Source organism: Alphaproteobacteria bacterium (genome assembly GCA_033344895.1).
Taxonomy (GTDB): domain Bacteria; phylum Pseudomonadota; class Alphaproteobacteria; order UBA8366; family Aestuariispiraceae; genus Pacificispira.
The window spans coordinates 3,497,160-3,608,851 of sequence record JAWPMN010000001.1 but is presented as its reverse complement, the minus strand read 5'-3'; the positions used below and the strand labels follow the sequence as shown (position 1 = coordinate 3,608,851).

109 protein-coding genes, 1 tRNA gene and 2 pseudogenes (2 of these 112 cut by a window edge) are annotated in these 111,692 nt (G+C 61.7%); 42 read left to right on the top strand and 70 right to left on the bottom strand.

The annotated features are described in order from the left end of the window. Positions 1-160 carry the final stretch of a DUF4168 domain-containing protein gene (locus R8L07_17390; GenBank protein MDW3207316.1) on the top strand. 197 nt of this gene lie to the left of the window's left edge, so the window shows 160 of its 357 coding nt (coding positions 198-357); its start codon lies off the left edge, out of view; its stop codon occupies positions 158-160. A gap of 113 nt (positions 161-273) precedes the next feature. Beyond that, entirely contained in the window at positions 274-1,848 is a 1,575-nt protein-coding gene (locus R8L07_17385; GenBank protein ID MDW3207315.1) for a glucan biosynthesis protein D, read from the top strand. 35 nt (positions 1,849-1,883) lie between these two features. Here R8L07_17385 and R8L07_17380 read toward each other — a convergent pair whose 3' ends face one another. Next, on the bottom strand, positions 1,884-2,702 hold the full coding sequence (locus R8L07_17380) for an NAD(P)-dependent oxidoreductase (protein ID MDW3207314.1): 819 nt from the start codon (positions 2,700-2,702) through the stop codon (positions 1,884-1,886). Positions 2,703-2,727: 25 nt separating this feature from the next. Then, positions 2,728-2,967, bottom strand: a complete 240-nt coding sequence (locus tag R8L07_17375; GenBank protein ID MDW3207313.1) for a hypothetical protein — start codon at positions 2,965-2,967, stop codon at positions 2,728-2,730. A 217-nt stretch (positions 2,968-3,184) separates the two neighbouring features. Between R8L07_17375 and R8L07_17370 the strand changes: the two genes are divergently transcribed. Next, a complete protein-coding gene (locus R8L07_17370) occupies positions 3,185-4,090 on the top strand; it encodes a LysR family transcriptional regulator (protein ID MDW3207312.1) in 906 nt (301 codons plus the stop codon). A 74-nt stretch (positions 4,091-4,164) separates the two neighbouring features. On the opposite strand, the gene R8L07_17365 is transcribed toward R8L07_17370, so the two are convergent. Further along, positions 4,165-4,827, bottom strand: coding sequence for a helix-turn-helix domain-containing protein (locus R8L07_17365; GenBank protein ID MDW3207311.1), 663 nt, complete (start codon positions 4,825-4,827; stop codon positions 4,165-4,167). Positions 4,828-5,174: 347 nt separating this feature from the next. Here R8L07_17365 and R8L07_17360 point away from each other — a divergent pair, with 347 nt between their 5' ends. After that, the gene (locus tag R8L07_17360; GenBank protein MDW3207310.1) at positions 5,175-5,783 is read left to right on the top strand and encodes a glutathione S-transferase family protein; all 609 of its coding nucleotides are present in this window, start codon (positions 5,175-5,177) and stop codon (positions 5,781-5,783) included. Positions 5,784-6,054: 271 nt separating this feature from the next. Here the strand turns inward: R8L07_17360 and R8L07_17355 are convergent. The 8 genes and pseudogenes from R8L07_17355 to R8L07_17320 form a co-directional block, all read right to left on the bottom strand. Next, positions 6,055-6,131, bottom strand: a tRNA-Pro gene (locus R8L07_17355). 218 nt (positions 6,132-6,349) lie between these two features. Further along, positions 6,350-6,628 (bottom strand): annotated as a pseudogene (locus R8L07_17350) (MerR family transcriptional regulator). Positions 6,629-6,674: 46 nt separating this feature from the next. Further along, positions 6,675-6,965, bottom strand: coding sequence for an integration host factor subunit alpha (locus R8L07_17345; GenBank protein MDW3207309.1), 291 nt, complete (start codon positions 6,963-6,965; stop codon positions 6,675-6,677). A gap of 116 nt (positions 6,966-7,081) precedes the next feature. Then, entirely contained in the window at positions 7,082-8,056 is a 975-nt protein-coding gene (locus R8L07_17340) for a beta-ketoacyl-ACP synthase III (GenBank protein ID MDW3207308.1), read from the bottom strand. Beyond that, positions 8,053-9,111, bottom strand: a complete 1,059-nt coding sequence (plsX, locus tag R8L07_17335) for a phosphate acyltransferase PlsX (GenBank protein ID MDW3207307.1) — start codon at positions 9,109-9,111, stop codon at positions 8,053-8,055. Before plsX ends, R8L07_17340 begins: the two co-directional genes overlap by 4 nt. A gap of 216 nt (positions 9,112-9,327) precedes the next feature. Continuing rightward, the gene (gene rpmF / locus R8L07_17330) at positions 9,328-9,513 is read right to left on the bottom strand and encodes a 50S ribosomal protein L32 (protein MDW3207306.1); all 186 of its coding nucleotides are present in this window, start codon (positions 9,511-9,513) and stop codon (positions 9,328-9,330) included. 81 nt (positions 9,514-9,594) lie between these two features. Next, a complete protein-coding gene (locus R8L07_17325) occupies positions 9,595-10,179 on the bottom strand; it encodes a DUF177 domain-containing protein (GenBank protein ID MDW3207305.1) in 585 nt (194 codons plus the stop codon). A gap of 4 nt (positions 10,180-10,183) precedes the next feature. Then, positions 10,184-10,774, bottom strand: coding sequence for a ubiquinol-cytochrome C chaperone family protein (locus R8L07_17320; GenBank protein MDW3207304.1), 591 nt, complete (start codon positions 10,772-10,774; stop codon positions 10,184-10,186). Between the two features lie 138 nt (positions 10,775-10,912). On the opposite strand from R8L07_17320, the gene bamE reads away from it, so the two are divergent. After that, positions 10,913-11,353, top strand: a complete 441-nt coding sequence (gene bamE / locus R8L07_17315; protein ID MDW3207303.1) for an outer membrane protein assembly factor BamE — start codon at positions 10,913-10,915, stop codon at positions 11,351-11,353. Positions 11,354-11,441: 88 nt separating this feature from the next. Here the strand turns inward: bamE and R8L07_17310 are convergent, their stop codons facing one another. Next, entirely contained in the window at positions 11,442-13,529 is a 2,088-nt protein-coding gene (locus R8L07_17310; GenBank protein MDW3207302.1) for a sodium-translocating pyrophosphatase, read from the bottom strand. A gap of 411 nt (positions 13,530-13,940) precedes the next feature. Between R8L07_17310 and R8L07_17305 the strand changes: the two genes are divergently transcribed. Further along, a complete protein-coding gene (locus R8L07_17305; protein MDW3207301.1) occupies positions 13,941-14,108 on the top strand; it encodes a hypothetical protein in 168 nt (55 codons plus the stop codon). 62 nt (positions 14,109-14,170) lie between these two features. Here R8L07_17305 and R8L07_17300 read toward each other — a convergent pair whose 3' ends face one another. From R8L07_17300 to R8L07_17280, 5 genes are all read right to left on the bottom strand, one after another. Further along, positions 14,171-15,223, bottom strand: a complete 1,053-nt coding sequence (locus R8L07_17300; protein MDW3207300.1) for a high frequency lysogenization protein HflD — start codon at positions 15,221-15,223, stop codon at positions 14,171-14,173. Next, entirely contained in the window at positions 15,223-15,864 is a 642-nt protein-coding gene (locus R8L07_17295; protein MDW3207299.1) for a DUF1007 family protein, read from the bottom strand. The genes R8L07_17300 and R8L07_17295 overlap by 1 nt, the downstream gene beginning before the upstream one ends. After that, on the bottom strand, positions 15,861-16,592 hold the full coding sequence (gene recO / locus R8L07_17290) for a DNA repair protein RecO (GenBank protein ID MDW3207298.1): 732 nt from the start codon (positions 16,590-16,592) through the stop codon (positions 15,861-15,863). Before recO ends, R8L07_17295 begins: the two co-directional genes overlap by 4 nt. Positions 16,593-16,600: 8 nt before the next feature. Next, positions 16,601-17,860 (bottom strand): hypothetical protein, encoded by a 1,260-nt coding sequence (locus tag R8L07_17285; GenBank protein MDW3207297.1) that lies wholly within the window; start codon positions 17,858-17,860, stop codon positions 16,601-16,603. Between the two features lie 81 nt (positions 17,861-17,941). Further along, positions 17,942-20,254, bottom strand: coding sequence for a molybdopterin-dependent oxidoreductase (locus tag R8L07_17280; GenBank protein ID MDW3207296.1), 2,313 nt, complete (start codon positions 20,252-20,254; stop codon positions 17,942-17,944). Positions 20,255-20,334: 80 nt separating this feature from the next. Here R8L07_17280 and R8L07_17275 point away from each other — a divergent pair, with 80 nt between their 5' ends. Then, positions 20,335-21,348, top strand: a complete 1,014-nt coding sequence (locus R8L07_17275; protein MDW3207295.1) for a lipid A deacylase LpxR family protein — start codon at positions 20,335-20,337, stop codon at positions 21,346-21,348. Between the two features lie 29 nt (positions 21,349-21,377). Here R8L07_17275 and R8L07_17270 read toward each other — a convergent pair whose 3' ends face one another. Next, positions 21,378-21,902, bottom strand: a complete 525-nt coding sequence (locus R8L07_17270; protein MDW3207294.1) for a hypothetical protein — start codon at positions 21,900-21,902, stop codon at positions 21,378-21,380. An 80-nt stretch (positions 21,903-21,982) separates the two neighbouring features. Then, a complete protein-coding gene (gene alaS, locus R8L07_17265) occupies positions 21,983-24,637 on the bottom strand; it encodes an alanine--tRNA ligase (protein ID MDW3207293.1) in 2,655 nt (884 codons plus the stop codon). A 237-nt stretch (positions 24,638-24,874) separates the two neighbouring features. Between alaS and R8L07_17260 the strand changes: the two genes are divergently transcribed. Continuing rightward, positions 24,875-26,875, top strand: coding sequence for an FAD-dependent oxidoreductase (locus R8L07_17260; protein MDW3207292.1), 2,001 nt, complete (start codon positions 24,875-24,877; stop codon positions 26,873-26,875). A 14-nt stretch (positions 26,876-26,889) separates the two neighbouring features. On the opposite strand, the gene R8L07_17255 is transcribed toward R8L07_17260, so the two are convergent. From R8L07_17255 to R8L07_17245, 3 genes are all read right to left on the bottom strand, one after another. Next, positions 26,890-28,071: an NAD(P)/FAD-dependent oxidoreductase gene (locus R8L07_17255; GenBank protein MDW3207291.1), complete on the bottom strand. Its 1,182-nt coding sequence runs from the start codon at positions 28,069-28,071 to the stop codon at positions 26,890-26,892. 382 nt (positions 28,072-28,453) lie between these two features. After that, complete coding sequence (locus R8L07_17250; protein ID MDW3207290.1) at positions 28,454-28,663, bottom strand: cold-shock protein; 210 nt, start codon at positions 28,661-28,663, stop codon at positions 28,454-28,456. A gap of 197 nt (positions 28,664-28,860) precedes the next feature. After that, a complete protein-coding gene (locus tag R8L07_17245; protein ID MDW3207289.1) occupies positions 28,861-29,757 on the bottom strand; it encodes a LysR substrate-binding domain-containing protein in 897 nt (298 codons plus the stop codon). Positions 29,758-29,858: 101 nt separating this feature from the next. Between R8L07_17245 and R8L07_17240 the strand changes: the two genes are divergently transcribed. Beyond that, positions 29,859-30,662: a phytanoyl-CoA dioxygenase family protein gene (locus R8L07_17240; GenBank protein MDW3207288.1), complete on the top strand. Its 804-nt coding sequence runs from the start codon at positions 29,859-29,861 to the stop codon at positions 30,660-30,662. 65 nt (positions 30,663-30,727) lie between these two features. Here the strand turns inward: R8L07_17240 and R8L07_17235 are convergent, their stop codons facing one another. Next, complete coding sequence (locus R8L07_17235; GenBank protein MDW3207287.1) at positions 30,728-31,672, bottom strand: LysR substrate-binding domain-containing protein; 945 nt, start codon at positions 31,670-31,672, stop codon at positions 30,728-30,730. Positions 31,673-31,787: 115 nt separating this feature from the next. On the opposite strand from R8L07_17235, the gene R8L07_17230 reads away from it, so the two are divergent. The 4 genes from R8L07_17230 (at position 31,788) to R8L07_17215 (ending at position 35,113) form a co-directional block, all read left to right on the top strand. Next, positions 31,788-32,705, top strand: a complete 918-nt coding sequence (locus tag R8L07_17230; GenBank protein ID MDW3207286.1) for an arginase family protein — start codon at positions 31,788-31,790, stop codon at positions 32,703-32,705. Positions 32,706-32,804: 99 nt separating this feature from the next. Then, the gene (locus R8L07_17225; GenBank protein MDW3207285.1) at positions 32,805-33,584 is read left to right on the top strand and encodes a transporter substrate-binding domain-containing protein; all 780 of its coding nucleotides are present in this window, start codon (positions 32,805-32,807) and stop codon (positions 33,582-33,584) included. A 30-nt stretch (positions 33,585-33,614) separates the two neighbouring features. Then, positions 33,615-34,319: an ABC transporter permease subunit gene (locus R8L07_17220; protein ID MDW3207284.1), complete on the top strand. Its 705-nt coding sequence runs from the start codon at positions 33,615-33,617 to the stop codon at positions 34,317-34,319. After that, the gene (locus tag R8L07_17215) at positions 34,319-35,113 is read left to right on the top strand and encodes an ABC transporter permease subunit (protein MDW3207283.1); all 795 of its coding nucleotides are present in this window, start codon (positions 34,319-34,321) and stop codon (positions 35,111-35,113) included. Before R8L07_17220 ends, R8L07_17215 begins: the two co-directional genes overlap by 1 nt. 116 nt (positions 35,114-35,229) lie before the next feature. Here the strand turns inward: R8L07_17215 and R8L07_17210 are convergent, their stop codons facing one another. Then, a complete protein-coding gene (locus R8L07_17210) occupies positions 35,230-35,733 on the bottom strand; it encodes an SRPBCC domain-containing protein (protein ID MDW3207282.1) in 504 nt (167 codons plus the stop codon). Beyond that, on the bottom strand, positions 35,723-36,067 hold the full coding sequence (locus R8L07_17205) for a metalloregulator ArsR/SmtB family transcription factor (GenBank protein MDW3207281.1): 345 nt from the start codon (positions 36,065-36,067) through the stop codon (positions 35,723-35,725). Before R8L07_17205 ends, R8L07_17210 begins: the two co-directional genes overlap by 11 nt. Before the next feature lie 236 nt (positions 36,068-36,303). Here R8L07_17205 and R8L07_17200 point away from each other — a divergent pair, with 236 nt between their 5' ends. Beyond that, on the top strand, positions 36,304-37,521 hold the full coding sequence (locus R8L07_17200; protein MDW3207280.1) for a GTP-binding protein: 1,218 nt from the start codon (positions 36,304-36,306) through the stop codon (positions 37,519-37,521). After that, on the top strand, positions 37,518-38,156 hold the full coding sequence (locus tag R8L07_17195; GenBank protein MDW3207279.1) for a DUF1826 domain-containing protein: 639 nt from the start codon (positions 37,518-37,520) through the stop codon (positions 38,154-38,156). Before R8L07_17200 ends, R8L07_17195 begins: the two co-directional genes overlap by 4 nt. A 29-nt stretch (positions 38,157-38,185) precedes the next feature. Here R8L07_17195 and R8L07_17190 read toward each other — a convergent pair whose 3' ends face one another. The 4 genes from R8L07_17190 to R8L07_17175 all read right to left on the bottom strand — a co-directional run bounded on the left by R8L07_17190 (position 38,186) and on the right by R8L07_17175 (position 40,299). Then, positions 38,186-38,581, bottom strand: a complete 396-nt coding sequence (locus tag R8L07_17190) for a YchJ family metal-binding protein (protein MDW3207278.1) — start codon at positions 38,579-38,581, stop codon at positions 38,186-38,188. Positions 38,582-38,650: 69 nt separating this feature from the next. Next, positions 38,651-39,157, bottom strand: coding sequence for a 30S ribosomal protein S9 (gene rpsI / locus R8L07_17185; protein MDW3207277.1), 507 nt, complete (start codon positions 39,155-39,157; stop codon positions 38,651-38,653). Between the two features lie 2 nt (positions 39,158-39,159). Then, positions 39,160-39,624 carry a 50S ribosomal protein L13 gene (gene rplM, locus R8L07_17180; protein ID MDW3207276.1) on the bottom strand — a complete coding sequence of 155 codons (465 nt, stop codon included), beginning with the start codon at positions 39,622-39,624 and terminating at the stop codon, positions 39,160-39,162. A 252-nt stretch (positions 39,625-39,876) separates the two neighbouring features. Beyond that, on the bottom strand, positions 39,877-40,299 hold the full coding sequence (locus R8L07_17175) for a PaaI family thioesterase (protein ID MDW3207275.1): 423 nt from the start codon (positions 40,297-40,299) through the stop codon (positions 39,877-39,879). Between the two features lie 123 nt (positions 40,300-40,422). On the opposite strand from R8L07_17175, the gene R8L07_17170 reads away from it, so the two are divergent. Next, entirely contained in the window at positions 40,423-41,232 is an 810-nt protein-coding gene (locus R8L07_17170; GenBank protein ID MDW3207274.1) for an enoyl-CoA hydratase, read from the top strand. Positions 41,233-41,245: 13 nt separating this feature from the next. Further along, complete coding sequence (locus R8L07_17165) at positions 41,246-41,758, top strand: CoA-binding protein (protein MDW3207273.1); 513 nt, start codon at positions 41,246-41,248, stop codon at positions 41,756-41,758. Here R8L07_17165 and R8L07_17160 read toward each other — a convergent pair. After that, on the bottom strand, positions 41,755-41,952 hold the full coding sequence (locus R8L07_17160) for a hypothetical protein (GenBank protein MDW3207272.1): 198 nt from the start codon (positions 41,950-41,952) through the stop codon (positions 41,755-41,757). The two genes, R8L07_17165 and R8L07_17160, sit on opposite strands and share 4 nt — an antisense overlap. 37 nt (positions 41,953-41,989) lie before the next feature. On the opposite strand from R8L07_17160, the gene R8L07_17155 reads away from it, so the two are divergent. Both R8L07_17155 and hisI read left to right on the top strand, forming a co-directional pair. Next, positions 41,990-42,913, top strand: coding sequence for a GNAT family N-acetyltransferase (locus R8L07_17155; protein MDW3207271.1), 924 nt, complete (start codon positions 41,990-41,992; stop codon positions 42,911-42,913). 32 nt (positions 42,914-42,945) lie between these two features. Next, positions 42,946-43,353, top strand: coding sequence for a phosphoribosyl-AMP cyclohydrolase (gene hisI / locus R8L07_17150; GenBank protein ID MDW3207270.1), 408 nt, complete (start codon positions 42,946-42,948; stop codon positions 43,351-43,353). Here hisI and R8L07_17145 read toward each other — a convergent pair. From R8L07_17145 to R8L07_17120, 6 genes are all read right to left on the bottom strand, one after another. After that, the gene (locus R8L07_17145; GenBank protein MDW3207269.1) at positions 43,338-43,739 is read right to left on the bottom strand and encodes a VOC family protein; all 402 of its coding nucleotides are present in this window, start codon (positions 43,737-43,739) and stop codon (positions 43,338-43,340) included. The two genes, hisI and R8L07_17145, sit on opposite strands and share 16 nt — an antisense overlap. A 4-nt stretch (positions 43,740-43,743) precedes the next feature. After that, positions 43,744-44,955, bottom strand: a complete 1,212-nt coding sequence (locus tag R8L07_17140) for an MFS transporter (GenBank protein MDW3207268.1) — start codon at positions 44,953-44,955, stop codon at positions 43,744-43,746. 117 nt (positions 44,956-45,072) lie between these two features. Then, a complete protein-coding gene (locus R8L07_17135; GenBank protein ID MDW3207267.1) occupies positions 45,073-46,728 on the bottom strand; it encodes an FAD-dependent oxidoreductase in 1,656 nt (551 codons plus the stop codon). Positions 46,729-46,738: 10 nt separating this feature from the next. Further along, positions 46,739-47,506 (bottom strand): carbon-nitrogen hydrolase family protein, encoded by a 768-nt coding sequence (locus R8L07_17130; GenBank protein ID MDW3207266.1) that lies wholly within the window; start codon positions 47,504-47,506, stop codon positions 46,739-46,741. Positions 47,507-47,510: 4 nt separating this feature from the next. Beyond that, positions 47,511-48,248, bottom strand: a complete 738-nt coding sequence (locus R8L07_17125) for an HAD family hydrolase (GenBank protein ID MDW3207265.1) — start codon at positions 48,246-48,248, stop codon at positions 47,511-47,513. Then, positions 48,245-49,174, bottom strand: coding sequence for an aminotransferase class IV (locus R8L07_17120; protein MDW3207264.1), 930 nt, complete (start codon positions 49,172-49,174; stop codon positions 48,245-48,247). Before R8L07_17120 ends, R8L07_17125 begins: the two co-directional genes overlap by 4 nt. A 76-nt stretch (positions 49,175-49,250) precedes the next feature. Here R8L07_17120 and R8L07_17115 point away from each other — a divergent pair, with 76 nt between their 5' ends. Both R8L07_17115 and R8L07_17110 read left to right on the top strand, forming a co-directional pair. Continuing rightward, a complete protein-coding gene (locus tag R8L07_17115; GenBank protein ID MDW3207263.1) occupies positions 49,251-50,513 on the top strand; it encodes an FAD-dependent oxidoreductase in 1,263 nt (420 codons plus the stop codon). Between the two features lie 133 nt (positions 50,514-50,646). Then, complete coding sequence (locus R8L07_17110; GenBank protein MDW3207262.1) at positions 50,647-52,461, top strand: GGDEF domain-containing protein; 1,815 nt, start codon at positions 50,647-50,649, stop codon at positions 52,459-52,461. A gap of 37 nt (positions 52,462-52,498) precedes the next feature. Here the strand turns inward: R8L07_17110 and R8L07_17105 are convergent, their stop codons facing one another. Genes R8L07_17105 through dapA form a run of 3 tightly spaced genes read right to left on the bottom strand, consistent with a single transcriptional unit; the run spans position 52,499 to position 54,796 of the window. Then, entirely contained in the window at positions 52,499-53,365 is an 867-nt protein-coding gene (locus R8L07_17105; GenBank protein MDW3207261.1) for a DMT family transporter, read from the bottom strand. A 33-nt stretch (positions 53,366-53,398) separates the two neighbouring features. After that, the gene (smpB, locus tag R8L07_17100) at positions 53,399-53,884 is read right to left on the bottom strand and encodes an SsrA-binding protein SmpB (protein ID MDW3207260.1); all 486 of its coding nucleotides are present in this window, start codon (positions 53,882-53,884) and stop codon (positions 53,399-53,401) included. Between the two features lie 33 nt (positions 53,885-53,917). Continuing rightward, positions 53,918-54,796 carry a 4-hydroxy-tetrahydrodipicolinate synthase gene (gene dapA, locus R8L07_17095; protein ID MDW3207259.1) on the bottom strand — a complete coding sequence of 293 codons (879 nt, stop codon included), beginning with the start codon at positions 54,794-54,796 and terminating at the stop codon, positions 53,918-53,920. 279 nt (positions 54,797-55,075) lie between these two features. Between dapA and R8L07_17090 the strand changes: the two genes are divergently transcribed. From R8L07_17090 to R8L07_17075, 4 genes are read left to right on the top strand one after another with little or no spacing between them, the layout of a single operon-like run. Next, entirely contained in the window at positions 55,076-57,058 is a 1,983-nt protein-coding gene (locus R8L07_17090) for a lytic transglycosylase domain-containing protein (GenBank protein MDW3207258.1), read from the top strand. Between the two features lie 18 nt (positions 57,059-57,076). Beyond that, positions 57,077-57,763, top strand: coding sequence for a haloacid dehalogenase type II (locus tag R8L07_17085; protein MDW3207257.1), 687 nt, complete (start codon positions 57,077-57,079; stop codon positions 57,761-57,763). After that, positions 57,760-58,599, top strand: coding sequence for an alpha/beta hydrolase (locus R8L07_17080; protein ID MDW3207256.1), 840 nt, complete (start codon positions 57,760-57,762; stop codon positions 58,597-58,599). Before R8L07_17085 ends, R8L07_17080 begins: the two co-directional genes overlap by 4 nt. Then, complete coding sequence (locus tag R8L07_17075) at positions 58,574-59,572, top strand: threonine/serine dehydratase (protein MDW3207255.1); 999 nt, start codon at positions 58,574-58,576, stop codon at positions 59,570-59,572. The genes R8L07_17080 and R8L07_17075 overlap by 26 nt, the downstream gene beginning before the upstream one ends. Here R8L07_17075 and ruvX read toward each other — a convergent pair. Continuing rightward, on the bottom strand, positions 59,561-60,025 hold the full coding sequence (gene ruvX / locus R8L07_17070) for a Holliday junction resolvase RuvX (GenBank protein MDW3207254.1): 465 nt from the start codon (positions 60,023-60,025) through the stop codon (positions 59,561-59,563). The two genes, R8L07_17075 and ruvX, sit on opposite strands and share 12 nt — an antisense overlap. 127 nt (positions 60,026-60,152) lie before the next feature. Between ruvX and gatC the strand changes: the two genes are divergently transcribed. Both gatC and gatA read left to right on the top strand, forming a co-directional pair. Then, positions 60,153-60,440, top strand: a complete 288-nt coding sequence (gatC, locus tag R8L07_17065) for an Asp-tRNA(Asn)/Glu-tRNA(Gln) amidotransferase subunit GatC (protein MDW3207253.1) — start codon at positions 60,153-60,155, stop codon at positions 60,438-60,440. Between the two features lie 13 nt (positions 60,441-60,453). Beyond that, the gene (gene gatA / locus R8L07_17060) at positions 60,454-61,929 is read left to right on the top strand and encodes an Asp-tRNA(Asn)/Glu-tRNA(Gln) amidotransferase subunit GatA (protein MDW3207252.1); all 1,476 of its coding nucleotides are present in this window, start codon (positions 60,454-60,456) and stop codon (positions 61,927-61,929) included. Positions 61,930-61,934: 5 nt separating this feature from the next. Here the strand turns inward: gatA and R8L07_17055 are convergent, their stop codons facing one another. Further along, positions 61,935-63,245 carry an MFS transporter gene (locus tag R8L07_17055; protein MDW3207251.1) on the bottom strand — a complete coding sequence of 437 codons (1,311 nt, stop codon included), beginning with the start codon at positions 63,243-63,245 and terminating at the stop codon, positions 61,935-61,937. 243 nt (positions 63,246-63,488) lie between these two features. Here R8L07_17055 and R8L07_17050 point away from each other — a divergent pair, with 243 nt between their 5' ends. Further along, positions 63,489-64,340, top strand: coding sequence for a MoxR family ATPase (locus R8L07_17050; GenBank protein MDW3207250.1), 852 nt, complete (start codon positions 63,489-63,491; stop codon positions 64,338-64,340). Positions 64,341-64,401: 61 nt separating this feature from the next. Here the strand turns inward: R8L07_17050 and R8L07_17045 are convergent, their stop codons facing one another. The 3 genes and pseudogenes from R8L07_17045 to R8L07_17035 form a co-directional block, all read right to left on the bottom strand. Further along, the gene (locus R8L07_17045) at positions 64,402-64,860 is read right to left on the bottom strand and encodes a MarR family winged helix-turn-helix transcriptional regulator (GenBank protein MDW3207249.1); all 459 of its coding nucleotides are present in this window, start codon (positions 64,858-64,860) and stop codon (positions 64,402-64,404) included. A 152-nt stretch (positions 64,861-65,012) separates the two neighbouring features. Next, positions 65,013-65,894: pseudogene (gene mmsB, locus R8L07_17040) on the bottom strand (3-hydroxyisobutyrate dehydrogenase). 56 nt (positions 65,895-65,950) lie between these two features. Next, complete coding sequence (locus R8L07_17035; GenBank protein MDW3207248.1) at positions 65,951-67,024, bottom strand: enoyl-CoA hydratase/isomerase family protein; 1,074 nt, start codon at positions 67,022-67,024, stop codon at positions 65,951-65,953. Between the two features lie 188 nt (positions 67,025-67,212). On the opposite strand from R8L07_17035, the gene R8L07_17030 reads away from it, so the two are divergent. Both R8L07_17030 and R8L07_17025 read left to right on the top strand, forming a co-directional pair. Continuing rightward, on the top strand, positions 67,213-67,875 hold the full coding sequence (locus tag R8L07_17030) for a glutathione S-transferase family protein (protein ID MDW3207247.1): 663 nt from the start codon (positions 67,213-67,215) through the stop codon (positions 67,873-67,875). 19 nt (positions 67,876-67,894) lie between these two features. Continuing rightward, positions 67,895-68,866 carry a DMT family transporter gene (locus R8L07_17025; GenBank protein ID MDW3207246.1) on the top strand — a complete coding sequence of 324 codons (972 nt, stop codon included), beginning with the start codon at positions 67,895-67,897 and terminating at the stop codon, positions 68,864-68,866. 2 nt (positions 68,867-68,868) lie between these two features. Here R8L07_17025 and R8L07_17020 read toward each other — a convergent pair whose 3' ends face one another. The 4 genes from R8L07_17020 to R8L07_17005 form a co-directional block, all read right to left on the bottom strand. Next, the gene (locus R8L07_17020; GenBank protein MDW3207245.1) at positions 68,869-69,345 is read right to left on the bottom strand and encodes a GNAT family N-acetyltransferase; all 477 of its coding nucleotides are present in this window, start codon (positions 69,343-69,345) and stop codon (positions 68,869-68,871) included. 13 nt (positions 69,346-69,358) lie between these two features. After that, complete coding sequence (locus tag R8L07_17015; GenBank protein ID MDW3207244.1) at positions 69,359-70,582, bottom strand: NADP-dependent isocitrate dehydrogenase; 1,224 nt, start codon at positions 70,580-70,582, stop codon at positions 69,359-69,361. Positions 70,583-70,760: 178 nt separating this feature from the next. Further along, positions 70,761-71,291: a hypothetical protein gene (locus tag R8L07_17010; GenBank protein MDW3207243.1), complete on the bottom strand. Its 531-nt coding sequence runs from the start codon at positions 71,289-71,291 to the stop codon at positions 70,761-70,763. A gap of 99 nt (positions 71,292-71,390) precedes the next feature. Continuing rightward, positions 71,391-71,984 carry a TIGR00730 family Rossman fold protein gene (locus R8L07_17005; GenBank protein MDW3207242.1) on the bottom strand — a complete coding sequence of 198 codons (594 nt, stop codon included), beginning with the start codon at positions 71,982-71,984 and terminating at the stop codon, positions 71,391-71,393. Between the two features lie 226 nt (positions 71,985-72,210). Here R8L07_17005 and R8L07_17000 point away from each other — a divergent pair, with 226 nt between their 5' ends. The 3 genes from R8L07_17000 to R8L07_16990 all read left to right on the top strand — a co-directional run bounded on the left by R8L07_17000 (position 72,211) and on the right by R8L07_16990 (position 75,158). Then, positions 72,211-73,467: a LysM peptidoglycan-binding domain-containing protein gene (locus R8L07_17000; GenBank protein MDW3207241.1), complete on the top strand. Its 1,257-nt coding sequence runs from the start codon at positions 72,211-72,213 to the stop codon at positions 73,465-73,467. 115 nt (positions 73,468-73,582) lie between these two features. Next, positions 73,583-74,287, top strand: coding sequence for a phosphatidylserine decarboxylase (locus R8L07_16995; protein ID MDW3207240.1), 705 nt, complete (start codon positions 73,583-73,585; stop codon positions 74,285-74,287). A gap of 28 nt (positions 74,288-74,315) precedes the next feature. After that, positions 74,316-75,158, top strand: coding sequence for a phosphatidylcholine/phosphatidylserine synthase (locus R8L07_16990; GenBank protein ID MDW3207239.1), 843 nt, complete (start codon positions 74,316-74,318; stop codon positions 75,156-75,158). A 6-nt stretch (positions 75,159-75,164) separates the two neighbouring features. On the opposite strand, the gene R8L07_16985 is transcribed toward R8L07_16990, so the two are convergent. Both R8L07_16985 and R8L07_16980 read right to left on the bottom strand, forming a co-directional pair. Beyond that, entirely contained in the window at positions 75,165-75,380 is a 216-nt protein-coding gene (locus tag R8L07_16985) for a hypothetical protein (protein MDW3207238.1), read from the bottom strand. Between the two features lie 121 nt (positions 75,381-75,501). Next, positions 75,502-76,677: a VWA domain-containing protein gene (locus tag R8L07_16980; protein ID MDW3207237.1), complete on the bottom strand. Its 1,176-nt coding sequence runs from the start codon at positions 76,675-76,677 to the stop codon at positions 75,502-75,504. Between the two features lie 278 nt (positions 76,678-76,955). On the opposite strand from R8L07_16980, the gene R8L07_16975 reads away from it, so the two are divergent. Further along, positions 76,956-78,062 (top strand): DUF2336 domain-containing protein, encoded by a 1,107-nt coding sequence (locus R8L07_16975; protein ID MDW3207236.1) that lies wholly within the window; start codon positions 76,956-76,958, stop codon positions 78,060-78,062. Positions 78,063-78,111: 49 nt separating this feature from the next. Here the strand turns inward: R8L07_16975 and R8L07_16970 are convergent, their stop codons facing one another. The 3 genes from R8L07_16970 to gcvA all read right to left on the bottom strand — a co-directional run bounded on the left by R8L07_16970 (position 78,112) and on the right by gcvA (position 81,639). Continuing rightward, complete coding sequence (locus R8L07_16970) at positions 78,112-78,567, bottom strand: polymer-forming cytoskeletal protein (GenBank protein ID MDW3207235.1); 456 nt, start codon at positions 78,565-78,567, stop codon at positions 78,112-78,114. Next, positions 78,551-80,536 (bottom strand): peptidoglycan DD-metalloendopeptidase family protein, encoded by a 1,986-nt coding sequence (locus R8L07_16965; GenBank protein ID MDW3207234.1) that lies wholly within the window; start codon positions 80,534-80,536, stop codon positions 78,551-78,553. Before R8L07_16965 ends, R8L07_16970 begins: the two co-directional genes overlap by 17 nt. A gap of 161 nt (positions 80,537-80,697) precedes the next feature. After that, positions 80,698-81,639, bottom strand: coding sequence for a transcriptional regulator GcvA (gcvA, locus tag R8L07_16960; GenBank protein ID MDW3207233.1), 942 nt, complete (start codon positions 81,637-81,639; stop codon positions 80,698-80,700). A gap of 201 nt (positions 81,640-81,840) precedes the next feature. Here gcvA and R8L07_16955 point away from each other — a divergent pair, with 201 nt between their 5' ends. Further along, the gene (locus R8L07_16955) at positions 81,841-83,454 is read left to right on the top strand and encodes a trimethylamine methyltransferase family protein (GenBank protein ID MDW3207232.1); all 1,614 of its coding nucleotides are present in this window, start codon (positions 81,841-81,843) and stop codon (positions 83,452-83,454) included. A 9-nt stretch (positions 83,455-83,463) separates the two neighbouring features. On the opposite strand, the gene R8L07_16950 is transcribed toward R8L07_16955, so the two are convergent. Then, the gene (locus R8L07_16950; protein MDW3207231.1) at positions 83,464-85,767 is read right to left on the bottom strand and encodes a CHAT domain-containing protein; all 2,304 of its coding nucleotides are present in this window, start codon (positions 85,765-85,767) and stop codon (positions 83,464-83,466) included. Positions 85,768-86,142: 375 nt separating this feature from the next. Here R8L07_16950 and R8L07_16945 point away from each other — a divergent pair, with 375 nt between their 5' ends. Genes R8L07_16945 through R8L07_16935 form a run of 3 tightly spaced genes read left to right on the top strand, consistent with a single transcriptional unit; the run spans position 86,143 to position 91,136 of the window. After that, the gene (locus R8L07_16945) at positions 86,143-88,560 is read left to right on the top strand and encodes a cyclic nucleotide-binding domain-containing protein (GenBank protein MDW3207230.1); all 2,418 of its coding nucleotides are present in this window, start codon (positions 86,143-86,145) and stop codon (positions 88,558-88,560) included. Continuing rightward, entirely contained in the window at positions 88,557-89,399 is an 843-nt protein-coding gene (locus tag R8L07_16940; GenBank protein ID MDW3207229.1) for a hypothetical protein, read from the top strand. The genes R8L07_16945 and R8L07_16940 overlap by 4 nt, the downstream gene beginning before the upstream one ends. A 15-nt stretch (positions 89,400-89,414) precedes the next feature. Further along, positions 89,415-91,136 carry a cytochrome c3 family protein gene (locus R8L07_16935; GenBank protein ID MDW3207228.1) on the top strand — a complete coding sequence of 574 codons (1,722 nt, stop codon included), beginning with the start codon at positions 89,415-89,417 and terminating at the stop codon, positions 91,134-91,136. A gap of 255 nt (positions 91,137-91,391) precedes the next feature. Here the strand turns inward: R8L07_16935 and R8L07_16930 are convergent, their stop codons facing one another. From R8L07_16930 to R8L07_16920, 3 genes are all read right to left on the bottom strand, one after another. Next, positions 91,392-92,966 carry a hypothetical protein gene (locus R8L07_16930; GenBank protein ID MDW3207227.1) on the bottom strand — a complete coding sequence of 525 codons (1,575 nt, stop codon included), beginning with the start codon at positions 92,964-92,966 and terminating at the stop codon, positions 91,392-91,394. Between the two features lies 1 nt (position 92,967). Next, positions 92,968-94,887, bottom strand: a complete 1,920-nt coding sequence (locus R8L07_16925) for a multiheme c-type cytochrome (protein MDW3207226.1) — start codon at positions 94,885-94,887, stop codon at positions 92,968-92,970. Positions 94,888-95,048: 161 nt separating this feature from the next. Then, positions 95,049-96,380: a multiheme c-type cytochrome gene (locus tag R8L07_16920; protein ID MDW3207225.1), complete on the bottom strand. Its 1,332-nt coding sequence runs from the start codon at positions 96,378-96,380 to the stop codon at positions 95,049-95,051. A 201-nt stretch (positions 96,381-96,581) separates the two neighbouring features. Between R8L07_16920 and R8L07_16915 the strand changes: the two genes are divergently transcribed. Further along, positions 96,582-97,283 carry a DUF1045 domain-containing protein gene (locus tag R8L07_16915; protein ID MDW3207224.1) on the top strand — a complete coding sequence of 234 codons (702 nt, stop codon included), beginning with the start codon at positions 96,582-96,584 and terminating at the stop codon, positions 97,281-97,283. Here the strand turns inward: R8L07_16915 and phnN are convergent. From phnN to phnG, 8 genes are read right to left on the bottom strand one after another with little or no spacing between them, the layout of a single operon-like run. Further along, entirely contained in the window at positions 97,268-97,816 is a 549-nt protein-coding gene (phnN, locus tag R8L07_16910) for a phosphonate metabolism protein/1,5-bisphosphokinase (PRPP-forming) PhnN (GenBank protein MDW3207223.1), read from the bottom strand. The two genes, R8L07_16915 and phnN, sit on opposite strands and share 16 nt — an antisense overlap. Positions 97,817-97,820: 4 nt before the next feature. Beyond that, the gene (locus R8L07_16905) at positions 97,821-99,044 is read right to left on the bottom strand and encodes an alpha-D-ribose 1-methylphosphonate 5-triphosphate diphosphatase (GenBank protein MDW3207222.1); all 1,224 of its coding nucleotides are present in this window, start codon (positions 99,042-99,044) and stop codon (positions 97,821-97,823) included. Between the two features lie 17 nt (positions 99,045-99,061). Beyond that, positions 99,062-99,763: a phosphonate C-P lyase system protein PhnL gene (gene phnL / locus R8L07_16900; protein ID MDW3207221.1), complete on the bottom strand. Its 702-nt coding sequence runs from the start codon at positions 99,761-99,763 to the stop codon at positions 99,062-99,064. A gap of 12 nt (positions 99,764-99,775) precedes the next feature. Further along, positions 99,776-100,555, bottom strand: a complete 780-nt coding sequence (gene phnK, locus R8L07_16895; GenBank protein MDW3207220.1) for a phosphonate C-P lyase system protein PhnK — start codon at positions 100,553-100,555, stop codon at positions 99,776-99,778. Continuing rightward, positions 100,552-101,448: an alpha-D-ribose 1-methylphosphonate 5-phosphate C-P-lyase PhnJ gene (locus R8L07_16890; GenBank protein MDW3207219.1), complete on the bottom strand. Its 897-nt coding sequence runs from the start codon at positions 101,446-101,448 to the stop codon at positions 100,552-100,554. The genes phnK and R8L07_16890 overlap by 4 nt, the downstream gene beginning before the upstream one ends. Next, a complete protein-coding gene (locus R8L07_16885; protein MDW3207218.1) occupies positions 101,448-102,518 on the bottom strand; it encodes a carbon-phosphorus lyase complex subunit PhnI in 1,071 nt (356 codons plus the stop codon). The genes R8L07_16890 and R8L07_16885 overlap by 1 nt, the downstream gene beginning before the upstream one ends. A 3-nt stretch (positions 102,519-102,521) precedes the next feature. Continuing rightward, a complete protein-coding gene (gene phnH / locus R8L07_16880; protein ID MDW3207217.1) occupies positions 102,522-103,124 on the bottom strand; it encodes a phosphonate C-P lyase system protein PhnH in 603 nt (200 codons plus the stop codon). A gap of 4 nt (positions 103,125-103,128) precedes the next feature. Further along, on the bottom strand, positions 103,129-103,593 hold the full coding sequence (phnG, locus tag R8L07_16875) for a phosphonate C-P lyase system protein PhnG (GenBank protein ID MDW3207216.1): 465 nt from the start codon (positions 103,591-103,593) through the stop codon (positions 103,129-103,131). Between the two features lie 178 nt (positions 103,594-103,771). On the opposite strand from phnG, the gene phnF reads away from it, so the two are divergent. Together phnF and R8L07_16865 are read left to right on the top strand one after the other, a co-directional pair. After that, the gene (gene phnF / locus R8L07_16870; protein MDW3207215.1) at positions 103,772-104,569 is read left to right on the top strand and encodes a phosphonate metabolism transcriptional regulator PhnF; all 798 of its coding nucleotides are present in this window, start codon (positions 103,772-103,774) and stop codon (positions 104,567-104,569) included. A gap of 154 nt (positions 104,570-104,723) precedes the next feature. Next, entirely contained in the window at positions 104,724-105,920 is a 1,197-nt protein-coding gene (locus tag R8L07_16865; GenBank protein ID MDW3207214.1) for an aromatic ring-hydroxylating dioxygenase subunit alpha, read from the top strand. Between the two features lie 2 nt (positions 105,921-105,922). Here R8L07_16865 and gmk read toward each other — a convergent pair whose 3' ends face one another. Together gmk and R8L07_16855 are read right to left on the bottom strand one after the other, a co-directional pair. Continuing rightward, on the bottom strand, positions 105,923-106,579 hold the full coding sequence (gene gmk / locus R8L07_16860; protein MDW3207213.1) for a guanylate kinase: 657 nt from the start codon (positions 106,577-106,579) through the stop codon (positions 105,923-105,925). Positions 106,580-106,583: 4 nt separating this feature from the next. Beyond that, positions 106,584-107,459, bottom strand: a complete 876-nt coding sequence (locus R8L07_16855; protein MDW3207212.1) for a YicC/YloC family endoribonuclease — start codon at positions 107,457-107,459, stop codon at positions 106,584-106,586. A gap of 94 nt (positions 107,460-107,553) precedes the next feature. On the opposite strand from R8L07_16855, the gene R8L07_16850 reads away from it, so the two are divergent. Beyond that, positions 107,554-108,303, top strand: coding sequence for an SDR family NAD(P)-dependent oxidoreductase (locus R8L07_16850; GenBank protein MDW3207211.1), 750 nt, complete (start codon positions 107,554-107,556; stop codon positions 108,301-108,303). A 190-nt stretch (positions 108,304-108,493) separates the two neighbouring features. Here R8L07_16850 and R8L07_16845 read toward each other — a convergent pair whose 3' ends face one another. The 3 genes from R8L07_16845 to R8L07_16835 form a co-directional block, all read right to left on the bottom strand. Continuing rightward, on the bottom strand, positions 108,494-109,675 hold the full coding sequence (locus R8L07_16845) for a C45 family peptidase (GenBank protein MDW3207210.1): 1,182 nt from the start codon (positions 109,673-109,675) through the stop codon (positions 108,494-108,496). Continuing rightward, a complete protein-coding gene (locus tag R8L07_16840) occupies positions 109,594-111,009 on the bottom strand; it encodes a biotin carboxylase (protein MDW3207209.1) in 1,416 nt (471 codons plus the stop codon). The genes R8L07_16845 and R8L07_16840 overlap by 82 nt, the downstream gene beginning before the upstream one ends. A gap of 233 nt (positions 111,010-111,242) precedes the next feature. Then, positions 111,243-111,692 carry the 3' portion of an aminotransferase class I/II-fold pyridoxal phosphate-dependent enzyme gene (locus tag R8L07_16835; protein MDW3207208.1) on the bottom strand. 2,352 nt of this gene lie beyond the right edge of the window, so 450 of the gene's 2,802 nt are visible here — the last part of the coding sequence; the start codon falls outside the window, past its right edge; the stop codon is at positions 111,243-111,245.

Sequence of the window (111,692 nt, the reverse complement as noted above, 5' to 3'; positions counted from 1 at the left end):
GTTGCGGAGTTTCTACGGCAACCACATCACCGAAGCTGTCGAATCCGAAGATCTGACCGTCGACGAATACAACACGATCACGCGCCAACTTGAGACCGATACCGAACTGCGGGAGCGCGTGACCGAAAAGATCGTCGAGATGCGCCAGGACGACCAGTAACCGTCCGAATGCCCTGAACCGCCCCGCCCGGGCACCCGCCGGCTCATAGTCCCGGCGGGTGCCGCATGGGCGCCTGATCCGTCAGACCGTTCAAAAGGGGAGACGATGAAAACATGAGTGAAGGTTTCTCGCGCAGACGCTTGATTGAAACGCTGGCTGCTTGTGGCCTGGCTGCGGGGATGTTGCCGACCGGTGCCGCAGCGTCGTTCGGTGATGATGATGAACTGGCCTTTTCCACGCCAAGGCCCTTTTCCTTTGACCAGCTGATCGGGCGGGCTTCGCGGCTCGCACAGCAGCCATATGCGCCCGTCCCCAAGCCCGCACCGGAAATCACGCCCAAACTGTCCTATGAACACCATGGCAATATCCGGTATCCGGCCGAAAAAGCGATGTTCGCAGAAGGGCCGGGACAGTTTCCGGCGACTTTCTTTCACCTGGGCATGTTTTTCGAACGCCCCGTGCGCATTTTCGCGGTCACCGGCGGCGAGGCGTCGGAGTTGCAGTACAAGAAACGGTATTTCGACATGCCGGACGACAGCCCGGCGCAGGAGATGCCCGAAGGATCCGGCTTCGCCGGTTTCCGGCTTCATGAAAACCGGCAGCGGGATGACTGGAAGACACAGGATTGGATCGCCTTTCTGGGCGCGTCCTATTTCCGGGCCATTGGCGAGCTCGGCCAATACGGTCTTTCGGCGCGCGGTATTGCCGTCGACACCGCCGTCGATGGTCCGGAAGAGTTCCCGGCGTTCACGGAATTCTATCTCGAGCCCGACGAAGACGGGACGGTTACCATCTACGCCCTGTTGGACGGTCCCAGCCTTGCCGGCGCGTATCGCTTTCACCTGACCCGGAATGATGAGGTGATTGTCGATGTCGACCAAAGGCTCTTTTTCCGAAAAACGGTGAGGCGCCTGGGCATTGCGCCGCTGACATCGATGTTCTGGTATTCCGAGTATGGCGATGGGGTTCTGGACGATTGGCGGCCGGAGGTGCACGATTCAGACGGGCTGGCGATCCATACCGGAAGTGGCGAGCGCATCTGGCGCCCGCTGAACAATCCGCCGCACACAATCGTCTCCAGCTTCGTTGACGAAGACATCAAGGGATTCGGCCTGCTGCAGCGCGACAGGAACTTCGAACACTATCTGGATGGCGTCCATTACGAGCGCCGACCAAGCCTCTGGATCGAGCCGCACAGCGACTGGGGCAAGGGGTCGGTTCAATTGGTTGAGATTCCGACCAATGACGAAATCCACGACAACATCGTGGCATTCTGGGTGCCGCAGGAAAGGGTCGGACAGGGCAGCGCGCTGCGCTTCGGCTACCGGATGTCCTGGGCGGCGGATCAACCGGGCTGGCCGGACGCCCTCGCCCGGTGCGTTGCAACCCGAATGGGGCGCGGTGGCGAACCCGGTACCGATCGGCCCGAGGGCGTGAAGAAGTTTGTCGTCGAATTCGCCGACGGTCCGCTGGACGACTTGAAGACGGACGACCCGGTCGAGGTCGCGGTCTCCGCCTCCCGCGGGACGTTATCCTACATATTCACGGAGCAGATCCCGGGCACCCCCCGCTGGCGCGCCCAGTTCGACCTCGATCCCGACGGGCAGGAGCCGGTCGAACTTCGCGCGTACCTCCATGTCGGCGACCAGCCGGTTTCCGAAACATGGATGTATCAGTTCAACGGCTGACCACCGTGGCTGCCGACGATAGCGAGCCGAGATGCTTAAGAGGGGTGCCTCAGGAAGCTTTGCGCGGTGTCGGTGCATTCAGAATCACTGGCCTGACCGCCGTGGGTGACGGAGGCGTTCGGCCCCATCGCCGAGCCGGCATCGGCAATGCAATCCGCATATACTTCCGCATCGTCCACGGGTTGAAATCCCAACGCATCGGCATGGGAGTTATCCACCGCGCTGCGCGTGTTCGCTGAAACACCATAGGCCACCAAGTAGTGGACGTCCGTTGCATCGATAGCCCGGTCGAAGAGATGCACCGCGTCCTTCGGGGACAACCACGTCTTCAACATGCGTTCATCGCTTGGTTCCTGCTCAAACGAAGCGATGCGCAGGGCAATGAAGGACATTCCATGTCGGTCTGCATAAAGGCTTCCGAGCGCTTCACCAAAGGCCTTCGAAAGACCATAGTTTCCGCTGGGACGGATGCGTGCATTTCCGTCGAGCCTCACTGAAATGGGGTGGAATCCCACTGCCTGAATCGAGCTTGCAAAAATGATCCTGCCCACTCCGGCCTTCCACGCGGCTTCGAAAACGGCCCGCGTGAGCTCGTAGTTCAGCGGGAAGATCTCGCTCCATGGTCGTTCCTCCGGCACGGCGGCCAGATGGATGAGCGTGTTAACGTCGCTGAAAACTGTCCCCAAGTCTTGGTTCAGGAGATCCAGTTGCATGACTTCCTCCCTCTCATCGGGAGGGTCCGGCATCACTTGATCAGCCAGTCGCAGAATCCGGTCTTGCCGTTTCAAACCCTTCCTAAGCGCGCGACCGATCCGTCCGGCCGCACCGGTGATCAGGATGCGATTGACGTCCATGTTTGCTTCGTCTGGGGCAGCCATTTCATTCACCGGCAAGAAGGGTTGAGATGATCGACGGCACGAGATCAGTGCGGTGCGCAATGCTGACATGCGGCGTTCCCGACACGGTGGGCCAGTCTGCGGCAAACCCGTCATAGGTCTTCCGCCCGAAGATCAAGGCCCTGGCGCCGCTCAATTCATCGTCCTTGAATTTGTCGCCCACGGGATCCTCAATGACTCCGTCCAACGACATGTATTGGGTCGCGATGATCTTTCCTGACATGGTCTCGGTCTCCGTTGGTTGCGCCAACCGCACTTTCCTGAGTTCGTTCATCCACCACCGCCGGTGACGTGCGGCATCATTACTTACCGGGCAATCGGCGGGCTGACTCAGCACGGGTCATGGCATGCAGCTTTGTCTTTGCAGGCCCGTTATTATAGTTTCAGAACTGACGGCATAGATGCCAAACGTTGAAAAAATAATTTCAGATTGAGCAACAATGGATCGACTCGACGAACTGGAAATCCTGGTTGCGATCGTGACTGCGGGCAGTATGCGGCAAGCGGCGAGGCGTCTGCGCAAATCGCCTGCGTCAACTACGCGTGCTCTTGAACGTCTCGAAAGCAGGTTGGGTGTTCGACTGGTTGAGAGAACCACGCGGCGCATCGCTCCCACCGCTACCGGTCTAAAATTGGCCGACGGCGCGCGGGATGTTCTGGACAGCTATCGCATGTTGACCATGGACACGGGTGTCGAAACGATCCGCGGTATGGTCCGGATTGCAGCGCCTCCGGTTTTTGGACGGCTGTTTGTCGCGCCCGCCGTGGACCGTTTCCTGCAGGAATGGCCTGACGCCTCTGCGGAAATGATTCTGGCTGACCGATACATGGATTTTATCGAACATCGACTCGACGTCGCCGTACGGATTGGCATGTTGCCAGATTCTTCGCTCCGCGCTCGGAAGGTCGGTAGCGTTCACTGGATGACGGTATGCAGCCCGGCATACATCAAGGCATCGGGCGTGCCTGCGCGTCCGTCTGATCTTTCCGATCACGCCACGATACTGGAAAGCTGGAGCAGTGGCGGTCCTCAGTGGACCTACAAGATGGGTGCGAAAGTCGAGACCGTCGCACTCAATCCGCGTCTGGTCGCGAACGACATCGATATTCAGCTGGATGCGGCTCGAAGCGGCAAGGGAATAGCACGAGTGCTTTCATATCAGGCAGCGTCGGATTTGGCGGCGGGCAAACTGGTGCGCATTCTCGAGGCATATGAAACGGCGGAAATTCCTGTTCATGTGGTCACTGCCGGAGGTAGCATTGTGGAAAACAAGACCCGAGCAATTGCAGATCACCTTTCAGCGTTCTTGAAGACCAGCCTGATTCAGGCAGGGACCCTTGTTTGAAGTCATAAGCCGAATCGCCAGCCTCCCCGTGCCTGTTTGGTTCGAACGGTCACTGCCAGGTTATGGAACAGCAATCAGCTTACAGATGCCGGCTGCGGCAGTGGGAATGCGTTGAGGAACCTTTCGATGGCATCCTGACTTCCTGCACATCGGAGCTGCCCTTCAGAGATCGCCTGGCGCAGGTCCGTCCCGCCGAACAGAATGCCGTCAATGGCGTCCGGAGTGCCCGTTAGAACCGCGTTGGACGTATCGCCACTGCTTGTTGCCTCGTCATACTTGAGCCCTGTCGTTGTTCCGGTTACCCGCACTGCGCCATACGGCATGTCGAGGTCTAAACAGAATCCGCCGTCTTCGCTCGGGTGATAAAGGGCGCGCATCGCCAGCAACAGGCCGGCACGACTCATCGGCAGCCCCTGTCGTAGAATCGGGGATCTGGCCGCCCATCGGCCGAGGCTCAGGATTGGTTCCTCTAGCTCGCGACCCCACTCCGTCAGTTCGTATACCCATGACGCCGCAGGTGGTGGTAACTGGCGCCGTCGCAGAATCGTCGAGGCTTCCAGTTCCTCCAGCCGTTGGGTCAGCACGTTGGGGCTGACATTTCGCAGTTCACTGCGAAGGTCGGTGAAGCGCTTTGGCCCAAACATCAGCTCACGCACAATCAACAGCGCCCAGCGATTGCCGATCAGGTCCATCGCATGGGCCGTGGCGCATCCGTCATCGTAACTCTTGCCACCCATAATTCACTCTCTATACTTTTCAGTTGCTTTTTAGGACTGCTTAGTTTCTATTTTGAATGTGCCATGCGAACGCGAATGGTTCAAGCGTTCGCAACACTCGGAGCCCCCTTCATGTCCTGCAATTCCCACAGGCAACGCGCCGACAGCCCTCACCTTCCGGACCTGCCGACAGGCGTAGCCACCGGCCCGGCTGTGGCGGATGTCGACGTGACCGCTGTCCGTGATGCTTTGGGTCTGGCGTTGCAGTCTTCCGCCAATCTGTGCGGTCTCGTGGCCGCGCCTGGCGTAGCGCTCGCTGCATTGATCCGGGCCCGTACCCCGCTTCCTCAACCCACTGGAGATCCTTCATGAAACTCTTCTATGCCGAAACCATGAATTCCTACAAAACCTGCGCTGTCGCGCGGCATGTGGATCTGGATGTTAAATTCCATCGGCTCGATCTGAAAAAGGGCGAACAACGCGCACCGGAGTTCCTCGCCATCAACCCCAATGGCAAGGCTCCCGCACTGGCCGATGGGGACCGCACAATCTGGGAATCGAACGCCATCATGTGCCATTTGGCGATCCGTTCGGAGTCCGACCTCTGGCCCCGGGGTGACGGGCAAGTCGAGGTGGTTAGATGGTTCAGTTGGGCATCCGACCACTTTTGTCGCTACGCGGGCCAACTTTATTTCGAGTATGTCATTCGCGCGGAGTTCGGCATGGGCGCTCCTGACCAAGAAACAGTCGAGGAAGCCCTGGGGTACGTGCGGCGCTACGGAGCGATCCTCGACGATCATCTGGAAAACCGCGCCTACTTGCTGGGCGACACCCTGACGGTCGCGGACTTCGCCGTCGCGACCGTTCTGCCATATGCCAAGGGTGCCAATATACCGCTTTCAGAGTTCCCAGCGGTAGAACGGTGGCATGACAGATTGATGGAATTGCCCGCCTGGCAGTCACCATTTGGAGTTTAGCAGACAGCGGGTTGGCAGCGACAGGCATCTTGCCTGTAGTTGATCGACGCACTTTCGCCGTCCTGTTTATGGGCACCGAGGCCATTCATTGACGGAGCCGATACACCCAAGCTTCGTGTTCACAATTCCATAGTTTCGCTGGGCGGCCATGGCCCCGGTACCGAACAGGGTCTGGCCAACGCTACCCGAAACGGGCAGCTAAACCTGCAAAACACTAGCAAGAGACAAACAAGGGGCTATCGGCGCGTCGCCGATAACCCCTTGATCTTGTTGGTCGGAGCGGCAGGATTTGAACCTACGACCCCCACACCCCCAGTATGGTGCGCTACCAGGCTGCGCTACGCTCCGCCGATGTGGGTGGGCACTAAATAGAGCCTAACACCGGTTGATGCAATTCCCTATTCGGAGGAAGGCGGCCGGATCGGCTGGTCGAGGATTTCCCGCGCGGCCTGGAGTTCCTGACGCAGGGCGCGCAGGGCGTTGGGATCGATCGTCGGGGCGGATTTCCGCGCCGGAATGTCCGGCTCCGGCGCCGGGACAGGCACGCCGTCCTCACCCCATTCCAGAACGGTCTTTACGCCATTCTCCCGCAGCAGCTTCTGGACGCCACGAATGGTGAAGCCTTCCTGATGCAGTAGCCGCCGGATGACCTCCAGCAGTTTCACATCCTCAGGCCGGTAGTAGCGCCGCCCCCCGGCCCGCTTCATCGGCTTGATCTGGGTGAACTTCGTTTCCCAGAAACGCAGAACGTGCTGCTGAACGTCCAGCAGGTCCGCGACTTCGGTGATCGTGCGGAACGCGTCCGCAGATTTCTCGGAACGGGAATGCTCGGAAGGGTCGCTCATCTCTACTGCCTGACCGCTGCCCCGGCGACGCCCGCGGGGCGTGCCGTCATTGGTTGATTCGATCCTTCAACACATGGCTGGGCCGGAAGACCAGAACCCGGCGCGGCAGGATCGGGACCTCCTCACCTGTCTTCGGGTTACGACCGATGCGCTCCCCCTTCTGGCGGACGGAAAAACTGCCGAAAGACGAAATCTTCACCGGCTCTCCCGAAACCAGTGCATCGGCCATTTCCGCCAGGATCGCCTCGACGAGAGCAGCCGATTCGATCCGGGACAGTCCGACCTCCTGGTACACCGCCTCAGCCAGCTCCGCGCGGGTAACGGTTTTGCCCGCCATGGCCTAACTCCCCCAAGCATTTCAAAGTTTTATACGAGGGCACACTAGCCCCGTCTCAGAAGCCCGTCAACAAAGCTGGAGTAATTGGATATGCGAATCGTGCCGCGCGCGCCGGATTACCAGCGGATCAACGCAGCCCCCCAGGTAAAGCCGCCGCCCATGGCGGTCAGCCCCAGCAGGTCTCCCGGCTTGAACAACTGACGCTCGACGGCGTGATTCATAGCCAGCGGAATAGTTGCGGCGGAGGTATTGGCATGCTCTTCGACAGAAATGATCACTTTTTCAGGGGATACATTAAGCTTCTCCCCTACTTTATTGATAATTCTGACATTTGCCTGATGCGGAATCAGCCAGCTCAGATCGTCAGTCGTCAGGCCCTGATCCGCCAGCAGACCCGAAACCAGGGACGACATGCGCTCGACCGCGTGCTTGAAGACTTCCTTGCCCTGCATGCGCACGAATCCGGCGGTACCCGTCGTCGCCGGACCACCGTCGACATAGAGACTGTCGTAGTAGCGCCCGTCGGCGCCGAGTGTCGTCGAGATCACCCCGCGCCCGACCTCGGCCCCGTTGCCGGTTTCGGCCTTCAGGACAACCGCGCCGGCCCCGTCGCCGAACAGAACGCAGGTGCCGCGGTCTTCCCAGTCGAGAATACGGCTATAGATCTCAGCACCGATGACCAGGGCGCATTTGGCCTGACCGAGGCGGATCATGTTGTCGGCCTGGGTCAGGGCATAGATGAACCCCGTGCAGACGGCCTGGATATCGAAAGCGGGACCGGCGGTGATCCCCAGTCTGGCCTGCACACGGGTCGCGGTGGCGGGAAAGGTATTGTCCGGCGTGGTCGTCGCCAGAATGACGAGGTCGATCTCGTCGGTCGACATGCCCGCATGTTCCAGGGCCCGCAGCGCGGCGGTGCAGGCAAGGTCGGTCGTCGTTTCGTTGGCGGCGGCGATATGGCGGCGCGCAATGCCCGTGCGCTGCCGGATCCATTCGTCTGACGTGTCCACCGTCTTGGACAGTTCGTCGTTGCTCAACACCCGTTCGGGAAGATAGGCACCAACACCTCGGATAACGCTGCGAATATTCAAGATACTTTTACCGCCGCGCCTTCCGGCACCGGAGGCCCTTCTCTGTCCAAGGTTTCAAAATCCGCTTTCATCTTTTCGATAAAGCCGTGTGAATACATGTCCGCCGCCACGCCGATCGCGTTTGCGAAGCCAAGCTCGTCCGTCCCACCATGGCTCTTTACCGCGATTCCGTTCAACCCAAGCAAAACGGCGCCGTTATAGCGACGCGGGTCGACACGATAGCGCAGTTTCGCCATGGCCCGGCGCGCGATCAGATAACCGATCTTGGCCACCGTGCTGGATTGAAACGCCTCACGCAAGAACGCGCTGATCAACCGCGACGTGCCCTCTGCGGTCTTCAGGGCCACATTGCCAGTGAATCCGTCCGTGACCACGACATCGACCGTTCCCGCCGCAATATCATCGCCTTCGACAAAGCCGGAAAAGTGGATCGGCAGCGGCGATTCGCGGAGCATCGCGGCCGCCTGCTTGATCTCGTCCCGCCCCTTCAGCTCCTCGGTGCCTATATTCAGCAAACCGACGCTGGGCCGCTCGATTCCCATGACCGTGCGGGCGAAGACTTCGCCCATGACCGCAAACTGGACGAGGTGCTGGGCGCTGCATTCGACATTGGCGCCGAGATCCAGCATGCAGGTCTCGCCCTTCTGGGTCGGGAAGAAGGAGCAGATGGCCGGTCGGCTGACACCGGTCAGGGTGCGCAGGCCAAACATGGCAAGCGCCATGAGAGCACCGGTATTACCGGCCGAGACACAGCAATTGGCTTCCCCCGCATGCACGGCGTCGATCGCCTTGCGCATGCTGGATTCCTTCAGGTTGCGCAGGGCATAGGAGGGCTTGTCGTTGTTGCTGACGACCTGATCCGTGTGCCGAATCTCGACACAGCCCTCTAGCAGCGGCTCTTTCGCCACCAAAGGCTCGAGTACGTCCGATTTGCCGAAAATCAGAAACTCGACCTGTTGCAGACGTTCCTTCGCCAGGGCAGCGCCGCGCACGACGATTTCGGGCGCTCCGTCGCCACCCATACCGTCCAACGCGATCACCAAGGGCTTCACCACCGCAACGTCCCCTCAAGCGGGCGGTTCGGCATGTTGTATCCGCCGTTATCCGCAGGCCCGGACACGGCCCTGAACGGGCCGCGCCGTAATGCCGGGGCGCCGACATTGTCTGCCCCGACAACACCAATCGGGCCCGAAGGGGCCCGATCCGTTTCGTCCAATACTAGATCGGAAACCGGCGTCGGTCCAACACTGGACCGACTTTTCCGGAAACGATCAGAAACCGCTCTTCGGCTCGATCACCTGACGACCGCGATACATGCCGGTCTTCAGGTCGACATGGTGCGGGCGCACCATTTCACCAGTGGTCTGATCTTCCCGATAGGTCGGGTTGGACAGCGCGTCATGGGAGCGGCGATTGCCGCGACGCGATTTCGTAACTTTTCTCTTCGGAACCGCCATCTTCTCGACTTTCGTATTCGTGGGGTGTCGTTCAAAGCGGCGCGTTACATAACCGTTTTGCCGCGCCGCCGCAACCCGGATTTACCGGGTTTCGTCTTTGTCGGGACCATCGCGCCCCTTCAGTTCGGCCAGTTTCGCGAATGGATTGTCGGAACGCCCCGTTGCGCCACCGGTTTCGACGCCGGTTTTCCGGCCCTCAGGCAAAGAGTCGACTGCATCATTCAACGATGCCCCTTCCTTGCGGGGATAGGGATCCAACGCCAGCACAAGTTGCTGTGCGGTCAGCTCGCCCAGATCAATCACGCCGGCGTCGAAGGGCTCCGGCGGGTCTGCGTCGGCCAGCGTAAACTCCTGATTCTCTTCGATCATGCTCGGCGGAGCAAAAATGATCGAGATATCCTGATCCAGGGTCGATCGAATCGGTTCGCCGCTGACAACACAGGATTGGGTCACATCCGCGGTGAAACGGCCATCCACCCGGATCATCGGTCCGCCGGCCAACGGCTTCATCTCGAAGAACGCCTCCAGGGAGGCCAGTTCGCTCAGGCCGAACCGTGCAACGAGGGCCGTACGAGCCTCCTCATCCGCGGAAATCTTTCGGCGAAGGCCCTTCGTGGGGATCTCGTCGACTTCGATCGGAACCGAAAACTCCAGCGTCTCCGTCATGATATCACGCAACCGGATCGGCAATTCGCGGCAGGCCGGCAAAATCCGGCTCCGGGTCGCAGAATTCGATCCGGCCCTTCAGAATGTTGGTCTCGCTCTGCTTGAACAGATGGGTCGATTGCCGGTCGAAATAGGCCGTCATGGCGCGGACCTGCTCATCGGTGACGTCATTGCCCTGAAACAGGCCGCGCCGCAACAGATCGGACAGGTCCTCCGCCCCTTCCGCACCATTCACGGCACCCCAATAGCCGTCGAAACGGCTGAAGAAGGCCTGCGCCAGCTTCTTCACCTTCTTGCCAATGGACATGTCTCCGACCCCCATTTCACGCAGGGAACGGTCGAAATCGGCAACGATCTCGTCTGACAGGGCGCCCCCGACCTCATCCCAGCCCGGCTGGCCGGCCATGCGGCGGAACACCAGAAAGGCGTGTAGAGCGATGCACTCGACACGGCCGTCGAGGCTGTCCGGCACGCCCCCGCGATCATAGAAAACCGGCTTGCGCGCGGTCGCCACGATGCGTTCGTAAAGCACCAGCGCGACCTGCTGCTCCCGCGACAGTTTCGTACTGAAAAATCCTCGTATCATGTCCAACATGGCGGCCTTCGGTTCCCTTGTCCGGAAAGCTGCGACTTAGCGTCCGCGCGCCGTTTCGGCAAGGCGACTTGAAAAAAAGCCCGGCGCGGCTCAGATTGGGGCGGAATCAAACCGTACACAAACAGGATACTGTCGCCCATGTCGGCACGGCAATATTTCAAACTGGCGGCCCTGGTGGGCGGCGCGATGATCGTCCTGACGGCCTGCGAGCCGAAGGTGGCGCTGCGCGGCAACGATCCGCTGGAAAGCCGACTGGAACAGATTGCCGTCGGCCAGTCGACCAAGCGGGACGTGGCAGGCGCGATCGGCACCCCGTCCATGGTCGGCACCTTCGACGACAGCGTCTGGTACTATCTGAGCCAGCGCAAGGAAACCTGGGCCTTCTACAGCCCCGAGGTCGTGGAGCATAAGGTCCTCGCCTTCCATTTCAACGCGGACGGCGTGCTTCAGGAAGTGAAGACCTATGACGAGGAATCCCTGAACGAGATCAGCTATCGCGACAAGGAAACGCCGACCTCCGGCCGAACCATGTCGGTGTTCGAGCAGCTGTTCGGCAATTTCGGCAAGGTCGGCGGCTAGGCAATCGCTGCGATTTCACCGATTGAGGTCACAGAAAACCCCGGCGCCGCAACGCCGGGGTTTCTGCTTTTCGGTCAGGTGACCGGTATTAGTGGGCCAGGGCTGCGAGCAGCAGCAGCGCCACGATATTGGTGATCTTGATCATCGGATTGACAGCGGGCCCGGCCGTATCCTTGTAAGGATCGCCGACCGTATCGCCGGTCACCGCGGCCTTGTGAGCCTCGGATCCCTTGCCACCGTGATTGCCGTCTTCGATGTACTTCTTGGCATTGTCCCAGGCGCCGCCGCCCGCGGTCATGGAGATCGCGACGAACAGGCCCGTGACGATCACGCCCAGCAGCATCGCCCCGACGGCCGCGAAGGCATTCGCCTGCGTGGTCACAGCATTGACGATGAAGTAGAGCACGATCGGGCTCAGCACCGGCAGCATGGACGGGATGATCATTTCCTTGATCGCCCGTTTCGTCAGCATGTCGACACAACGGCCGTATTCCGGCTTGGTCGTGCCTTCCATGATGCCCGGCAGTTCCTTGAACTGACGCCGAACCTCAACCACGACCGCCGCACCGGCGCGTCCGACCGCGGTCATGCCCATGGCGCCGAACAGATAGGGCAGCAGGCCGCCGAGCAGCAGACCGACCACGACGAACGGGTTCGACAGCGAGAAGTTCACCGTCAGATCGGAGAAGTACCGATCCAGGTCCGCCGTATAGGCCGAGAACAGCACCAGCGCGCCGAGACCGGCCGAACCGATCGCATAGCCCTTGGTGACGGCCTTTGTCGTGTTGCCGACCGCGTCGAGAGCGTCGGTGGTGTTGCGAACGCTGTCGTCCAGTTCCGCCATTTCCGCGATGCCGCCAGCATTATCCGTGACAGGACCGTAGGCATCCAGCGCGACGACCATGCCGGCCAGCGCCAGCATCGTGGTCACCGCGATGGCGATGCCGAACAGGCCGGCCAGGGCATAGGTCACGACGATCGCGATGCAGATCAGGATCGCCGGGACGGCGGTCGCTTCCATCGAGATCGCCAACCCCTGGATGACGTTGGTGGCATGGCCGGTTTCGGACGCATGTGCGACCGACTTGACCGGGCGGAAGCTGGTGGAGGTGTAGTATTCGGTCACCCAAACGATCAGCGCCGTCAGCACCAGTCCGACGATACCGCAAAGGAACAGGTCCAAGCCGGTGAACACCCGGCCGTTGACCGTCATTTCCGTCCCCATGCCGAGGACATATTCCGTGATCGGATAGATCAGGATCGCGGAGATGACGGCGGATCCGAAGAAGCCCTTGTAGAGCGCCCCCATGATGTTGTTGCCGCTGCCGACACGCACGAAATACGTCGCGATGATGGAGGCGACGAGGCAGACACCGCAGATTGCCATCGGATACAGCAGGAAATCGGCCATCGCGACACCGGTGACGCCATAGATCAGCGCCAGCACCATCGTCGCCCCGACCGTCACGACATAAGTTTCGAACAAGTCGGCCGCCATGCCAGCACAGTCGCCGACATTGTCACCCACATTGTCCGCGATCACGCCCGGATTGCGGGGGTCGTCTTCCGGAATTCCGGCCTCGACCTTACCGACGAGATCCGCGCCGACATCCGCACCCTTGGTGAAGATTCCGCCGCCGAGACGTGCGAAGATGGAAATCAGCGAGGAACCGAAGGCCAGACCGACCAGGCCGTTGATGATGTCCTTGGATTGCGCCGGATCCCCGACGTCGAACTGTGCCGACAGGGCGACGTAGTAGCCTGCAATGGCCAGCAGGGCGAGCCCAGCAACCAGCATGCCCGTAACCGCACCCGCCTTGAAAGACACGGACAGGCCCGAGGCGAGGCTTTGACGGGCGGCTTCCGTCGTCCGGACATTGGAGCGCACCGAAATATTCATCCCGATATAGCCCGCCACGCCGGACAGGATGGCACCGATCAGGAAGCCGATCGCGCTGACCATGTCCAGGGCGAGCCCCAGGATAACCGCGACACCGATACCGACAATGCCGATCGTGGTGTACTGGCGGTTCAGGTAGGCGGTCGCCCCTTCCTGAATGGCGCCCGCGATCTGCTGCATCCTCTCATTTCCGGCACTCATGCCCAGGATGCTTTTCGACGTGACGGCGCCATATAGGACCGCCAACACGCCGCATCCGATAACTGCGTATTCCATTGGACGTTTCGTTCCCTTTTCGCTGCGTCCCCCCCTGTCCTCTTCTTTGTTTTTGTGATCGCGACCGGCCGAAACCGACTGCGACCCGGTGCATGGTCTTATTTAAAATCGGGAAGACGTGTGTTGTGTATTTTACTTCTACGTTGCACCCGAATTCGAAATCGGGGCCAGCCGCTTTGGAGTCCGCAACCGTCGCGCCAGTGTGGCGAAAAGGGCTGCGTCACCGTCGGGCCCCCATCCCGAAAATCGCAGAAACGGTAGGCGAGTCACTTCGCCGTGTAAACTGAATACGGAGTCGCAACGACCCATCCGCCTGCAACGTGCGACATTTCATTTCAAGCAACGCCTTGATTAGGACACAATCGGCATTACAATTTCGCTCAGGCGAAACTGATGAAAGGAGGTGATCCCGTGTCTAAGAGCATGAAAATCCTGGCGGCGGCCTCGGTTCTGGCGTTCGGAACCGTTCTGTCGGGTGCGGCCCTTGCCGGTTGCACGGGGTCCCACGCGGCCAAGAGCGACGACCAGATGACGTCGGTTACGAAGACCGGCGATCAGAGCCAGAAAAGCGAAAGCTGATACCTTCAGGATTTCCGCTTTGGAAAGGCCGCTTCCCGACCGGGAGGCGGCCTTTTCTTCGATCAGAAACCGCGCTGCAACGCCCCGGCAAGTAGCAGCAACCCGATCAGCAGTACCGCGACCGATCCCAGGACCGACAGAATGCGCGGCACGAGGGCAAGTACGCCGATGCGGCGACCTCCCCCGATGCCCGACAGACCGATGATCCCGCGGCGCGCCAGGATCGCGGCGATGCCGACGCCAGAAACGGTCAGGGCCACCCCGACTCCCATCGCCAGGGTCGCCAGGGCCCCGATCAGGAAGATGCCGTTTGCCAAGGCGAACAGCAGTACGATCAACGCGCCCGTGCAGGGACGCATCCCGGACACAAGGGCCGCGCCCACGAATTCCAGCCTGTTGCCCTGGGGAACCTCAGAAACGAGGTCATGCGCATCATGATGGTGGTGAGGGTGCTGGCATCCGCCTCCATGACCGTGGCCACCCCCTTCATGGTCATTGTGATGATGGTCATGATGGTGCTTATGGCCATGTCCTCCGCTGGTGCCGCCGTGATCGTGACCGCATTCACGGCCGGTCAGGGCGGCCCAGACCATGCCCGCCCCAAGGACTGCGACAAGCCCGTATGAAGCCGTTTCCACCAGAGGCATGCTGTCCAGGAGGGCCAGCCGGCTGAAATCGAGCAGCCATCCCAGAACGCCGACCAGCAGGATTGCGACCAGCGCCTGAATTCCGGCGATCAGCCATCCCATCGCCAGACCGCGCCGGATCGCGCTTTCCCGTGCCATGAAATAGCTGGTGACGACCGCCTTGCCGTGACCGGGTCCGACAGCATGGAAAACGCCATAGGCGAAGGACATGCCGACCAGCGTCAACGCCGGCGCAATCGTATCCCCATCGCGATAGGCCGCGACCGCGTCCCGCAGCGCCGCCGCAAACCAGGCCTGCTGCGTGACAATCCAGCGAAGTACTTCCTGCAGTGGTTCGGGAAGCCAGGCCGACCAGTCCTCCGACGGGGGATTGCCACGATCTCCCAAAAGACCGGCCGCATGCGCCGAACCGGCCTGCACCACCACCATCAGGGCCGCACACAGCCCCGAAACCGACATTCTCCGCATCAGGCGCCTTCCCTCACACAGGACAGAACGGCGCGGATCGGATAGACGGCGCCGAAATAGATGGGATTGTCGTCCGCCTCTTCGAAGGCATAGGCGCAATCGGTTCCGCCATTCCCGCGAAACCTCAAGGGCCGGTCCTGGATGAAGTCCATGGCGACATAGTATTCGGGGTCGTAGATCGACAGGGTCACAGGTTCCTGAACCGGATCAACGGGCTCAGGCAGGGTCAGTGTGAAACTGTAGGACACGATGCGGCCATCGGTGGATACCGCGATGCCGAAATCCTCCGCCCCGTTCCAATCGACCTGTCTGCCGTCGACACGCAGATCCGTGAAGAAACCGACTTCACCCAGACCATTGAATGCACCCTGACGCATTGCATCGATTTCCGATTCTTCGAAGCTGCCATTGCGATTCCTGTCGAAGTCCTCGTACAGGACGGCGCTGAAGAACTCGTCGAACGCCCACTGCATCCGGATCTTCACCAGACGGCCTTCCTCAAACCCCATGAAGGCAAGGGCCGTAACCCAGACATGAGGATGCGCGGAGATCATGCCGGGCCAGGCGACCAGTCCGGCGGCAAGTGCCAGGGCCGCCGCGACCCTGCGCCAGTTCTTACCAAAATCGCCGGAACGGATCATGCCGACCCCCGCCCTGACCGAAACCGGTCGTGCAGGCGTGTCCGCGCGTCGGGTACGGGTCGCCCCATCACGTCGAAGACATGCCTGTCCAGGAAGTATCCGGTTGTCGTCATGGCCTCGGCCAATGCCTCCGGTCCCGTATTTCCGCGTCCGATCAGAAAACTTGGCAGATTCAGCAGCTTGTCGCGATAGGGTGCCCCAGCCTCCGCCGACACGGCGCGGCCGGTTTTGGGGCTGACATAGCGCAAATCCTCCGTCACGCCGGTCGCGGCGCAGGAAGTCAGGTCCAGGCCAAATCCCAGTTCCGCAAGCAAACCGATCTCCCAACGTGCATAGGTTTCTGCCCATGTGGGGCCATCAAGCGCGACCATCAATGCGTCCAGACTGTCAAAAAGGTCCGGATGAGGTTCCCGTTCGGGCAAGGCCGCTTCGACCAGGCCCACGGCAGCGCCCATCGCCAGCAGCTTGCCCGGGTGATCCATCAGCAATGCGGCATAGCCATGGACGGGTTCCACGGTCATGCTGCCGAGCTGGTCCTCCAGTCGAGCACGCCAATTGACGGCGATTCGGTTCCCGGTCTGCAAGGCGCCTTTGAGCTTGCGTGACTGGCCGCCGCGGACCAATCCCGCATGGCGCCCCCGCTCCCGGGTCAGCACGGTGAGGATAAGCGCATTCTCGCCATGCCGCCGGGTCGAGAGCAGGATCGCCTCGTCACGCCATTCGATCATGGGCCGCCTCAGCTCGTCGCGGAAATCGCGCGTTTGATCGCCCGCTGCAGATCCGGCGTTGCCGGTCGCATGCGATCGGCCAGCGGATCGACGCCGGTGCGGACATGCATGACGCGGCGATAGATCTCCTGGTCGAGGGAATCATCCATCCAGGAATGCATTTCCTTCACGATCCGCCCGCGCATGCTCATCGGATTCTGCCCCCCGAACTTGCGTTCGACGAAATCGTCCAATTCCTGCGGCGGCGCCGGCATCTGACGCAGGATGAAGGTCAGGACCGCGTTGCGTGCCGACACGTCGTCCTCCGCGACACTCAGCCAGCGGGTTGCATGACCTGCCCAACCGTCCAGGGCGAAGGATATCTTGACCCGTTCGTCCCGGATCAGCTTCAGCAAACCCTCGTATTTCTTGTTGTTCAGGTAATAGCGATCGTCGAGCACCGCCGCCTTGATGGTGTGGGCGCGTTCCGTCGTGTATTCGATGAAGGTATCCAGATTGAAGACCACGACGCGTCCGGCCTCCATCACCTCCTCGATACGCTGGACGCTGCAATATTCGGCGACACCGTCCCGCAATTGCTCCAGCAAGCTCATCTGGCGGCTCAGAAACCCGACGGACCGCGTCTCGTCCTCGGTCACCAGCGAACAGATCGGCGCGGCATAATCCGCCAGGGTGTCCAGCCGCCCCTGCAGCTCGTCGCGGCTGATCGATGCCCCGGAAACAACGGCCCCGACGATGATTCGGACCAGGTGCAGCATATCCTTCGGACTGTTTTCGGACAGCGACATCAGGATCTGCCGGTTGACCGACTTCAGGTCGGCCTCTCCCTTGATCTCGGCATATTTGCGTCCGAACATGGCAAGAATTTCCAGAAAGGCATTCTGGATATCCAGGCGGCTGATGCTGATTTCATTCTCCGCCAGCCGCTTGTCCCGCTCATCCCCAGCTTCCAGGTCCGCCTGCAGGCGCATATCCCGGATCGTGATCGGGTCCAGGTGCCCCTGCCGGTCGGAATAGGAATAGGACACCCGTTCATGCAGCAGCTTGTCGCGGCCGATCAGATCGGACCAGTTGGGCACATCCCGAAACGGCATGACCAGATCATTGGACACGCGGCCCATGTCGGTCCCACCGAAATTGGGAACGATGGCTTCGAAATCGCCGAACTCCGGGTCTCGTGGAGATCGGCAACGCAGCATTTCCACGGCGCGCCCCTGAAAGCCGACATAGACTCCGCGATCGCGGAAACTCTTGTACTGGACGGCCATTGGCGGACGTCCCTCCTTCGGAATCGATCACAAACAGAGACGTTAACTATACCATAGAAGCAATCCTGTCCGTGACGACCGTTACACCTCTGTCCCGGAAAATTCCGGCGGCTCGAAGGCGCGGACCGCGGGCAGCTCCCCATTTGCGGGGGCAACCTCGACCAGGCAGGTATGGGCGCTGGGCCCCTGCGCCAGGCGGGACGTGCCGCGATCGGCGGTCAACACATTGGGGTTGCCATGCCGGTCCAGGCTGTCGGGCAGGTCCGGTGCGTCGGGATCATACCAGGCCCCGGTCGCCAGTTGCACCACGCCCGGCATGATACCGTCATCCAGGGCGACCCCGGCCAGACAGGCGCCCCGGTCGTTGTAGACCCGGACCACATCGCCTTCGGAAATGCCCCGTGCGACCGCATCCGCCGGGTTCATGCGCATCGGCTCCCGGCCACCGATCTTCGTGCGCCGGCTCCCGGCGCCGGCATCCAGCTGACTGTGAAGGCGCGACTTGGGCTGATTGGAAATCAGGTGGAGCGGATAGACCGCCGCCGTTTCGCCGCCCAGCCATTCATAGGGGGCCTGCCAGGTCGGATGTCCGGCAATTTCCTCATAGCCGAACCCGGCAATGGTCTCAGAATAGATCTCGATCTTGCCGGACGGCGTCTTCAGCCGGTTGCGTTCGGGATCGTCCCGGAACTCCCCCAGGAACCGGCGGACATAGGGCCCGCCGGACAGTTTGTGGCTGCCCATTTCCCAGAACTCATCGAAGGAAGGCAGTTCCTGCCCAACCCGGCCGGCTTCCTGACGGCTGCGGTCCCAGATATCGCGCAGCCATTCGGTCTCGTCCCGCCCTTCAGTGAAGGCGTCCTCGAATCCCAGCCGTGCCGCCGCGCCGCGCAGGATGTCATGGTCGTTGCGCGCCTCGCCAACCGGATCGATCAGCTTCTTCATTGCAACGGCCCAGGCATCCATCTGGTTCACGGCGATGTCGTTGCGTTCCAGAGGCGTCGTGACCGGAAGCACGATATCGGCGTGGCGGGCGATCGGGTTCCAGAAGATCTCCTGCACCACGACCGTTTCCGGCCTGGCCCAGGCCTGGCGCAGACGGTTCAGGTCCTGATGGTGATGGAAAGGATTGCCGCCGGCCCAATGCACCAGCTTGATATCCGGATAGGTAATGGTCCGCCCGTTGTAGTCGCAGGTCCCCCCGGGATTCAGCAGCATGTCGGCAATTCGGGCGACAGGGATGAACGCGTCTACCGGATTGCGCCCGCTGGGTACGGCGGCCCAGCGCATCTGCTCTTCCGGGTTGCCATTGCCATGCTCCGCCGCCAGGCCAATGGCGATGCCGCCGCCCGGCAGACCGATCTGCCCCAGCATGGCAGCCAGGACAACGCCCATCCAATAGGGCTGCTCTCCGCGGTCCGACCGCTGCAGCGACCAGGACAGGGAGATCAGCACCCTGCCGCCGGACAGGGCTTCCGCCAGGTCGTTGATCGTATCGACGGGCATGCCGGTGATGTCCGCCGCCCAGGCCGGCGTTTTCGCAACGCCATCCGTTTCACCCAGAAGATAGGGCCTGAACCTGTCATAGCCGGTGCAGTAGCGATCCAGGAAGGCCCGGTCGGCCCGGCCCGATGTCTCCAGACAGTAGGCGAGTGCCAGCATCAGGGCCAGATCCGTGTTCGGCCGGATTGGCACCCATTCCGCACCCAACTCGTCCGCCATGTCATCGCGAACCGGCGTAATACCGATGAATCGGCCCGAGCCTTCACCCAGCTTGCGCATCCAGTCGCGCGCCGTATGGATGCCGACACCGCCGTTCTGAATCTGCGCGTTCTTCAGCGGCAGACCGCCGAAAGCCAGCATGACGTCGGTATGTTCCGCGATTTCGTACCAACTCGGCGCCTGGACCATGGTGTGGCGCAGATTGGTGATGACATGCGGCAGGATTACCTCCGCCGCCGCGTAGGAATAAGCGTTGACCGATTTCACATAGCCGCCGGCCATGTTGTAGAAGCGATGGATCTGACTCTGGGCATGATGAAAGCGCCCGGCACTTGCCCAGCCGTAGGACCCGGCATAGATCGCCTCGTTTCCGTGGGTCTTGCGCACCCGGTCGACCTCACCCGCGAACAGGTCCAGCGCCGTGTCCCAGTCGACCTCGACAAAGGGCTCGGCACCGCGCTTCAATCCGGCTGTGCCGGGCCCGTCTTCGAGCCAGCTCTTCCGGATTGCCGGACGCTTGATCCGGGCCGGGCAATCCAGCGTGTCGAGGATTGATGCCGACATGTCGGACACATCGTCACCGTCCACCAAGGGCTTCAGTTCCTCGACGCGACCTTGCCGCATCACCGCCCTATAACTGCCCCAATGATTGGCTGTTGTGAGTTCCACCATAACCTTGCATATCTCTTGCATGGACTTACCTAGATTTGGGCCATACTAGGGGCCGCGCAACCGTGTCGGAAAGCAGTTTCATGAAATCCGCTGTGACTTCGTTTGGCCTCCTGCTCGCGGCCGCTGTTGTTGGCGTCTCAACCGCCGTCGCCGAGGAGGCGCCGGACGACCGCGGCACCTTCAGCTTCATGATCGAGAACGACCTGTTTGCGACCGGAACGGATCGTCACTTCACCCACGGCACGAAGGTCACCTACACGACCCGCGAATACGTCCCTGAAACCGACGAGCCGGTCGGTTTCATTGCCGGCCTGATCCCTTTCTGGCCGGAAGGCGCCCGCGCCCGTGCGACCTACAGTCTGGGACAGAACATCTATACTCCGGACAATATCAGCGACCCCAACCCACGCCCCTATGACCGACCCTATGCCGGCTGGCTCTATGTCAGCGGCGGGTTGATTGCGGTCTCGCCGGACGCAACGCAAAGCGATTCCGTCGTGCTGGAAATCGGGGTCGTCGGACCGGCTTCGGGCGCCGAATGGACCCAGGAAAACTGGCACGATACCTTCGGATTCGAAGAGCCGCGAGGTTGGGACAACCAGTTGGAAAACGAGCCGGGATTTACCCTGATTTACGAACATGCCCGCCAGATCTGGGAGGCCGATCTGGGCGCCGGACTGTCGGCGGATTTCGTGCCCAATGCCGGCTTTGCCCTCGGCAATGTGGCAACCTACCTTTCCGGCGGCGCGACCCTGCGCATCGGCGGCGACCTGACGACGGATCTGGGCCCGCCCCGCATCCGCCCCAGCCTGCCCGGAAGCGCCTATGTCCGCGCCTCAGACGGGTTCAACTGGTACACTTTCGCCAGCGTCGGCGGCCGGGTTGTCGGACGCAACATCTTCCTGGACGGCAACACGTTCGAAGACAGCCAGAGCGTCGACAAGAAGATCCTCGTTGCCGATTTCCAGACCGGCATTGCCCTCCAGTTCGAAGACCTGCGCCTCACCTACACCTATGTTGTCCGCAGCAAGGAATTTGACACGCAGGATCGCATCGACAAATTCGGCGCGTTGAGCCTGTCCTACCGGTATTAAGGCGTTCCCGGCGCGGGCAACAGCCCGTGTCAGTACCGGCCAAGCCGTATTTCGCCTTCCGCGACCTCGTCGTAGTCCTCGCCGTCCTTGATCACGGCAAACACCTCGGCCTCGTAGGTGTTGCCCCGCCCACCGGAACAGGGCGGCAGATAGCCGTCGGAATACCAGGCGCCGGTCGCACGGTTCTTTTTCTCCAGCCAGACGCCATCGGGCATGTCGTCCGTACCGCCCGGCACCGCCGGTAGCATCGCTTCGCCCATGCCCGGCTCGATCATGAAGCCGATCTTGCCGTGGCCACCATCATAGGAAAGCTTCTGGAAACTGCGGTCGTTGAACTCGACAACGATGGCATTGGCCTCAGGCGGAATGCCGGAAATCCTCAATGGCGGCGTCGCCCCCTTCCCCCCGAATTTCTTGCAGTGCTGGCCGTCGGGAATGCGATCCCCGGTCCAGGCCGCATCGGCGAATTCCACCGTCAAATCCTCGGCCGAAACCGGCCCCGAGAACACACCGAATGTCAAAATGCCAACGGACAAAACAGCAAGCTTGGACATGCGCATCCGTCTTCTCCCCGAATTGGAAGGGAGAAGCCTAAGCCAGCCCGCAACCGCAGGTCAAATTTCCGTCCGGTGACTCAGCCCAGCGCCGCTTCGACGGCGCCGACCGCATTTGCCGCCTGACTGCCGTCCGGGGCGCCCCCTTGGGCCATGTCGGGTCGGCCGCCGCCGCCCTTACCGCCCATAGCTTCGGCGGCGGTCCGGACAAGCTGCACCGCGTCGTAGCGACCGGTCAGGTCGTCGGTTACGCCGACCACGACCGAGGCCTTGCCGTCATTGACCGCGATGACCGTGACGACGCCGGAACCGATCTGGGTCTTCAGCTGATCGGCCAGCGGCTTCAACTCCTTGGGGCTGACACCGTCCAGCACGCGGCTGGCAAACTTGATACCGGAAATTTCCTTGGCTTCCGGTGCGCCGGACGCGCCACCGCCGCCGCCCGCGGCCAGCTTCCGGGTCAGTTCCGAGACTTCGCGCTGCAAGGCCTTGCGCTGCTGCAGCAACGCTTCCACCTGTTCTTCCAAGTCGACCGGACGCACCTTCAGCGCCGCCGCCGCGGCGCGCACGCGGCTGTCCTGGCCGGTCAGATAGTCAAGCGCCGCCTGCCCCGTCAGGCATTCGATCCGGCGCACGCCGGCAGCGACGGCCCCTTCGCTGACAATCTTGAACAGGCCGATATCGCCTGTGCGACGCACATGGGTCCCACCGCACAGTTCGGTCGAATAGACATGCCCCAGGTCGCCTTCCGGCCCGCCCATGGAGACCACACGGACTTCCTCGCCGTATTTCTCCCCGAACAGTGCCAGTGCCCCGGCCTTGATCGCCTCGTCCGGCGTCATCAGGCGCGTCACGACAGGTTCATTCATCCGAATCTGCGCATTCACAAGACGTTCAACCTGATCGATCTCCTCTTCGGACATCGCTTTCGGGTGGGCAAAGTCGAAACGCATGCTGTCAGCCCCGACCTGGGAGCCCTTCTGGGTGACGTGATCGCCCAGCACGCGGCGCAGGGCCTCATGCGCCAGATGGGTCACCGAATGATTGGCGCGAAGCCGTGTGCGGCGGTCGCCATCCACCAGCATTTCCAGGGCCTCGCCGACTTTCAGGCTGCCCTTCTCCAGCGTCCCGATATGCAGATGCATGTCGCCCAGCTTCTTCTGGGTATCGGTCACGGTGAAGACCGCGCCGTCCGCCGAAATCAGGGTGCCATGATCGCCCATCTGACCACCGCTTTCACCATAGAACGGCGTCTGGTTCGCGATCAGGATGGCACTGTCGCCCTCGGAGAGGCTGTCGACCGGCTTGCCGTCCTTGACCAGGGCCGCGACCACCCCTTCGGCCTTTTCGGTCTCATACCCGAAGAACTCCGTAGCACCGACCTGTTCCTTGAGATCGAACCAGACGGTTTCGGTCGCCGCCTCGCCGGATCCGGCCCAGGCCTTGCGCGCCTTGGCCTTCTGTTCGGCCATGGCCTCTTCATAACCGGCTTCGTCCACCGTGCGGCCCTGACCGCGCAGGATGTCCCGGGTCAGGTCCAGCGGGAAGCCGTAGGTGTCGTATAGCGTAAACGCCACGCGGCCCGACAGTACGCCCCCTTCCGGCAGACCCGCCGTTTCGTCGTCCAGCAGTTTCAGCCCCCGATCCAGCGTCGTCTTGAAGCGGGATTCCTCCAGCTTCAGCGTCTCGGTGATCAACGCTTCGGCCCGGCGCAACTCCTCGAAATGGCCGCCCATCTGCTTGACCAGCACGGGCACCAGGCGGTGCATCAGCGGATCCTTCGCGCCCAACATATGGGCATGGCGCATGGCGCGGCGCATGATCCGCCGCAGGACGTAGCCACGTCCTTCGTTCGACGGCAGCACGCCGTCCGCGATCAGGAAGGACGATGCGCGCAGATGATCGGAAATGACCTTGTGGCTGGCCGATTGCGCGCCGTCGGGGTCTACACTGGTCAGGTCGGACGACGCCTCGATGATCGCCCGCATCGTGTCGATATCGTAGTTGTTGTGCTTGCCCTGCAGCACCGCGGAAATGCGCTCCAGCCCCATGCCGGTATCGATCGACGGCTTCGGCAGATTGATCCGGTTGCCCGGTTCGATCTGCTCGAACTGCATGAAGACCAGATTCCAGATCTCGATGAACCGATCTCCGTCCTCATCCGGACTGCCCGGAGGACCGCCCGGGATCTTGTCGCCGTGATCGAAGAAGATTTCCGAACACGGGCCGCAGGGGCCCGTGTCGCCCATCTGCCAGAAATTGTCCGACGTCGGGATACGGATGATCCGGCTTTCGGGCAGACCGGCGATCTTCTTCCAGAGATCGAACGCTTCGTCGTCTTCGGAGAACACGGTGACCAGCAGCTTGTCTTCCGGCAGACCGTATTCCTTGGTCACCAGGTTCCAGGCCAGTTCGATCGCCCGATCCTTGAAATAGTCGCCGAAGGAAAAATTCCCCAGCATTTCGAAGAAGGTGTGGTGGCGCGCGGTATAGCCGACATTCTCAAGGTCATTGTGTTTGCCGCCGGCGCGCACGCATTTCTGGGAGGTGGCGGCGCGGTTGTAGTCGCGGTGTTCCTGACCGGTGAACACGTTCTTGAACTGGACCATGCCGGCATTGGTGAACATCAATGTCGGATCGTTGCGCGGCACCAGCGGGGAACTGTCGACGACCTGATGGCCGTTCTGCGCAAAATAGTCCAGGAACTTGGCGCGAATGTCGTTGGCGCTCGTCATGTTTCTCGGTCCTTACATACCTCTTCTCGCTCCGGCGGAGCGGAAGGGGTTAGTTAGCGACGATACCCGTTCTTGTCCAGACGGCAGGCCCGCCGTCCTCCATTGCCGTGGCTCGATCCCGGTCCCGAAGAGTTCCGCCGCAATTCTTTTGTTTAAATAACTGCTCAGATAAATATTGCGCCACCATCCTCATCCTGGATTATTGTGCATAGCGACAGGGACCAACCGGGGGAAGCCATGCGAGACGCACGCTACGATGTTCTGTTCGATCCCATTCGGATCGGTCCCGTCACCGCGAAGAACCGTTTCTATCAGGTGCCCCATTGCACCGGCATGGGCTGGCAGCGTCCGAGAACGCTGGCCGCGATGCGCGGCGCCAAGGCCGAGGGGGGCTGGGGTGTCGTCTGCACCGAATACTGTTCCGTCCACGAGAGTTCCGATGACGGTGCCTATCCCTATGCCCGTCTTTGGAACAGCGAGGACATCCGGGCCAATGCCCTGATGACGGAGGCCGTCCATGAACATGGTGCGCTGGCGGGTGCGGAACTGTGGATCGGGGGCAATTACATCGCCAACATGGCAAGCCGGGAGCCCAGCCTGGGGCTGCGCAGTCGCCCGTCGACCAATACGGACCTGCTGCATCCCTTTCAGTGCCGCCCGCTGGATCGGGAGGATATCCGCAATGTCCTGAAATGGCAGCGCGACGCCGCCCTCCGGGCGGTCGAGGCCGGGTTCGACATCGTCTACGTCTACGCGACGCACGGCTACCTGCTGTCGGAATTCCTGAATCCGGAAACCAACCCCCGAACGGACGAATATGGCGGGACGCTGGAGAACCGACTTCGCATCGTCCGCGAACTGATCGCGGAGACCCGCGAGGCAATCCGGGACAAGGCCGCCCTGGCCGTCCGTTTCACCGCGGACCTCTCCGACCCGGAGAGCATGGATGCTTTCGCCATGATGGCCGAAGACCCGGATCTCTGGGATCTGACCGTCCATGATTATGGCATCGAGATGGGGGCGTCCCGATTTGTCCGGGAAGGCGCATTGGAGGCCAGCGTCGCCCATGCCAAGTCCCTGACGACAAGGCCGGTCGCGGCGGTCGGTCGCTTTACATCGCCCGACACGATGGCGCGCGTCGTCCGGTCCGGCGTTCAGGACATGATCGGCGCGGCCCGCCCCTCCATCGCCGATCCGTTCCTCCCTAAGAAGATTGAGGAAGGACGGGTCGAAGATATTCGTGAATGCATCGGGTGCAATGTCTGTTACGCCCATAACACGCTGGGGGTGCCGATCCGCTGCACCCAGAACCCGACCATGGGGGAGGAACACCGGCGCGGCTGGCATCCGGAACGGGTGCCCCCTGCCCGCCGCAATGAGCGAGTTCTGATCGTCGGTGCCGGACCGGCGGGGCTGGAAGCGGCGCGGGTCCTGGGCCAGCGCGGGTTCGACGTGATGCTGGCGGAGGCCGGGCGTGATCTGGGCGGTCGTGTCACCCAGGAAAGCCGCCTGCCCGGCCTGGCTGAATGGGCGCGGGTCCGCGACTGGCGTCTGGGACAGATCGAGAAACTACCGAATGTCGAAATCTTCCGGGAAAGCCCCATGTCGGTCGACGATGTCCTGGCCGTCGGTGCGGACCATGTCCTGACGGCCACCGGCGCGAAATGGGTGACCGACGGGATCAGCCGCCATCGCGATGCCCCGATACCGGCGGCGGCCGGCGCCTCCGTCGTCTCCGCCGATCAACTGCTGCAGGGCGCGACACCGCCGGAAGGACCGGTCGTGATTTATGACGACGATCACTATTACCTCGGGTCGATCCTGGCGCTGCTGCTCCGGTCGAAAGGAAATGCGGTCACCCTCATGACACCGGCGGGGCGCCCGGCAACCTGGGGCGGCTATACGAACGAACAGTTCGAAACTGCCTCTGCGTTGATGGAGGCCGGCGTCGATATCGTCACCAACCGGACGCTGGAGCGAATCGAGCCCGACCATTGCATTGCAGCCTGCATCTTCAGCGGGCGCGCAGAGGTCATTCCGTCGGATTGGGTCGTTCCCCTGACCAGACGGGAGCCGAATGACGACCTATATCGTGCCCTGAAGTCATCGGTCGAAAGGGGGGATGTCGGCGCGCCGAAGGGACTGTCCCGGGTCGGGGATTGCGACGCCCCCGGGATCATCGCCACGGCGGTCTACAGCGGATACAAGGCGGCGGTGGAACTGGGGGCCGACCAGTGACGATGTTTCAGGCGTCACGCGACCTCGCCGCAGGCATGGCCCGAGGCCCAGGCCCATTGGAAATTGAAGCCGCCCAGATGACCGGTCACGTCCACCGCCTCGCCGATGAAGAAGAGGCCGGGAACGGTTTTCACTTCCATGGTTTTTGACGACAGCCCGTCGGTATCGACCCCGCCCAGCGTGACTTCCGCCTTTTTCAGCCCCAACGACCCGCTGGGTGTCACCTGCCAGGCGTTGATGCGTTCCGCCGCGCGTTCCAGGTTCCTGTCCGACAGTTCCGCCATGCGGCCCTGAAGGCCGACGATCTCCGCAATGCGCTGGGCCAGCCGTTTCGGCAGCATGTCGGCCAGGACGGTCTGGATTTCCCGCCTGGCAGCGGACTGCTTGGCGTCCTTCAGCAGCGCAAATGCATCGCGCCCGGGCAGCATGTCGATGGTCAGAGTGTCGCCTTCCCGCCAGTAGGAAGAAATCTGCAGGATCACCGGACCGCTGAACCCCTGATGCGTGAACAGCAGCGCCTCGTCAAAACGGGTCTTGTCCAGGACCGCCGATGCATCGACCGCCACACCGGAAAGCCCCTCCAGTTGCCCAAGGGTCTCCGCATCGAAGGTCAACGGCACCAGCCCGGCCCGGGGTTCGACGATGCCGAGCCCGAACTGGCGGGCGACGTCATAGGCAAAGCCGGTCGCCCCCATCTGCGGTATGGCCGGCCCGCCGGTCGCCATGACCAGTGACTCCGCCTCGAAAATCCCGTCATCCGTCTCAACGCGGAAGGCCCGGGTCTCCAGATCGGGCCGGGACACCGCCTGGATGGCTGTGCGGGTGCGAACGTCCGCGCCGTCGGCTTCCGCCAGCAGCATGGCGACAATGTCCTTGGCCGACCGGTCGCAGAACAGTTGCCCATGGTCCTTTTCGTGATAGGCGATGCGGTAGCGTTCGACGAGGTCGATGAAATCGTACTGCGTATAGCGCTTCAGGGCCGATTTGCAGAAATGCGGATTGCGCGACAGGAAATTCGCCGGCGTGACATCCAGATTGGTGAAATTGCACCGCCCACCGCCGGAGATCAGAATCTTCTCGCCCGGCTTCTTGGCATGATCGAGCACCAGCACCCGTCGGCCACGCCGCGTCGCGACGGCGGCGCACATCAACCCGGCCGCACCGGCCCCCAGTACAATGACATCGTAGCTCTGCATTCCGCACCTGGTGGCAGTTTTCGGGCCCTAGATACAGCAAATGCGCCGTCGTGAAACGGCGCATCCGTCCTGTCTGTCTGTTTTGAACGGAGCGCGGCGCGCCCGCTCAGGTTCGATCAGGTAATCCGAATATCGGATTCCGCGCCATACATCTCTGTAATGATTGAGGCAGCGTGATCGATCATCATGCGGTCTTCGGTTCCGTCGATCGCGAAATGGCATTGATTGCCGGATTTCGAAAAGTTGACGAAATTCTGAAGACCGTACCTTACCAAAAACTGTGCTTCCGAACTCATTCTAAACTCTACTTCCTTTCTTGATGTACCGGTCATCGCGACCGGCAACTGGGATGGTTGGGGCGGCCGAGGGCCGCCCCGGACCGTCAATCCGCCAGAGACAGATTTTCAGCCGCCATTTTACCGTTCCGGCCTGCGATCAGTTCGAACTTCACGCGCTGGCCTTCCACCAGGTCACTCAGGCCGGAGCGCTCGACGGCGCTGATATGCACGAACGCATCGTTCGAGCCGTCTTCCGGTTGAATGAAGCCGAAGCCTTTGGTGGCGTTGAACCATTTTACGGTACCCGTGGTCATGACTATTCCTTTCACGACAGATTGTACGATCCGCGCCGAATGCTGCGGATCTTGGCACGCTCGAATTGTCGGAGAAGGAAACTTGGTCGTCCGGCTAGCGGATAATCATGATCACTAAAGCGACTTCAAAACGTGTCCCTAAAATAGTGGTTCAAACGCAATATTCAAGGAAATAAGGCGGATCCCGGAAACACCGGTCAGGTATCGCCCTGCCCGACCACCGCCGCCAGCAGCCAATCCCGGAACTTTCGAACATAGTCCAGATGGCGTGCCCGCTCCGGGATCACCACAGAATAGGCCTCTTCCGCCGGTATCCTCAAATCAAAGACGCGCACCAGATCGCCCCGCGTCAGAGGTCCTTCGATCAGCATCTCGTGGCCCATTGCAACACCGGCTCCAGCCCGCGCGGCATCGATGGCCATGCTGTAATGGGTGTAGAACTGGCTGTCCCGCCCGCCGCATTCTTCCGCGTTGGCTGCGGCGAGCCAGCGGCGCCAATCGTCCCGCCAATAGGTGTCATGCAGCAACCGGCACCGGTTCAGGTCCCCGGGCTCAGCCAGCGCCATCCGGTCGCGATAGGACGGCGCGCAGACCGGCACCAGCGTATCCGTACCCAGGGAGCGGATGTTGAGGTCCGCCGAACGGGGCCCGCCATAGCGAATGCCGACCTGCGCGTCCGACCGGTTGAAATCGACGATCTCCGCATCGGCCGAGATTTCGATATCGAGATGGGGATAGAGTCTCTGAAATTCGTCCAGGCGCGGGACCAGCCAGACCGACGCGAAGGCGGGAAGCGCCGTGATCCGAAGCGTCGCGCGCTGGCGCGACCCGACGGTCCGTTCGGTTTCCGCCTCCAGGATGTTCAAGGCGTTACGCACCGCCGAGTGGTAGCGGCGGCCGGCATCGGTCAGCGCAACTCTGCGGCCGGATTTTCTAAACAGTTGTACGCCCAGATAGGCCTCAAGCAGCCGGACCTGCTGACTGATGGATCCCTTCGAGACGGACAAATCCTCAGCCGCGGAAGAAAAATTCTCCCGCTCCGCCGCCCGCTCGAAATACTGGACCGCCCTCAGGGGCGGCAACGCGCGTTTCATCGTTTAGTTTTTCCATACCATTGGTCAGATAATACTCATTGTCCGCGACGGCGTCCGCGTCAATCATCGATCCAAGGGAATGCCAATCAGGGAACCGCGGCGTGAAGCTCTCAAACGAACAGCGTGCACAACTGAACCAGGACGGTTTCCTCGTCCTGCCGGATGTCTTCTCCGTCCGGGAGGTCGCCACGATCCGCTCCCGCCTGCCCCGCCTTTTCGCGGAAACCTGCGAGGCGAACGTCATCGAACGCGGGTCGGGGGCGGTCCGGACCGCGATGGGGCTGCACCTGCGCGATCCGCTTTTCGCGGATCTGGCGCGTCACCCCCGCCTGATCGAACCGGCGCGGCAGATCCTCGGGCAGCCGTTCTACATTCAACAGGTGAAGGTCAATGTGAAGGCCGCCTTCTCCGGCGAGATCTGGCAGTGGCACACCGATTTCGCGACCCATCACGGCGAGGACGGCGTCCCGCGCCCCGAGGCGATCAACCTGCACATCCTCCTGGATGAGGTGAACGAGTTCAATGGTCCGCTCTATTTCGTCCCCGGCTCCCACAAGGGCCCGGAGCATGCTGCATGGCTGGACGACAGAACCACCAGCTATCCACTTTGGGTGACGGATATCGACCGGGTCCGCGAAACGATCTCGAAGTCGACCATCGTGTCGGCCAAGGGCGGTCCCGGCACGGTCCTGATCTTCCACGACACGCTGATCCACGGTTCGCCCAACAACATGTCGCCCTGGGACCGGGGCATCTTCTCCCTGATCGTCAATCCGGTCGCCAACGCCCTGACCTCATACAAGCGCCCCGACTACAAGCACCACAGGGACCTGACCCCGGTCACCCCGGTCCGGGATGACTGTCTTGAGACATATGAGACCGGCCAGATGGCCACCGCCACCTGAGGCATGCGGAACGCGCCGGCTGAAACGCGAGGTGCCCTCTTCGCAGTCGGCGCTACCGATTCAGGTTAATCGGCCCCTGAAGCGCCCGCGAAATGGTGGTCCCAAGCGCCTATCATCCAGCGGCGATGCAGTTCAGCCTCCTCAAGGATCCAGTTTCGAAACGTGTCGATTCGGCTGTCCTTGCCGGCTTCGTAGCGCCAAGCGGCATAGTAGGCATCCGAGGTCTGTATTTTGAGATCCGCCAAGATCTCAACCCGCCCCTGCTCAAGGTAGCTGCGTGACGTCACTTCATCCGCCACAGCCAACCCGAACCCCAGAGCGCACGCCTCCATGCACATGGCGGTCGTCGGATAGGTAGGCGCGTTGTGCGGGTTGAGATGGCTTAATCCACTCTCAACGCAGAACCGCTCCCACCATCCCGGCGTACGGTCGTTGATCAAGTCTGAATCGCGCAGTTCGGATGGAGATGTGAGAAAGCGGTGTTTCGCCTCGCTTTCCGGAGCGGCGACGAGAAACACCGAGTTCAGGAAAACCGGCTCGATCATGATGCTGCTGCCCCACGACCGTTGTCCCCAGAACAGAACGCAATCGTGGTCGGCCGAAGCTTCCACGGCATCGACTTCCACGGAGATGTCCAAAGTCACGCCGGAATGGGCGCGGCGAAACCGGTCTAGCCGGGGCAGAAGCCACAACTGCGCGAAGTCGAGATCGCACAATATTCGAAGCGGGGCTTCCGTCGGCTGCATGATTTTCTGAAGCTCGCGCGATAGCTGGCTGAAGGCCTGCGTTGTCACGCGTGCACATTTCGCGCCCCTCTCCGTAAGCCGGATACCTCTCTGCTCACGCTCGAACAGAGCGAAACCGAAATACTCCTCCAGAAGCGCGATCTGTTTGGAGACGGCCGAAGGCGTCACGCAAAGCTCATCCGCGGCCTTTGTTTGACTGAAATGCCGTGCGGTTGCGTCAAAGCTGCGAAGGGCATTCAGGGACGGTATCGGGCGTTCTTTCATGACTATTTCTCATGTTAAGGCTGAGCATTTATCCAGAAATCGCGGTCTGTTGCCAATTGGCGGCAAGCTGACTTGAGTAGTAGTAAAAACTTACCACCAAGGGAACATTGGAATCATGATCAATAGTTTCTCAGGCCCCCTTACATTCTTTCGACAGCCCCCCGGGCAGGACCTCAGGACTGTAGACGCCGCAGTAATTGGGTTACCGATGGACCTGGCCGTCTCGAACCGTGCTGGTGCCAGGTTCGGGCCGCGGTCTATCCGAGAAAGCAGCGCGCAGCTTGCCTGGGGCGAATGCTGGCCGTGGGGATTCGATCCCTTCGACCGTTTGAAGGTCGCAGATTTTGGCGACATCGAGTTCGAGTACGGAAATCTGAAAAGCTTCCGGACGGCCGCGACGCAATTCTACCGCGACTGCGCGGCAAAGGATGTCGTGCCGATTGGCCTTGGCGGCGATCATCACGTCACCGCGGCCGCCCTGGACGGTCTTGTGCCCGACGAAAGCGACACCCCGATCGCCTTGCTTCAGTTTGATGCCCATACCGATACGACCGAAGGCCCGGATACCCAGCACGGCACAATGTTCGGACATGCACTCGCGCGCGGAGCCATCGACGATGCCTCAACCGTTCGGGTTGGCGTTCGCACTGCAAGCAGCGGGGATGGGGGTCTCAACATCGCGCCGGATCGGCTGATGTCCGAGCCGCCTGGAGCAATCGCCGACCTCATCCATGAACGACTGCGGAACAGGCGTGTCTACATCACATTCGACATCGATTGCCTGGACCCGAGTTGCGCTCCGGGCACAGGTACGCCGGTTCCCGGCGGCCCATCCACATTAATGATACTGCGCCTTCTGCGCAGCCTCGGGGCACGGTGCAAGGACCGGCCACTGACCGTAGTCGGGATCGATCTTGTGGAGATATCAACACCTTACGATCATGCCGAGATAACCTCTTTGGCAGGCTGCCAGATTCTTCAGGAGCTCATTTGCCTTCTGACGGTGTGCCGAGAGGCGCAACAATCAGGATAGGACTGTGAGTTCTCCTCACTGCAGCCTTGCAGGATACTCCTTTGCGCGAAACTTCCCGAATGGGTCCACTGTCCTCCACAAATTCAAGGAGGGGTGCTCATGTCACTAATAAAGCGGTTGAAGACTAGCAGCGTGGCCGTCGTCCTGACGCTCGTCACAGCGGGATCGGCGAACGCGGAAGTTATCCGGATAGCGAACGACGGAACCTATCCCCCGTTCAGTTCGATCGACAGCGAAGGAAAACTTCAGGGGTTTGATATCGAGATCGCCAAGGCACTTTGCACCGCCATGAACGCGGAATGTGAACTGGTCGTTCAAGACTGGGAAGGCATCATTCCGGGTCTGATGGCCGGAAAGTACGATGCTGTCATCGCCTCGATGGCCGCCACCCCGGAACGACGGAAAAGTGTCGATTTCACGGCCAGATACTATACGACCAAGCCCGGAATCCTAGTCACCAAGGACAGTACCATTGCGGCACCGAGCGCAGAAGCGCTCGCCGGCAAGACAATCGGTGCCGGCGCGTCCACGGCTGACGCGGCCTATGTCGAGGCGCATTTGGTCGAATCCGACCTTCGCCTCTATCCGACCCCGGCCGAGATCAGGGCGGATCTGATCTCGGGTCGAATCGACGCGGCGATCGGCGATGTGATTGAGCTTTCCGAATTTCTCAAAACGGAAGATGGCGCCTGCTGCAAGCTGCTTGGTGCACTGCCGCCTGACCCTGAGGTCTATGGCGCGGACGTGTCGATAGCGGTCGCCAAGGGTAATGACGCTCTGCGGGAGCGGTTCGACGCCGCGATCATGAAGATCCGCGCAGACGGAACCTACAAGGAGATCAATGACCGGTACTTCGATATCGACATCTATGGGGATTGAGGTCGGGGCGATCGCCGGAGGGACAGGGTGATGGAGTTGCTGGCCTGGGGAAGCGCCGGTTGGGGAGACGAGTTGGTCTCAGGCTTATGCCTCACGGTTGCGCTTGCACTCTGCACCCTGCCCCTGGGAATGCTGACCGGTCTCGGAATTGCGGCAATGCGGCGTTCGTCCAACTGGTTGGCCTGCGATGTTGCGATCGGCTTCACGACGGCGTTCCGAAGTCTACCGGAGCTGTTAACGGTGTTTCTCATCTACTATGGCGGCCAGAGCCTGATAAATGCACTGAGTCAGTCCCTCGATTTCGGCCCCATGGAACTACACCCGTTTGCGGCCGGATTGATTGCCCTTGCCCTGGTCTTCGGTGCGTTTTCCTCTGAAGTCTTTCTGGCCGCTTTTGCGGCATTGCCTCCCGGGCAAGGTGAGGCAGGCCGGACACTCGGGCTGCATCGGTTTCAGATATTCCTGCTGATTACCGGGCCGCAGATGCTGCGCCTTTCGTTACCAGGATTGTCAAACCTTTGGCAGAACCTCCTGAAGGACACCTCACTGATCTCCATCATCGCGCTGAATGATCTGCTGCGACAATCCAAGCTTGCCGCGAGTTCGGAGGTGGAGCCGGTGTTCTTCTACTGCGTTGCCTTTGTACTCTACCTGTCGCTGGCTGTACTCTCTTCCATCGGGATCGGACATGTTCGGTCCTGGTCCGATCGCGGGTTTGGATCGGCGGCCCCCTGATGCGGAAGGGTCATGCCCCTCCAACCTCGCGCCTCGGCGGCGCAAGGCCCCCGCGGGCATATGTTTGGGCGCGCAACAGCTTACTCATAGGCCTGGCGGTCGCGGCGCTGACGCAGACCAACTGGCCGATTCTAGCAGGCTATCTGGATCGGTTGGTGTCGGGCTTGCTCGTCACGCTGGCTTTAACGGCATGTGCCATCATCGGCGGCGCGCTGATCGCGCTGCCCCTGGCCATCTGGCATCTCTTCGGCGGAAAAAGGGTCGCTGTCGGCCTGTTCTGTTACAGCTATGCGGTGCGGGGAACGCCGCTTCTGCTGCAACTGTTCCTGATTTACTACGGGGCTGGCGACCTCCGTCCGCTCCTGGAGGAAATCGGCCTCTGGTGGCTGTTTCGAGATCCGTTCTTTGCGGCCGCGATCGTCTTTATCATCAATAGTTCCGCCTATCAGTTCGAAATCTACAGAGGGGCTATTGCTGCGGTACCAAAGGGACAATGGGAAGGCGCGGCCTCATTGGGTCTGCGGAAAACCATCGCATTCCGAAAAATAATCCTGCCCCAGGCTGCCAGGTTGTCGTTGAGGCCGTTTGGAAATGAACTGATTTTTGCTGTTAAGGGATCGGCAATCGCATCCGTGATCACTGTCTACGACCTGATGGGACAGACGCGATTGATCTTCTCACGCACCTATGACTTTGAGGTCTATTTCTATGCCGCAACTGCCTATCTGGTGATCGTAGAAGCAGTGCGACAAGTCTGGGACCGGATAGAAAGGCGCCTGTCATCTCCCTACTGAACACGCCTGATAGAAGCCGATTTGAGGCGGGGGCGCGGCGAAGGGGCCGGACCCTCATTCGGTCTCTCCGAATGGGAACCCAACCCCGGTCTGCCTCATGAGCGCGCCGAAGGCTTCTATGCGTCCAGGGTCAGGAGAAGTTCGTCCAGTCGCTCCATTGTCGACGTCATGCCGTCCTGCATCCCCATGCCGATGACCTGCTGCAGCGCTTCGCGGCTGGCATAGGTCACGATCGTTGTAACAAGCGTCCGCCCCGGCAAGGCGGTGAAGGCGACGTCCCAGCTTGCCCGCGGCAGATCGGGGTTCAGCGTGCCAGTCTCGTCGCAGAACCCGTCGAGCAACGTGTAACCATCCGTCGGACTGATCGTCTGGTAATCCATCCGGCCCCAGTATTCCTGTCCGCCCGGATCGACCATCGCATAGAGCCAATGCCCGCCTTCACGGAAATTCATCGACTTGGTTTTCGTCGTGAAGGGCTTGGGCGCGAACCACCGGTCCAGCAAATGACTTTTTGTGTGGCAGTCCCAAAGCAACTGTTTACTGGCGGCGAACTCCCGCTTGATGGTGAGGGTGCTCGCACTGCTGTCCACGATGAAATCAAACTGCAATTCAGGTCTCATTGTCGTATCCGTTCATGCCTGTCAGTAGGGTTTCAAGATTCTCATACCGGCTTTCCCAGTTCGCGCGTTGCTGGGTGAACCACTTCTCCGCAGCCGCCAACTGGTCCCTGTTGAGCGTGCAGGTCCTAACCCGTCCGGATTTTTCCGATGTGATGAGGCCCGAGGTCTCAAGCACCTTTATGTGCTTCAGGAAGGACGGCAGCCCCATATCAAACGGTTCCGCGAGCTCCTTTATGGAAGCGGGTCCACGGCTCAACTGAGCCACGACATACCGCCGCGTCGGATCGGAGAGGGCGTGAAACGCGTGATTGAGTGTTTGAGAATAGGTTTCCATGTGGCGAACTATTGCTCGATAGTTCGCCAGTTGGCAAGCTATTTTTCATTGCCGCTTCAATCGGCCATTCCCCCCACCGCAGACGGAGGCGAAAAATCGCGCCACGACGCTTGCACAACGAATGTTATGATATAACATTGCGATAACGGTGCGGTTGTGAAGGGAACATCCCAGGACGGGCCGTCGGAACTGAACCCAGAACCGCAGACATCTCACTGATCCAAGGAGGCAATTCGATGACCCGGAATGGTCGACTGCTACCCGTTACCGTGCTTTCAGGATTTCTCGGCGCCGGGAAGACAACCCTGCTCAACCGGATCCTGAACAACCGCGAAGGTCGCCGGGTTGCGGTCATCGTCAACGACATGTCTGAGGTCAATATCGATGCCGATCTCGTACGCGCAGATACCGAATTGTCCAGAACAGACGAGACGTTGGTCGAAATGTCGAACGGCTGCATCTGCTGCACGCTGCGAGACGACCTCCTGAATGAAGTTCGGCGTCTGGCCGAAGAGGGTCGGTTCGATTACCTGCTGATTGAATCTACAGGCATTTCGGAGCCCTTGCCCGTCGCTGCGACTTTCGAGTTCCGCGACGAGGACGGCAGGAGCCTGTCCGATATCGCCCGTCTGGACACGATGGTCACGGTGGTCGACGCCGCAAATCTGCTGCGCGATTACTCCAGTTGCGATTTCCTGAAGGACCGTGGCGAGACACTGGGGGAAGAAGACGACCGATCGCTTGTTCACCTGCTGACCGACCAGATCGAATTCGCCGATGTCGTCGTCCTGAACAAGGTTTCGGACGCCCGACCAAGCGATCTGGACGCGGCCCGCAAGATCATTCGCGGCCTGAATGCCGACGCACGAATCATCGAAACCAACCATTCCAATGTGCCGACCGACGCCGTCCTGGCGACAGGCCTGTTCGATTTCCAGAAGGCGCACGAACATCCGATGTGGGCGAAGGAGCTCTATGGCTTTGAGAACCACGTGCCGGAATCCGACACCTATGGCGTGACCTCCTTTGTCTACCGAGCCCGCGCGCCGTTCGACCCCACCCGGATCCATGACCTGTTGAATGGTCCCCTCCCCGGTGTCATTCGCGCGAAGGGTCATTTCTGGATTGCGACCCGACCCGACTGGGTCGCCGAGTTCTCCCTTGCCGGCACCCTGTCGACAATTTCGCCGCTCGGCAATTGGTGGGCCACCGTCCCCGAAAGCCGCTGGCCGGGCCATGAGGACGGGCGCGCCTATATCGCCAGACACTGGCAGGAGCCGTGGGGCGACCGCCGGCAGGAAATCGTCTTCATCGGCGCCCACATGGACCGCATAGAATTGGAGCGTCGGCTCGACGCCTGTCTGCTGGAGGATGCCCAGTCCACCGGCTGGGAAGGATTGTCGGAATTGCCGGATCCGTTTCCGGAATGGCGCCGGCAGGAAGAAGCGGCATGACGCCCGACGGTCTCACCATCGACAACCCGGGATGCCGCGAAGTCAGGATCGTTCACGCGCCGCGGAATCTGCGCATGATCCATGACACCGATGTCGAAGCGGTGATGTGGCGGCGGACACCGCTGCCCGGGTTTCAGACCTGGATCGACCGGCTGGCACCCCGGTCGCTCCCGTCAGCGCGGGCAATCTTCCGTCCTGCGGAAGTATCCGACGTCCTGGTCGCGGCATGTGAGGCCAGCAAGACGCCGGTTGATGCGGAGCGGAACAGGCTCATCGATGATGCCGCCGCGCTTGTCACGATGTTCGCGCAGTTGATGGGTGCGCCCTATCTGCGCCTGCGCTTCGACGTCATCGACACGGATGCCTGCTGCAAGTTTCACGTCGATTCCGTTCCGGCCCGTCTGATCTGCACGTATCGAGGTCGCGGCACCCAGTATGGCGTGGCAAGGGCAGGCCAAGAGCCGGAACACGTTCTGAATGCACCGACCGGGTCGCCGATGATTTTTCGCGGCAATCAGTGGGGTGGGAAATCGCGCCCCAGGCTGATGCACCGGTCTCCGCCGATCGGCGGTACCGGCGAGACCCGGCTGGTTCTCGTCATCGACCCCATCCAGCAACCGGCGAATGAAGTCTGACTGTCGCCCTGCCCGGCCGAAGGAAACGGTTATCGTCCCCGACCTGGCGGCGGCGCGATCACGCCGTCCACATAGACCCAGCCCTGCCCTTCCCGTCGGAAGCGGCTGGTTTCGGTCAGACGGCCCTTCTGCGTGCCTTGGCGCCAGCGGGCCGTGAAGCGGACGATGGCACTGTCGGGGCCGGTGGCTTCATGCCGGTCGATGGTGAGGCCCGTCCACTCCTGGGACGCGTCGAGATCCAGCGAGGGGGGACGTGTCTCCGCGGCCCAGCTCCGCAGCAAATAGGTGGCATTGCCCCGGCAGAACGCCGTGTAGCGGGATCGCATCAGCTCTTCCGCGGTGCGTGCCGGGGTGCCCGAGTGAAGGCGCCCGCAGCATGCGACATAGGTCTCGCCGCTTCCGCAATCGCACGGTTCGAACATCATTGCCTCCGACAAAAGAAACGGCGCCTCCGATCGGAGGCGCCGCTCTTGAACTCGACCACGAGGGTCCGCTTAGCGCTTCGAGAACTGGAAGCTGCGGCGGGCCTTGGCGCGACCGTATTTCTTACGCTCGACCTTACGGCTGTCGCGGGTCAGGAAGCCGGCCGACTTCAGCGCGCCGCGCAGGCCCGGCTCGAAGTTGACCAGGGCGCGGCTGATGCCGTGGCGCAGCGCGCCGGCCTGACCGGACAGACCACCGCCGGTGACCGTGCACAGAACGTCGAACTGATCGACGCGGTCGGCCTGCTCGAACGGCTGACGCAGGATCATGCGCAGAACCGGACGACCGAAATAGGTTTCCTGGTCCTTGCCGTTGATCGTGACCTTGCCCGTGCCCGGCTTGATCCAGACGCGCGCGATGGCGTTCTTGCGACGGCCCGTGGCATAGGCGCGACCGAATTCGTCCTTCTTCGGCTCGGCCGGGGCGGCATCGGTGGCGGTCGCCGCGGCGGCCGCAACGGCGCCGGTGGCTTCGCCCAGCTTGGACAGATCGTTCAGGGTTTGCTGTTCTTCGGCCATAATTAGCGGCTCCGCTTATTCTTCGGGTTGCGCGCGGCGAGGTCCAGCGCGACGGGCTGCTGCGCCTCGTGCGGGTGCTCCGTACCGGCGTAAACGCGCAGGTTCTTCATCTGCTGGCGACCCAGCGGGCCACGCGGAACCATGCGTTCCACAGCCTTCTCCACCACACGCTCCGGGAAGCGGCCGGTGAGGATCTGACCGGCCGTGCGGCTCTTGATGCCGCCCGGATAGCCGGTGTGCCAGTAGTAGTTCTTGTCGGTCAGCTTGCGGCCGGTCAGTTTGACCTTGTCCGCATTGACGACGATCACGTTATCGCCGCAATCGACATGGGGGGTGTAGCCCGCCTTGTGTTTGCCGCGCAGAATTTTCGCGATTTCCGAAGCCATGCGACCCAGGACCAGATCCTCGGCGTCGACGATGTACCAGGTCTTTTCGACCTCCGCCGGCTTCATCGTGTAGGTTTTCATCATATCAGCCTGCCATTTTCAGGGCGCTCGCGTCGGAAACCCGCCACGCGCCGTTGTCCTTGCTTCCAGCTTCCGCCGGAGACCGCGGGGTAATATATCGCCGTTTGCCCTTCGTCAACGCCTCTTTTCGACACTACTGACGGATTATGCAAGCAAAAACAATATGTTACGTTTTGGGTATCATAATACCGCTTAAAAAGTGCATGTTTTGGCGCAAAAAATCGCGTTTTCGACGTCAGCCGCTTCGAAAAATCAGCGCGGCGGGATGGAATAGGTTCCGGTCACATGGGCGCAGAGCTCGGAATCGCCTTCGGCCCGGATGTCGATCCGGCCGACGGCCAGACGCTTGCCAAGCTTCAGAAGCTCGACCTCGGCAATCAGGTCCGCTTCCGCCGGTTTGCGCAGGAAATCGATGCTCATATTGGTCGTGACCGCCAGGGCCTGCGGTCCGATCGCTCCCATCACCGCGATGTACATCGCGAAATCCGCCAGGGCGAACATGGACGGCCCGCTGATCGTCCCGCCAGGCCGGATGTGCCGATCGTCATAGGGCAGCCTGACACGTGCGGTCCCTGCCGAATAATCCTCAACCACGAAACCGTAGTGTTCCGAGAACGGCGCTTCGGTTGCGAGGATGCGGTCCAGTTCCGCGCGCGGCAGCATTTCTGACGGCATTTCCCGGTCACTCCCTTGATGACGACGCATTCTAGCTAGCAACCGGGCGCGCCTTGAACAAGCACGGCATTTCGGAGATGATTCCGCCATCCGTTCAGGAATTCATGCCACCGGGAGCCGCCCATGTCCGTCACCGCAGACGCCCAGTCCGAAACGCCTGATCCGATGGTTCTACGCCGTGACGACGGAGCCGTTGCGACCCTCACACTCAACCGACCGACCGCCTATAACGCCCTTTCCATCGGTCTGATGGAGGCCGTGCTGGAGGAACTGGCCGCCCTGGATCGCGATCCGTCCATCGCCGTGGTGGTTATCGAGGGATCCGGCCGCGGATTCTGCGCCGGGCACGACCTGAAGGAAATTCAGGCCAACCCCGATACGGCCTTTCGCGAGCGGACGTTCAAGACCTGTTCCGCCATGATGCTGGCGGTAACGAAGCTGCGGCAGCCGGTCATCGCCAAGACTCACGGCATTGCCACAGCCGCCGGCTGCCAGTTGGTTGCGACCTGCGACCTGGCCGTGGCTGCGGAGACGGCGCGTTTCGGCACACCCGGTGTGAATATCGGGCTTTTCTGTTCAACCCCCATGGTCGCTTTGAGCCGGGCGGTGCACCGCAAGCAGGCGATGGAAATGCTGTTGACCGGGGAGTTGATCACGGCGGAACGGGCCGTCGAAACGGGCCTGATCAATCGCGCCGTGTCGGAATCGGATCTCGACAGGGAGACGAAGGGCCTCGCCGACCTGATAGCATCCAAGTCCCATAAGGTACTGAAAACGGGCAAGGAAGCCTTCCACCGGCAGATCGACATGACACTGGAAGAAGCCTATGCCTATACCGGCGGCGTGATGGTCGACAATCTGGGCTACGCCGATTCCCAGGAAGGTATCGCCGCCTTCATCGACAAGCGTCCGCCGCTTTGGAAACACGAATAGGGTCACCCCGATCATGAATGCCGCGAATGCCGATTTCGATCATTCGGCCGATTTCTACACCGACGCCTATATTCGCGACATTCTGCGCGAATGCCGGGTTTTCGGCATGGTCGGGGCCAGCACCAACTGGAACCGGCCGAGCTATTTCGCGATGAAATACATGATCCAGAAGGGGTATCGCGTGATCCCGATCAATCCGCGGTCTGCCGGAGAGGATCTGATGGGGGAAACCATCGTGGCAAGCCTTACCAACCTTCCCGAGCCGGTCGATCTAGTACAGGTCTTTCGACGGTCCGATCAGGTCGGACCCGTCGTCGACGAAGCCCTGTCCCTGGCTACGCCGCCCAAAGTGATATGGATGCAGTTGGGCGTGATCAATCATGAAGCCGCCGCGAGGGCGGAGGCCGCAGGCTTGCGCGTCGTGATGAACCGTTGTCCCAAGATCGAGTATGCCCGCCTGTCCGGCGAACTGGGCTGGAACGGGTTCAACACCCGTGTGGTAACGGCGAAGAAGCGGGCGATCTAGTCGAACAGACAGAGCAGCGCGTAGCAGCTGTCGAAGCCGAAGCGGAATACCGCATAGAACAGGACGTCCAGCAGGATCATGGCGAGCAGGAATAAGGTGACTCCCCGGGCGGTGATCCTGAACCCGCCGACCACGCGGCCCCGCGCTGGAGCGGCCTCGATTCCAGATTGCTTCCGGCGTTTGCTTTCGCCCATGTCCCTGCCCTGTTTCCGGTTTGGAAGACGCCTCTAAATGAGCACGATCCAGCTGGATTGGGAAAGCCCCCGTGAGGAGGAATGGCGCCGGCGTCTGGAAAAATGCGGACGCAGCACGGCCTTTCAAAGCTGGTCCTGGGGGGCAGCCAGTGCCGCCGTCGACCGTACCGCAGTGCGCCGGGCCTATATCCTCAAGAACGGCCGCCCGGTCGGGCTGATGCAGATCTTCGAGGAACGCAAGCTGGGCACCTTCACGCTGGGGAAACTGATCCGCGGCCCCCTGTTCCATCAACCGGTGATGCCAGAAGATCGCCTGGCGGCCATGGTCCTGGCATCCCGCGACTATCCCCTAAAACGATTGCGTCGGTATTCATTCATGCCGGAACTGCCGGACGGCCCGGCCGCCCAGGGGTTGATGCAAAATGCGGGCTTCCATCCCGCAATGGCAGCCTACCACACCGCCTGGCTGGACCTGTCCCAGCCCCTGTCCGCAATTCGCGCAGGCATGCGGCAGAACTTCCGCAACCAGTTGTGCCGTGCCGAACGGTCCGGCCTGACCGTCCGGAGGGTGGACGACCCGCGGCCGTTGCTTGCCCGTTACGACCGGCATCGCAGGCAACGACGCTATAGCGGCCCGTCGGGTGCGATGTTGGCAGCCATTCGTGAGGAAGATCTGTTGTGCCTGGAAGCGTTTCCAGGCGATGGCGGCGACAGCGTGGCCGGAATCCTGTTTGTGCTGCACGGCCGTGCCGCGACCTATCAGGTCGGCTGGACCAGCCCGGAAGGACGAAACAACCACGCCCATAATCTGTTGCTGTGGAACGGGTTACAGGCACTCGTGGAATCAGACATTCAACATCTGGACATGGGCGGACTGGACTGGACCCGCGCAGCCGGCGTGGCGCATTTTAAGTCCGGCCTGCCGGCAGAGCCCTTTTCCCTGCCCGGGACTTTCGTGTAAGACCTTCCTCCCGACGAGCCGGAGAGACATTCATGCCCCTGACCGACCGCACGACCCTGAGCCGCGAAGAGATCGAGAGCGGCACCAGGCTGGCCCCGAAATTCGACGCCGATGGCCTGTTGCCTGCCGTCGCCACGGATGCCGACAGCGGCGAGGTCCTGATGCTCGCCTACATGAATGCGGAGGCTCTGGAGCGGACCCTTGCAACCGGCGAAGCGCATTACTGGTCCCGCAGCCGGGGCGAATTGTGGCACAAGGGCGCAACATCCGGGCAGGTGCAGAAAATCGTCGAATTGCAGGTCGACTGCGATCAGGACACGATCCTGATCCGGGTCCGGCCTCAGGGCGATGGCGGCTGCTGCCATGTCGGTTTCCGCACCTGCTTCTACCGGGTCGCGGATTCGGACGGCACCTTACGCCGCGATCAGGAGCCGCTGTAGGACGAAACCTCGATCAGATTGCCGTCCGGATCGCGGAAGTAGACAGAGCGGATCGGCCCTAGCGCACCGGTACGCGCGACCGGTTCCGGGTCCAACGGCGTAACGCCGCAGGCCTTCAGATGCGCAATCACATCCTCCGGGGCATCTTCGGTGATAAAGCACAGATCCTCGGTTCCCGGCTGAGCAACCCGTGCCAAATATCCGATATCGTTCCCGGTTTCCGGATGGAGATTGATCTTCTGGTCGCCGAATTTCAGTGCGACACGTTGGTTGCTCGGTCCGAACGTCTCCCAGGTCATGCCAAGCACCCGCTCATAAAAGCGACAGGTTGCCTCCACGTCTCGTACGGTCATCACGAAATGATCCAGCCTTTTGACGGTGATCATGTCCCTACTCCGCCGCCGCCGGTTGGGCCGACGCGGCATAGTCGCGACTGCGCGGCAGAGCCATGGCGACCAGGACCACGGCGGCCGCGGCCACGGCATAGGCAATCAGCAGCGGCGTGAACTCCCCGGTTGCCGATCGCGTTTCTGTGATCAGGAACAACCCCAGCGGGGCCGCCCCGAAGGAGACAACGAACTTGATCCCGAAGACGACGCCCTGATGTTCCGCCGGGGCGAAGCGCGACAGCATCAAGTTTTCCGTTGGCAGGATTGCCGTCCCCGCCATCGCAAGGCCGACCGCGGCCAGCCCCAGCGGCAGCCCGCCAAATTCCGCCAGAACGAACAGAAGCGGCGCTTGCAGCAGCCACAGCCCGACATAGATGGTCTTCAGCCGGTACCGATCCGCCAACAGGCCGCCGACGAGCTGCATCACCGCACCGATGGCATAGACCGCACCGACGGCGGTGCCGACCAGGCCGATTTCGCCGCCCAGCAGATCGACCATGCGTTCCTCGAACAGTTTCGGCATCGCATTCTGGACGGTGTTGTAGATCAGGCCCAGCATGAACATCGGGATCAGCATGACCGCGACGGCCTTCAGGTTGCCCGCCGCGCCAGCATCGCCCTTCCGGTCACTGGCCACCTTCGCCCCTTCGGCAATCCGTTCTGTCATCAGGGCATACAGCATCGCCACGCCCAACGCGGTACAGATCACGCCGGGGATCGCAAAGGCTCCGCGCCAACCGAACAACTCGATAAGCCAGCCGGTGCCCATAGCGGCCCCCGCGGCACCAAGACCGCCGAAAATGCCGTTCACCGCCAGCCGCATGCCGGGCTTGCCCTGGCTGGTCTTGATCACCCATGGAATGCCCACCGGATGATAGATCGCCCCGAAAAGTCCCAACCCGGCCAGGAAAATCATCAGGCCAGTATCAGTTTCGGCAAAACCGCAGGCGAAGGTCGCCACCCCCATGCCGATGAACATCACGATCAGCATGCCCGGGCTGGACCAGCGGTCAGCCAGACGCCCCGCCGGCAGCGCTGCTAGCCCGATCAGCAATGAAGCCGGGAACCAAAGTTCCATAAGCACTTCATAGGTCTGGCTCCAGTCCCGCTCGATCGCCAGGACGATGGTGAAATACATCGCGGCGAAATAGTGGAACAGGAAATGCCCTGCATTGGAAAAGCTTGCGGCCAGGGTCGCAGACGGCTGTCGCATGATACGTTTCACCTGTTAGCGCGGATCAGAACAGTTGCACCGGCCGGCCAAGCTCACAAGCCGGATGCCGGATTAGATGTTTTGCCGCCCGGTCATTCGCCCTGCGGAAGCGCCGCCTCAGTCACCGAGGTTCAGCGGACCCCATTCCGGATAGGCCTCTCCCGGTCCGGGATTGTCCTTCGGCGCTTCACCGCCGAGATGGGTCATGACGCCCCAGACCGCATTCAATGCCGTCTGTATCGCGCCTTCCGCCCAGGCAGGGGTCCAACTGATGTCATCCCCGGCCAGGAAGATTCCGCGCTCGTCCGGCGGAAGTTCCTTTTGCATGAAATGGCCGTACATGCGGTGATTATACCGGTAATGCCCCGGCAGCGCGCCCTTGAACGCGCCGAGGAAGTTGGGGTCGTCTTCCCAACTGACGGTAATCGGATCGCCGATGATATGCGATGGCAGGTCCAGCTTCGGATAGACCTTCTCTAGTGCCGACAGGGCCAGTTCGACACGCCGTTCCACCGGCAGCGGCAGCATCTTCAGCGCGTCCGACATCCAGGAATAGGTCAGGCAGATTACCCCTGGCCGGTCGGGACCGTTGTCGAAGAGATAGGTTCCCCGCGTCAGCCGGTCCGTAAGGGTCATCGACATCAAGTGGCGGCCCGTTTCCGGATCGCGGTCGTTCCAGAACGGCCGGTCGACCATGACGAAGGTCTTGGACGACTGCATGTAGCGGGTCCGGTCCAGCGCCATCCAGAGCTTCTGGCTGAAAAGCCGCTCCTCTGTCTCGATCGCCGTAGTCAGTAGCCAGCTCTGGCAGGTCGCGACCACGGCATCGAACGCCTCCTCCCGCCCCCAACGGTCCGTAACGGCCAGCTTACCGTCTTCCTGCCGCCTGATTCGGGTCGCGCCGGGTCTCGGCGCGCCGGCGTTGAGCGACTGCAGGCTGGTTCCCGCCGGCCAGTGAATGCCGGTATCGCAGTCGCGACGCCACAGCCCCTGTGGCAGGCGCTCTACCCCGCCGACAAAGAAACGCTGGTCGGTATCGCAATCGGTTACGTTGACCCTGAGAATCTCGAGCATGGAGTTCGGGAAGTCAGAATCCCAACCGCCTGTACCGAATCCGACCTGGCCGAACACCTCCCGATGGCGGAAGCTCAGCTCCTGGAATGCCGGCGATGAGGCGACGAAATCATAAAAGGTGCGCTCGTCCCAATCGCGGACCAGCGGGTCCCAGATTTCCTTGATCCGCGCCTTGTCCCGCGCCTTGATCGCGGTCTTGAGGGCCGTGAAGTTCGCCCCCTCTTCCAGCGCCGCGTCATAGGCGGCGGCCACCTCGCGAAACAGATCCGGCAGATCGGCCAGGCTTTCGGCGTAATGTGTCTCGCCCTCCAGATCGATCACGGTCGACCCGGATGCCGGGGTCAGCGGGTTCGGGAAGGGACGGCTCTCAAGCCCCAGCATGTCCGCGTAGTGATAGAACCCTGTACCGGACACTGGGAAACGCATTCCGCCCAGTTCGGCGACAATGTCGTCCGCCCCCTCGAATGGCTGTGATCTGAGGCGTCCGCCCAGTTGACCGCTTTCGAACAGGATCGGATGCGCGCCCATGCGCATCAGTTCATAGCCCGCGACCAGGCCGGACAGGCCGGCACCGATGATCGCCACTTTCGCGCCGTGCTTCTCCGCCGGCAGGCGGCCCAGGCCCGACGGATGCTTGATCCAGTCGTCGAATTCGAACGGAAAGTCGGGCCCGTAGATGGTAACAGGGGAGTCGGACATGATTGAGATCCTAATAGAGGTCGGAACGGCGGTCCCGCAGATGTGTCTGTGCGCGGCGGGCACGGTCCAGTCGATTTCGGTCCAGATCGGCCAGAACCGTCTCCTGTCCCTTGCCAGCCCGTACGACATCCTCGCCATCGGGACCGGAAACGCAGGACAGCCCGCAATAGGTCAGTTCTCCTTCCGGCCCGGCCTGATTGACATAGGCGACATAGACGGCGTTCTCCTCCGCCCGGGCCGGAACCAGCCGGGTGCAAACAGACTCGAACGGCTCCATATTCGCGGTCGGCACCAGGATCGCCTCCGCCCCGTTCAGGGCGAGATGGCGGGCAACTTCCGGGAACTCGATGTCGTAACAGATCGCAAGACCGAGCTTCCAGCCGGCCAGGTCGAAGACCGTCGGCAACCTGTCCCCCGCCGAAAACTGATCGTGATCCAGGTCACCGAACAGATGGGTCTTTCGATAGGACGCGACGGTGTCACCGGCGGCGTTGAACAGGAAGCACGCATTATAGACTGCATCGCCGGCCTTTTCCGGCAGCCCGACCAGCAGGCCGATCCCGGAGGTCCGCGCGATGGACGAAAGCCGGTCTCGATCCACTTCTTCAGCGGCCCGCCGGACTGCGTCGGCCCCGATATTATAGCCGGTCAGAAACATTTCCGGCGTGATCAGCAGATCGGCGCCACGCGCCGCCGCCTTCACCGCCTCCTTCTCCAGACGCGCATATCCCTCGGCCAGGCTGGAAACGGGGGCGCTCTGCATCAGGGCCAGTCGCATCGGATCACCTCTTCACCAGGCGGTGGGCGGCCATTCGTTCATAGGCCGGCCGGCAGGCATTGGCGACATCCCGCAGTGCCGGCGACAGGTCCACCGGAGACGGATCGTACGGCAGAAACCCGGTGGATGCTTCGACATTCGCATACCAGACGTCGGCCCATACCCCGTCGCTGTCACGCCGACCGGGCGGCCAGGACAACATCGCTTCATCGAAAGCGATCCCGACCGCCGCGCACAGGGCCGTCAGGGCGCCACGCGGGTCGCGCAGGACATCAGCGGCGTCCAGGACGGGCGGCGGCGTGCCTGTTCGGTCCGCTACAAGTTCAAACAGCTCGCATTGCCGATCGAATCCGAAATCCGCCGGCACCGGGGTCTCCCGCTTCTTGGCATAGGAGGCCACCATGGCCTCCGGCTGTCGGATCAGGAAGCAATGCGCCATACCGTCCGACCAGGACAGGTCATCGTCCGGCAGCATGTGGTGGCTCATGTGCTTCTGATACCAGATCGGGGCGCCGCCAGGCGCGGTCCCCTGCAGGGTCCCTGCGACACTGTCGAAATCGCAATCCATGGCCGCGATGACCTGTGCCGCCATCGGGTGGTCGATCCCGGTCCGTTTCAGATAGCAGCCGTAGAAAGGCTCGTCGCTGACCGCACAATCAGCGCGGTTCTCGAAACTGCGCATCATCGCCGTCGAGATGTTGCGGGGCCCCGACCACATGGCAATGCGGACGGGACCGTTCATACGGCTACCGATTTCGGCGGGCAGGATCGCTCGACGAGGCGGTAATACGCGTCCCGCAGCTTCTCCGTGATCGGCCCCGGCCTGCCGTCTCCGATCTGCCGCCCGTCGACCTCCCGCACGGGGATCAGGCCGGCAAAGGTCCCGGTCACGAAGGCTTCGTCGGCGGAGTACACCTTCGTCAGCGGAAAGGTGGTCTCGTGGGCGGGCACGCCGATTTCACGCGCAGCGGCCAGGACATTGCCGCGTGTGATCCCGGCGAGGCAGTAGAGCCCGGAGGACGTATAGACCTCTCCCTTCCGGACGATGAAGAAATGCGTTGAGTTGCACGTCGCCACAAAGCCCTGAGGATCCAGCATCAGCGCCTCGTCAGCCCCGGCCTTTTCCGCCTGGATGCAGGCCGAAATGCAGTTCAGCTTGCTGAGCGAATTCCAGGCCGGGTCCTGCACGTCCGGCGCGCCGCGATGGACATGGACCGTATGCAGCCGAAGTCCGGTCTTCAGGACCTCCGGGTTGGGCGACTTCCATTCAGGAATGATCACCACCGTCGCGCCACCGACATTGGCGCGCGGGCTCTGATAGGGCGTGGTCTTCATCCCGCGGCTGACGACCAGCCGGATATGGACGCCACTGTCCATGTCATTGGCGCGACAGGTTTCCAGGATGGCCTGATGCAGCGCATCCGGCGTCATCCCAATATTCAGGTCGATCGCCTTCGCGCCCTCATACAACCGCTCCAGATGGCGGTCGATGAAGGCCAGCGATCCGTTGTGAAGCCGTATCCCTTCCCAAACCCCATCGCCCAGCAGAAACCCCGAATCGAACACCGAAACGACGGCTTCAGCACGCGGCACGATGCGGCCGTTGACGTAGATTTTCACGGTTTCGTTGCGCGGATCGGCTCCGTGTGCGTGACTTCCGCTGTCCATGAACGGGTCCTCTTTTCTCGTCGGGATGGAACCGGTAACGTCTTGCCTCCTATCACCAAGGCCACAGCAGAGCAACATGACCGACCATCGTCCGGCGCACCCCGGAGAATCCATCCTGATCCTCGGGGCCGGCCTCGTCGGTTCGACCGCGGCCCTGACCTTCGCCCGTCGCGGCTTTAAGGTTACCCTGCTTGATCGGAAGGGCCCCGGCTCCGGTGCCAGCCATGGCAATGCCGGCGGCATCGTGCCTTCCGCATCCCCTCTGGCTCAACCGGGCCTGCCCTTTGCCGTGCCAAAGATGCTGTTCGACCCGCTGGGCCCGCTCACCCTGAAACCCGGCCAGGCGATCAGGAACCTGCCTTGGTTCCTGCAGTTTCTGCGTGAATGTTCCGCGAAACGGGCGGAAGAAAACTCCATCGCTCTCTACGCCCTCACCCGTGACGCCGCACCGGCCTGGAAGAATCTGGTTCGCGGCACACCGGCGGAATCGCTGCTGCGCGATGTCGGCTGGCTGAAGGTGTATTCCAGCGAGGAAGGGTTCCGCGATCATGCTCCGGAACGGGACTTCCTGAAACGACGTGGAGCACCGCTGGAAATCTTGTCTCAGGACGAACTCCGCCAGATGGAGCCCAATCTCGCCAAGTTTTTTGTCCGCGCCATGTGGCAGCCGGACGGGCTGTTCGTGCGCAATCCCCGCCGGCTCTGCGAGATCGTCGCCGATACCGCGCGTGGGCTTGGGGCCGAAATCCTGCAGCAGGAGGCAATCGACCTGTCGGTTCAGGCGGATGGCCGTGTCGTGGTGACGACGGATCAGGCCATCCACCACCCCGATCGCGTCATGATCTGTGCCGGCGCCTATTCGAGGAAGTTTGCGCGGCAGCTCGGCGCCGCGCCGATGCTGGTCGCAGAGCGCGGCTATCACGCCATGTTCGAAATCCCGGAAAAGGGCCTGAACCGGCCTACCTTCTGGGTTGAGAACAGCATGGTCCTCTGCCCGATGGAACACGGCATGCGCCTGACGACCCAGTCCGAGTTCACCGACGCCAACGCGCCGCCCGACTACCGCCGACTGGAGCGGCTCGTGGCAGAAGCAGGCCGCATGTTGCCCGGCCTAGACACCACGATCCGCGACCGCTGGATGGGGCGTCGACCCTCGACACCGGATTCCCTGCCCTATCTGGGACCGTCGCCGATTACGGATAGAGCCTATTTCAATTTCGGCCACAACCACCTTGGGTTGACTTTGTCCGCAATCTCAGCCCTACGTGCAGCCGACGACTGGACCGGCGGCAATGGCACGGCCCCATTCGATCTATCAGGGTACCGCGCATTGCGTTAGAGCTTTGTTCCTAGTGATTTTTTGAATGTTTTCAGTTCCGTGAAGATTTCGCGGCAGGGGCATTTGGTAAGCAACTGTTTAGAAATTGACGCTATCTTCACCTGACACGAAACCGCATGAGTTGTGTTGGGTGATGTCGACCTTCGATACGAAGTCCCGCAGTTCCGCCTTTCTTGAGGCGATCGAACGCGCCGCGACATTCGCGTTCCAGCCGATCGTGAACATTCATACCGGCCACTGCTTCGGGTTCGAAGCGCTGATCCGGAATGTCGACAAGCTCGGTTTCAACAGCATTCCGGATTTCTTCGACTATGCCTGGAATGCGGGGATCCTCCACCGCGTCGATATGATTCTGCGCCAGGTCGCGATTTCCCAGTTTGCACGCAGCGAGGCCTGCCGCGGCGCGAAGCTGTTCTACAACATCGACGGCCGCATCTTCGAAAGTCAGGACTACCACCCGCATCAGACCGGGAAGATCCTCGGCCGCTACAGGATGCCACCGGAAAACCTGGTGCTGGAACTCTCCGAAAAATACGACAACGCCTCTGCCCGGCACTTGTCCGACACCTTGCGGACCTGCCGCGAGCACAATTACCAGCTCGCAATCGACGATTTCGGCCGCGGTTTTTCGGAAATGCAGATGCTCTACGAGCATCAGCCGGACTACATCAAGATCGACCGGTTCTTCATCAACGGCATCGCCGACGATTCGAAGAAGCGCCTTTTCGTCTCATCCATAGTCAACCTGGCCCATGTGCTGGGCATCACGGTCCTGGCGGAAGGCGTTGAGACCGAACGGGAGTTTCTGGCCTGCAAGAGTATCGGCTGCGACCTTGTACAGGGGTTCTTCATCGCCCGACCGACGACGGAACATGACAGCCTGTCGACCCTGTACGAAATCGTTCCGGAGACGAACAGCCGCGACCGGCGTCAGCGCGATACCGACAAGTTCCTGATCCGCGACTACATCGAACCGCTGATTTCGGTATCCATCAACGACCCGATGACCGCCGTTTTCGAATCCTTCCGGGTCCACAAGAACCAGTCGGTCTTTCCCATCCTCGGTGAGGACGGCCGGCCCCTCGGGCTCGTGCGGGAAGGCGACCTTAAGGATTTCATCTATCTTCAGTACGGTCGGGATCTGTTGCAGAACAAGGCCTTCGGCAAGACCCTGAAGGATTTCCTGTCGCGCTGTCCGATCGCGGACATCAATACCGAGGCCGAGAAGATTCTGGAGACCTATGCGATCGGCAACCACAATGACGGAATACTGATCACCGAGAATTTTCAGTATGTCGGGTTCCTGACCGCCGATGCCCTGCTGCGGATCATCAATGAGAAGAATCTGAAACTGGCCCGCGACCAGAACCCGTTGAGCAAGCTGCCCGGGAACAATTCGGTCGTGGATTACATCGCCTCCGGGTTGGAACAGCGCAGCGGTTCATGGAGCGTCGTCTACTTCGACTTCAACGACTTCAAGCCGTTCAACGATACCTATGGCTTCCGTCAGGGCGATCGGGCCATCACCCTCTTCTCGGACCTTCTTCGCGACGAGACACGCACCGTTCCGGGCACATTCCTGGGTCATATCGGTGGCGACGATTTCTTCGCCGGATTCAGGGACCTGGATGAGGATGCCGTGACTCAAATGATCGACCGCATCCTGACGCGTTTCAGACACGACGTGGAAAGCTTCTATTCGGCGGAGCACCGAGAGGCCGGCGCCATCGAGGCGCGGGATCGTCACGGTCACTGGCGCCGCTATGCACTGCTGAGCTGCTGCGCGGCGGTCGTTCACGTGACCGAGGATGCCGTCGAGGTTACCTCCGACACGATGATCGAGACCATCGCCGAAGCGAAGAAGGGGGCAAAGCAGTCGGACACCCTAATCGAGGTTCGTCGCATCACCGCGCCGATCCCGAACCTGCTGCGTCTGGCAAACTCCTGATCGGATCGGCCCACCGAACCGGTTCGGTGCGCCCAATTCACGAAAGTCCGGGCTGGTCTTCCGCGCTTCGCGCACTGGCAAACACCAGCGCCACCAGCACCGCCGCGACACCGCCATACTGTATCGGCGTCAACCATTCCCCCAGCAGCAGCGCGGATACGACGATGATCACGACCGGTTCAAAATTGTACAGCATCGCCGCCTTGACCGAGCCGGCCCGGCCGATTGCGGGGAAGGTCAGCCCCAGCCCGGCCGCATAGACCGCCGCACCGACCAGGAACGCCATCCAGCCTGTCTGACCGGTCGGCAGCCCAAGATCGCCGGATAGAACGGGCGGGATGAACAGCACGGCCACGATCAGATTGGACCATGCCAGCATCGAGTAGGATGTGATCACCGCCGCCGTCGACGGCACAAAGGTGAAATAGGCTGTGGCACCAAGGGCCGCGAGGACGCCCATCGCGACGCCGATGCCGTCCAGATCTTGAAAGGACGGTCCGAAGACGAAGCCCAGCCCGACGAAGGCAAGGACCAGAATTGCCGTGCGGCGCGGACCTGGCAGGCGTCGCTCCCGCATGGCGCCGACCAGCAGTACGAAGAGCGGATAGAGGTAGAAGACCATGGCAGCGAGACTGGCCGGAATGCGGTCGATGGCGCCCAGATAGCCATAGGAAATCGCCGTCGTCCCGGCAGTAATGATTGCCAGCATCGGCAGCGCGCGGCGCGGCAAGGCCAGGGACACCCCCTGCATCAGGGCGAGGGCAATGAATAGGCCGGATATCAGGACGGAGCGGGCACAGGCGAACAAGAACGCGTCGGCGCCGGCATCATAGGACAGCTTGGCAAGCGGGATCTGAATGCCCAGGAGGCCGGCGGAAAGCAGACACAGCAGAACGCCGTACATGATGGCCCCTCCCCCCGGAATTCGATTGCGGCTCTAGCCTTCGCGCCGGAGGATGGCAGCCTTGCGGCGGTCCCAGTCGCGCTTCTTGATGTCCTGACGCTTATCGACCTGCTTTTTGCCTCGGCCGAGGCCCAGCGCAAGTTTCGCAATGCCGCGATTGTTGAAATACATCCGCATCGGCACGAGCGTCAGCCCATCCCGCTGAACCGCCCCGGTCAGCCGCGCAATCTCCCGCTTGTGCAACAGCAGCGGGCGAATGCGTTTCGGTTCATGCTGCGCCCGGGGCGGCGCGTGCGGATACTCGCCGATATAGAGGTTGTGCAGCAGGACGGTATCGCCCTTCGGCGCGGCATAGGAATCCGACAAATTCACTGTGCCCATCCGCAGAGACTTGACCTCCGTCCCTGTCAGAACGATCCCGGCCTCAAACTCCTCCTCGATGGCATAGTCATGACGTGCGCGCCGGTTCACCGCGATGGTGCCGGTCGACATCATGGTCTTTTTCTTTTCCTTCGCCATCGGGATACCGTTGCATCGGTCCGCGCCCCCGCCTTACAGCAGGCCCGCGCTTTCCATCGCCTTTCGTACCTGAGCCTTCGTATCGTCCGTCGCAGACACCAGCGGCAGCCGGACCGTCTCACCACTCATACCCAGCAGGCTGGCACCGTATTTGGCCGGCGCCGGAGAGGCCTGACAGAACATTGCCGTGTGGATCGGTGCCAGCGTATCCCGTGCCTTCTCGAACGCGTCCCAGTCCTTCTGCTGCCAGGCGTCGTGCAACTGGGCGCACAATTTCGGCGCCACATTGGACGAAACGGAGATGCAGCCATGACCGCCCTGCCCCAGGAACGCGGCGATCGTGGCATCTTCGCCGGAAAGCTGGCAGAAATCCTCTCCGATCGCGACGCGTGTCAGCAGCGGACGGGCCAGATCATTGGACGCATCCTTGACGCCGACGATGGTGTCAAAATCCTTCGCCAAGCGCGCCATGGTCGCCACGGACATGTCGATCACGCTACGGCCCGGGATATTGTAGATCATGATCGGGATATCAACCGCCGACGCGATCGCCGCGAAATGCGCGTAGAGGCCGTCCTGGGTCGGCTTGTTGTAATAGGGTGTCACCACCAGGGCGGCATCCGCGCCTGCTTCCTTGGCGTGACGGGTCAGGCTGATCGCTTCCTGGGTGTTGTTCGACCCGGTCCCGGCGATAACCGGCACCGTGCCCTTCGCGACCTCGATGGTCATGTCGATGACACGCTCATGCTCCGCATGGGACAGGGTCGGCGATTCACCCGTCGTTCCGACGGGAATGACCCCGTCCGTGCCTTCATCGATCTGCCATTGCACGAATTTCTGGAAAGCGGCTTCGTCGACCGATCCGTCATCATGCATCGGCGTGATCAGCGCCGTCATCGATCCGCGAAACATCGCAGGCATTTCCATACTCTCCCACATCAATCGAAAACCGGACTGCGGATTCCGCGCCCGAAGCGAGCGGGGGTGTTACCACAGGCCCGTACGCCGCAACAAGCGAGAAACCGGGCAAAAGTGTTATGTTCCCCTGTTGCGCGTAGTTGCGAAGCACACGATACTGACGACGGTCCTACATGGGGGAGCGATCCGCGCGACAATGCGCCGACCGCCGATCGCAGGACCTACGGTCCGGCGCAACGACCGACGCCCAGCGCGTAAACGGAGCGAGCGAGAATGACCACCCTGCGCCCAGCGCGACGCGGATGCGGCCCTATTGCGGCCGTGATGCTCTTTGTTTCCTGTCTTTTCGCAGCACCGCCGGACCTGCAGTCCGCCCCGCTTTCTCCGCAGGATCTGAAGGAATACGAAATCGCCTTCCGTGCCGTGGATCGCGGGCGGTGGGATATCGCCCTGAAGCATGCAGAGCGGCCGACGGACCGCCTGCCGGCCAAGGCGATCCGCTGGCTGTATCTGCAAAGCGATGCATCCGACGCCAGCTTCGAGGAAATCGTCGAATTCATCGCGGAAAATCCCGGCTGGCCGCGCCAGGAGCGGCTGGAGCTGCGCGCGGAACAGGCGATGAGCGACGCCCTGCCGGACACGGTGATCCTGAGCTGGTTTCGCGATCATCCGCCAAAGACGGGCAAAGGGTTTCTACTCTATGCCGCGGCCTTGAAGCGTGCCGGCCTGCACGCGCAGCTCTCGGCGGAGGCGATCCGTGCCTGGCGGGAACTCGACATGAGCGCCAGCGACGAACATGCTTTTCGATCCGAATACCGCAAACTCATCCCGATGGACGATGAGATCTATCGCCTGGATCGGTTGATCTGGGAGCAGAACTACGCTGCCGCCGAACGCCAGGCCCATCGCGTGCCCGACGCATATCGGCAATTGGCCGACGCCCGCATCCGCCTCGCCCGTCGCGCGGGGGGTGTCGATGCCGCCATCAATCGCGTGCCACCGACGTTGCAGGATCATCCCGGCCTGATTTTCGAAAGACTGCGCTGGCGACGCCTCAAGGGCCGCCAAGAAGACGCAATCGAATTGATGGCCTGGCCGGACATGCAGAAGGCCTATCCGGAGCGCTGGTGGCACGAGCGTGCGGTCATTGCGCGCGACCTGCTGGAAGACGGTCAGCCGCAGCGCGCATACGACATCGCCAGTCAGCACCGTGTGCCGGACGGCGCGGATTTTGCCGAGGCGGAATGGTTCGCGGGCTGGGTCGCGCTGCGCCATCTGAACGATCCCGAAAAGGCGTTCCCGCATTTTCGGGACATGTATGGCAATGTCGGTTATCCGGTCAGCCGCTCCCGTGCGGCCTATTGGGCCGGTCGTGCGGCGGAAGCGGCCGGAAAGGCCGAAATCGCTCAGCAATGGTACGCCGTCGCGGCACATCATACCTCCAGCTTCTACGGCCAGCTTGCGGCGATGAAACTGCCGATCGACCTGCGCCCCACCCTGCCCAACGAACCCTTCATAACGCCGGTCGAGCGCGATACATTCGAATCCACCGAACTGGCGCAGGTCATCCGTCATCTGTCACAGATCGGCGCGGACGAGACGGTTCGGGCCCTGGTATGGCATCTGGCGCGCACGTATCGCGACCCGTCCCATTTCCGACTTCTGGCGGACCTGTCCACGGATATCGGTCGTCTGGATCTGGCGGTTTTCACCGCCCGTCAGGCCATCAAGAGCGAGGTGGTCACCCTGGGCGGCTATCCCGAATTGCCATTGACGGACAGCCGCATCGCCGACCTGACGATCGTTCACGGCCTGATCCGGCAGGAAAGCGGGTTTGATATCGGTGCCATCAGCCGGGCCGGTGCCATGGGGCTGATGCAGTTGATGCCCGCCACCGCGCGCAGCGTTTCCGGTTGGGAGAAGATCAAATACCGCCAGGCCGACCTGACCACCGATATCAACTACAATGTGCGACTGGGCAGTGCCTATCTGAAGGATCTCCTGGAGAAGTTCGACGGCGTCCTGCCCATGGCCCTGGCCGGCTACAATGCCGGCCCGCATCGGGTCACAACGTGGATACGTCGATTTGGCGACCCGCGGGACATGAGTTTCGAGGACACCATCGACTGGATGGAATCCATTCCTTTTAGCGAAACGCGCAACTACGTCCAGCGCGTGATCGAGAACATCAACGTCTACCGCCAACGCGCAACGGGCCGGTCCATGCCCATCACCTTCCGCGCGGAAATCGGCTGAAGATCCGGAAAGGCTGACATGACGAGTTTCCAAGGCATAGAGGTCTGCGTCTTTGACGCATACGGCACACTGTTCGACGTGCATGCCGCTGCGGCGGAACTGAAAGGGGAAATCGGCCCGGAGGCGGACCGTTTGTCCGCCATCTGGCGCCAGAAGCAGTTGGAATATACCTGGCTGCGCAGCCTGGTCCCGAGCTACAAGTCGTTCTGGGAGGTCACACAGGACGGGCTGGATTTCGCTATGGACGAATGCGGCCTGTCCGGGGAGAAGGAGTTGCGGCGCAAACTGCTGGATCTCTATTTCAAGCTGGCGGCCTACCCTGAAGTACCGTCCATGCTGAAGCGTCTGAAGAAGGCGGGGCTCAAGACGGCAATTCTGTCCAACGGGTCGATGGATATGCTGGACGGGGCCGTCGACAGCGCCGGCATCCGCGCCGATCTGGATGCCGTTCTGTCCGTGGAGGACGTCGGCATCTTCAAGCCGGACCCCAGAATTTATCAGTTGGTCCTGACACGTTTCGGCCTGCAGGACAGGTCATCCGTCGCCTTCATGTCGTCCAATGGCTGGGACGCGTTCAGTGCAGCCCATTTCGGTTTTCAGGTTGCGTGGATCAACCGTTTCGATCGCCCGCTGGAACGTCTGCCCGGCGAACCGGCGGCCGTGTTGCCCGACCTGACGACGCTGCCGGACATTGTCGGGGCATGAGCTATGTGACGGCGCGCGACGGCACGCGTCTTCATTTTGCGGAAACCCTGCCTGCCGGAACCCCACATGGTCCAACGATCCTGTGCCTGCCCGGCGTCACGCGGACCTCGCGGGATTTTTCGCGCCTGGCCACTGCGCTGGCGGCGGACGGACATCGCGTAATCGCACTGGACTATCGCGGCCGGGGACGATCCGGACGGCCCCTCGATGCCGCCAGTTACACTCCGTCCGTCTATATCGACGACATCCGGAACGTGCTTTGCGCCCTCAATCTTCACAGGATCGTGGTCGTCGGAACATCCCTGGGTGGATTTCTGGCAATGGGGATGGCAATCGCCATGCCGACCGTTCTGGCCGGCGCCGTCCTGAACGACAGCGGTCCGGACCTGCCGACCGACGGGGTCGCGCGGATTGCCGACTATATCGCCGATGCCCGCGGTTACGCCGATTGGGACGCCGCCGTGGACGCGGTCAGGACGATGCTGCCGGATCTCAATCTGGACGAAGAAGGCTGGCGCCGGGCGGCGGAAGGCTGCTTCCGGGAAGAAACGGATGGGACCGTTCAGGCCGACTGGGATCCGCGCATTGCCGACCCCATGCGCCGCGCCGGCGCCCTCCCCGACCTTTGGTCGATGTACAGGGCGCTTCGGCCCATTCCCACGCTTGCCTTTCGCGGCGAACTGTCGTCCCTGCTGAGTGAGGAGTGCTTCCGCAGGATGAAGGACGTCAAACCCGACCTGCGGCAGACCCTCATTGCCGGTCGGGGCCACGCTCCGACCCTGGACGAACCGGAAGCCCGGAGTGCCATTCATGCCTTTCTCGCCACCCTCCGCTGACGACGCCCCCGAATTTGACGATATTCTGGCCGCCGCGGGACGCCTGAACGGCGTTGCGATCCGAACGCCCCTGCTGGAATCGCCCCTGCTGAACGACCGGGTCGGGCGGCGCATCCTGGTAAAGCCGGAATGTCTGCAACGGACCGGTTCCTTCAAATTCCGGGGCGCCAGCAACAAGATTCGGAGCCTGACGGACGACGCGCGCAAAGGCGGCGTCGTCGCCTATTCCAGCGGCAATCACGCACAGGGAGTCGCAGCCGCGGCGCGCTATGCCGGCATTCCGGCCCTGATCGTCATGCCGTCCGACGCGCCGGCGATCAAACGCGCGAACACCGCCGCATGGGGTGCGGAGATTCATCTTTATGATCGCTTCACGGAGGACCGCACGGCCATCGCCGAAAGCATCGCGCAGGAGCGCGGTGCGGCCCTGGTTCGTCCCTATGACGACCCATTCATCATTTCCGGTCAGGGCACAATCGGGTTGGAAATCGCCGATCAACTCTCGGAACTGGGCGTGGAGGCCGAGGCGGTCGTTTCGCCCTGCGGCGGCGGCGGATTGCTGTCCGGTACCGCCCTGGCACTCAAGACCCGCCTCCCCGATCTGAAAGTCTTCGCCGCGGAGCCGGCTGGATTTGATGACACTGCCCGGTCGCTTGAATCCGGCCAGCCGGAGCGCGTCGACCCGGCGGCCCGGTCGATCTGCGACGCCTTGCTGTCCCCCAGCCCGGGAACGATTACCTTCGCCCTGAACAAACGCCTGCTGGATGGCGGTCTGGTCGTGACGGATGACGAGGCCATGGCAGCGATGAAAGCCGCCTTCCTGGACCTGAAGCTTGTGGCCGAACCTGGCGGCGCGGTGGCACTGGCAGCAATTCTGACGGGTAAACTGCCGGCGGGGGATGGCCCTGTGGTCGCCATTATTTCCGGCGGCAATGTCGACCCGACATTGTTCCAGCAGGCCCTAGCGGGCTAGTCGCCGGGCGTCCAACGCCCCCTGCAGGATGAAGGATGCGGCCATCTTGTCGACCACATCGCCCCGCCGTGCCCGCGTCATGTCGGCCTGATCAATCAGAACCCGCTCGACCGCCGTGGTCGACAGCCGCTCATCCCAGAAGGCTATTGGGCGGTCAAAGCCGCGCAGCGATATCAAGTTCCGCGCAAACTGACGGGAGGACTGGCAACGCGGCCCTTCGCTGCCATCCATATTGACCGGCAACCCGATCACCAGGCCACCGATTCGACGTTCCGCCACGATTGCTTCAATTCGTTCAGCATCCTTCGTGAACTTGGCACGTCGGATGGTTTCCAGCGGGGACGCAATACTGCCGGCGGGATCGCCAATGGCAATTCCGATGGTCTTTTCGCCCAGGTCGAGGCCCAGCAGCGCCACTCCGGAAGGCAGGTCAAGTACGGTGTCCAGGATCATGGTTCCGTCATAGGTCCCGGCGCCGCGCGGCGCAAGGCGGAACGCCCGCAACCCGGCTTGCCGGGCGGCGGTGCCGGTGATAGCTTCCGCGCCGATTCAGCCCAAAACTCACCGGGAGCCGAAGATCATGGCATTGGACCCGAAGACCGTCGCGAAAGTCGCCCATCTGGCCCGCATCAATGTAGGCGAGAACCGGCTGGCACCGCTGGCCCAGGAACTGGATGCCATTGTCGCCTGGGTCGAACAACTGGGTGAAGTCGACACCGATGGCGTGACGCCGATGGCATCCGCCGTGGACATGGCCGCGCAATGGCGCGAAGACGAAGTCACGGACGGCGGCTATCCGGACAAGGTCGTCGCCAATGCCCCCGACCCGCAGGGCCATTTCTACACCGTTCCCAAAGTCGTCGAATAAGGACACAAGGGCGATGACCGATCTTCTCGACCTTACGCTCAGTGAGGCCCGCGACGGGCTGCGTGCCAAGGATTTCTCCGCCGTCGAACTGACCGACGCCTATATCGGCGCGATGGAGAAGACGCGGTCGCTGAACGCCTACATTACGGAGACAGCCGACAAGGCGCGTGAAATGGCGGCCGCCAGCGATGGCCGTCTCGCCAAGGGTGAGGCCGGAGCGCTCGAGGGCATACCGCTGGGCGTGAAGGATCTGTACTGCACCGACGGCGTCCTGACCACGGCCGCGTCGCATATTCTGGATGGTTTCAAACCGACCTATGAATCCACTGTTTCGTCGAAGCTGTGGGATGCCGGCGCCGTCATGCTGGGCAAGACGAACCTCGATGAGTTCGCCATGGGGTCGTCCAATACGACCAGCCATTACGGCCCGGCCATCAACCCATGGCAGGAGGACGGGAACCCGGACAAGCGGCTTGTGCCCGGCGGGTCATCCGGCGGGTCCGCAGCCGCGGTGGCCGCACGCTCCGCGCTGGCCACGGTCGGCACGGATACCGGTGGCTCCATTCGCCAACCCGCCGCGCTGACCGGTACCGTCGGCATCAAGCCGACCTATGGCCGCTGCAGCCGCTGGGGCATCATCGCCTTTGCCAGTTCGCTGGACCAGGCCGGACCGTTCACCCGCACTGTTCGCGATGCGTCGATCATGCTGGGCACGATGGCCGGACACGACCCCAAGGATTCGACCAGCGCCCGTGCCGATGTCCCCGATTTCGAGGCGGCGCTGACCGGCAACATAAAGGGTCTGCGCGTCGGCGTGCCGAAGGAATACCGGATCGACGGCATGCCGTCCGAAATCGAAGCCCTGTGGACCCAGGGTATTGCGTGGATGCGCGAAGCCGGGGCGGAGATCGTCGAGGTCAGCCTGCCGCATACGCGCTACGCCCTGCCCGCCTATTACATCGTCGCCCCGGCCGAGGCATCGTCGAACCTGGCGCGCTATGACGGCGTGCGTTTCGGTCTTCGCGTGCCCGGCGACACTCTTGACGAGATGTACGCCAACACGAGGGGCGAAGGCTTCGGCGAGGAAGTCCAGCGCCGCGTCCTGATCGGCACTTATGTCCTGTCGGCAGGCTATTACGATGCCTATTACCTGAAGGCTCAGAAGGTGCGTACCCGCATCGCCGAGGACTTCCGCAAGGCATGGGAGACCTGCGACGTGCTGCTGACGCCGGCGACGCCGTCGGCGGCCTTCGGCGTGGATGAGCGGCAGGATGATCCGATCCAGATGTATCTGAATGACGTCTTTACCGTCCCAGCCAATCTGGCGGGGATCCCGGGTATCTCCGTGCCTGCCGGTTTCGACGCCAATGGCCTGCCCCTGGGTCTGCAGCTTCTGGGCCGTGCCTTTGATGAGGAGACCGTGCTGCGGGCGGCGGACGTTCTGGAGCGATCGGCGGCCTTCCAGGGCACCCCGGCGTTGCGGGCCTGACCCTCCTAGCGTGGGATTTCCTGATCCACGTCGTCTTCGGTAACCGGGGCATAGAGTTCCGGCGAGTAGGCGACCTGCGCCGCACGTGGTTCATAGGATTCCTGATCCTCGATCGGCACCCCTTCTCGCCTGGTCATCCGGTAGGTCACGAACAGGCCATATGCCAGCGCGATCGCCATGGCGACATACATGAACGCCTTGGCTCCATACAGGTCCGTCAGGATGGACGCCGCGCCGGGCAGAACGAAGCCGGACAGCGACCACGCGAACAGCATCGTCATCGACAGCGCGACATAGTATTGCGGCTCGGCACGGTCATTGGCATGGGCATTGGCCACGGCGTAGATCGTCTCCGTCGCGCCGGCCCAGACACCGAACAGCACGATCAGGACCCACAGGCTGATTTCGCCGACCTGCGAACTGATCCCCGCGAAAATCAGGACCAGGATACAGGCCACGATCAGAACCTTGCGTCGATCCATGCGGTCGCTGAGGGCGCCCAGCGGCATCTGCACCGCTATCATCCCGAACTGCATCAGAAACAGCATCAGGCCGATCTCGTCCTTCGCATACCCGATGGCATGGGCGTAGATCGGCGCGAATCCCTGCACCAGCATCGTCAGACCGCCCACCGCCAGCAGCCCCACCAGACCGACTGGGGAAATCCGCCAGGCGCCGCGAAAGGATACCGTCACATATTCTGGGGGCAGCGGCGCCTTCAGGTTGGTAAGGCCGACCGGCAGGATTGCCAGGGTCACAAACACGATCGCCAGCTGTGGACCATAGCCGCCGTCGGTGTCGACGAAAGTGATCAGGAAGCCACCGAAGCCGATGCACAGGACATAGGCCATGTAGAAAATGGCCATGACGCGCCCGCGCCATTCGTTCGGACAGGCATCGTTCAGCCAACTCTGCGAAATGATGAACAGCCCGGTCGCGGCCAGCCCATAGCCGGCACGGGCCGCCATCCATAGAACGGGATCGACCGTCAGAGCCAGGGTCAGGTGGCTCAGGATCAGCAATGCCGCCAACGTCATGTAGGCCCGGGCGTGGCCGACACGCTTCACGATCGGGCCTGTGCCCAGACAGCCGATGAAACCGCCTGCCGCCATGGATGTCAGAATCCATCCGGCGGCCGATGGGCCGAAGCCCAGTTCACCCAGGCGGATCGGAATATACGCAAAGATCAGACCGCCACCGATGGCGATCAGCGACATGGACAGTATCAGGCCGGAAACCGCGACAGGCGGTGCCGTACGGGGCAAGGAATAGCCGTTCGGCGCAATATGAGCATCTTTCCGCGCTGTTTCCGCCATATGATCCCCCGTTCCATATCAACCGGCTTCCCCTTTCACCCGCATCCCCCGTCTCGTCAATGCCGGCGGGACAAAAGTTTTCGATGCTACGAGTGGAATTTGGACTGACGGGTTCCCCGGTCCGGGAACAATCCGGGCTTTCGGGAAGCGACATCATCCCCGGATCGCTTGATCCGGCTCGATGACAACCCTAATCTCCTGCTCTCTTCGCCTTGGCTTCTCCAAATCAGACGAAAGATAACCATGCGCTTTACCGGTACCTCCAACTATGTCGCTTCCGAAGACTTGGCCGTCGCAGTCAACGCCGCGGTCGCTCTGGAACGCCCGCTTCTGGTGAAGGGTGAGCCCGGAACGGGCAAGACACAGCTAGCGCGAGAGGTGGCCGTAGGGCTGGGGCGCCCCATCATCGAATGGCATATCAAGTCGACGACAAAGGCGCAGCAGGGCCTCTACGAGTATGACGCGGTGAGCCGCCTGCGCGACAGCCAGCTTGGTGACGAACGGGTGCACGACATCCGCAACTATATCGTCCGGGGCAAGCTGTGGGAGGCCTTCACGACCGATCCGGCGCCGGTGCTGCTGATCGATGAGATCGACAAGGCCGATATCGAATTCCCGAACGACCTGCTGCTGGAACTGGACCGGATGGAGTTTCACGTCTACGAGACGAAAGAAGTCATCCGCGCCGAAAAGCGCCCGATCGTGATCATCACGTCAAACAATGAGAAAGAGCTGCCGGACGCCTTCCTGCGCCGCTGCTTTTTCCACTTCATCCGCTTTCCCGATCCGGAAACCATGGAGCAGATCGTCCAGGTGCATTTCCCGGACATCAAGAAGCGCCTGCTGAATGAGGCGCTGACCCTCTTCTTCCAGATTAGAGAAGTCCCCGGCCTGAAGAAGCGCCCGTCGACCTCTGAGCTTCTGGACTGGATCAAGTTGCTGCTAGTGGAAGAAATCGACCCCGAAATTCTTCGCGAAACCGATCCGGGCAAGGCTATTCCGCCCCTGCATGGTGCCCTGCTTAAGAACGAGCAGGACGTCCACCTGTTCGAGCGGCTGGCCTTCCTGGCACGCCGGGAGGCCACGCGCGGCTAACCCGGGCGCAAGGTCCGCCCTAACACCATTTAGTACCGATCAGGATGTCAAAGACTGCCGGTCAGCGTACCGGGCCGTAACCGTGTGTATGCAGCAGGAATCGCTCAATCCGGTTCAGAACGGTCGCGGTAAACTGCAGCTGTTCGGCGTTGATGCCGGTCTCGCCCAGCTTCGCCTGCTGTTCGTCGATCACGTCGTTGACCTTGTTGCGGACATCCATGCCCTTTTCGGACAGGCGGACGCGGATCGAACGGCGATCATGGGTGGAGCGTTCCTGGATCAGATAGCCGTTTTCGACCATCTTCCTCACATTATAGGAGACGTTGGAACCGAGGTAATAGCCGCGGTGCGTCAACTCACCCACGGTCAGCTCGTCCTCCCCGATATTGTAAAGGATGAGCGCCTGAATGTTGTTGATGTCTCGAATGCCCAGCCGGTCGATCTCGCCCTTCACCACTTCCAGAAACTGGCGGTGCAGACGCTCGATCAGTCGGATGACGCTGAGATATTCCTCCTTCACCGGCACATCTCTTTACTAGTTTGACCCGTGCTGAAAGCGGCCGGTTTTCTCCGACCGCCAATGCGACATCGGTGTTACACCGAATCCTCCCTATCGCCTAGTCGGAAACTTAGTCGACCGGCTAAAGCTTTGTCCAGCATCGATTTTCCGCGTTAACCATCCCGGACCATTTTGATGATTCCGGAGAAGTCGACATCGCCGTTACCCGAATCGGTAAACTGCTGATACATCTCCATAGCGCGCTGGCCGAGCGCGGTTTTCGCCTGGAAGGTTTCTGCGGCTCCCTGGCTCAACTTCAGGTCCTTGACCATCATCGCCGAGGCAAAACCCGGCTGATAGTCACGGTTGGCCGGCGACGTCGGAACGGGGCCGGGCACCGGGCAATAGGTCGTCAGCGACCAGCACTGCCCCGAAGCCTTGGACGACACGTCGTACAGTTTCTGGTGATCCAGTCCCAGCTTCTCCGCCAGCACGAATGCCTCCGCAACCGAGATCATCTGGATGCCCAGCATCATGTTATTGCAGATCTTTGCGGCCTGACCGTTCCCGGCGCCGCCACAATGAACGATGGACTTGCCCATCTTCTCCAGCACCGGCTTGGCGGTTGCGAACGCCTTGTCCGGCCCGCCGACCATGAATGTCAGCGTACCGGCTTCCGCACCGCCGACACCGCCGGAAACCGGGGCATCGACCATGGCGAACCCCTTTTCCACGGCCAGATCGGCGACGGCGCGCGCGGTCTCCACGTCTATCGTCGAACAATCGATCAACAGGGCACCTGCCGGCGCATTCGGCAGAACAGAGTTTTCGTAGACATCACGAACATGTGGGCCTGCCGGCAGCATGGTGACGACCGCTTCAGCGCCGGCAACCGCTGCCGCGGCGCTGTCCGCACCGGTCGCGCCGACCTGTGTCACGCTTTCCACATGGGCGGGATCCAGATCGAACACAGTAACCGTATGACCGGCGGCCACCAGATTTCGTGCCATCGGACCGCCCATATTGCCTACGCCGATAAACCCGATCTTCATGTCTCTAGTCTCCCTGTCGGTTCATTTTGTTATGGAAAAAATGTGCCTGTTGGATGGTCTCACTCCGGGTCGAGAACCAGATCCCCTTCCGGCGGCGCCTCGAAATGGGAATGCACCATCGCGTCCGAAACATCCTCCAGACGCGCCGGATTCCATTTCGGTGCCTTGTCCTTGTCGATCAGCAACGCGCGAACGCCCTCATGGAAATCAGCGCCAGGCTGCAGGGCGCGGCGAACGATACGGTACTCCATGACCATATTGGCGTCGAAATCCTGCATCGCGCCCAACCGCAGTTGCTTCAGCGAAACTTTCAACATTGTCGGCGACTTCCCGTCGAGCAGCGCCGCCGCTTTCGCGGCAAACTCCCCGGTATCCGCGCTCAACCGGGCCACAATCTCTTCCAGATCGTCCCCGGCGAAGAGCCGGTCCAGATCGGCGCGGATCGTCTCGATCGTCGTTTCGCCGGCCGGGGTCGCGAATTGCCCGGTGATTTCGCTGACCACGGAATCGGCGTCGCGTCCACTCCAGTCCGCTGCTTCAAGCGCGGCAAAGAAGGCGTCCCGCGAGTCCGACGGCATGTGGCTGTCTGCCAGGCCGACGGCCATCATGTCCGCCGCCCCCAACCGCGCTCCGGTCAGGCCGAGATAAGTCCCCGTTTCACCCGGGCAGCGGGACAGGAAGTGGCTGCCGCCCACATCCGGGAACAGGCCGATTGCGGTTTCCGGCATGGCGAACAGCGTTTTTTCGGTCACGATCCGGTGCTTGCCATGGACCGAAAGGCCCACGCCGCCGCCCATCGTGATGCCGTCCAGAAAGGCGATGTAGGGCTTTTCGAACAGGTGGATCGTGCGGTTCAGCCGATATTCCGCCTGAAAGAAGTCGCGGCACAGATCCGTTTGCTCCTGACCGGCCTTGCTGACCGCGATAACATCGCCGCCGGCACAGAACGCGCGGTCCCCCGCCCCTTCGATGATCACCGCGCGAACCGCGTCGTCCTTCTCCCAGTCGGACAGGGCATCGGCGACGGCAATCACCATCTCGAAGGTAATCGCATTGAGCGCCTTCGGCCGGTTCAGAAGAATATGTCCGATCGGACCGCGCCGGGTCAGGATCACCGTTTCGCCGTCTGTCATGCTGCCTCTCGCCATGTGAATTCGATGCGCGCCAATACAGCCAAACCCCGGGGGTAAGTCAACTTCACCGCCTTACGGTCGCCACGGTCTTGTCTGTTGTGGCAAATCGGATCAAGTGAGGCATCGCAATTCCGGACAGTCACGACTAGTGTCGGGGCTGGGATTTTTCCCCTAAATCGAGCAGGACCATGTCCCTTACACTTTACTATTATCCCGACAACGCCTCCCTCGCCCCGCATATCTGTCTGCGCAAGGCTGGTGCCGACTTTCAGCTTTCCCTGGTCGAACGGAACCGGGGCGGCCTGACCGACCCGGCCTATCTGGCGCTGAACCCCCATGCACGCGTGCCGACCCTGGCCGTGGGTGACCCCAGCGCGGACGGGTTCGTCATCCGGGAATCGGCTGCGATCTGCCAGTATGTCGCCGAGACCTATCCGGCATCCGGCCTGTTGCCCCAGATCGGAACGACGGCCCGCGCCCTGACGATCGACTGGCTGACATTCTCGACCAACACGATCCAGGCAGACCTGATGGTTTCGGCCTATGCCCGCCGCTACGCCGAGACCTCCGAGCAGATCACCGCCGTCAAAAGCCGCGCCGCGGACCGGGTCGGCGGCCATCTGGCAATCGTGGACCGGGAACTGGCGAAGTCGGGGGACTGGCTGGTCGGCAACTCACCGACCTGCGCCGACATCTTCCTGTTCATGCTCGCCGGATGGGCGGAACAGTTCAAGATCCCGGATCCGCCCTCGGTACGTCCCAACCTGCTGGCCCACGCGCGGCGTTGCCAGGAGCTCCCGGAAGTGATCGACACCTTCGAGGCCGAAGGCATCAGCTTCTTTTTCCGATGACCGAGAAGGCGGGATCGACATGACAGCAGCTCTGCGCAATCCCGCCACTCTGGGCATTCTCTGCGTCATCGCGGCCGGGCTGACCTTCTCGACCGCCGACATGATGATCAAGTCGCTGAGTGACGGCTACCCGCTGCACCAGATTGTCTTCATCCGTGCCTGTGTCGCATTGAGCGTCATTCTGCTGATCTTCGTTCCGTTGGAAGGCGGCTATCGCAACCTGCTCAGCAAGCGCATGCCACTGCACCTGCTGCGCGGGCTATGTGTGTTCATCGCGAACATGGCCTTCTTCACCGGCATCGCGACCATGTCCCTGGGTGAGGCAACGGCGATCTTCTTCGTAGCACCACTGTTCATCACCGCGCTCTCCGTCCCCTTTCTGGGCGAAAAAGTCGGACTGCGACGCTGGCTGGCGGTGATTGTCGGACTCATCGGCGTGGTGATCATCATCCGGCCCGGTACGGCGGCGTTCCAGTACGCCGCCCTCGCCCCCATCGTCGCGGCCCTCGCCTATGCCAGCATGCAGATCATGGCGCGAAAGCTCGGCGTGACGGAAAAGGCGTCGACCATGGCCTTTTACATTCAGGCAACCTTCCTGGTGGTCTGCAGCACGATCGGCCTGGGCATCGGCGACGGGCGCTTTGCCGAGGGCATCGAAGACCCCAGTCTGACATTCCTGCTGCGGGCCTGGACATGGCCGGAAAGCAGCGATCTTTGGATCATGCTTGCCGTGGGTTCGCTGAGCGCCTGCGGCGCCTATCTGATCTCGCAGGGATATCGCCTTGCCGAGGCAACCGCGGCCGCGCCATTCGAATACATCGCGCTGCCGCTGGCGGTTTTCTGGAGCATCGTGGTATTCGGCGACTGGCCGGACCTTCAGGCGACACTGGGCATTCTGTTGATTCTCGGCAGCGGGCTATATGCGTTCTGGCGCGAAAATGTCCGCGGCACCGATATCGCGGCGAAACACCCCCTGCCCCGGAATCGCTGAGACTACCGGTCCAAGCGCATTTTCATGCCGTCATGGGATGCCTTGAACCCCAGGCTTTCATAGAAGGCCCGGGCCCGTCCGTCCCGGCTGCGGTCGGTGGTCAACTGAATCAGCACGCATTCTCTCTCGCGACCGTATGCGGACGCCCATTCCATCATGATCCGTCCAATTCCCAGGCCGCGGTTGTCCGCGCGAACACGTACGGCCTCCACCTGCAGGCGACGCCTTGCCTTCAGGCTGACTCCCGGGATCACCGTAAGCTGAAACGTGCCGATCACCACCCCTTGCCGCTCGACGACGACCACCCGGTTGTTGGGGTCGGCCGTGACCTCGGCCAGGGCCGCAATGTGTCCCGGATCGGACGGGTCCGGCGGTGCGGTGCGGCGCGCGTTTGAACTGTCGTCGTCCAAATGAAAAAGGACGGCGGCCAGATCCTCCGGCCGCGCGTCCCTGAATGTCAGTTCGTCCCTCAGGGACATGGAACCGCCGGCCTTACCAGCGGTCCATGGCGTCCTTCAGGTTCTCGTCGATCTTGTCGAGGAACTGGTTGGTGGTGAGCCATTTCTGGTTCTCGCCGATCAGCAGCGCCAGATCCTTGGTCATATGACCGCTTTCGACCGTCTCGATGCAGACCGATTCCAAGGTCTCGGCAAAACGGATGACGTCCGGCGTGTCGTCGAACTTGCCGCGATACTTCAGGCCGCGGGTCCAGGCGAAGATCGACGCGATCGGGTTGGTCGACGTCTCCTTGCCCTGCTGATGCTGGCGGTAGTGACGGGTCACCGTGCCATGGGCGGCCTCGGCCTCGACCGTGTTGCCGTCCGGCGTCATCAGAACCGACGTCATCAGGCCCAGAGAGCCGAAGCCCTGCGCCACGGAATCGGACTGGACGTCGCCGTCGTAGTTCTTGGCGGCCCAGACGAAGTCGCCCGACGATTTCATCGCGAATGCGACCATGTCGTCGATCAAGCGGTGTTCATACCAGATGCCGGCCTTCTTGAAGGTCTCTTCGAATTCGGTCTCGTAGACTTCCTGGAAGAGATCCTTGAAGCGGCCATCATAGGCTTTCAGGATCGTGTTCTTGGTCGACAGGTAAACCGGGTATTTGCGCAGCAGACCGTAGTTCATGCAGGCACGGGCGAAACCGCGGATCGAATCATCCAGGTTGTACATGCCCATGGCGATGCCAGCGCCTTCGAATTTGAAGACCTGGTGGCGAATGGTTTCCCCGTCCGGATCTTCCGGCGTGAAGGTGATCGACAGCAGACCGGCACCCGGGATCAGGAAATCCGTCGCGCGGTATTGGTCGCCGAAGGCATGGCGGGCGACAACGATCGGCTTGGACCAGTTCGTCACCAGGCGCGGCACGTTCTTGCAGACGATCGGCTCGCGGAAGACGGTGCCGTCCAGAATGTTCCGGATCGTACCGTTCGGCGAACGCCACATCTTCTTCAGGCCGAACTCCTCGACACGGGCTTCATCCGGCGTGATCGTCGCGCATTTGACGCCGACCCGGTGCTCCTTGATCGCGTTGGCGGCGTCGATCGTGATCTGATCGTCCGTCTCGTCGCGCTTCTCGACCCCGAGATCGTAGTATTTCAGATCGATGTCCAGATAGGGCAGGATCAGCTTGGTCTTGATGAAATCCCAGATGATGCGGGTCATCTCATCGCCGTCGAGTTCGACGACCGGATTGGCGACCTTAATCTTCGACATGGGTTCGGGGCTCCCCTTTTTCGTCAGGTGTGGAGGTCCGGCAACGGCGCGCAAGGTGGGAAAAAAGCGCCCGCGACGGCCCCTAGGCTCGTTCGGCGCGGACAATACAAGACACCTTCCCAACCCGCAATCCACACGCGGCGACTTGGCACGGCCCGTTTCGGCCCGATCTCCAGACCTAATCGAACAAGGCGTCGATGGAGGATTGATCCATGACCGTTGTCGTCGCTTCCGACGGCCCCTCGGCCTGGAGTCGGGCCTGATAGCCGTCGGCGTCGAGCGCACCGTTGATCAGCGCACTCATCGTGTCGATCCATCCCCGTAGCCGGGTGGTCAGGATGGCTGCTTCGCCCTTCAGGCGCTCCTCGTCGCCGCTGTCCGCCAGCACGCGCAACTCCGGCAGACCGGTGGAGATGTCCGAATCCATCCGCGCGATGCAGTCATCCATCGGCTCACGGTATTCGTCCGGTGCATGTTCATAGGCCCAGACGGCCAGGTCCTTGTGTTGAAAGGCGCTGTCCTTGAAATGCTGCTGATACGTCTTCGGCTGCCACGTCTCGACTTCCTCCAACATGTCCGGCATGTCGGAGACCATTTCGAGCATCATGACCAGCTCATTGTAGTGGTTCAGGTAATCCGTCGACAGCAACGTGGTGTCGTTGATCGTCGTATCCTTAACCAGCTTGCGGTAGGTCCCGGTAAGTTTCACGCGAACACGCCTTTCAGGACAAAATCACACTTTCAGTGAGGCATTAATCATGATTCACGATATCGGTCAGTCGTTTCCCATGACCCGATGCCGTTTCCCCTACGCCCTGTCCAGCCGGTCGGATTGATCCATCGCGGCGGCGGCATCTTCAAGGAGGGCCGGTACGACTTCCTCAACGGTGTCCACGACACGGAAGAACTGCAGATACCGTTCCCGCACGAAGCCCTCGCGCACCTGATGTTCGACCAGATGGACGAAGTGATCCCAATAGCCCTCGACATTGACCAGCACGATCGGCTTGTTATGCAGCTGCAGCTGCTTCCAGGTCAGGATTTCGAAGGTCTCGTCCAGCGTACCGAGACCGCCGGGCAGGACGACAAATCCGTCGGATCGCTCGGCCATGATGGCCTTGCGGTCATGCATGGTTTCAGTCTTGATCAATTCTGTCAGGTCGGTCTTCCCGACTTCCGCCCGGTCGAGAAAGTCGGGGATGATTCCGGTGACCTGCCCGCCTGAATCCAGAACCGATTGAGCGACGACCCCCATCAATCCCACGGCACCGCCACCGTACACCAGACGGATCCCCGCCGCTGCGAGTTGTTGCCCCAGACGGGTCGCCGCCTCATCAAAAGACGGCCGAACGCCGTGGCTGGATCCGCAATAGACGCAAACCGATCGAACACGGGACTGCACCGCAACCCTACTCCCTATCTGAACTGGTCGTTCACGGCCTGCATGCCGCACTTCCGGGGAGCATAAAATTTGAGGCCCAGCGGTGAAAGGCGAATCTCGGTTAAAGTCGCCGGAAATCCATTCAGGCTTCGGAATTTCTTGACGGAATTGCACCCGGGGCATTCGGCAAGTAAAGTCCGGCCAAGGAGATGTCCAAGGATTGGGCACGGGAGAAGCGGGGGCAAGCGTGAACCGAACGATCTGGATCGGCATCATTGGGGGTGTGATACTGCTCTTGGCCCTTCTGTTGAACTGGCTGAGCAATCCCGAACAGGTGCCTGAAGCCATCGACGGAGAGAACCAGAGCCAGGTCGAGGCGCCGCCGCCGCCCGGTAGCGAAGCGGAATCCGCCCCTGCTGCGACGACGACACCGCAGCCCGCCGAAACCGGGACGCAGGACGATGCGCCGGCTTCCGCAACGGACTCGGCCGCCGAATCGACCGCCGACACTCAAGACCCTCCCCCCGCTGAAACGACCGCCGCCACAGTTGAAAATCCGGCAGCTACGGAACAGGAGCAGCCGGCACATCAACCGATTCCGCCGACCTTCGACGTTGTCCGGATCGACCCCAACGGCGATGCCGTGATCGCAGGCCGGGCCGAGCCCGGAGCGGACGTGACCGTGCTGGACGGGGGGACAGATCTCGGCACGGTTGCCGCGGATGACCGTGGCGAGTGGGTCTATCTGCCCAGCAGCCCGCTGCCGCCCGGCCCGCATGAATTGAAGCTGCGGGCGGAACTGGCGGACGGCACCATCATCATGGGCAAGGGAACCGTTGTTCTGGTCGTTCCGAAGCCCGGGCATGACGTGGCCGGACGCGAAACGCAGAGCGAGACGCCGCAGGAACCTCTGGTCGTTCTGATCCCCGACGAAAAGCCGGGCGCTGAGCTGATTCAGGCCCCGCCCGCAGACAGCGAAAAGGCACCGGCCGCGTCGGCGACCGCCAATGCACCCGCACCGGGCGCAACAACGGCGGAGCCGTCCGGCGTGAAATCCGCGGACGGTGCGCTGAGCGTCGAGACCATCGACTACGACCCGTCCGGCAACATTTCGATTGCCGGAAAAGGCCCTGCCTCTTCGCTGGTCATTGCCTATCTCGACAACGCCCCGATCGGATCGGGCCCTGTTCAGGATGACGGAACGTGGCGCGTCAATCCGGAAAAGGAAGTTGCCCCAGGCGTTTACACCATGCGTTTGGACGCGGTGCGGGAGTCGGGCGTCGTGGCGCGTCTGGAGATCCCGTTCAGCCGGGCCGCCCCGCTGACCGATCTGAGCGGCGACGCCTTCATCGTGGTACAGCCGGGCAACAGCCTCTGGCGGATCGCGCGCCGAACCCTGGGTGAAGGGTTGGCCTATACCGTGATCTATGACGCCAATAGCGACCAGATTCGCGACCCGGACCTTATCTACCCTGGGCAGGTATTCGAAATTCCGAAACAATAGACATGGCAAACCGGGTTAGGATTACCCAGTTTGGATAGGGTAGCGTCACACGGTCGGACCGTGTAGGACAGCGCCCAACATATCCGCCTGTCGCACTGGACGTGAGGAATCGCAGATGAAGAACGCGTTGGACACCGTATTGGTCCCGATCCATCGGGAGGGTTATCCCTTCATCACGTTGTGCGCCCTTCTTGGTTTCGGCGTGGGCTTTCTGTGGAGCCCGCTTTGGTTCGCCGGAATTGTACTGACGGCTTGGTGCATCTATTTCTTCCGCGATCCACCACGGGTGACGCCGACGCGGACGGGCCTTGTGATCAGCCCGGCGGACGGGCTGGTTCAAAGCGTCTCCAAGGCAGAGCCGCCGCCGGAACTGGAAATGCCGGCAAAACCGGTCTGGCGCATCTGTGTGTTCATGAATGTCTTCGACGTTCACGTGAACCGGGCACCGGTAGATGGCACGATTACCAAGATGGAATATCGCCCGGGCAAGTTTCTGAATGCGTCCCTCGACAAGGCCAGCACCGACAATGAACGACAGGCCTTCCGCATCGAGACGCCCGGCGGAAAGGAATTGGCCGTCGTCCAGATTGCCGGCCTGGTAGCACGGCGGATCCTGGCGGATGTGGAAACCGGTGACGATGTGCAGGCCGGCCAGCGGATCGGCATGATTCGCTTCGGCAGCCGTGTTGACGTATACCTTCCGCCGAATGTCGTGCCGATGGCGGTTGAAGGACAACGCGCCATCGCCGGCGAAACGGTGCTGGCGGATATGGGCGGCACCAAGGGCAAGGAAGGCCCGCGGGACGGCGCTACGCGCTGACCGTAACGAAAACTGGAGACTGGAAAGCATGCTGAAGCGCCGACGCAATACCGGCCGGCCGGCCCGCTTGAACGGCACGACAGTCGCGCGGCTGATTCCCAACATGATCACGGTCGCGTCGACCTGCGCCGGATTGACCGGGGTGCGCTATGCGCTGGAATCCCGATGGGAATTCGCCGTGGCCGCCATTCTGGTCGCCGCCATTCTGGATGCGCTGGACGGGCGCATGGCACGCCTGCTGCGCGCGACCAGCGACTTTGGCGCCCAGTTGGACTCGCTCAGCGACTTCGTGGCGTTCGGCGTATCCCCCGCCCTGATCCTCTGGCTCTGGGGCCTCAGCGAACTGGGCGGCCCGGGATGGGGGATCGCCCTGTTCTTCGCGGTTTGCTGCGGCCTACGCCTTGCCCGCTTCAACAGCCGGCTCGATAAGCTGCCGCCCTATGCATACAACTACTTTCAGGGCATACCCGCGCCGGCCGGCGCCGCGATCGGGCTGCTGCCCCTGCCGCTGGGATTCGTGCTCGGCGACACAGCCTCCATCCCGGCCTGGGCTGCGGGCCTCTGGATGGTGGGCATAGCGCTGCTGATGGTCAGCGAGGTGCCGACCTTTTCGTTCAAGAAGTTCAAGCTGGCCCCACGCTGGGTGCTGCCGTTCATGGTCATTGTGGGCATCTTTGTCGCCGGGCTGGCCAGCGCGCCCTGGGAGACCCTGACCATCGTCGGCGTCGCCTATCTTGCGACCATTCCGGTTTCTTTCAGAAGTTTCGGTCGACTGCGCCGGGAGGCCGAGCGACTTCAGACGGAAACCGAACAGGGTGCGACTGAGGAATCCGGCGACGGCGCATCGGTCCATGCCCTGCGCGGCAAGTAGTGACGTTCAGCCACCCAGACAGCGATAGGTGACGCGGTTCTTCTTGCTGATCGGGCAATCGTTCCAGAACGTGTCGTGGTCCCAGACCTCAAGGCCCGTCGTCCCCTTCGGGCAGTAGCCCATGGCCATATCCGCCAGTTCCGCCCGCGTCGTTGTCTGCCCGGAATAGCAGAGCGAAACGACCGGGCTATCCGACTGCCTGGTTGCGGAAGACGTCGTCATGGAGGGCGGATCGGCACAAGCCGAAAGCAGCACGAGGAGTGACAGGCTCAAAGCGGATCGGAATGGTTTCATACCTGCTATATGGCACGTTTTGTCCAAGAGTTCCAAGCCTCTGCTTGGCTCAACTGAGCGCGCGCATCGCATCGTCCAGCCCCTGCACGGTCATGGGGAACATGCGGCCTTCCATCTGATCCCGGATCAGCTGGATTGACTGGTGATACCCCCAGCTCTTCTGCGGTTGCGGATTGAGCCAGACAGACTTGTCGAAGTGGTCCAGCAGACGCTGCAGCCAGACCTTGCCTGCCTCTTCGTTCCAATGCTCCACGCTTCCGCCGGGATAGACGATCTCATAGGGCGACATGGTCGCGTCCCCGACGAAGATCAGCCGGTAATCCCGGGAATATGTACGCAAGACATCCCAAGTCGACAGCCGATGCTGATAGCGATTGCGCATGTCGGTATAGACATTTTCGTAAACGCAGTTGTGGAAATACAACGAAATCAGATGCTTGAATTCGGTCTCCATGGCGTCGAACAGCTTTTTGCTCTGCAGGATATGGTCATCCATACTGCCGCCCACATCATACAGAGCAACGATCTTCACCGCATTGTGCTTCTCGCGCTGCCAGCGGATATCGACATAGCCACCATTGTCCGCCGTGTGCCGGATGGTGTCGTCCATATCCAATTCGAATTGTGAGCCGGTGCGCGCAAACCGTCGAAGCCGCCGCAACGCCACCTTCATGTTGCGGTTGGACAGCGGCTCATCCGTGTCCAGGTTCCGGAACTCCCGCTTGTCCCAGACCTTGACCGCACGTCGATGACGGCTTTCCTCCTGACCGATGCGCACGCCTTCCGGATTGTACCCATAGGCGCCGAACGGGCTGGTCCCGGCGGTTCCGATCCATTTGTTGCCACCCTGGTGACGCTTTTCCTGTTCCTCCAGGCGCTTCTTCAGGGTCTCCATCAACTTTTCGAACCCGCCCAAGGCCTCGACCATCGCCTTTTCTTCGTCGGTCAGGTGCTTTTCCGCGAGCTTCATCAGCCATTCCGTTGGCAGGTCCACCGCCTCGGTGCCCCCTTCCGACAGAACCCCGCGAAAGACCTCGGAGAAAACGCGGTCGAACCTGTCCAGATAGCGTTCGTCCTTTACCAAGGCGGCACGCGAGAAATAGTAGAACTGCTCCGGGTCACGACCGCATACGTCCTTCTCCAAGCCCTCCATGAGGCTCAGATACTCGCGTAGGCTGACTGGAAGGCCGGCAGCCTTCAGCTTGAAAAACAGTGTCGGGAACATGAGCATACTCCATTCGCCTGCGCAGACCATAATGCGCGGCAAGGCCTGTTTAAAGCGAAAGCCGCTTTTAGCGGGCATTACTTGAAATGCAGAAAGCAACACCGAAATATCGCCTAAATTATCCTTCTTGCTCGCAGAATCGCGTTATCCTATCATACCGCACGCCGTACGATGGGGTGGGCGGCAATCAGCGCGGGGTACGCGCAACGGGGTTAATGGAACGGCTTTCCTGCGTCGAAGAATCCGCTGGAAGGGCGCCCGCCTCAATGAGGTGCGGAATGAGAAACATTCCGGTAGAACAACTCATGGACGTCGCGCGAAGCTCGCGGCGAGAAGATCGCTCTGCTTTGGCCGAGGCGATCGGTGAATTGTGCCTGAAGACCGGGCGCGAGTTGTCGAATACGGAAAAAACACTCGCCTATGACATCATTTCCGCCCTGATCCGGGACGTCGAAACCCAGGTGCGCGCAGCGCTGTCCAACAGGCTGGCCGACCAGCGGGATGCCCCGCACGATCTCATCGTGCGCCTGGCCAATGATGTGATCGAGGTCGCGCGTCCGGTGATCGTGCGCAGTGTGGTGCTTCAGGACGACGACCTGATCAACATGATCATGAGCAAGGCCGAAGCCCATCAACTGGCGGTAACGGAGCGGGAGATCATCCCGCCGAAAGTAACGGACACCCTTGTGCGCACGGAAAATTCATCCGTGATTGCCGCGGCGCTCAGCAATCACGGCGCGCAGTTTTCTGAACGCACGATGGAAGACGTCGTCAATCTGTCCAAGGAAGACGAGTCCCTACAGGGTGCGCTGGTTCAACGGCGCGATCTCAGCGCGGCACAGGCCCGCAAGATGTATGAATTCGTCGGCTTCACCATGCGTAAGGCGCTGGAAGAGAAGATCGTCGCCAGCGGCGAAACGCTGGATCTCGACATGGAAGCAGTGGTCGATCAGGCCGTGGCCGAAGCCCTGGAGCAGGATGATTTCTATTCACCGCTGGAACAGCCCGATGGCCCGGGAGCAGGCGGTGGACTGGGTTTCAAGCCGCATCCGCGCCTTCTTGTCGGGGCACTGGAACAGAACGACCTCTTTCGCTTTGAAGAGCTGTTTCAGGAAGTCACCGATCTGACGGAACAGGGAGCGACCCGCGTGCTCTACGATTCCGGGCCGGAGGCGATCGCGATCGCCTGCAAGGCGGTTGGCTTCGACCGTAAGAATTTCGGTGATCTTCTGGCCTGCCTGCAAGGCGGCGGTGAGCCCGAGAAATACCGGCAGAGCTCCGCCTATATCAAGATCATGGATTATTTCGAACGGATCGACCGTTCCGGCGCGGATCGCGTGCTTTCGGCATGGCGCCGCGCACCAGACGACAGCTGGACGCGTTAACCCGGCGCTGCCCCCAAAACAAACTAGTCCGCCAGGTCGGATTCGGGCCTCAGGCCGGTGTTTTCGACTGGCCGTTGCCCTGTTTCGATTTTGAAGTTGAATCCGCCTCGGGCGTCACTTCCTCGCCGTCCCGCTTGCACAGGCCCTGGAGAAATGCACCGGCCTCGATCGACAGCGTCTTGTGATGAATATCCCCGACGACACGCGCCGTATCGGCCAGTAGCACACTGCCGCCGCGGATTTCACCATTGACCGTCCCCGCAATGCGGATCGTATCGCCATAGATCGCGCCGTTGACCGTCGCTCCCTGACCGACCGTCACGGTGCGGATACGCAAATCCCCATCGACCCGGCCGTCGATCTGGACATCGCCTTCGGACTCCAGGTCGCCCAGAACCCGCATGTCGGCGGCCACGATAGACGGCGGGCCGGACTTGGCAGGCTTTACCGAGGCACCGCTGCCATCGGAACCAGCCGGTTTGGACGGCTTAGATTTTGTGAACATGGCGGCCTGCTTCGATGAACTTCTCGGGGTCGACTTCCTTGCCGTCGACGATGATCTCGAAATGGACATGGGGCCCGGTGCTGCGTCCGGTACTCCCCAGGGTTCCGACGACCATCCGGTGCTCTACCGTGTCGCCCTTCTTGACCTTCACCCGCTTCAGATGCGCATAAACCGTCTTTATGCCACAGCCATGATCGATTTCGACCATATAGCCATAGCCGGCATTGCGACCGGCGAAGGTCACCACGCCCGGTGCCGAGGCATGCACCTTTATGCCAGCCCAGCCGCCGATATCGATACCCTTATGCATCGCAGACTGTCCTGTGATCGGATCCTTGCGGATGCCGAACGGCGACGTCATCTGGAAATTGTCGACCGGCGAGATGAGTGGCACACAGCGCATCAGCTCATTGAGCGCGGCCATGCGCGACAGACGGCTTTCCAGGACCTCGATATCGCTCGCGAGAACGCTGGCGCCCGATGGCGGCGCGGACGCATCGCCCGCGGCCGGCGCAATATCTTCCGGCAAGGCCTCCAGAGGTCCGCCCACGCCCGCCTCGTATCCGGAGAGCCGGAGGACGGCATCGACATCGAGGCCGGCCATCTTGAGGATCGATTCATTGCGGCTGATGCCGCTATCGGCCTCCTCGGTCAGGCGCAGGATCAACTCGTGCTGATCTTCCTGGACGCTGGCAACGGCGTTCAGGAGTTCGTGCGTCAGGGAAACCTTCGCCTCCGGCGCCTCGACCATGTCCAGACGGGTTGGCGAATCGCCGGCGACCCGCGCCAGGCCGACAACGACATCGCCTATCGCGGTTTCCATGTCGGCGGCATTGTTGCGCGCGGAACGCAATTCGGCCGCCAAATCACCGATCTGCGCCTCCAGTGCCTGTAGCGCTCCGCTGACGTCCGTTTCGACCCCGACTTCCCCATCCGTCAGTTCGGCCAGTTGGACAATCACGGCCTCCAGCCGCTCTCGCGACCGCTCCGTCGCCGTCTGGTGCAGGTTCAACTCCGCCTCGACGATCGCCAGATCGGAGGTCAGCGCCTCGCGCTCGCCCGCCATGGCCAGACGTTCGCTTTCGAGGGACTTAAGATTCTCCGTGAGCTGCGCGACATTCGACGCAAGACGTTCGCCGCGGATCTCGGCCATACCAAGCCCGGACTCCAGTGAATCGACCTGACGGGTCAGGCGCGTGCGAATGTCTGCAAGGTCCTCAACGCGGGACCGCTCCTCAGTGAGGGCCGCAACGGTAAGTTCCAGTTCGCTTTCCAGACTGGCAATATGATCCCGTGCATCGGACAGATCAGAATCGAGGGTCTGCGCCTTGCTGCGCCAACTGTCCCGACTTTCCGTCAAGGCCGCTATCTCGGCCTGCTCCGCTTCCAGTTTCTGGTCGCGATTCCGAACATCGGTTTCGAGCGTTGCCACCCGCAAGCGCGCTTCCGTCAGCGCTTGTTCCAGTTCTGCGATGCGGTCATGAAGCGAGTCGCGGCTTTGAATGATCCGTCGACGATCCGCTTCGGTCAGATCAAGGTCCCGGTTGATGCGGTCGAAGGCCCCCTCGATCCCGGCGGTAACGGCGGTCAGTTCGTCGAGATTCACGCTCCCCACTGCGGGATCGTCGCTGCCGCTGCGAGCCAGGATATCCTTCGCCAACCCGGCAATGCGATCCTGATAGATGGACAATTCACCGCGCAGACGTTCATAGGCGACGCGTGCTTCGGTAATTTCGGCTTCCTTACGCTCTATCCGGAGTTCCTGAATCCAGGCAATACCATTCGCGCCCACCAGCCACATGGTCAGTGCCAGAGCCGTGCCGGACATCAATATCTGAGGAATCGGTTTCAGCCGCAGATAGCGGACTTTCCCCTCCGATCGGAGGATCAGTTCGCGCTCACGGAATAGGCGCATAAATTTTTGCTTAAGGCCGGAGCGTCCCCGCGCTCCCGTCTCGAAACCCGTCATCCGTATCCAGTATGTGCCCCCGGAGACTCGGCGAACGCCGCCCCCCGTTCGAAGCCCCTCTATCCGATGGTTATTCGAATTCTCTCGCTCCTGCCCTTCTGGGCGTCTCTTTCATACCGGATAGAAAGCCCTCATGCGAGTCCGGATTTGATACCGGGTCGCTACTCGAAGCCCGACCCCTCCGGCTCGTTCTCAAGAGTCTCCAGAAGCCAGTTACGGAACTTGACGATCCGCGGTTCGTTGCGCCTTTCCTTGGCGCAGACCAGATACCAGGGCGCCCGGCTTTCCACCTTCAAATCGAAGGGCACGACCAGCCGTCCACGCTTCAGGTCGTCCGCGACGAAGGCTTGTGTGGTCAGAGACACACCACCACCTGCCGCCGCCTCCTCAAGGGCCAGCAGATAGCTGTCGAACCGCGGTCCGGCCAGATCCGGCTGCAGATCCGTCACGCCCGCCGCGGCAAGCCAGTCCGGCCAATCATGTTTGGCGGGATAGACGTTCAACAACCTATGGGCGCGCAAATCCGATGCCTCCCTCAGGGGTGGACCGGATTTCAGCAGTGATGGCGCGCAGACCGGAAACAGTTGGGCCTTGCCCAGAGGTGTGTAGTCCAGATCGGCATGCCGGTGTTCCACGAACAGGATCGCGGCATCAACCTCACCGCGCGCGAAATCCCAATCGGTGTAGGAGGTGGCGAGCGCGACCTGCACCTCATTATGGGCCTTCGCGAAGCCATGCAACCGTGGCAGCAGCCACCGTACCGCCAAGGTCACATAGACCTGTACCGTCAAGGTTCCGCCGCTCTGTCGCCGGCGCAGCAGATCGGTTCCCGCAACGATGCTGTCGAACGCTTCGCGCAGGACCGGAAACAGGATGCGCCCCTCTTCCGTCAAACGCACAGCACGTCCCCCGCGCGAAAACAAGGGCACGCCCAAATTCTCCTCCAGCGCCTTGACCTGATGGCTGATCGCCGAATGCGTGACGTTCAGTTCGTCCGCTGCGGACCGGAAACTGCCATGGCGGGCGGCCGCCTCGAACGCCCTCAGCGCACTCAGCGATGGCATCCGCCGTCGCCGCTGAATGCTGTCTTGAGTCTCACTCAACACTCACCTTCCCCGAACACATGCATCCATCGTCATTTACCTCAAGAGAATCCCGCACCGCAACATGATGCAATTGTCGGATCAGAAGTCCCTCAAGTGAATTCAGTTGACCGATATTTGAAAATATCGCGTTTGTCGAGCCGAACGATGCACCCGTAATCTGATCGGGATGAAACGCGGCCTGCGAGAAGGAGTTCGCCCATGTCGTCCACGGTCCAGTCCCCGGCAGAAACTGCAGCGGCCGGCACGCCAAGCTCCGGGCACGGATCGACCGCGGATCACGGCACCGGTCGGCGACGCGGCGGGCGCCTGGCGCGGCAGGCCCTTCGGGCAGCGCCGCTGGCGGAAGACATCCGCCCGGTTCGCCCCGGCATGGAAAGCGGACGCTACAAGGTTTTGAGTGACGAGGATATCCTGCGTATCCATCACGCGGCCCTGGAAATCCTGGAAACCGTGGGACTGGCGGATGCCATTCCGACCTGCATAGAGGCAGTAACGGCGCGGGGCGGATTCCTGAACGAGCGCGGGCGCCTGTGTATTCCCCGCGCCCTGGTGGAGGACACGTTGTCGATCGCGGCACGGCGCTTCGTGCTGCATGGTCAGGACCCCCGACACGACATGGAGCCCTGGGGGCAGAAGGTGTATTTCGGGACGGCAGGGGCGGCGGTTCACATGGTCGATCCGATTACCGGTAAGTATCGGGAATCGACTACAGCCGATCTCTACAACATCGCCCGCGTCGTCGACAGGATGGATCACATCCACTTCTACCAGCGCTCCATCGTCTGCCGCGACCTGCCGGACGCGTTCGAAATGGATTTCAACACCTGCTACGCCTCGGTCTCCGGCACTTCGAAACATGTCGGCAGCAGTTGGGTCCTGCCCGAACATTTCGAGGCCTCACTTCAGGCGCTGCACATGATCGCCGGCGGGGAGGACAAGTGGCGCGCACGGCCGTTCGTGAGCATGTCCAACTGTTTCGTGGTCCCCCCGATGAAATTCGCGGAGGATGCCTGCCGCTGCCTTGAGGCGGCCGTACATGGCGGCATGCCGATCCTGCTGCTCGCGGCCGGCCAGGCCGGCGCGACCAGCCCGGCCTCGCTTGCCGGCGCCGTCGTGCAGGAGGTCGCGGAAGTGTTGGCGGGCCTCGTCTATGTCAATTCCATCAAACCCGGCCACCCGTGCATCTTCGGCACCTGGCCCTTTGTTTCGGACCTCCGAACCGGTGCCATGTCGGGCGGCAGCGGCGAACAGGCATTGCTGATGTCCGCCTGCGCCCAGATGGCCAATTTCTACGATCTCACCGGCGGTGTCTGCGCCGGCATGGCGGATTCGAAAATCCCCGATGCCCAGGCAGGGTACGAAAAGGGCTACAACTACGCCCTGGTTGGAAATTCGGGCGCCAACCTAGTCTACGAATCCGCCGGCATGCATGCCAGCCTTCTGGGCTTCTGTCTGGAAAGCGTGATCATCGACAACGATGCGATCGGCGCCTCCCTGCGCACCGTACGCGGCATCGAAACGGATGAGGATTCCCTGTCGATCGAAACCATCAAGCAGGTCTGCCTGAACGGGCCGGGACACTATCTGGGACACGACCAGACGATCGGCCGGATGCAGAAGGACTACGTCTATCCGACAGTCGGGGACCGAACGAGTCCGAAGGAATGGGTCGAGCAGGGATCTACCAGCATCGTCGAGCGCGCGGTCAAGAAGACCGCCGAAATCCTGGCCACACACAAACCGTCGCATATCCCGGCGGATGTCGATGCCAGAATCCGGGAGCGTTTTCCGGTCCGTTTCGACCGGGTCTGACCAAGCCGATCAGTTCACAGCGCCACCGACCACAAAGGCGCCATAGACCGACGGCGGGTATCCTTCGTCGCGCAGATGATCCCGTGCCGCCAGCCAGGCCGCCGACGGGTCCCCGGACTTGATGACCTCACCGTGAAAGACGGTCATGAAGATTCGCGTACCCTCGTCCGATATCGGCCACAGGGAATTCACCACGGTCGACGCCCCCCCCAGGTAGAAGCTTCGCACCAGCCCGAGGAAATCGTCGCCGGCGATTGCCTCCCCCATGCCTGTCTCGCAGGCCGAGAGAACGACCAGTTCCGCCGACAGGGGATTTTCGAACAGGTCCGCCGCCGTCACAGGATCAGGCCCGGTCCCATCGGACAGGTACAATGTCGATTTCAGCGGCGCCTGCGCATCGAACGTGCCGTGTGTCGCAAGATGAAGCAGGCGCACCCCATCCCCGACCGTCCGGCGCAGGGCGGCAACCGTCGCGGCATCGCCGACCAAAGGCTCCGCCTGGAACAGGCCCGCGAGATCCAGAACTTCCTGTCTAGCACCGGCCAGTTGGGGCAGTTTCCCGCCGAACTGCGGGTCGCCGACCAGGCCGACGCTGCCGGACGTCGCCCTCGAACTGTCCCGCAGCAGCCATCCCCCATTCGGCAACACCACGACCTGACCGACATCGGGCATCGCCCCCCAAGGCAGGAAGAACAGGTCGCCGCTCGGCACCACATAGATGCGACCGGACGGCTTCCAGACGTCCACCATCAGTCGCTGTTGCAACTGCATGGCCAGCCGACGCTGTGTCGGCGCCCTCCCCAGTCGGACCGCCTCCCGGAACTGCACCAGAACCTTGCGCAGATCGGTGCCCGAGATTCCCGTCTCGGCAATGCGCGCGCCGGAAGCGTCGGCAATCAGGAAACGAACCGGGGTGTCGGCCTCCACCGGCAAGGCATAGACCAGGGCCTCGTCCGGCCCCAGCCGGCGGCGCACGTCTTCCAGACCGGCCGTCCGTGCAGCATGTACATCCGCAAGATCGGCATCGATGCGACGCAGTCGATCAACCGCGTCCCTTCGTTCAGCAAGCAGTCGATCGATGTGGTCCTGGATATCGGCCGCTTCCGAACGCGGCGCCATCGACCGGACCCGGGCCCGTCGAATTTCGTCATCCAGTTCCAGGATGCGCTGGGCGATATCCCCGCCCCGACCAGGTGCCACAGGCCGGTCGGCCAGCATGTCGACAAAGGCGCGTGCCCGCGCCCGCTCCATGTCGGTGAACAACCGGTTGAGATCCCCGGACAACAGGTCGAACTGGACCAGGCGCCGGGCAATCGTCTCCTTGCCGACGCCGTAGCGCAGCTTTGCCCGATCCGTCGACAAGGCGCCGGTGACCAGGTCGACAGACGCATCCGCCCGGCGAAATGCCGCTTCCGCATCCGCCGCCCTGCCTTCGTCGATCAGCATCTCCCCGCGCAGCGCCGATATGCGCCAGATGAAGTCCGGGAAGCCCGAGTCCGTCGCCAGTTGAACGGCCTCCTCCGACACTGACAGCGCCCTGCCCCGATCCTGATCCAGGACATAGAGCGTCCAGGATTCCAGTGCTGCGGCCGAAACCGCCCCGGCCCGATACCCGATGGCATCGAAATACCGCCGCGCGGCATCAAAGTCTTCGGCACCGGCCCCATAGTCGCCCTGGGAGATGGCGCGCGCCGATCCCAGGAACAGGGTGTTGAAGGCCCGCCCGTAATAGCTTTCCGGATAGGACTTGAAATAGATTCCATAGAGAGAATCCGCGGCTACGGTGTGAACCGTGTTGTAGCCGCGCTCGGCAGATTCCGCCCAGGGCACAGCGCTTTCGGCTTCACCCTGCAGGACATACAGCCCGGCCAGGACCGTATAGGCCCTGAGTTGCGCCGTGGTCAGCAGGACGATTTCGGCCATGTTTGTCGGCGGCCCGGCAAAACTGTGCGGCAGCACCCAGTGCTGCAGCGCCCCGGCTACCGCGAGCGCATCCGCTTCCGCTGCATCATAGTCGCCGAGCCACAGTCGTGCTTCCGCGCGCAGCGCCAGCGCATTGACATTCGTCCCCAGTACCGCGCGTTCCAATGCCGCGGTTTCCTCAGAGGCAACTTCCGCCGCCGCCGCCCGTCCCATCATGATCAGGGTACGAACCGTCTGTGCGGAAATGTGGAAGCGTTTCAAAGGAGATTCAGCCCCGGCTTCCCCCAGGGCGGCCAACGCGGCCTCTCCCTCGCCCGCAAAATAGGCGCGATAGGCTTCCGCCAGCGGCGCATCGACCGGCAGTTCGAGCGCGTTCGTGTCACCCGCCATGAAAAGCGCGCTGCGCTCCGTCGGGAGCGGCAATTGAGGCAGCGTGTCAGGATAAGGCGCCGGGGCGACGGCCGAATTGCGCGCCCCCTCTATTCCCGGCATTTTTGCCGTCTCGACTGAGCCGACCGTCGGTGTCGCCACCTGTTGCGCACAAGCGGAAAGTAAAAGCGCAAGAACTGAAGTAATTGTGCGGCTCTTGAACGGTCCCATAGGAATCTCCCCAATTTCCCTATGCTATTTCAAAATCGGTATTCCGATATACGCGCGCGCAAGTGTCCTTAAATTTTGACCAATTAGGGCTACCGATGCCCTGCCAGCTGTCCTACACTGCCAATCACGGCGGGACGCATAGTAGTGGTTAGGGGGAGCGTACCTGTGGGGGATAGTGACGCCAAGTTCGAAGTGGTGATCGTTGGATCCGGACCGGCCGGTCTGAGTGCCGGCTGCCGGGCTGCGGCCAGCGGCATGTCGCATGTCGTGCTGGAAAAGTCCGACCATGCTTCCGACACGATCTTCAAGTTCCAGAAGGGCAAGCACGTCATGGCAACGCCGGACGTCCTGCCCCTGCGGGCGGAGATCGAGTTTTCGATGGGCAGCCGCGAACAGGTGCTGGAAACCTGGAATGCCGACCTGGAAAAGCACAAAGTCAACATCCGATACAATTCGGAAGTCACGGCCATTACCGGCGAACGGGGCGCATTCGAGCTGACGCTGAAAGACGGCGCGGCCATTCTGGCGGACAATGTCGTTCTGGCAATCGGGCTTCAGGGCAACCTCAACACCCTGCGCATCCCCGGCTCGGAATCGGCCACGCATATCCAATACCAGTTGGATGACCCCGACGAATATGAGCACGAGACCATCATCGTGATAGGCGCCGGCGACGCAGCCATCGAGAACGCGCTCGGGCTCTGCACGCACAACACCGTCTATATTGCGAACCGCGGCGATGAATTCTCCCGCGCCAAGGAGGCGAACGAGGCGGCCATTCTGGCGGAGATAGAGCGCGGCCGGATTCTACCGATCTACAATTCGGACTCCGTCCGATGCGCACCGGGCAGCATGACCTTCGAAACTCCGGACGGCGAGATCACCGTTGAGTGCGACAGGGTCATTGCGCGGTTGGGCGCCGCCCCGCCCCGCAGGTTCGTCGAAGCCTGCGGCGTGGCTTTCCCATCCGATGCCCGCAATGCCCTGCCGGAGGTCAGCAAGACCTATGAATCGAATGTTCCCGGCCTCTATATTGTCGGTGCGCTGGGTGGCTATCCACTGATCAAGCAGGCGATCAACCAGGGTTACGAGGTCATCGAGTATATCCGCGGGAATACATTGGACCCGGCCGACGAACCGCTCATACGGGAACGCCTGAAATCGGTTCAGGGATATGACACCGATACCTTTCTGGCCGAAACACGTGAACGCCTGCCCATCTTCGCGGAACTGAACCCGCTGATGCTGCGGGAGATGATCGTCGAATCCGCCGTAACGGCCCCGAAGACCGGCCAAACCGTCTTCGAACGTGGCGACTATTCCAACAGCGTCTACACGATCTTCCAGGGATCGGTCCGCATTCACATCGACGAGAACGATCCTTCCAACTACGTCGTGCTGGAACAGGGCGCCTTTTTCGGCGAGATGGGCCTGATTGCAGGACGGCCGCGCTCCGCCACCATTACCTCGAATGCCGACGACACCATTCTGATCGAGACGCCGCGGCGCACGATGCTGAAACTGCGCGCCTCGGTACCGAGCCTGCGACAGACCATGGATCAGGAAGCCGTCGTTCGTCAGATTCAGGCTTATATCGCCAGTTCCCTTGATCGGTCGGCGATCCGCGAACTCGCCAAATCGGCGTCGCTGGAATCCTACAAGAAGGGCCAGTTGCTGTTCGAGGAAGGGGAAGAGGGCGATGCGATCCATCTGATCCGCAAGGGCTCTGTCCTGGTATCGAAGCGCATCGCCGGTCGCGAGGTCGCCCTCGCCTACCGGGCCGCCGGCAACTACATCGGCGAAATGGCGCTGATGTCGAACATGCCCCGCATCGCCAGCATCAAGGCGGCCGTCGACTGCGAGACGATCAAGATCGACGGTGAAGCCTTCCGGAAGCTCATGGCGGAGCATCCAGCCCTGAAGGCGGAAGTACAGGACCGTTACGGCGAGCGCGTCGTGGAGACCGAAAAGATGCTCGAGAAGCCGGAAGCCGGCAGCATCATCGAGTTCCTTATGGGCGAAGGAATCGGTGAGGCGACGGATGTCCTGCTGATCGATGAATCCTTGTGTGTCGGTTGCGATAATTGCGAGAAGGCCTGCGCGGAAACCCATGGCGGCATTTCCCGCCTGGATCGCGAGGCGGGTCCGACCTTTGCCCATGTCCACGTGCCGACAAGTTGCCGTCACTGCGAACATCCGCATTGCATGGCGGATTGTCCTCCCGATGCGGTGAAACGCGACAAGGAGGGCGAGGTCTATATCACCGACGACTGTATCGGCTGCGGCAACTGCCAGCGCTACTGTCCCTACGACGTCATCCAGATGGCGCCGGAGCCGCCCCGAAAACCGGGATTGTTGTCCTGGCTGCTGTTCGGCGCCGGCCACGGACCGGGCGAGGACAAATCCTACCGGGCCAAGGCACCGGCGGATGCGCGGAAGACAGCGGTCAAATGCGACATGTGCAAGGATATATCGGGCGGTGCCGCCTGCGTCCGGGCCTGTCCCACCGGTGCCGCAGTCCGCGTCAAGCCGGCGGACTTCATGAGCTTCGTAATGGAACATCGCGGGGAGCTGGACCGATGAGCGACCCTGCCGTTCATGAAAGCTTCCTGGTCCATCGCGGCCTGAAATACTTCAAGCTGACGCTGCTGCTGATCGTCGGGGCAATCGTCGCATACATCTGGCATCGACCGCTTGGCGCGCCGAATGGCGGGACCTGGCTGGGGTACACACTGGGCGGGATTTCCGCCGCAATCGTCCTCTGGCTGGCCTGGTACGGCGTGCGGAAGCGGCAGTATGCCCTTGGCGCGACCCGCCTCAAGGCATGGCTGTCCGCACATGTCTATCTGGGCCTGGCCCTGGTGGTTCTGACCACGCTGCACAGCGGTTTCCAGGTTGGCTGGAACATTCACACGGCCGCCTATGCACTGGTGCTGCTGACGGTCGCGAGCGGTATTTTCGGCATCTACGTCTATGCCCGCTATCCGCGGCTGATGACGGCAAACCGGGCCGGCCTGACACTGACCGGCATGATGACGCAGATCGCGGAACTGGATCAGGAAATCCGGGAGGCCAGCCGACACCTGCCGCAGGAAGTCAGCGAAGCTCTGTTGAAGGCATCGCGGGAAACCTGCATCGGCGGCGGGATTTTTCGGAAACTGTCCGGGCGCGACCCCGCCTGCCCGACCGCCAAGGCGCAGTCCCTCATGGAATCCAAATATGCGGAGACCGGCGTCGATGACCCGAATATCGGCAAGGTGATCGCGCTTCTGGTCCGGAAATCGAACCTGCTGCGCCGGGCGCGCCGCGATGTCCAGATCCAGGCCGTCCTGCGCATCTGGCTGTTCTTCCACGTTCCGTTGGCAGTTGGTCTTCTGGGCACGCTGAGCGCCCATGTCCTCGCCGTGTTCTTTTACTGGTAAGGAGCGGAGATCGACATGAAGGTCCTCGTTCGTCATATGCTCAAGAAGACCCGTTCAGGCGGCTACGCCCAACGGGACGAGATCATTGAGGCCCCGAGCATTCGGTTCGGTCGCGGTGCCGATTGCGAGATTCATCTGGCCGATCCGCGCATCTTGCTGCACCACGCCGAAATGACCGAACGGCCCGGGGGGCTGTTTCTGGAATCCCTGGGCAGTATCGATTTCCAGGCCAATGAACGGCTGACCTCTGCGGCTTCCTTGAAACCCGGCGATTCCGTCCATCTGGGCCCCTACGATCTGGTCCTCCTTGAGGCGCAGGACGGCGTCGATGCCGCTTTCTCGCTCGAATACGCCCGGCCGCTCGGCGACGACCTTGCCGCCCTGAAGGAGAGATCGAATACCGAGACGGCGCGTGTCGGGCTGGGTATCCGGGGATGGGCCTGGCTGATGTTCCTTGTTGCCGTCGGAATCGGCATTGCCGCGCCGGTCGCATCGCATTTCAGCAAGACCGGTGGCGTCGACCCGATGACTTCCGAAACACGCGGGGGCGGCATGAAGGCGCTTCTGGCCAAGGCTGACGAGATCTGGCTTTCCGGGCCTGTTTCCGGTGTCCATGCCCATTTCGGGGACCAGTGCGAGACCTGTCACGTGAACGCCTTCGAGCAAGTCGACAACACTGTCTGCACCGCCTGCCACGACGATGCCGGCCATCACGCCGACGCGACACTGTTCCCCGTTGCGTCTCTGGACGGACAGCGTTGCGGCAGTTGTCACAAGGAACATACGGATGGAAACGATCTGACGATTTCAGGCGAATCCTTCTGTACCGACTGTCACAGCGAATTGTCGACCGTCGCGGCGAGCAGCCGCCTGAAGGATGTCGGCGGTTTCGAAAGCCATCCGGAATTCCATCCGACCGTGGTCAAGAGCCACGCCCCAATGACCTTTGAGCGTCTGGAAATCGGATCGCAGCCAGGGCCTGTCGATCGGTCGAACCTGAAGTTCCCGCACGCCAAACACCTGCAGGAGAAAGGCATGCGCAGTCCGGAAGGCGAAGGGCGCGTGCAACTGACCTGCGGCGATTGCCACCAACCGGAAACCGGTGGGGTTGCCATGCTGCCCGTGCGCTTCGAAACCGCCTGCGCGAGTTGCCACCGACTGCAGTTCGAGCCCAGCGCACCGGAACGCGTCATGCCCCACGGCGATGTCGCGGTCGCGAAACTGTTCGTCGAAGATACCTATGCTGCCCTCGCCCTGCGCGGCGGTTACAAGGCCGAAGAAACCGACGCCCCCGCCGTGGTGCGCCGCATCGTCGGATCCGAAATGACGGAGGACGAACGCCAGGAAGCCCTGCAATGGGCCGACTCAAAGGCATCGGAAGTGCTGGACGGACGCTATGGTCGCGGCCTGTGCGGTCAGTGTCACGAGATCGACAAGGGCGACGGCCTTCGGGACTGGACCGTCGCGCCTGTCCATCTGACGACCCGCTGGCTGCCCAAGGGTTACTTCACCCATAAGGCCCACGAGGACCGCTCCTGCACGACCTGTCATGCCGCGCCGGAAAGCGACAGTTCCCGAGACGTCCTTCTGCCCTCCATCGCGGTCTGCCAGGACTGTCACGGGGGAGAATTCGCCAGCGGCAAGACACGGACCGCCTGCACGGACTGCCATGGGTTCCATCGCGAAGACATGATGCCCGATCAGCCGTCTACCAGCGCCTCACTGAACTGGGAATGAGCGCAGAACCTAGCGTTCCCAGAGCCCCGATCCCGCAGCACGATCTCTGACTACCATTTGGATCAGGTCGACCGCAAACGCGTTCAGGATACGAAGCTCGAGCCGTTCTGTTCGAAGTCAGTCAGCACAGGTCGGGCCGTCGCAAGTGTTTCCGCCCGACTATCTGAGGCCTGTCGGATCCGGCAACCTGGATTCCCTCGCGGCCCGCATGCCGCAGATCCGCGCTCAAGGGCCCGTCGCCAAAGGGGACCGAGTTCAGAACTTGCGTCGGAGTTCCAGGCGGACCCCGAACAGGTCGTCCGCATTGTCCAGCCAGCCGCGAATGGCATCGGTGCGAACCAGCCAGCGGTCATCCAGGTTATGCTGATAGCGGATGCTCGCCGCGTACTGATCCCCCAGGATGGTGTCCGACTGGCCACCGAAAGGCTGGACCGTCGCCGCTTCGACCACGAACTGTCGCGACAGATCAAACAGGTATTCGATACCGATCGCGCCGCCAAACGCGTCCTGTGCGGTCGAATCGAGCTTCGGGAAGCCGGTCAGTGCGTCTGTTTCGAACGCAATCCCGGTATTCTTCAGCAAGCCATCATTTGCACGGGCAAGGGGCTGCGGACGGTCGACGCCCAGAAAGAAGTTGCCGTAGGGGATCAGGGTCGACGGCTTGTGCGTAACCAGTGAATTCTCAACCAGCAGCGCGAAACCATCGGCCGTCTGCGTCAGGTTGTTCACCGGATCCTGGCCGAAGTTCCAGTATCCGCGAACGGAGTTGGAAAGCCAGCCGCCATAGCGTCTGGTCCAGGCGGCGGTCGCGCTGTAGAAGTCAAAATTGCTGAGCGTCGGACTGTCGCGCTGATCGTCGACATAGCCCAGCCCGGCCTCAAGATAGCCTTCGCGGGTCTCGATGAAGGTCGCGGCGCCATAGACCCGCCCGGCATGATCGGCCAGCGCCCCGTCCGCATCCTGCAGACCGGCGGTCGACACCTTGTCGAATCCGGCAAAGAAACTGAAATCCATGTTGGAAATATCCAGCATGGGCGAGTTCTTGGCGGGAATGGCGAAGGCTGCCCCAGTGAATGCATCGTCAACCCAGATGCCGTTCTGATAGAACAAGGGCATCAGGCCGAAGGCGAACGGCAGGTCGTAGCTGGACCATTCATCGGTCAGACCGCCCTGAATGGCACCCCAGTCACCTTCGAAGAACAGGGTTTCGATATTACCATCGACGACAAGATCGCTTTCCTGGTGATCGTCCCCGAAGAATTCGTGGCGACTGAACTTGCCGCCCTGATCGAGCGGACGCATGAACAGATGAATGCGCTCCGTCGCGGTGATCTTCAGATCGACATCCAGATTCAGTCGTGTTGCGATCTGTCCCACTTCATTGTTGCCGTTGTCATTGAAAGCGACGGCTGTCCGCCAGTCGCCATAGACCAGCAATTGCGGTCGTACGAGATTCTTGCGGCCGACGATGTCGTGGCCGGATCCGAAGACGCCCTCGTCATATTGCGGGAAGCCCAGTTCGACGACCGGACGCGGCCCATCGAAAGCCGTCTTGCCGCCATAGATCTTGATCTGCTCCTCGACATTGTACTCGGCATCCGGATAGCTGGGATCCGGGCCGAACTGGTCGCGGTCGAACTCCGCCTTGCGAACGGAGGAATCCATTTCCGGCGGCGCCTGATGGGGCTTGTGCTTCGGACTGCCGTCACGTTCCTCCAGCACCGTATCCGGCGGGGCCGCATCCCGGCGCAGCACCTGGGCCTGCGCGGTGGCGCTCAGGGTCAGGGCAACGGCCGCCAGGACCGTGGTCAGGGTCGAGATGCGCTTCATATCATTCGACCTCAAACTCGACCGCATAGGGATGAATATCGATCATCCAGGCGTTGATGTTGCGTTCCATATCGACCGTCGCGCCGACAAACTTCATGAAATAGATCGGCTCCGCGCGGCTGCGCATCCGAACCTGCAACTTGTAGGTCCCCGGCTTGGTCATCAGTTCCGACGGCACGGTATATTCGGCGTCGCGATAGCCCAGCGGCGGGATCGACCGACCTTCCATGCGCACGAAGGGCGGATGATTCAGCACGGTGGTCGGCACATTCGCGGGACGCAGGAAGGGCAACTGGTCCACGTCGAAATTGACCGGCAGATACATTTCCCGATCGGTTCCCTTCAGGTTGGTCGTCAGGAATTTGGTCTGCAGATTGAACAGCTGATCGTCGTGTTCGATCGTCCCTTCGGCCAGTTCCAGCGAATGCAGGTCGACCATATCGCCGTACTTGTCGACATATCCGGATTCAAAGACGCGCTCCCCATCCGGGCCGATCAGCACGACGTTCAACCAGATCTCCGGCTGCGCGCCCAGCGACCCCGAGGGCAGATTGTGTCCCAGATCGACATTGGTGACCCGGTACCGGAAGGAGAAGTCCTTGCCGACTTCCGGCGGCCCGTCATCGAAGAACGGACCGTCGATGCGGCTGCCATTCTCCATCACCGCCAGACGGTCCAGCTTCTTGTCTTCCAGCAGGTTCTGATTCTGCCCGATGATGTAGCGCGCTTCCTCACGGGATTCCCGCGTCGACCAGACCTCGGGGAAAGCCGGCGCGGCGATTGCGCCCGACGCCACCTGATCCTCCCAGCCGGGTTCGCCCCAGGGCGCCCGATAGTCGAAGGTCAGCCATTCCTTGATCGACCATTTCAGGCTGCGCGGATTGAAGGGGAAAATGCCAGGATGGGCGATCGGATAGCCCGGTCCGTAGAAGGCGTGGTTCGAATGCCGGCGGTTCGGATCACCGACGACACGGCCGTTGACGATGGCAACGGGCCAGGTGTCATAGCCCTTCGCTTCGCCCGGAACCTTGCCCATATGGCATTCCTGACAGGTAATTCCCTGATCATGGGCGGGGCTGTCGCGATACTGATCCCACACGACCTCCAGCTTGATGCCCAGATTCACGGCGACCTGATGGCACGACACGCAGAATTCGGATTCGCCGATCGTCTCGAAGACTTCGGCGGCGACATGGATCGGATACCCTTCCTGGGCCGGATCGGTCGCGACCTTGTAGTAGTCCGTGTCACCAAGGACTTCGGCCAGCCCCGGCGCGTTGCCGGAATTGTAGACCGGTTCAAAGATGGTTCCCGGCTGAATGTGCCGCTCCCCATTCACCTTGCCGAAGGAATCATTCACCCGGTGGCAGGTCACGCAGGTGATGCCTTCCCGGGCGACAAGGGAACGTTCCCATAGGGGCAGTTCTCGGGGTTCGCCCTGCTGGGTTCCGACCTGCTGATGGCACCGGACACAGAAGCTCCCGATCGTTCCGGAACTCAGCAGGTTGATGGCCTGTTCGAACTTGTGAAACATCGGCGAGATCGACGCATAGGCGTGGTTCGACGATGCCCATTCCGTGAAAATCCGCGGATGGCAACGGCCGCACAGCGCCGCGGACGGAAATGGCGATTCCTTCAGGACGTCGATATGCGGATCGGCCGCCCCGCCTTCGCCCAGCACCATCCGGTCCCACTGGGTCTGATATTCACGGGGCAGATCTGAACCGTCGAATTTCGGTGCGAATCTGGCATAGTATTCGTAATTGGGCAGGTCCTCCGCCAGCAAAGGCGCAGCGTCCGCCGTCTGAACGGGTGGGTTCGGCTCTTCGGCCGACACAAAGGATGGCGTGCCGAATCCCAGCAGGACGGCCGCAACCGCCCCCAAGAACACCCTGTCGACAAAGGGTCCAAACCGACGCATTGGCATTCACCTACTTTCCCCCGGACCCGTTCGGCGCCTGCCCGTCACGCCACCGGTCCGCAACTCTCACGATGCTTCGCCCCGCCATCTTCGTATCGAAAGATTACCGGGACTTTAACGAACAAGTTGCGCTCTTCTCCCCAAAAGCGGTCCTTGTTACCCTACTGCACTGCTGAGCGCACGCCCTCAATCGCCGCCAGATACTCCGCCGGCTTGAAGCTTTCATCGTGCTCTACCGCCTTGTAGGCGCCTTCCAGTGCCGCATTCGCCCGCTCCAGGGCATCGCCCTTCAGCTTCCCGGACGATTCCAGCGCCGCAATCACCGTTCCGATAGCGTAGGTCGCCTGTTCCGCTGCGATATAGTCGACGAACTCGCCTTCCAGGCCGACCGCGATCAGGGCGTCCAGAACACGCTCCATCTGATCGCCACCAAAGCCGTGTGCGGCCACTTTCTGAATCAGCCCGTCCATCGTGCCCTTCAATGCGTCGGCGGCAGCCAGCGTGGCCTCATGCCCCTGGCTCGAGGCCTGGTGCAGGGCGAGTGTCTGCATCTCGATTTTCTCCCCCAGTCCGGGGTCGATGACGCCGGCAACGACGCGCAGCATGATCAGGTTGCCGTCGTTCAGGCGCGGCACGCCCGGACCAAGCCCCACGCTATCGCGCGGCTGCCAGCGCAGGTTCGACATCGGGTGATGGCAGGCATGACAGTCGAAGAAGACCAGTTCCGGGAAAATCCCGTCCTGGTTTCGGCCCGGATCGGTCAACGCGGACAGGATTTCCTGTGCGGCAACAGCCTGACCGATCGCCCAGGTCTTCACCCCGTTGGTCCAGGTCTTGCGCTGGCGATAGTCGGAATCGACCCGGAAATGGGCGGGCTGCGCAAAGGTGTAGGTATCCAGTTCGAAAGACAGCCGCGGATGTCCCGCGCCCATGATCCGGTGGGTAACGAACTTGTCCTTCGTACCGTAGTGACAGCTGAGACAGAGTTTCGCCCGGGCAACCGGCTGGTCCGTCGGATACATCCCGGCGGCCAGATTGTCCGCATGGCCTCCGACCCCGGCGATATGCGTACCAAGCCAATTCTCCGCCCCGCCATGGCAGGCTTCGCAGGTGATACCGTCAGACAGCACGAAGTTCTTCGCACGCCTCGACTGCGGCACATTGTTGGTATGACAATCGAGACAGATCTTTGCCTGCCGCGCATCCCCAATGCCCAGATTGGCAGCAATACGCTGCGCACGCTCTCCGCCCAACGTATCGTAGGCGCCGGCATGCGGATCGTGTTTGGCCCAAGTTATGGCCTCGTTCTGCAGCACGGAAGAGTTCGGCCATGGCTGAACGGCACCGTGACAGGTCGACCCGGCGCAGGTCTGCACGCCCAGATGTTTGGAATCCGAAAACTGCGGCAAGGTCTGCGCCTGAACCGATCCGACAGAAAATGCCAGACCGACGGCAAAACCCAATCCCGCGACAACCCCACTCAGCTTGACCATAACCACTCCCCCAAGCGCTTTTTCAAGCATTTGGGAGAGTATTGCGCGCCTTCTCATTCGAATCAATGAATCGAAGCACGATGTTTGGGGAAGTTTTTGAGAAACTTGATTCGCTGGTCTGGACAAAGCCCTGATTTTTAGGGCTGATTGCGTGAATTTTTCTCCCGTTCGACTCCCGTTGTGAAACAGGTATCACGCCCCATGACATTCTCTCGGTATGCGATTTACTTCGGCCCCAGACCCGGAGAGCCATTGCATGCCTTCGGCCTGGAATGGTTCGGCACGGACCCGGAAACAGGCAAGGAGGTTCCCTGCCGGCCGCTTCCCGGCTTCGATCTGGCGGCACATGCGGCGTTGACCAGGGCCCCGCGACGCTATGCGCTTCACGGCACACTGAAACCGCCGTTTCGCCTTTCAAAGGACCAAACTTACGCGGATCTGGCGCTGGCGGTTGAAGCGCTGGCAGCGCACCTTCCGACGCTGGAATGCGCCAATCCAGTCCTGAGAAGACTGAGCGGGTTCTTTGCTGTCTGCCCTGCCCGCCCGGATCCGGTCCTCGACAGAATTGCGGCGGCCTGCATTACGGAATTGGACCGGTTTCGAACACCACCGTCAGAAGCGGAACTCGCGCGTCGTCGCTCGGCGGGGCTGAGCGACCGTCAGGACCGCAATCTGCTGCGATGGGGCTATCCCTATGTGCTGGAGGATTTCCGGTTTCATGTGACGCTGACCGGCCGTGTCGACGACGCGGCAAGCCGTCGGATCGAACCGGCGCTGAAGGAGCGGCTGAACCCGGTGCTGGCCGCCCCATTGAGCCTTCGCGACCTCTGCATCTACGGCGAACCGGACGACGGCAGCCCGTTCCGGATCGTCGATCGCTTCCCGCTTCAGAGTACGCCCTGAATGGCCTCGATGAAGGCGGATTCCGCAGCTTCAAGGCTACCATTGTTGCCAATCACGACGACGTCCTCGCCCGATGGCAATCCATACGGCGCCCTGCGCAGGCGTTGCGCAATATCCTCGGCCGACTCGCGCCCCCTCGCGGCAAGACGGCGTGCCAGAACATTCGTATCCGCCGTGACGACAATGATGCGTCGGTTCACATACCGGCGGCGCACGTCGTCGATGACACTGCGGGACAGATTGGCGACGGCGGCTGCCCCCCTGGCAATCGCGGCATCGACCTCGATCGGGATGCCGTAGCGCAGACCGTGCGCCTGCCAATGCAGCGCAAAGGCACCGGCCGCAGCCGCATCCTCGAACGCATCGGCCCCGAGGGCGACGTGATCCTCGCCGCCCGCCCCGGCAGGACGAGTGATGACGCGACGGGCAAAAACAACGGGCCCGTCGTCCCGGAAATGGCGTCTCGCCGCATCGATCAGGCTGTCCTTGCCTGCCCCCGACGGACCGACGACCCCGATGAAGCATCCCGGCATCGGATCAGGCGACCCGTTCACCGCCGCGCCATACGCCGCGAATGATCGGATGATGGTCGGTCGCCCGAACCCGGACGAGGTCCGCGATCCGGCCGGCCGCAATTATCCCCCGGTCCTCAAGACCTGCCGCCCGCGCCGGGTTGGCAGTAACCGTCGCAACCGCGTGAGGCAGATCAATGCCATCAATCTGGTCGGCCAACAGAAATGCCGCATGAATCAGGCTGGCGGGCACATAGTCGCTGGAAAGGATGTCCAGATATCCCAGCGCCGCCAGTTCCGCGGCCGCCACATTGCCGGAATGCGATCCGCCCCGCACCAAGTTGGGCGCCCCCATCAGGACCGCGAGCCCATTCTCGTGGGACGCTCTGGCCGCCGCCACCGTCGTTGGAAACTCGGCAATCGTCATCTTGTCCTGAACCGCCTCCTGAACATGGTCCGGCGTTGCGTCGTCATGGCTGGCCAGGGCATGACCATGGGCCTGCGCCAGATCGACGACATATCGACGGTTCCGCGCGCTGTGCAGCACCTGGTCACGCTTGCGGTCGACGATATAGGCAGCCATTTCGGCATCGGTGAAGCCGTGTTTGCCCTGATAGTATTCGACATACTTCGCTTCATTGACGAACTGCCGCTGTCCCGGAGTATGGTCCATGACCGACAGCAGACCAACCAGGGGGCGCCGGATCAGCGGTGGCAGCAACTCCTCCACGCCGCCGAAGGCCACTTCACAACGCAGATGGATCTTGTGGCGTGCCTTGAACAGGGCATGGCGCTCCCCTTCCTCCAAGGCGTCGCAGATCGACTGCAACGCCCTGAGCCGCAGGCCTGCCTCGTCAAAGGCGCCAACGGCCACGCTGTCATACACGGTCGTGATACCAGCGGCGATAACCTGCATGTCATGGGCCACGGCCGCCGGCAATGACGGCCACATTGCGCCCGGCCGCGGCAGCAGATGTTTCTCGATATTGTCCGTATGCAGTTCGACCATGCCCGGCATCAGATAATCGCCGTTGCAATCGATCACGGTCGCGCCCGCCCCACGGGGAACGAAATCGCCATCGCCGATTTCCACGATCCTGCCGTCCTGAACCGTGACGTTTCCGAGTTGTACGCGGTCTGTCAGGATCAGGCGGGCATTGGCAAAAATTGCTTCGTCGCCGCCGCTTCGGTCGTCATGACCGGCTTCGTCGGAAAGGTCGCTTACCTCATACAAATCGTCGATCGGCATGGTGGATTGATTGCTCCTCAGGCTGCAGCGGCAAAGGCGCCGATTTCGAATTCCCGGTCACATACGGCATTTCGTGTTTCAGCATCATGAAAGATGCCAATCAGGGCGGAACCGTTCGACTTGGCTTCCCGTATCAGTTCCAGAACGGCTTCACGATTGGTCTGGTCCAGCGACGCCGTCGGCTCGTCCAGCAGCATCACCGGGTACGGCGCGACAAAGCCCCTGGCAATGTTCACACGTTGCTGCTCGCCTCCGGAAAAGGTGGCTGGTGCCAGATGCCACAGCGATTCCGGCAGATTCAGACGGGACAGGATGGCCGCCGCCCTCTCTGCGGCCTCGTCTGCGGAAACTCCGCGGGACACCAGCGGTTCGGCAACGACGTCCAGCGTGGACACCCGCGGAACGACGCGCAGAAACTGGCTGATATAGCCCAATGTCCAACGCCGCAGATCGAGAATGCCACGCGGATCGGCCGCTGCTACGTCAATCCATTCCCCGTCACGCCGAATCTCGATCGACCCGGCTGGGCACAGATAGTTCCCGTAGATCATACGCATCAGCGTAGACTTTCCCTTTCCGGAAGGTCCCGCCAGTGCGACGCACTCCCCTGCGGACACCGACAGGGACAGGTTCGCAAAGACCGGAAGGGAAGCCCCCTCCTGGTTGTGCAGCGTGAAGGACTTCGCAACGTTGGCAAGGCGGATCATTTCATTCGACATGTCAGGCCGCTCCTAGGGCTGCAGGACGGAGGAAACCAGCAATTGCGTGTATGCGTGCTGCGGATCGTCGAGGACCTGATCGGTCAGTCCCTGTTCCACGACATGGCCGCGCCGCATCACCATCAACCGATGCGACAGCAGCCGGGCCACCGCCAGGTCATGGGTGACAACGATCGCACTCAGGCCCATTTCCGAGACTAGGCGGCGCAACAGATCGAGAAGACGCGCCTGAACGGACACGTCCAGCCCGCCGGTCGGCTCATCCATGAAGACCAGTCGAGGCCCTGTCACGAGGTTGCGCGCAATCTGAAGGCGCTGCTGCATGCCGCCGGAAAACGTGTCCGGACGATCATCGACGCGCCCCGTATCGACCTCTGTCTTCTCCAGCCAATCGATGGCCTGGCTTCGGATCGTGCCATAATGCCGGGCGCCGACGGCCATCAGCCGCTCACCGACATTGCCGCCGGCGCTGACCCCCATGCGCAGGCCGTCCCGCGGGTTCTGGTGAACGAAGGCCCAGTCCGTCCGCATCAGGAGGCGCCGTTGCGATTCCGACACGCCATGCACGTCCAGCACCGTACCCGTCCGGTCCGTGTAGAGGACACGCCCCGAATCCGGCACCAGGCGACCGGCAAGGCAGTTCAGCAGTGTGGTCTTGCCCGACCCGGACTCCCCGACAATTCCGATGACCTCGCCCGGAAAGAGGTCGAACGACACTTCCGCGCAGCCAAGATGCGCACCATAGTGCTTTTCCAGCCCGTCAACCGACAGCAGGGTTTGCTCTGCACTCATTCCGCCGCCTCCCGTGCCGGGCCGGCATGGCCGTCTTCCCGCCGTTCCGTGCAATGATCCGTATCGGAACACACGAACATCCGCGTGCCTTGATCGTCCATGATGACCTCATCCAAGAAACTGTCGGTCGCCCCGCACAGGGCGCAGGGCCGATCCCATTTCTGAACCTCGAAGGGGTGATCCTCGAAGTCCAGACTGACGACATCGGTATAGGGCGGGATGGCGTAAATGCGCTTCTCCCGACCGGCGCCGAAGAGTTGCAGTGCCGGCGTCCGATCCATCTTCGGATTATCGAATTTCGGCGTCGGGGACGGATCCATGATGTAGCGACCGGCGACCTTTACCGGGTAGGCATAGGTTGTCGCGATATGGCCGTGCCGCGCGATATCCTCATACAGTTTCACATGCATCAGGCCGTACTCTTCAAGCGCATGCATCTTGCGGGTCTCCGTCTCACGCGGCTCAAGAAAGCGGAGCGGCTCTGGGATCGGGACCTGAAAAACGAGAATCTGCCCCTCTTCCAACTGGGCCTCCGGAATGCGGTGGCGGGTTTGGATGATAGACGCCTCGCGGGTCTTCTCGGTGGTCGCGACATTCGCCACCCGCTTGAAGAATTTCCGGATCGAGACGGCATTGGTCGTATCGTCCGCGCCCTGATCGATCACCTTCAGCGTGTCGTCCTGTTTCAGGATCGCAGCCGTAACCTGAATGCCGCCGGTGCCCCAGCCATAGGGCATGGGCATCTCACGCCCCGCGAAGGGCACCTGGTATCCCGGCACGGCAACGGCCTTGAGCAGGGCGCGCCGGATCATCCGTTTCGTCTGTTCGTCCAGATAGGCGAAATTGTACTGCTGCTCGGTATCGGTGTTGGTATCGGTGTTGGTATCGGTCATCATTCCGCCGCCTCCATCCGCATGCGACGAACCAGTTCCAGTTCGGACTGAAAATCGACGTAATGCGGTAGTTTCAGGTGTTCGACGAAGCCCGTCGCCTGGACGTTGTCGCAATGGGACAGGACAAACTCCTCGTCCTGGGCCGGCGCGTTGCGTTCCTCGCCCAGTTCGCCCGCCCGCAGGCTGCGGTCGACCAGCGCCATGGCCATGGACTTGCGCTCGCCATGGCCCAGAGCGACCCCGTAGCCACGCGTGAACTGTGGGGGGGCAGTCTTGGAGCCCGCGAACTGGTTGATCATGTTGCACTCGGTCAGTTCGATCTCACCAATTTCGATCGGAAAGCCCAATTCTTCCGGCACGAACTCAACCGACACCCGTCCGACCCGGATTTCGCCGGCAAAGGGATGCGTGCGGCCGTAGCCGCGCTGTGTCGAATAGGCCAGGGCCAGCAGGTATCCCTCATCCCCCCGCGCCAGGCTCTGAAGCCGCGCATCGCGCCCCATCGGATATTCCGGCGGCTCGCGCGTGATATCGGCGGGCTCGGTGTCCGCATTGGCAGGATCAGGCGTTTCGACCAAACCCTCGGAGGCAAGCAGGTCCAACACATGCGGGGTCGGCTCCTGCTGCGGTTCGGCGGGCTGTGCGGTCACAGTCTCGCCACCATCTGCCGCCAGTTTGAAATCCAGCAGACGGTGCGTGTAGTCGAAAGTCGGCCCCAGAATCTGCCCGCCGGGAATGTCCTTGAAGGTGGCGGAGATGCGCCGGTCGATCTTCATCTTCCCGGTCTCCACCGGCTCGCTGCTGCCGAACCGGGCCAGCGTGGTCCGATAGGCCCGGATCAGGAACGCCGCCTCGATCAGATCCCCCCGCGCCTGCTTGATCGCCAGCGCCGCCAGATCACGGTCATAGACGGAGCCTTCGGTCATCACGCGATCGACCGCGAGTTTCATCTGCTCCCGGATCTGGACAATGCTGAGTTCCGCGACCGACGGATCGCCCCGCCTATCTTCGGCGAGCAATTCATGCGCATTGTCGATGGCACGTTCGCCGCCCTTCACCGCAACATACATGGCTCAGCCCTCCCCGCCCGAGATCCGCGTGCTGCGGGGCAATGCCGCGACCGCATTCCCGGAAACGAAAATCGTATCAATGCCCAGCGGGAACAGGGCTGCATTGCGGCTGAGGGCCTGCCAACCATCCGTCGACAAGCCAGTAGGCGCAAAGTCCGTGCGGTTCGCTATTCCCGGTCCGCGCAACGTCCGTACCTCTCCGCCCGCCAGGGAATTGCACAGGACAACCGCCGTCGCGGATCGGTCCGGGTATTCCGGGGTACCGATCGGCAAGGTTTCGGTCGCCAGCGGCACACCGGATGCCGTCAGAAAGGCGAAGCGGCATTGATCGGCGCGTTCCACGATCGGGCAACCGGCGTGAAAGCGAAGGTAGGATTCGACCGCCTCGGACCGAAGCTCCGGATCGATCCAGACCGGTGTATCGGCATCCAGCAGGCTGAGCGCCACGACGGTGGCAGCCGAACTGAACCGATCTGGCGGTGACGCCAGTATCGGCAGTTCAACCACCCGCCCAGGATTCGACATTGCATCCAGCATGGCCCGAAACGCCAGGGCGGATTCGCGAACCGGGTCTGCAAATCCGGGTGATAGCTCCATGACGGTCATCGCGTCAGTCCTCTCCGCGTACCATGGTGAAAAAGTCGACCTTCGTTGCCGCGACCTTGGCGGCCCGACAGCGATCCCTGTCGGCCCGCTCCGCCAGTAGCGGTTCGATGATTTTCCTGCGAAGGTCCCCGGCCTTGTCCGGCTGCTGAAGCATGGCGTCCAGGACCGCCGCCTGCTGCGCCTTCTTGCGGTCTCGACCCGCAAGATACGCGTGGCCGACCGTTCCGTCCTTCAGCCGGACGGAGCACCGGGTAACCGTCATTTCACCGATATTGAAGGGCGCTCCGGCGCCCCCCACTCGGCCCCTCGTCATGATCAGGCCGGATTCCGGCGCCCGGAGGAGCTCGTATTCTGGCACCTCCTGCAGGTCATCCCACAACTCCGCCAATCGCCGGGATGGCGCAGTCGCCAGCGCCCCCATCCAGCGCTGCCGCGCCGACTGTGACTCGTTGCCTTCTGTGTTCGACATGAATTCGCAGCCCTTCGCCGTTACTCGACAAACCGTCCAAAGGTCTAGACTCGCGTCAAATATTCATATAGACGTCTAGATGAACTCACTTTGCAGAGTTTGACTGCCGAGCGCAAGCCGGGAGTGCGGTGCGGGCCGTTAATTAAATGTGACGTAAGACCGACAGGGAGTTTCAAACGTGTATTCGATCGATGGCGAGCCGATCTGGCGTCAGATTGCCGGAACACTGGAATCCGAGATCGACCAGGGCATCTATGAGCCTGGAGACCGCCTGCCGACAGAAAACGAACTGTCACGCCGCTTCGCGGTGAACCGCCATACCGTGCGGCGGTCCATGTCCTTCCTCCAGGAGATGGGTAAGGTGCGCATCGAACAGGGGCGCGGCACCTTCGTGCAGAGTGATCTTGTCGAGTACCCGATCGGCGAGCGTACGCGCTTTACCCAGAATGTGTCCGAATCTAATCGCCTGCCGAGCAAGACGCTGCTGCGGGCGGAGCAGATACGCGCCGACGCCACTGTGTCGCGCAATCTTGGTATCCGGAAGGGCGCCCCCGTCGCCCTGATCGAAGCGGTCAGCGAAGCCGACGGCCGGCCGATCGGCGTCGCCACGCACTATTTCCCGGCAAAGCGATTTGCGGAGATCATTCCAGTCTTCCGTCAGACCCTCTCCATTACGGAATCCCTGAAGGCCTGCGGCGTCAGCGACTACAAAAGGTTCTCGACACGAATTACCGCAATTATGCCGACGCGGCAGATTGCGGCCCACCTTCACCAGCCGCCCACCCGGCCGGTACTTCAGACCGAGAGCATCAATGTCGACATGGATGGACGGGCCATCGAATACGGCATCACGCATTTCGCAAGCGACCGGACCCAATTGATCGTCGAAAGCGAACCGCTGGACCACCATGCCGTCATCAAGCGCTCCGGTACGCCACCGGACGATACGGCGAATCCGGACTCAGAGTATCGGTAACCGCGTCGCGGCGGGCAGACAAAGCCAGCCCCGGTTTTCGGTCAATTCTGTTGCAGGACCGGCGAATATTTTTCGCTCCTGCACCGGAAAGGCGTCGGTCTATCCTGTCTCAAGAGCCGACAATATCCCCTGCCGATCGCGAAAGACCGCGCCAATGTCCCTGCATCAGAAGCCCAGCACACCAAACCGCCGTGTCCTGTCGGGCAGCGAAGATTTCGACGGACTTAAGGAAGCCCATCCGACCCTCCCAGGTCGGAATTACCGGGATCCGGAAATCTACCGGGTGGAACTGGAGCGGATCTTCTACAGTCGGTGGATATTCCTGTGCCACAGTGACGCCCTAGCGGAATCGCGCAGCTTCCGACGTTTCACGATCGGAAATCAGGGAATTTTCCTGGTCCGCGACGAAGACGGGACCCTGCGCGGATTTCACAATACCTGCCGTCATCGGGGATCGGCACTGTGCGTCGAGGAACAGGGACGTCTGGCGGGGCGGTCGATCCGCTGCCCCTACCATCAATGGGCCTATGGCCTGGATGGGCGGCTGATCGCGACCACGTCCCACGCGGTCGCACCGGATTTCGACAAGGCGGACTACCCGCTCTATCCCGTTGCGGTGCAGGAATGGCGCGGCTGTGTCTTTGCCTGCCTGGCGGACGACCCGCCGAACCTGGAAGAAGGGTTTGAGCGCGGCAGCGACCGGATCGATCATTGGCCGATGGAAGAGCTGAAGATCGGGCATGTCTGGCGCAAGAGGATGGCGTGCAACTGGAAGGTCTTCTGGGAGAACTTCAACGAGTGCCTGCATTGCCCCAACATTCATCCGGAGCTTTGCGACCTGGTGCCCATATACGGTCGCCGGATTTCCGCCGTTCGCGACGACCCGCATTGGCAGGATCATGCGGAGGACAAGGATCCGCGCTTTGCCGGCGGATTGCGAACCGGCGGCGAAAGCTGGACGATGGACGGAAGGCAGGTCGGCGCCACGTTCGACCGGCTGACCGAAGCTGAACTGCAGCGCGGGCAAAGCTACTTCGTCAGCCTACCATCGGTCTTTATCGCGGCGCATCGGGATTACATGCGCACCGTTCGGGTCCTGCCGACCGGCCCGGAAGAGACGGAAATCGTCGCCGAATGGCTGTTCCCGCAGGCGACGCTCGACGGCATGTCGCCGGAGGACATGAAACGGGTCACCGATTTCGGAATTCTGGTCATGCAGCAGGACGGCGATGCATCGGAACTCAATCAGCTGGGTCTGAGATCCCGCAAGTACGAACACGGCGTCCTGATGCCGGAGGAACACTGGGTGAAGGGCTTCCACGACTGGGTACGCGAAACCCTGGCGGACTGACGTCAGCCGGCGCGCAGGCCCTTCACGAACTCGCCCAGCCCGACCTGACGTTTCCGTTTCAGGCGCTCGGACCGCAGGATGGATCGGACGTTCTCGACGCTTTCGTCGATGTCACGGTTCACGATGACCCAGTCATATTCCGTGTAATGGCTCATTTCATCGGCGGCCTTGGCCATGCGGCCCGCAATGACCTCCGCCGTGTCCTGTGCCCGCTTGGTCAGGCGCCGCTCAAGCTCATGCGATGACGGGGGCAGAATGAAGACCCGCACCAGATCCTCCAGCGCGCTTTCCTCAAGCTGCTGCGTGCCCTGCCAGTCGATATCGAACAACACGTCGCGCCCTTCCTGCAGGGCAGCCATGACCGGCTGCCGGGGCGTTCCGTAGTAATTGTCGAAGACCTTGGCGTGCTCCAGCAACTGGCCGCGATTGACCATCAGATCGAATTCGGTCTTGTCGATGAAGTGATAATGCTTGCCCTCGATCTCGCCCGGCCGTTTCGGACGGGTCGTCACCGACACCGACATGGCGATGTTCGGGTCGCTCTCCAGGATCGCCCGGGAGATGGTGGATTTGCCGGCGCCGGACGGCGAAGACAGCACCAGCATGAGGCCACGCCGGCGAATGGAAAAGAGATCGTCGGAAGAACCGCCCAATGCCATGTTTTCACTCGAGATTCTGAACCTGCTCGCGCAGTCGGTCGATACAGGCTTTGAGGTTTAGTCCGATTCGGGTCAGGTCCAGCGCCGCCGATTTCGACGCCAGAGTATTGGCCTCGCGATTGAATTCCTGACACAGGAAGTCGAAACGCCGTCCGATTCCCGTGCCTTCGCGCAGCAGATCGCGGGCTGCCTCGATATGCGCCTTCAATCGGTCCAGTTCCTCGCGGACATCCGCCTTGACCGCCAGGGCGGCGGCCTCCTGGGCCAGACGATCCGAGGGCAGCGCTCCGTCATTCGGCAGCAGTTCGTCCAGTTGCGCGGCGATGCGATCGCGGATCGCCTGGGGCGTCGCCTCGGCACAGCTTTCGGCTTCCTCCACCAGCGTTTCGATCTCACCCAGATGGTCGCGCAGGACACTGGCGATGCGGCTACCTTCTTCCGCACGTGCTTCTGCCAGCCGGTTCAGGGTCTCGACCAGGGTTGCCTCGATCTGCGCGATGCGCTCGTCATCGCCGGACAGGTCACCGGCATCCTCTTCCGCTGCCTCGACCACGCCGCGTACCGCAAGAAGAGCGTCCAGCCGGGGCCGTTCGCCATAGGCTTCGCAACGGGCGATCAGATCGTCGAGCAGCCCCTCGTTGACCCGGACCGACGACCGGCCGCCAACCGGTCGAACATCCAGATTGATCGAGAAGTTGCCCCGCTTGAAGGTTGCCTGCAGGAATTTGCGGACGGTCGGGTCCAGACGCTCCCAGCCCGATGGAATGCGCAGCCGGGCATCCAGCGACTTGCCGTTGACGCTGCGCGCCTCCCAGGTCCAGCGAACCCGGTCATCGGCCCCCTCGCCTCTGGCGAAGCCGGTCATGCTGCAAGCGGTCATGGCAGAATCCCCCAATTCGTTGCGCCTTATTTGGCATGCCGCGCCGGAATTGGGAAGCCTTGCCGGCTGCGGCGCAGGCCCGCATTCTAGGACCATGAAGACCATCCTGATCACCGGCGCATCCAGCGGCATCGGCGCCGCCCTTGCCCGGGAATATGCTGCTTCGGGCGTTCGATTGATTCTGTGTGGCCGGGATAGGGCACGTCTGGACGCTGTAGCGAATGATTGCCGTGCGGCCAGAGCCATCGTCGAGGCGAGCGTCCTGGATGTCACGGACCGCACCGCCATGCGTGCCTGGATCGAAGCAGCGGATAGCGGCGGACCGATCGACGTCGCCATTGCGAATGCGGGCGTTTCCGGCGGCGGCAGCGAGGACGCCGACCGGAAGATCTTCGATGTCAATCTGGGCGGCGTGCTGAACACAATCCATCCGGCTCTGGACCGCATGACGGCCCGCGGATCGGGCACTCTGGCCCTGGTCAGTTCGATTGCCGGCAACCGCGGTTTTCCCAGCGCGCCGGCCTATTCCGCCTCGAAGGCCGCTGTTCTGGCCTATGGGGAGGGGCTGCGCGGCCGCCTGCGTGGCAGCGGGATTGTCGTCTGCGTGATCTGTCCCGGCTTCGTCCGAAGTCGCATTACCGACCGGAACGACTTCACGATGCCCTTCTTCATGGAGGCGGATCGTGCCGCCCGGATCGTTCGGCGCGGGCTGGAAAATGGCCAGGCGAAGATATCCTTTCCCTGGCCGATGCGTCTGGTCGGCTGGCTGTCCCGTGCCCTGCCCAGCGGTCTCGGCACGCGCCTCATGTCGGGGCTGCCGGAGAAGCGACCGGACCAAATGTAATATCTCTACAGAACGCCCATTCGGTCCCAGCCGGAAATGCCGAGCAGACCACCACCCAGGACACAACTCATATCGTGTTCCTGCGAAAGCAGGAACCTTCGAAATACCGTATTCCCAAGGGCCGCTTTGCGAAGGCTCCTGCTTTCGCAGGAGCACGGTGACAAGAACTGCACAGAGCCCGATGTCTAGTTCAGCCCCAGTCCATGCCCCGGATTTCGGGGGCGCCGCTGCCGTCGATAGGAACATGCCAGGCGGTTTCACCGACCTCTCCGAACCCGAACCGCTTCACGGTCCCGTCCGGGAAGAGATAATGCGCGGTGCCGGCGACGGGGTCGTAGACAGCAGTATAGATCGTCCCGAAGCCGCTGGCATAGGCATTGGTATAGAGCGGCGGACGCCGGAAGGCCTCGACCAGTTTCGGGAAAGTCAGACTGTCGTCCTCCAGGCGGAAACGCAGAAACTGTTCTCTCTCCAGCGTCGCCGTCGCCCGGGCATGATCGTGCCATTCGATCCGCCCCTGATGGTTGGTGGCGTAAGGCACGGACTTGATGATGGGCCGGCTGCCCGGCGACAGATAGGCGGTGCGGAAACGGCCTGTCCGGTCTACGGCGGTGACATTGTAGGCCATATGCGTCGGGATCTCGGCCAGCATTTCGCCGGCCTCTTCCGCTGTCTCGCAGAATTCCAGAATATTGCGCAATATGACCGGAATCCCGAATCCGTCCCCGACCGTACGGCGGCCGCCAAAGGTCAGGCTGACCGCCAGCCCTTTCTCGTTTATGCCGTCCAGCACGCCCCAGAGACAGTCCGTCATGGCGATGACCCGGGTCCCGTTCCAGGCGCTTTCCATGATGACGCCATCCATCAGCGCCGGGCTGTAATCGTAATTGCGGATCAGCTTCGGCCCGTCGCCAAACCAGACCACCTGACTGCAGCCGGAAATGTAGGCCGGCGGCTTCCACAACGACAGGAAGCGCGAGGGCAGATCCTTGCCGCCCGCCAGATCGCACAGGGCCTCGTAGGTCGGCACAAGGCGCGGCATATGGGCATCCAGCGCCTCCTTGCAGGCCAACCATGTCGGGCGCTGTTCCAGACCGTCGGACATGTACCAGGCACGATAGGCCGGCCAATACTTCTGGAAGAGCGCCTGCCACTTCGGGCCAGGCGCCGCCTCCGAGAAGGATTGGAATGTCAGGTCCATCTGCGTCCCGTCCAATGCCCCATCGGCCGTCGCGCGATAGGGGCCGTCTTCCTCCGGCAGTGGCAGGAAGACGGCACCGAGATCGCGGCTTACAGGATCTTGTACGCCCCAGCCTGCGGAACCGGCTGAAGGCTCCGGCCGATAAACTTCGAGCGCATCCCATCGATCCATTTCTTGGCCCGTTTATTGAGCTTGAAATTGTCCGTCATCAGCCTTCCGCGCGTCACCAGGATGCCGAGATCCGCGCCTTCATAACGGTAATCCCCCGGACCGGAGATCCGCAGGAAGAAGGCTTCGTTCTCGCTGGCCACCGCACGTCGGTGATAGTCGAAGCGGCTGTATTCGATACTGCCGTCCGGGTTCATGTGGTAGATGCCACTCTCAGGGGCTTCGGTGATGATGTCCACCGAATCCTCGGTATGTTTCATGACATATTGGGACCAACTGTCGATATTGTCCGGATCAGCCCAGCGATCATTCAACGCCTGGATGTCCAGCTCGAACGGAACCCCGGAAAACTCGAGCAAATGGAACAGGAAGAGCGGCGCATCGGCATGGGCGAAGGCCGCGTGATTCGTCATGGACGATGCCCCGGTGATACGCGGGTTCAATTCGCCGAGATACATCTCGTTCGTGTCCATATCGATCAGGAAGTCCAGTTCGAAATAGCCGCGATAGCCTTCCTTGCGCAGTTGCTCCCCGAACTTGAACGTATAGTCGCGGGCCTTCTGGCGAATCTCCGGTGTGAAGCTCTCATCGAAGATCTCGTTGCCACACCAGCCGCCCTTGTAAGGCGTCAGCTCCTTGAAGCCGACCAACTCGGTCATCAGGGGGCCGACGATGGTGCCCTGCTTGGTCGTGCAGGCCTCGATCGCGGAGCCGCGGCAGTTGATCCGCTTCATCACCTTGATCTCACCCTGACCGACAATCTCGGCCTCGTGTTTCTTGAAGTCCTTCTCGTTCGAGATGAAGAAGGTCGTGTGTCCGGAATCGCCGAATGCCGATTGCAGCACCAGATCCGGGCCCAGAGCCTTGGAGACCTCGCGCAGGTGATCGTAACTGGTGATCTCGGAAAGAACGTTGGGGACGGACGGTACCCCCGCCTTGTCGCCGATGCGCACGGTTTCGATTTTGTTGTCGACCCTGGTGCGCAGGCTGGCCTTCGGGAACCAGACATCCATCTTGGCCTTCTTGGCCAGCTTCTCCGTTTCCTCGTCGAACATCAGGAAAACCGACTTCGGGTCCTTCCCCATCGACCTGACGAAGTCCAGCACCTCTTTGTGCTGCAGCAGGTAGTTGTTGATGTCCTCAATGGACTGGAACTCTGCATGCGGCGCTTCGGACGGCACGATGACATTGGGATGGCGACCGTCAAAGCAATCTATGTAGTTGATATACTTGAAGTTCCGCACCCACTCATCCATGCCGAGCAGGTTGAAGTTTGTCGCGCTGATGAAGACGATCGGCGTTTCGTTCCGATGGAAGAAGCGCCGGATATCGGACATGCCGCGCAGCACCTTCTGCTTGCCACTTTTCCGGGCCGCCGCCTTTCGAACGGCGGTCTTCTTCGGTGACGCCTTCTTCGCGGTCGCCTTGGCAGCTACCTTCTTGGAAGCAGCCTTCTTTGCGGCTGACTTCCGGGCAGCAGCCTTCTTGGGTTCCTTGGCTGCCTTCTTTGTGGCCTTACGCGATGCAGCTTTCTTCGCCATGGTTTTTACCCCCTGTTCTTCTGTCCTGTTCACTTCTTCGCGGCGGCTTTAAGCGCCTTTTCGGTAAATACGCGCAGTCCCAGTTCCGGGCGGTATCCGTGGATTTCCTTCACGTCCAACGCCCGCATGAATTTCAGGATTTCCTCGCTGACGACCTGGCCCGGCACAAGAATCGGGAAGCCGGGCGGATAAGGGATGATGAAAGTAGAGGACACGACCTCCCGCCCCTTGGCCATTTCCCCATCCAGGGATCCGTCGTCGAGACTGAGATACTCGCAATTCTCGTCGTCATAGGCGAGGAAGTAGGCCGTTCGGATATCGCCCTCCGGCGTATCGGCGCCCTGCCCCTTCTGTGTTCCCTTGGCCCGGAACGCATCGTGGAAACGGCTGAAATCAGGCTGTGGCGGCAGATCCTCAAGCAGGGACGTCACCTGCTTCTCGTGCAGTTTCCGCTCAACCGGTGACGAATCGTCCATCCG

What these genes read in the sequence shown, in the direction of transcription:
- R8L07_17385 (MDW3207315.1), top strand. Translation starts at nt 274, where the DNA reads ATGAGTGAAGGTTTCTCGCGCAGACGCTTGATTGAAACGCTGGCTGCT.
- R8L07_17380 (MDW3207314.1), bottom strand. Translation starts at nt 2,702, where the DNA reads ATGGACGTCAATCGCATCCTGATCACCGGTGCGGCCGGACGGATCGGT.
- R8L07_17375 (MDW3207313.1), bottom strand. Translation starts at nt 2,967, where the DNA reads ATGTCAGGAAAGATCATCGCGACCCAATACATGTCGTTGGACGGAGTC.
- R8L07_17370 (MDW3207312.1), top strand. Translation starts at nt 3,185, where the DNA reads ATGGATCGACTCGACGAACTGGAAATCCTGGTTGCGATCGTGACTGCG.
- R8L07_17365 (MDW3207311.1), bottom strand. Translation starts at nt 4,827, where the DNA reads ATGGGTGGCAAGAGTTACGATGACGGATGCGCCACGGCCCATGCGATG.
- R8L07_17360 (MDW3207310.1), top strand. Translation starts at nt 5,175, where the DNA reads ATGAAACTCTTCTATGCCGAAACCATGAATTCCTACAAAACCTGCGCT.
- R8L07_17345 (MDW3207309.1), bottom strand. Translation starts at nt 6,965, where the DNA reads ATGGCGGGCAAAACCGTTACCCGCGCGGAGCTGGCTGAGGCGGTGTAC.
- rpmF (MDW3207306.1), bottom strand. Translation starts at nt 9,513, where the DNA reads ATGGCGGTTCCGAAGAGAAAAGTTACGAAATCGCGTCGCGGCAATCGC.
- R8L07_17325 (MDW3207305.1), bottom strand. Translation starts at nt 10,179, where the DNA reads ATGACGGAGACGCTGGAGTTTTCGGTTCCGATCGAAGTCGACGAGATC.
- R8L07_17320 (MDW3207304.1), bottom strand. Translation starts at nt 10,774, where the DNA reads ATGTTGGACATGATACGAGGATTTTTCAGTACGAAACTGTCGCGGGAG.
- bamE (MDW3207303.1), top strand. Translation starts at nt 10,913, where the DNA reads ATGTCGGCACGGCAATATTTCAAACTGGCGGCCCTGGTGGGCGGCGCG.
- R8L07_17310 (MDW3207302.1), bottom strand. Translation starts at nt 13,529, where the DNA reads ATGGAATACGCAGTTATCGGATGCGGCGTGTTGGCGGTCCTATATGGC.
- R8L07_17300 (MDW3207300.1), bottom strand. Translation starts at nt 15,223, where the DNA reads ATGCGGAGAATGTCGGTTTCGGGGCTGTGTGCGGCCCTGATGGTGGTG.
- R8L07_17295 (MDW3207299.1), bottom strand. Translation starts at nt 15,864, where the DNA reads ATGATCCGTTCCGGCGATTTTGGTAAGAACTGGCGCAGGGTCGCGGCG.
- recO (MDW3207298.1), bottom strand. Translation starts at nt 16,592, where the DNA reads ATGATCGAATGGCGTGACGAGGCGATCCTGCTCTCGACCCGGCGGCAT.
- R8L07_17285 (MDW3207297.1), bottom strand. Translation starts at nt 17,860, where the DNA reads ATGGCCGTCCAGTACAAGAGTTTCCGCGATCGCGGAGTCTATGTCGGC.
- R8L07_17280 (MDW3207296.1), bottom strand. Translation starts at nt 20,254, where the DNA reads ATGGTGGAACTCACAACAGCCAATCATTGGGGCAGTTATAGGGCGGTG.
- R8L07_17275 (MDW3207295.1), top strand. Translation starts at nt 20,335, where the DNA reads ATGAAATCCGCTGTGACTTCGTTTGGCCTCCTGCTCGCGGCCGCTGTT.
- R8L07_17270 (MDW3207294.1), bottom strand. Translation starts at nt 21,902, where the DNA reads ATGTCCAAGCTTGCTGTTTTGTCCGTTGGCATTTTGACATTCGGTGTG.
- alaS (MDW3207293.1), bottom strand. Translation starts at nt 24,637, where the DNA reads ATGACGAGCGCCAACGACATTCGCGCCAAGTTCCTGGACTATTTTGCG.
- R8L07_17260 (MDW3207292.1), top strand. Translation starts at nt 24,875, where the DNA reads ATGCGAGACGCACGCTACGATGTTCTGTTCGATCCCATTCGGATCGGT.
- R8L07_17255 (MDW3207291.1), bottom strand. Translation starts at nt 28,071, where the DNA reads ATGCAGAGCTACGATGTCATTGTACTGGGGGCCGGTGCGGCCGGGTTG.
- R8L07_17250 (MDW3207290.1), bottom strand. Translation starts at nt 28,663, where the DNA reads ATGACCACGGGTACCGTAAAATGGTTCAACGCCACCAAAGGCTTCGGC.
- R8L07_17245 (MDW3207289.1), bottom strand. Translation starts at nt 29,757, where the DNA reads ATGAAACGCGCGTTGCCGCCCCTGAGGGCGGTCCAGTATTTCGAGCGG.
- R8L07_17235 (MDW3207287.1), bottom strand. Translation starts at nt 31,672, where the DNA reads ATGAAAGAACGCCCGATACCGTCCCTGAATGCCCTTCGCAGCTTTGAC.
- R8L07_17230 (MDW3207286.1), top strand. Translation starts at nt 31,788, where the DNA reads ATGATCAATAGTTTCTCAGGCCCCCTTACATTCTTTCGACAGCCCCCC.
- R8L07_17225 (MDW3207285.1), top strand. Translation starts at nt 32,805, where the DNA reads ATGTCACTAATAAAGCGGTTGAAGACTAGCAGCGTGGCCGTCGTCCTG.
- R8L07_17220 (MDW3207284.1), top strand. Translation starts at nt 33,615, where the DNA reads ATGGAGTTGCTGGCCTGGGGAAGCGCCGGTTGGGGAGACGAGTTGGTC.
- R8L07_17215 (MDW3207283.1), top strand. Translation starts at nt 34,319, where the DNA reads ATGCGGAAGGGTCATGCCCCTCCAACCTCGCGCCTCGGCGGCGCAAGG.
- R8L07_17210 (MDW3207282.1), bottom strand. Translation starts at nt 35,733, where the DNA reads ATGAGACCTGAATTGCAGTTTGATTTCATCGTGGACAGCAGTGCGAGC.
- R8L07_17205 (MDW3207281.1), bottom strand. Translation starts at nt 36,067, where the DNA reads ATGGAAACCTATTCTCAAACACTCAATCACGCGTTTCACGCCCTCTCC.
- R8L07_17200 (MDW3207280.1), top strand. Translation starts at nt 36,304, where the DNA reads ATGACCCGGAATGGTCGACTGCTACCCGTTACCGTGCTTTCAGGATTT.
- R8L07_17195 (MDW3207279.1), top strand. Translation starts at nt 37,518, where the DNA reads ATGACGCCCGACGGTCTCACCATCGACAACCCGGGATGCCGCGAAGTC.
- R8L07_17190 (MDW3207278.1), bottom strand. Translation starts at nt 38,581, where the DNA reads ATGATGTTCGAACCGTGCGATTGCGGAAGCGGCGAGACCTATGTCGCA.
- rpsI (MDW3207277.1), bottom strand. Translation starts at nt 39,157, where the DNA reads ATGGCCGAAGAACAGCAAACCCTGAACGATCTGTCCAAGCTGGGCGAA.
- rplM (MDW3207276.1), bottom strand. Translation starts at nt 39,624, where the DNA reads ATGAAAACCTACACGATGAAGCCGGCGGAGGTCGAAAAGACCTGGTAC.
- R8L07_17175 (MDW3207275.1), bottom strand. Translation starts at nt 40,299, where the DNA reads ATGCCGTCAGAAATGCTGCCGCGCGCGGAACTGGACCGCATCCTCGCA.
- R8L07_17170 (MDW3207274.1), top strand. Translation starts at nt 40,423, where the DNA reads ATGTCCGTCACCGCAGACGCCCAGTCCGAAACGCCTGATCCGATGGTT.
- R8L07_17165 (MDW3207273.1), top strand. Translation starts at nt 41,246, where the DNA reads ATGAATGCCGCGAATGCCGATTTCGATCATTCGGCCGATTTCTACACC.
- R8L07_17160 (MDW3207272.1), bottom strand. Translation starts at nt 41,952, where the DNA reads ATGGGCGAAAGCAAACGCCGGAAGCAATCTGGAATCGAGGCCGCTCCA.
- R8L07_17155 (MDW3207271.1), top strand. Translation starts at nt 41,990, where the DNA reads ATGAGCACGATCCAGCTGGATTGGGAAAGCCCCCGTGAGGAGGAATGG.
- hisI (MDW3207270.1), top strand. Translation starts at nt 42,946, where the DNA reads ATGCCCCTGACCGACCGCACGACCCTGAGCCGCGAAGAGATCGAGAGC.
- R8L07_17145 (MDW3207269.1), bottom strand. Translation starts at nt 43,739, where the DNA reads ATGATCACCGTCAAAAGGCTGGATCATTTCGTGATGACCGTACGAGAC.
- R8L07_17140 (MDW3207268.1), bottom strand. Translation starts at nt 44,955, where the DNA reads ATGCGACAGCCGTCTGCGACCCTGGCCGCAAGCTTTTCCAATGCAGGG.
- R8L07_17135 (MDW3207267.1), bottom strand. Translation starts at nt 46,728, where the DNA reads ATGTCCGACTCCCCTGTTACCATCTACGGGCCCGACTTTCCGTTCGAA.
- R8L07_17130 (MDW3207266.1), bottom strand. Translation starts at nt 47,506, where the DNA reads ATGCGACTGGCCCTGATGCAGAGCGCCCCCGTTTCCAGCCTGGCCGAG.
- R8L07_17125 (MDW3207265.1), bottom strand. Translation starts at nt 48,248, where the DNA reads ATGAACGGTCCCGTCCGCATTGCCATGTGGTCGGGGCCCCGCAACATC.
- R8L07_17120 (MDW3207264.1), bottom strand. Translation starts at nt 49,174, where the DNA reads ATGGACAGCGGAAGTCACGCACACGGAGCCGATCCGCGCAACGAAACC.
- R8L07_17115 (MDW3207263.1), top strand. Translation starts at nt 49,251, where the DNA reads ATGACCGACCATCGTCCGGCGCACCCCGGAGAATCCATCCTGATCCTC.
- R8L07_17110 (MDW3207262.1), top strand. Translation starts at nt 50,647, where the DNA reads ATGTCGACCTTCGATACGAAGTCCCGCAGTTCCGCCTTTCTTGAGGCG.
- R8L07_17105 (MDW3207261.1), bottom strand. Translation starts at nt 53,365, where the DNA reads ATGTACGGCGTTCTGCTGTGTCTGCTTTCCGCCGGCCTCCTGGGCATT.
- smpB (MDW3207260.1), bottom strand. Translation starts at nt 53,884, where the DNA reads ATGGCGAAGGAAAAGAAAAAGACCATGATGTCGACCGGCACCATCGCG.
- dapA (MDW3207259.1), bottom strand. Translation starts at nt 54,796, where the DNA reads ATGTTTCGCGGATCGATGACGGCGCTGATCACGCCGATGCATGATGAC.
- R8L07_17090 (MDW3207258.1), top strand. Translation starts at nt 55,076, where the DNA reads ATGACCACCCTGCGCCCAGCGCGACGCGGATGCGGCCCTATTGCGGCC.
- R8L07_17085 (MDW3207257.1), top strand. Translation starts at nt 57,077, where the DNA reads ATGACGAGTTTCCAAGGCATAGAGGTCTGCGTCTTTGACGCATACGGC.
- R8L07_17080 (MDW3207256.1), top strand. Translation starts at nt 57,760, where the DNA reads ATGAGCTATGTGACGGCGCGCGACGGCACGCGTCTTCATTTTGCGGAA.
- R8L07_17075 (MDW3207255.1), top strand. Translation starts at nt 58,574, where the DNA reads ATGCCTTTCTCGCCACCCTCCGCTGACGACGCCCCCGAATTTGACGAT.
- ruvX (MDW3207254.1), bottom strand. Translation starts at nt 60,025, where the DNA reads ATGATCCTGGACACCGTACTTGACCTGCCTTCCGGAGTGGCGCTGCTG.
- gatC (MDW3207253.1), top strand. Translation starts at nt 60,153, where the DNA reads ATGGCATTGGACCCGAAGACCGTCGCGAAAGTCGCCCATCTGGCCCGC.
- gatA (MDW3207252.1), top strand. Translation starts at nt 60,454, where the DNA reads ATGACCGATCTTCTCGACCTTACGCTCAGTGAGGCCCGCGACGGGCTG.
- R8L07_17055 (MDW3207251.1), bottom strand. Translation starts at nt 63,245, where the DNA reads ATGGCGGAAACAGCGCGGAAAGATGCTCATATTGCGCCGAACGGCTAT.
- R8L07_17050 (MDW3207250.1), top strand. Translation starts at nt 63,489, where the DNA reads ATGCGCTTTACCGGTACCTCCAACTATGTCGCTTCCGAAGACTTGGCC.
- R8L07_17035 (MDW3207248.1), bottom strand. Translation starts at nt 67,024, where the DNA reads ATGACAGACGGCGAAACGGTGATCCTGACCCGGCGCGGTCCGATCGGA.
- R8L07_17030 (MDW3207247.1), top strand. Translation starts at nt 67,213, where the DNA reads ATGTCCCTTACACTTTACTATTATCCCGACAACGCCTCCCTCGCCCCG.
- R8L07_17025 (MDW3207246.1), top strand. Translation starts at nt 67,895, where the DNA reads ATGACAGCAGCTCTGCGCAATCCCGCCACTCTGGGCATTCTCTGCGTC.
- R8L07_17020 (MDW3207245.1), bottom strand. Translation starts at nt 69,345, where the DNA reads ATGTCCCTGAGGGACGAACTGACATTCAGGGACGCGCGGCCGGAGGAT.
- R8L07_17015 (MDW3207244.1), bottom strand. Translation starts at nt 70,582, where the DNA reads ATGTCGAAGATTAAGGTCGCCAATCCGGTCGTCGAACTCGACGGCGAT.
- R8L07_16995 (MDW3207240.1), top strand. Translation starts at nt 73,583, where the DNA reads ATGAAGAACGCGTTGGACACCGTATTGGTCCCGATCCATCGGGAGGGT.
- R8L07_16990 (MDW3207239.1), top strand. Translation starts at nt 74,316, where the DNA reads ATGCTGAAGCGCCGACGCAATACCGGCCGGCCGGCCCGCTTGAACGGC.
- R8L07_16985 (MDW3207238.1), bottom strand. Translation starts at nt 75,380, where the DNA reads ATGACGACGTCTTCCGCAACCAGGCAGTCGGATAGCCCGGTCGTTTCG.
- R8L07_16980 (MDW3207237.1), bottom strand. Translation starts at nt 76,677, where the DNA reads ATGTTCCCGACACTGTTTTTCAAGCTGAAGGCTGCCGGCCTTCCAGTC.
- R8L07_16975 (MDW3207236.1), top strand. Translation starts at nt 76,956, where the DNA reads ATGAGAAACATTCCGGTAGAACAACTCATGGACGTCGCGCGAAGCTCG.
- R8L07_16970 (MDW3207235.1), bottom strand. Translation starts at nt 78,567, where the DNA reads ATGTTCACAAAATCTAAGCCGTCCAAACCGGCTGGTTCCGATGGCAGC.
- R8L07_16965 (MDW3207234.1), bottom strand. Translation starts at nt 80,536, where the DNA reads ATGACGGGTTTCGAGACGGGAGCGCGGGGACGCTCCGGCCTTAAGCAA.
- R8L07_16955 (MDW3207232.1), top strand. Translation starts at nt 81,841, where the DNA reads ATGTCGTCCACGGTCCAGTCCCCGGCAGAAACTGCAGCGGCCGGCACG.
- R8L07_16950 (MDW3207231.1), bottom strand. Translation starts at nt 85,767, where the DNA reads ATGGCGGGTGACACGAACGCGCTCGAACTGCCGGTCGATGCGCCGCTG.
- R8L07_16940 (MDW3207229.1), top strand. Translation starts at nt 88,557, where the DNA reads ATGAGCGACCCTGCCGTTCATGAAAGCTTCCTGGTCCATCGCGGCCTG.
- R8L07_16935 (MDW3207228.1), top strand. Translation starts at nt 89,415, where the DNA reads ATGAAGGTCCTCGTTCGTCATATGCTCAAGAAGACCCGTTCAGGCGGC.
- R8L07_16930 (MDW3207227.1), bottom strand. Translation starts at nt 92,966, where the DNA reads ATGAAGCGCATCTCGACCCTGACCACGGTCCTGGCGGCCGTTGCCCTG.
- R8L07_16925 (MDW3207226.1), bottom strand. Translation starts at nt 94,887, where the DNA reads ATGCGTCGGTTTGGACCCTTTGTCGACAGGGTGTTCTTGGGGGCGGTT.
- R8L07_16920 (MDW3207225.1), bottom strand. Translation starts at nt 96,380, where the DNA reads ATGGTCAAGCTGAGTGGGGTTGTCGCGGGATTGGGTTTTGCCGTCGGT.
- R8L07_16915 (MDW3207224.1), top strand. Translation starts at nt 96,582, where the DNA reads ATGACATTCTCTCGGTATGCGATTTACTTCGGCCCCAGACCCGGAGAG.
- phnN (MDW3207223.1), bottom strand. Translation starts at nt 97,816, where the DNA reads ATGCCGGGATGCTTCATCGGGGTCGTCGGTCCGTCGGGGGCAGGCAAG.
- R8L07_16905 (MDW3207222.1), bottom strand. Translation starts at nt 99,044, where the DNA reads ATGCCGATCGACGATTTGTATGAGGTAAGCGACCTTTCCGACGAAGCC.
- phnL (MDW3207221.1), bottom strand. Translation starts at nt 99,763, where the DNA reads ATGTCGAATGAAATGATCCGCCTTGCCAACGTTGCGAAGTCCTTCACG.
- phnK (MDW3207220.1), bottom strand. Translation starts at nt 100,555, where the DNA reads ATGAGTGCAGAGCAAACCCTGCTGTCGGTTGACGGGCTGGAAAAGCAC.
- R8L07_16890 (MDW3207219.1), bottom strand. Translation starts at nt 101,448, where the DNA reads ATGACCGATACCAACACCGATACCAACACCGATACCGAGCAGCAGTAC.
- R8L07_16885 (MDW3207218.1), bottom strand. Translation starts at nt 102,518, where the DNA reads ATGTATGTTGCGGTGAAGGGCGGCGAACGTGCCATCGACAATGCGCAT.
- phnH (MDW3207217.1), bottom strand. Translation starts at nt 103,124, where the DNA reads ATGACCGTCATGGAGCTATCACCCGGATTTGCAGACCCGGTTCGCGAA.
- phnG (MDW3207216.1), bottom strand. Translation starts at nt 103,593, where the DNA reads ATGTCGAACACAGAAGGCAACGAGTCACAGTCGGCGCGGCAGCGCTGG.
- R8L07_16865 (MDW3207214.1), top strand. Translation starts at nt 104,724, where the DNA reads ATGTCCCTGCATCAGAAGCCCAGCACACCAAACCGCCGTGTCCTGTCG.
- gmk (MDW3207213.1), bottom strand. Translation starts at nt 106,579, where the DNA reads ATGGCATTGGGCGGTTCTTCCGACGATCTCTTTTCCATTCGCCGGCGT.
- R8L07_16855 (MDW3207212.1), bottom strand. Translation starts at nt 107,459, where the DNA reads ATGACCGCTTGCAGCATGACCGGCTTCGCCAGAGGCGAGGGGGCCGAT.
- R8L07_16850 (MDW3207211.1), top strand. Translation starts at nt 107,554, where the DNA reads ATGAAGACCATCCTGATCACCGGCGCATCCAGCGGCATCGGCGCCGCC.
- R8L07_16845 (MDW3207210.1), bottom strand. Translation starts at nt 109,675, where the DNA reads ATGGATCGATGGGATGCGCTCGAAGTTTATCGGCCGGAGCCTTCAGCC.
- R8L07_16840 (MDW3207209.1), bottom strand. Translation starts at nt 111,009, where the DNA reads ATGTCCGATATCCGGCGCTTCTTCCATCGGAACGAAACGCCGATCGTC.